This window comes from Roseateles agri (assembly GCF_034043675.1).
Taxonomy (GTDB): Bacteria; Pseudomonadota; Gammaproteobacteria; order Burkholderiales; family Burkholderiaceae_C; genus KK5.
Genome location: NZ_JAXCLA010000004.1, coordinates 1 through 115,343, shown reverse-complemented (window position 1 = coordinate 115,343; position 115,343 = coordinate 1). Strand labels below are relative to the sequence as shown.

Below are 115,343 nucleotides of genomic sequence, written 5' to 3'. Positions count from 1 at the left end.
TGTTTCCCGGCCGAGGGCCAGGACTTGCCAGCGATTGGGCGGATTGCTGCAACTCTATACGCTCACGCTTATGGACTCAATGAGTAATCATCAATTGGCTTAATGAACGTGCCTGCCTAAGCTGCGAAGCAGGAGACACGATCACATGACTCAGAAGCCTTTCCCTCGCTGGGATGACGCGCGCGCTGCCGCGCTCGACGCACCGAACCTGCTGCTGTATCGCTCGAACCTGCTCGGTTCGGACCTGCGCATCACCAACTACGGCGGCGGCAACACCTCCGCCAAGCTGCACCAGACCGATCCGCTGAGCGGCGAGCAGGTCGAGGTGCTGTGGGTCAAGGGCTCCGGCGGCGACGTCGGTTCGATGAAGCTGGACGGCTTCTCGACGCTCTACATGGACAAGCTGCGCGCCCTGAAGAAGCTGTACCGCGGCCTCGAGCACGAGGACGAGATGGTCGGCTACCTGCCGCACTGCACCTTCAACCTGAACGCACGCGCCGCCTCGATCGACACGCCGCTGCATTCGTCGCTGCCCTATGCGCACGTCGACCACATGCACCCGGATGCGGTGATCGCCATCGCCGCGATGGAGAACTCCGAGGCGATCACAAAGCAGGTGTTCGAAGGCACGGTCGGCTGGATGCCCTGGCTGCGCCCGGGCTACGAGCTGGGCCAGCAACTGGCCGCGTACAACGAGGCGCACCCGGGCTTGCGCGGCATCGTGCTGGGCGGCCACGGCCTGTTCAGCTGGGGCGACACGGCCAAGAGCTGCTACGAGAACACGGTGGACCTGATCGAGCGGGCGCAGGCCTGGCTGGAACAGCAGCGGGTTTCGCGCAAGCTGCAGGTGTTCGGCGGCGCGAAGCTGCAATCGCTGAGCGACGCCGAGCGCGACGCAGCGCTGGCGAAGCTGATGCCGGTGCTGCGCGGCTTATCGGCAAGTGACGGCGCCGAGGGCGGGGCGGCCAAGCTCCTGCACCTGGACACCTCGCCGGCCGTCGTCGAGTTCGTCAACTCGCAGCAACTGGAACCGCTGGCGGCGCTGGGCACGTCCTGCCCGGACCACTTCCTGCGCACCAAGATCCGCCCGCTGATCGTGCCGGAGTCGGTCTACACGCTGAGCGGCGCCGCGCTGCGCGACGGCCTGAAGCAATTGCTGGCCGGCTACCGCGCCGACTACAGCGCCTACTACGAGCGCTGCAAGCGCCCGACCAGCCCGCCGCTGCGCGACCCGAACCCGGTCGTGATCCTGCTGCCGCGCATCGGCATGGTGACGATCGCCAAGGACAAGGCCACCGCGCGCATCGCCGGCGAGTTCTACGTCAACGCGATCAACGTGATGCGCGACGCCGATGCGGTGGACCGCTACGTAGGCCTGCCCGAGCAGGAGGCCTTCGACATCGAGTACTGGCTGCTCGAAGAGGCCAAGCTGCAGCGCATGCCCAAGCCCAAGCCCATGGTCGGCAAGGTGGCCCTGGTGACCGGCGGCGCCGGCGGCATCGGCCAGGCGATCGCCAAGCGCATCCTCGCCGACGGCGGCTGCGTGGTGCTGGCCGACATCGATGCCGAGGCGCTGGCCAGCGTCGGCGCGGAGCTGTCCAAGGCCCACGGCAAGGACCATGTGCGCGGCGTCGCCTGCGACGTGACCTCGGAAGCCAGCGTGATCGCCGCTTTCGACAAGGCCGCGCTGGAATTTGGCGGCGTGGACATCCTCGTCAGCAATGCCGGCATCGCCTCCGCCGCGCCGCTGGAAGACACCACGCTGGAACTGTGGAACCGCAACCAGAGCATCCTCGCCACCGGCTACTTCCTGGTCGGCCGCGAAGGCTTCCGCCAGATGAAGGCGCAGGGCACGGGCGGCTCCATCGTGATGATCGCCAGCAAGAACGGCATGGTGGCCAGCAACCAGGCCACCGCCTACTGCGCGGCCAAGGCGGCCGAGATCCAGCTGTCACGCAGCTTCGCGCTGGAAGGCGCCCCGCTGGGCATCCGCAGCAATGTGGTGAACCCCGACGCGGTGATCCGCGGCTCCAAGATCTGGACCGGCAAGTGGAGTGAGGAACGCGCCGCCGCCAACAAGATCGACGAGGGCGACCTCGAAGCCTTCTACCGCGAGCGCTCGATGCTCAAGCGCAGCGTGTTCCCCGAGGACATCGCCGAGGCCAGCTACTTCTTCGCGGCCGAACACCTCAGCGCCAAGAGCACCGGCAACATACTGAACGTGGACGCAGGTAACCTCGCCGCCTTCACCCGATAGAACAGAACAAACAGCGCCAGAGGAGACAACGATGGCACGCATCATCCAGGAACACATCGCCGCCCATAACGAGAAGTTTCAGCGCCAGGTCCACCAGGACTACGAGGCGCTGGGCTGGCAGCTCACCCGCCGCGGCGTGGATATCGACAAGGTGCGCGAGCAGGTGGCGGCCTTCGGCGTCGCGATCCCGAGCTGGGGCGTGGGCACCGGCGGCACGCGCTTCGCGCGCTTCCCCGGCAGCGGCGAGCCGCGCCATGTGTTCGACAAGATCGAGGACTGCGGCGTGATCCAGCAGCTCGCCCGCGCCACGCCCACCGTCTCGCTGCACATCCCCTGGGACAAGTGCAGCGACTGGTCCGAGCTGCGCCAGGCCGCTGCCGCGCAGGGCCTGAGCTTCGATGCGATGAACTCCAACACCTTCTCGGATGCGAAGGGCCAGGCGCTGAGCTACAAGTTCGGCAGCCTGTCGCACACCGACGCCGCGACGCGCGCGCAGGCGGTCGAACACAACATCGAGTGCATCGAGATCGGCAAGAAGATCGGCTCCAAGGCGCTGACCGTCTGGGTCGGCGACGGCAGCAACTTCCCCGGGCAGAGCCACTTCCGCCGCGCCTTCGACCGCTACCTCGACAGCTCGCGCCAGATCTACGCCGCGCTGCCGGGCGACTGGCGCATGTTCCTGGAGCACAAGATCGCCGAGCCGGCCTTCTACAGCACGGTCATCCAGGACTGGGGCAGCAGCTACCTCGCCGCCACCGCGCTGGGCCCGCAGGCGCAGTGCCTGGTCGACCTCGGCCACCATGCGCCCAACGTCAACATCGAGATGATCGTGGCCCGGCTGATCGCCGCCGGCAAGCTCGCGGGCTTCCACTTCAACGACAGCAAGTACGGGGACGACGACCTCGATGCCGGCAGCGTCTCGCCGTACCGGCTGTTTCTGGTCTTCAACGAACTGGTGGCCGCGGCGCACGAGAACGTCCAGGGCTTCCAGCCGGCCTACATGCTGGACCAGAGCCACAACGTCACCGATCCGATTGAAAGCCTGATGACCAGCGCTGCGCAGGTCCTGCGCACCTACGCGCAAGCCCTGCTGGTGGACCGCGCGGCGCTCGACGCGGCGCAGGAAGCCAACGACGCGATGACCGCCTCGCAACTGCTGAAGACCGCCTTCCAGACCGACGTAACGCCGCTCTTGCAGCGCGTGCGCCAGGACGCCGGTGGCGCGGTCGACCCGGTGGCCTGCTACCGGGCCAGCGGCTACCGCCAGCAGGCCGCGCAGGAGCGGCCGGCCGTGCAGGGCGGCGGTGGAGGCATCGTCTAAGCAGATCAGTACCAGGAGGGGCGCTGGACAACTGCCCCGCAACATCAAAACCGGAGACCGAAGACCATGATGAAGAAACGCAGCCTGCTGTTGGGCACCGTACTCGCGGGCATCACGATGCTGGCCCAGCCGGCTTTCGCGGCCGACAAGATCGCCGTCGTCGTCAAGAGCCTGGGCAACGGCTTCTTCGATGCCGTGCACCAGGGCGCCGAGGATGCGGCCAAGGAAATCGGCGGGATCGAGATCATCTACACCGGCCCGGCCAAGTCCACGGCCGAAGGCCAGATCGAGATCATCAACACGCTGATCGCGCAGAACGTCAAGGCCATCGTGATCTCGGCCAATGATCCGGACGCACTGGTGCCGGTGCTGAAGAAGGCGATGGCGCGCGGCATCAAGGTCATCTCCTTCGACTCCGGCGTCAAGAAGGAAGGCCGCCTGATGCACCTGGCGCCCTCCAGCACCGAGCTGATCGGCCAGAAGCTGGTGAGCATGGCCGAGGATGCCGGCGGCAAGAATGCCGAGATCGCCGTGCTCTCCGCCACCGCCCAGGCGACCAACCAGAACGAGTGGATCGCGGTGATGAAGAAGGTGATGGCCCAGCCCGAGCACAAGGGCCTGAAGCTGGACGCCGTCGTCTACGGTGACGACCAGATCGACAAGAGCTACCGCGAGGCGCAGGGCCTGTTCAAGAGCTACCCGAACCTGAAGGTCATCGTCGCGCCGACGACCATCGGCATCGCCGCCAGCGCCAAGGCCGTGCAGGACGAGAAGAAGGTCGGCCAGATCTTCGTGACCGGCCTGGGCCTGCCCTCGGAAATGGCGGGCCACGTGCACAGCAAGGCGGTCAAGTCCTTCGCGATCTGGAACCCGATCGACCTGGGCTACTCCTCGGTCTACGCCGTCAGCGCCTTCATCAAGGGCAAGGCCAAGGGCGTCGCCGGCGAGAAGATCGCCCTGGGCAAGGTCGGCTCGACCACGCTCGACGCTGACCTGACCGGCGCGATGGCCGAGCCCTTCGACTACAACGAGTCCAACGTGGACAAGTTCGCCAAGATCTTCTGAGGCTGAAACACGACCACAGAGACGCGGAGACACAGAGATAGGAGATCTCTGTGTTTCTCCGTGCCTCTGTGACTCCGTGGTCGTATTTCATCGGGCATTTCCATGCTGAATGACGTGAAGCCGCTGCTGACCTTGCGCGGCCTGCACAAACGTTTCGGCCCCACGCATGCGCTGCGTGGCGTCGACATCGACCTGATCCCCGGCCAGGTGCTGGCCCTGATCGGCGAGAACGGCGCGGGCAAGTCGACGCTGGTCAAGACACTGACCGGCGTGCACCGCCCCGACGAGGGCGAGATCCGCATGAACGGCGAGCTGTGCCGCTTCGGCCGCGCCAAGGATGCGCAGGCCGCCGGCATCGTCGCTGTGCACCAGGAAACGGTGATGTTCGAGGAACTCACCGCCGCCGAGAACATCTTCATCGGCCGCCAGCCGATGCGCGGCCTGCCGGGCTTCAAGGTCATCGACTGGGCGCGGATGAACCGCGAGGCGCAGCAGGTGCTGGACGAGGTCGGCGCCGGTTTCGCGTCGACCACGCCGGTGCGCGAGCTGAGCCTGGCCCAGCGCCACCTGATCGAGATCGCGCGGGCGCTGTCGCAGCAGGCCAAGGTGGTGATCCTCGACGAGCCGACCGCCGCGCTGTCGCACGCCGAGATCCACGATTTCTACGGCATCGTCCGCGGCCTCAAGGCCCAGGGCGTGGCCATTCTCTTCATCACGCACAAGTTCGACGAGCTGTTCGCCGTGTGCGACCGCTACGTGGTGCTGCGCGATGGCGCCTCCGTCGGCGCGGGCCTGATGGCCGAGGCCGACGAGCCGGGCCTGGTGCGGCTGATGGCCGGCCGGGCGATCGAGCAGATCTATCCGGAGGTCAAGTCCACGCCGGGCGAGACGGTGCTGCAGGTCAAGACCCTGAGCCATCCGACCGAGTTCCACGACCTGAACTTCGAATTACGCCGCGGCGAGATCCTCGGCTTCTACGGCCTGGTCGGCGCCGGCCGCAGCGAGGCGATGCTCGCACTGATGGGCCTGAACCCCGAGGCGCGCGGCGAGGTGCTGATCGAAGGCAAGGCCATCGACATCCGCGAGCCCGCCGATGCGATCGCCGCGGGCCTGTCCTACGTGCCCGAGGAACGCCAGCGCCAAGGCGGCATCCTGCCGTTCTCGGTCGGCCACAACATGAGCCTGGCGGCGCTGGCCGGCCCGCGCCACGGCATGCACGGCCACATGTCGCGCGGCAGCTGGCTCTCGGGCCTGCGCGAGAAGGCCTTTGCCGAGGGCATGATCAAGCGCCTGTCCATCCGCACCGAGTCGGCCGACACGCCGCTGTCCTCGCTGTCCGGCGGCAACCAGCAGAAGGTCGTGATCGCGAAGTGGCTGGGCCTGAACCCGCGCATCGTGATCCTCGACGAGCCGACCAAGGGCATCGACGTCGGCGCCAAGCAGGCCGTCTACCAGTTGATCGCCGAGATGGTCGAGCACGGCCTGGCGGTGATCCTCGTGTCGTCCGAACTGCCCGAGGTGATGCACCTGGCGCACCGCGTGATCGTGATGCGGCGCGGCCTGCAGGTGCGGGAGTTCAAGCAGGGCGAGGCGAGCGCCGATGCGGTGGTGGCGGCGGCCTCGGGCCTGGTGCTGACCGAGTCCGCACCCGCTGCCGCTACGCCGATGCCAGCAAAGGAGTGGGCTGCATGAGCACGCCGAAGAAGAAACAACAAATACGACGCGAGTGGATCCTGCTGGCGATCATCGCCGTGATCTCGCTGGGCGTCGGCGCGCGGGCGCCGCTGTTCCTGAGCTGGCGCAACGCGCTGGACACGGCCAACGATTCGGCCATCCTGCTGATCCTCGTGCTGGGCCAGATGGCCGTGCTGCTAACGCGCGGCGTCGACCTGTCGGTGGCCGCGAACCTGGCGCTGACGGGCATGTTCTGCGCGCTGGCAGGCAAGGCCTGGCCGGGCATCAGCGTGCCGGTGCTGCTGGCGATCGCCGTCGTCGCGGGGGCGCTGCTCGGCGCCTTCAACGGCTGGCTGATCACGCGCTTCGACCTGCCGTCCATCGTCGTCACCCTCGGCACGATGTCGCTGTACCGCGGCTCGATCTTCGTGGCCAGCCGCGGCACCTGGGTCAATGACCAGGACATCCATCCGTTGATCAAGGGCCTGCCGCGCGAGACCCTGCTGGGCCTGCCGGTGCTGCTGTGGTTCGCCGCGCTGGTGTTCGTGCTGACCGTCTGGCTGCTGCGCTGGCGGCGCGAAGGGCGCGAGCTGTATGCCTACGGCGGCAACCCCTCGGCCGCGCTCTATGCCGGCATCCCGGTCAAGCGCCGGCTGATGATGGCCTACACCCTGTCCGGCGCGCTGGCGGGGCTGGGCGGGCTGCTCTGGGTGGGGCGCTATTCGATCGCCTTCCCGGAACTGGCCTCCGGCTACGAGCTGACGGTGATCGCCGCCTGCGTGATCGGCGGCATCAGCATCGGCGGCGGCGTGGGCACGGCCAGCGGCGCGTTGCTGGGTGTGCTCTTCATCGGCGTGATCAATTCGGCGCTGCCGGTGATCCATGTCTCGCCCTTCTGGCAGCAGGCGATCGCGGGCTTCGTGATCCTGGTGTCGGTGGTCGTCAATGCGCGCTCGCAGCGGCAGGCAGGGCGGCAAATCCTGGAGCATGGCAGTGGCGCGAAGAGCCGCCCGGCGAACCTGCAGGAGGTGGCGGCATGAAGGCCCTGGGTTCGTGGGAACGCGTGCTGGTCGGTTTGATCGTCGCGGTCTACCTCGTGTTCGGCGCGTCGATCGACGGCTTCCTGTCGCCGTTCGCCATCGCCGACAGCACGACCAATATGTCCGAGAAGGCGATCATCGCGCTGGCCATGGCCATGCTCGTGATCGCCGGCGACATCGACCTGTCGATCGCCGCGACGATGGCCCTGTGTTCCCTCGCCATGGGCATGGCGATGAAGGCCGGCTGCGGCCTGCCGCTGATGTTGGCCGCCGCGTTTGCCACCGGCATCGCCTGCGGCGCGTTGAACGGCTGGCTGGTCACGCGCTGGCGCCTACCTTCGATCGTCGTCACCATCGGCACCTTGTCGCTGTACCGGGGCCTCGCCCTGGTGCTGCTGGGCGACCAGGCGATCACCGGCTACGGCGAGCCGCTGAGCACCTGGGGCAATGGCTACCTGGGCGACCTGATCGGCTGGCCGGCACTGATCGTGCCGATCGAGTTCGCGGTGATGGGCGTGATGGCGCTGGCCGTCGGCCTGTTCCTGCACCGCACGGTGCACGGCCGCCGCATCTACGCGATCGGCGCGAACCCGGTGGCCTCGCGCTTCTCCGGCATCGGTGTGGACCGCTACCGCTGGGGCCTGTTCGTGTTCGCCGGCGTGATGGCCGCGCTGGCCGCCGTGCTGCTGACCGGCCGCATCGGCAGCACCCGGCCGAACCTGGCGATGGGCTGGGAGCTCGACGCGGTGACCATCGTGATCCTCGGCGGCGTGGCCATCGAGGGCGGCCGCGGCAGCATCATCGGCACCGTGCTGGCGGCCGTGCTGCTGGGCAGTTTCACCTTCGCGCTGGGCATGCTGAACGTGTCCGGCATCGTCATGTCGATGATCATCGGCGCGCTGCTGATCGTCTCGATGGTGCTGCCGCGGCTGCTGAAGATGCGGCGCAAAGTCATCCTCGCTTCGTCATGAGTGCATTCGACTATTCGCTGACCGGACCGAACGCCACGCTGGCGATCGAGAAGGGCCTGGCCGAGGCCGACTGGTATCGCAGCCCGGTGCCGCGCGAGAGCCTGCGCGAGCTGCTGCAACGCCGCGACGGGCCGGCCATCCGCGACACGCTGCTGTGGTTCGCCCTGCTGGGCCTGACCGGCTGGGCCACCGTCGCGCTGTGGGGCAGTTGGTGGGTCGTGCCGGTCTATGCGCTGTACGCGGTGCTCTACGCGACGGCCTCCGACTCGCGCTGGCACGAATGCGGCCACGGCACGCCGTTCAAGACCGACTGGATGAACAACGCGCTGTACGAGATCGCGTCCTTCATGGTGATGCGCGAGTCGGTGATCTGGCGCTGGAGCCACACGCGGCACCACAGCGACACGATCGTCGTCGGCCGCGATCCGGAGATCCAGGTCAGCCGGCCGCCGGTGATCGGCCAGCACCTGCTGAGCCTGTTCAATATCGGCGGCTACCGCGGCTACTTCCCGGGACTGGTCAACCATGCGATGGGCCGGATGACACCGGCCGAGCTGACCTTCGTGCCCGAGACGGAGCACCACAAGGTCTACCGCAACGCCCGCATCGTGCTGGCCCTGAACGCCGCCGCCGTGCTGCTCGCGCTGCTGCTGCAGAGCTGGGCGCCGATCTTCCTGATCATCGTGCCGCACCTGTTCGGCAACTGGCTGATGATCGTCCACAACTCGACCCAGCATGCAGGCCTGGCCGAGAACGTGCTCGACCACCGGCTGAACTGCCGCACGGTCTACATGAACCCGTTCAGCCGCTTTATCTACTGGAACATGAACTACCACGTGGAGCACCACATGTTCCCGCTGGTGCCCTTCCATGCGCTGCCGCGGCTGCACGAGCTGATCAAGGACGACTGCCCGCCGCCGTACCCGTCGATCCTGTCGGCCTGGCGCGAGATCATTCCCGCCGTGCTGCGCCAGAGGACGGAGCCGGGCTACTCGGTGAAGCGCCCGCTGCCGGCGCCGAAGGGCGAGGGCGCCCAAGGCGGACTCCGCTCCGATGCCGAGCCGGATGCCGCGGGCTGGGTCGCCGCCTGCCCGGCCGCCGCGCTGAAGCCGGCCAACGCGCTGCGCTTCGACCACGGCAAGAAGACCTTCGTGCTGGTCCGCGCCGAGGACGGCGGACTGCATGCGCTGGACGGCATCTGCAGCCACGGCAACACCCACCTGGCCGACGGCCTGGTGAAGGACGGCATCATCGAATGCCCGAAGCACAACGGCCGCTTCAACCTGGCGGACGGCTCGCCCGCCCGCGCGCCGGTGTGCCGCGGCATCGCCCGCTATCCGCTCGAGGAGCGCGCCGGCAGCCTGTACCTCAATCCGGGGCAGGGGAGCAAGGTCGAGGCCCGAGAGAGCCGGACCTGGCACCTGCGCGTCGTCAGCAACCGCAGCGTCGCGACCTTCATCAAGGAACTGGTGCTGGAGCCGGCCAATGCCGGCGAGGCTTTCAGCTTCACGCCGGGCGACTACCTGCAGCTGGACATCCCGGCTTACGGCGAAATCCGCTTCGCCGACTTCGACATTCCCGAGCCCTTCGCCCAGGCCTGGCGTGCGCAGCACCTGTTCGATCGGGTGGCGGTCAACCACGAAGGCGGGCGCCGCAACAACTATTCGCTGGCCAGCAACCAGCAGACCGAGCGAACCCTGCTGCGCTTCAACGTGCGCATCGCCTTGCCGCCGCCCGGCCAGGATTGCGGCCCCGGCGTGGGGTCGAGCTATGTCTTCTCGCTGAAGCCGGGCGACGTGGTGACGGCCATCGGCAGCTTCGGCGACTTCCACATCAAGCCGACGCAACGCGAGATGGTCTACATCGGTGGCGGTGCGGGCATGGCGCCACTGCGGGCGCACCTGAGCCATCTGTTCGACACCGAGAAGACCGCCCGCAAGGTCAGCTTCTGGTACGGCGCGCGCTCCCGGCAGGAACTGTTCTACCAGGCAGATTTCGAGAAGCTCGGCCGCGAGCATCCGAACTTCTCCTTCCATCCGGCCTTGTCCGCGCCGCTGGCCGACGATGACTGGACCGGCCACACCGGCTTCATCCACGAGGTGGTGCTTGACGAGTACCTGCACACCCACCCGCGGCCGGCGGCGCTGGAGTACTACCTCTGCGGCCCGCCGCAGATGATCGAGGCCTGCATCGGCCTGCTGACCACGCTTGGCGTGCCGGCCCATCAGATTGCGTATGACGAGTTCTGAACCATGAGCGAGAAGATCGCCTTCCGGATGTTCCTGAACCCCGGCCAGGCCGCCGAGTACAAGCGCCGCCACGACGAGATCTGGCCCGAGCTGGCCGGCCTGCTGAAGGCCAGCGGCGTCAGCGACTACAGCATCTACCTCGACGAGCAGAGCCACGTGCTCTTCGCCGTGCTGCGCCGCGCGGATGGCCACACGATGGACGCGCTGCCGCAGCATCCGGTGATGCAGCGCTGGTGGGCCTACATGGGCGACATCATGGAATGCAATGCCGACGGCTCGCCCCGCGTCGAGGCCTTGCCCTGCGTCTTTCACTTGAGCTGAGCATGCGCGACGACCTCACGCTCGTGCTCGACATCGGGAAGAGCAATGCCAAGCTGGTGCTGATCGACGCCGCCGGCGAGGTTCTGGCTTCCGCGAAGAGTGCCAACCAGTCCGCGCCGTCCGCGGCCTTCGGCTTCACGGCGCTGGGCACCGGGCCGCTGGCCGACTGGATCGAGCGCAGCGCGCCGGGGCTGCTGCAGGGTAGGGTGCCGTCGAAGATCAGCGTCACGACGCATGGCGCGGCCTTCTGCGCGCTGGGCGAGACGGGCCTGGTCCTGCCGCCGATCGACTATGAATGGGATGGCTACGGCCAGCTCACGGCCGCCTTCGAGGCCTCGCTCGCCAACTTCGCCCACCACGGCACGCCGCGCCTGCCGCAGGGCCTCAATGCCGGCCGCCAGATCGACTACGTGCAGCGGCGCTGGCCGGAGCTGACGGCGCAGATCCGCTGCTGGCTGCCCTATCCGCAGTACTGGGCCTGGTGGCTCAGCGGCGTGGCCTGCAGCGAGGTTTCTTCGCTGGGCTGCCACACCGGCCTGTGGGCGCCGGCCGAGCGTCGCTACAGCGATTGGGCGCAGGCCCGCGGCATCGCCTTCGCGCCGCTGCGCCAGGCCTGGGAAACGATCGGAACCCTGAGGCCGGCCCTGCTGCGCGCCTGGGGCCTGCCGGCCGATGCCGAGGTGCAGGTCACGGCCGGCGTGCACGACAGCAATGCCTGCCTGGCCCGCTATCTCCAGGCGATGCCGGACGCCACCGTGGTGTCCACCGGCACCTGGTGCATCGTGATGGCGCCGGGCGCGGACATCGCGCGCCTGTCCCCGCAGCGCGACGAGCTGGCCAACGTGGCGGTCGACGGCCGGGCGGTCGCCACCGCGCGCTTCATGGGCGGCCGCGAGTTCGCCGCGTTGTGCGGCAACGCCGATCCGGCCTTGGCGACGGCGCAAGCGCTGGAGCAGGTGTTGCGCGAAGGCTGGATGGCCCTGCCGGCCTTCGCCGACAGCGGCGGGCCTTTCATGGGCCGGCGGGGCACGGTGCTGAAGCAGGGCCAGCCGGTCGGGCTGGAGGCCGTGCCAGCCGCGCTGCGGCCGGCGCTGGCAGCGCTCTATTGCGCCGACCTCAGCGCCTTGCTGGTCGGCGACCTGGAGCAGCAGGGCGCCGGCGGCCCGGTGATCATCGAAGGCCCGATGGCGCAAAGCCCGGCATACCGTCTCGCCATCGCCGGCATGCTGGGCTCGCGGCCGGCCTACCGGTCCACCGATGCGCTGGAAGGCACGGCGCGCGGCGCCTGGATGCTGGCCCGCTGGACCGAGCAGACCGGCGTCGGCGCGCAGCTCGAGCGGCTGGAACGGGCCGCGCCCGCGCTGGAAGACGCGTTGCGAACCCACACGCAGGCCTGGCGGGCCGCGAGCACAATGAACTGAGTTCCCTCTCAGGAGATTCGCAGATGTCGGAAGAAGCCTTCATCGTCGCCGCGGTGCGCACCGCAGGCGGCAAGCGCAAGGGCCGCCTCGCCGGCTGGCATCCGGTGGACCTGGCGGCACGGGTGATCGACGAACTGCTCGCGCGCAGCGGCGCCGACCCGGCCGCGATCGATGACGTGCTGATGGGCTGCGTCAGCCAGGTCGGCGAGCAGGCGACCAATGTCGCGCGCAATGCGGTGCTGGCCTCAAAGCTGCCGGAATCGGTGCCTGGCACCTCGATCGACCGGCAGTGCGGCTCCTCGCAACAGGCGATCCATTTCGCGGCGCAGGCGGTGATGTCCGGCACGATGGACGTGGTGATCGCCGCCGGCGTCGAATCGATGAGCCGCGTGCCGATGGGCAGCCCCAACGCGCTGGCCGAGCAGGCCGGCATGGGCTGGTACCAGAGCCCGGCCGTGCTGGAGCGCTACGACGGCGTGCGCTTCAGCCAGTTCCTGGGCGCTGAGATGATCGCGCGCAAGTACGGATTCGGCCGCGAGGCGCTGGACGCCTTCGCGCTGGAGAGCCACCGCAAGGCTGCCGCCGCCACGCAGGCCGGTGCGTTCAAGGCGGAGATCCTGGCCATCGACGGGCACGACAACGATGAAGGCATCCGCTACGACGCCACGCCCGAGAGCATCGCGGCCGTCAAGCTGCTGCAGGAAGGCGGCGTCATCACCGCGGCCAACGCCTCGCAGATCTGCGACGGCGCCAGCGGCGTGATGATCGTCAACGGGCGCGGCCTGAAGGCGCTGGGCGGGAGCGTGAAGCCGCTGGCCCGCATCCACCACATGAGCGTGATGGGCAGCGACCCGGTCATCATGCTGGAGACGCCGATCCCCGCCACCCAGCGTGCGCTGCAGCGGGCCGGCATGGCCATCGGCGACATCGACCTGTTCGAAGTCAACGAAGCCTTCGCCAGCGTGCCGCTGGCCTGGCTGCAGGCGACGGGTGCGGATGCCGCACGATTGAACGTGCACGGCGGCGCGATCGCCCTGGGTCACCCCTTGGGTGCATCGGGCACCAAGCTGATGACCACCCTGGTGCATGCACTGCGCCGCCGCGGCGCCCGCTACGGCTTGCAGACCATGTGCGAGGGCGGCGGCATGGCCAATGTGACCATCGTCGAGGCGCTGTGAAGACCTGACCCCATCGGGACAGGCCTACGGAATAAGCCTGTTTCATCGAGCCGCAATCATTTGGCGGCACAGTGCAGGACATCGCGCCGGGGCAGAAGATTTCAACCTGGCATCGAAGTTGCTAAACGTAGTGCGTAACGATTGTCTCCTCCATCCGCCAGGATGGATTCGAGCCCGGGGCGGGAGTCCCGGGCTCCTTTTTTTGTGGGGACGATCGTCTCTTTCGTCTCGAAGACGGACATCGCCTGCATCAGTCGCTGGGCCTGCGCCTTCAGGCTGTCCGTGGCCGCGGCGCTCTCTTCGACCAGGGCGGCGTTGTGCTGGGTCGCCTCGTCCATGCGGCCGATCGCGATTCCGACCTGCTGGATGCCCGCGCTCTGCTCGGACGTCGCGGCGCTGATTTCGCCGACGATCGCGTTCACGCGCTTGATGGAGCTGACGATGTCCGCCATCGTCAGGCCCGCCTGCCCGACGAATTCGCCGCCGGCCTGCACCTGTTCGACGTTGCGGGCGATCAGTTGCTTGATCTCCTTCGCCGCCTGGGCGGAACGCTGGGCCAGGGCGCGGACCTCGCCCGCGACCACCGCGAAGCCGCGCCCCATCTCGCCGGCGCGGGCCGATTCCACGGCCGCATTGAGCGCCAGGATGTTCGTCTGGAAGGCGATGCCGTCGATCACGCCGATGATGTCGCCGATCCTGCGGCTCGAATCGTCGATGCCGTGCATGGTCTCGACCACCTGGTCGACCACCGCCCGGCCCCGGTCGGCGACATCCGCCGCCGCGTGGGCCAGGTCGCTGGCCTGCCGGGCGTTCTGCGCGGTGTTCTGCACGGTGGTGCTCAGCTGATCCATCGTGGCCGCGGTTTCCTGCAGCGCGCTGGCCTGCTCCTCGGTTCGGTGGCTCAGGTTGACGTTTCCCATGGCGATCTGCGAGCTCGCGGTGGCGATCGTCTCGGCGGCCTGGCCCACATGATCGATGGAGCCGGCGATGCGCTTCATCACCGTCCGGAGGGCACCGGTCGTGGCGGTGGTGGCCGGCAGGCGCTCGATCGACAGGTTGATCGTATCGTCGTTGTCGACCGCACGGACCATGGCCACCAGCTCGGCCGCCTCCCGCGCCGCGCGCTCCAGGCCGATGGCCAGCACGACCTCGGCGGCCGTCTGCAGCACGACGTAGGCCGCGTGCATCACCACCCGGAGCAGGTCGGGATCGGGCGTGCAGTAGACGGCCATGCCGGCCGCCTGCAGCCGGTCGAACGCCAGATGGTGGACGGCGAAAAACGCGGCGGCGCCCACGATCACGCGCCAGTCCCGATAGACAAGCAGCAGCCCGAGCAGCACGAAGACGCCGAAGTGCAGTTCGATGGTGCCGCGCCCGAGCTGGATGTGCAGGGCGACCAGGACCGCGGCGACGATCGCCGCCAGGCCCGTGCTGCCGTAGTGCTGCCCGACGGCCAGCGCCGCGAGGGCGGAGGCGATCAGGACCAGCATCATCACGCCGTCCGGCCGGTGCTCGGGATGCGGTCCCTGGTGCTGAGCATTCGTGTTCATGTCATCTCCAATTGAGTTCGCAAACCCTGTGGACTCAGAGGCTGTGGACGCCCTGGTGGATCAGCGGGGCAGGGGACGGGTCCAGCGGCAGCCGGCCGAGAGGGATCCGAAAGCCGAGGCCCACCAACTGGTCGAGCGGCATCGGTTTGCCGATCAGGTAGCCCTGGAACAGCTGGCAGCCGCGGTCGCGCAGCCAGGCCATCTGCGCCTCGGTCTCCACGCCTTCCGCCACGCAGGACAGCTCCAGCCGGCGCGACAGATCCATCATGGCCTCCAGCAGTACCGCGCCCGAGCGCTGGTCGCAGGCCTGCACGAAGGATCGGTCGATCTTCAGCTTGCCGATGGGCAGGGTCTGCAGGCGGCTCAGCGAGGAGTAGCCGGTGCCGAAATCGTCGATGGAGATGGCGAAGCCCGCTTCCGCCAGTTCGTGCAATTGCTGGGTCGCGTCGTTGCGCGATGCCATCGCGGCCGACTCGGTCAGCTCCAGCTCGATGTCGGCCGGCATCAGGCCGGCATCCCTGACCACCGACATCACGATCTGGGCGAGGTCGGGGTTGTTCAGCTGGGCCGGCGAGACGTTGACCGCGATGCGCCTGAGCGGCATGCCGCGGCTGCGCGCCGCCAGCAGGTCGGCGCAGGCACGCTTGAGCAGGGCGATGCCGAGCATGTGGATCATGCCGCTGGATTCGGCAACGGCGATGAACACGTCCGGCGCGATGGCGCCCAGCGTCGGATGGCGCCAGCGGGCGAGCGCCTCGGCCATCACCACCTGCCCGCGCGCGTCGACGATGGGCTGGTAGACCAGTTCCACCTGCTCTCTGTCCACGGCCGCCATCAGATCCAGGCGAAGCTGGTGCGTATTGCGCAGCTCGATGTCGTAGGCCTCGCTGAAGATCGATTGCGAGTCGGCGCCGATCTTCTTCGCCGCCCGCAGTGCCACATTGGCCCGCCGCTTCAGCTCCGAAGCCTTGGCGCCGTGCTCCACCGGCACGGCACCGGCGCAGACCGTCACGCTCAGGACGACGCCCTGGCATTGCACCGGCGGGCTCATCGCCTCGCGCAGCTGGAACAGGGCGCGCTCCAACGCCGCCGGCCCGCAGCCGTCCACGAGGAAGGCGAACTCGTCGCCGCCGAGGCGGCCGTGGGTGTGGGTGCCTTTCAGGCCCTTGATCCGCTCGGCCACGGTCAGGATCACCTGGTCGCCGATCTGCGAACCGTGCAACTGATTGATCGACTTCAGCTCGTCGATGCCGACCGACACGAGCCAGGCCTCGTCGCCACGCGCTGCGACCGTGCCCAGGACCTCCCGGAACGAAACACGGTTCAGCAGGCCGGTGGTCGGATCGGTGGTGGCAGCGAGCGCGACGCGGGCGTTCCAGACACGACGGCGCGCGCTGAAGCGGCGGCTCGCGGCCAGCCAGATGCCGAAGCCCACCGCCTGCGCGACCAGCAGCACGATGACATCGCGAGAGATGTCCTCCACGACATCGTCAATGGCCATGCAGACCGTGGCCAGGTCGCCGCTGGCCGGATCGGCCTTGGTGCCGCAAGTCAGTCCGATGTCGTCGAGCAGTCCCGCGCTCATGTGCAGGCCTTCGGGTGCCCGCCGAATCGCGCATTGCCCGGCTGCGCAGACCCGGACCAGTTCGGCATCGCGGAATCCGTCCACCGCCTGCTGCGCCAGGACGTCGGCCCTGGCTGGCCCACGCCGACCCTTCTGCGCCTCGGCCGTCTTCATGACGGCTGCGGCCATATCCTGCGCGGTGTTCTGCAACTCGCGAAAGCCATAGAACAAGGTCATGCCGCACAGCATCACGATCGTCAACGCGGTGGTCAGCAGGAAGTGCCAGGCATAGCGCGGACGATGGGAACGGGGACCCGGCGTCAGGTGGGTGTGCATGATGGACGTCTCTCCCGGGTCTTCATGACCCTTTGTCGGGACAGATTCTTCCGATCCGCCCGAGGCACGGCCAGCCGTCGATTCACGAAAGTCTCGTAGGCAAGTTGCCTACATGCCTGGCCGGGCATCCGGATGCGTGAGCCCTAAGATCGCGGACGCCATGAACCCCGTCCTCCATTGGTCCTTCGACCCGATCGCCTTCTCCATCGGTCCGCTTGCGGTCCATTGGTACGGGCTGTGCTGGATGCTCGCTTTTCTGCAGGGGCAGATGCTGACCCAGCGGCTCCTCCGCGCGCTGGGAAGGGGTGACGTCGACGTCGGCTCGTTGATGATGTACGCGCTCATCGGCGCCATCGTCGGGGCCCGGCTCACGCACTGCCTGTTCTACGACCCCGGCTACTACCTGTCGCATCCTCTGAAAGTCCTGGCGGTCTGGGAGGGCGGCATGGCCAGCCACGGCGGCGCCATCGGGCTCATCGCGGCACTGTTCCTGGCGGCTCCGCGCTATGCACCCGGGCTGCCGTTCCTGACACTGCTCGATGCCATCGCGATTCCGTCGGCCATCGGCGGCGCGATCATCCGGGTCGCCAACTTCCTGAACTCCGAGATCGTCGGCCGGCCCACCGACGGTGCCTGGGGCGTCGTGTTCGATCAGGTGGATTCGCTGCCGCGCTATCCGGTGCAGTTGTTCGAGGCCCTGTGCTACGTGGTCACGGCGCTGCTGCTGTGGGCCTGGCAGCGGCGGCGTGAAACCTGGGCCTCGCCCGGGCAATTGACCGGGCTGTTCCTCGTGCTCGTCTTCATCGCGCGCTTCGCCCTGGAAATCATCAAGACGCCGCAGGCCAGTTACGAGGCAGGGCAGGTGGTCACCGTCGGCCAGTGGCTCAGCGTGCCGTTCATCGTGATCGGGCTGTTCATGATCTGGCGTTCCACGCGTCGTTCGACGGCGCTCGAGTCCTGAGGGCATCGCGCGCCGCGAGCCACTTCGCTATTCGCCCAATGCTCGGCTGCGGCGGGGCTTGTTGAACTGTCGCAGCGCAGTGCCGATGGGCACGAGGATCGCGCCGTTCCGGTAGCGGATTCGCGCTGATCGCCACCTGACCGCCGCATCGCCCGTGTATGCCTAGCGGCCTATGGATCGCGCCTCCGGCGACATGTCCGAGTCACGCCCGCTGACTACGGTCCACCCCTGCAACGCGACGGCCTGCGCCGAATGCTTCGCGCTGCACGACGAGCCCATCAGCGATCAATAACTATCTAGGAACATAACCCATGACATTCGCATTTCGCACCGTCCTCGCGACGATGACGCTTGCAGCCGCTGCACCGTTCGCCTCGGCCACCGTGCTGACCTTCGACGATATCGGCGCCGACGGCATGGTGCCGGCCAACTACGGTGGCCTCGACTGGTCGGCCGGCGCGTGGTCGGTGTTCGGCCTCGAGCAGGCACCGTTCACCGCCCACTCCGGCGACTTCCGCGTGACCGCGGACTTCGAATCGACCGATGCGCAGACGCGCATCGGTTTCAACACGCCGATGACCTTCCAGGGCGCGTGGTTCGCCGGCTTCACCGACGTGAACGTCACATTCCAGCTCTACCTGAACGGCGCGCTGGTCGGCACGTCGCAGACGCTCAACACCGGAGCCACGCCGTCCTTCCTGGCCAGCGGCTACAGCGGCCTCGTCGACGCCGTCGTCGTCTCGAGCAACGCACAAGCCGGTTACGTGATGGACGACTTCACCTTCGCGGCCGCCGTGCCCGAACCCGGTACCTACGCACTGATGTTCGCCGGCCTCGGCGCGATCGGCTTGGTGGCGCGCCGTCGCCAGCGCGTCTGATCGACTTCAGAACAAACACAAGACAAAGAGAACCCTCATGACGAACACACCCAGCAGAAGAAATTTCCTGCGCACCGTCGCCGCCACGGCTGGCAGCACCGCCGCGCTCTCCGCCTTCCCGGCCTCGATCCGTCGCGCGCTGGAGATTCCGGCCAACAACCGCACCGGCACCATCCAGGACGTCGAGCACATCGTGCTGCTGATGATGGAGAACCGCGGCTTCGACCACTACTTCGGTTCGATGAATGGCGTGCGCGGCTTCGCGGATCGCTTCCCGATCCCGGTGCCGGACGTGGCCGGCCTGCTGCAAGGCAAGACCGTCTGGTACCAGCGCAACGACAAGGCGACGGGTTCCAACCCGAAGCTGCTCTCGGTGCAGCACAACGACACGCTCGCCAACTTCGCGCTGATGCGCACGGCCGACACGCCCCACCTCTACCCGGACACGCAGGACGGCTGGGACCACGGCCGCATGTCCAACTGGCCGCAGTACAAGAACAACGCGTCGATGGTGTACTACAAGGAAGCGGACATCCCCTTCCAGTTCGCCCTCGCCAACGCCTTCACGATCTGCGACCAGAACCACTGCTCGTTCTTCGGTGGCACGGCGCCGAACCGCACCTTCCAGTGGACCGGCACGAACCACGGCCGTGACGATCCCTCCATCCCGGGCATCTACAACGGCCCGGCCGTCGAGAACAGCTACGGCGGCACCTTGACCGGCGGCAAGATCAAGAGCGGCTACACCTGGATGACCTACGGCGAGCGCCTGGAAGACGCCGGCATCTCCTGGCAGACATACCAGAACAACGAGGTCGAGCCCTACGGCATGAATTCGATCCTCGGCTTCAAGGCCTTCCGCGATGCCAACGCAGCGAGCGTGCCGACGGTGTCGCCCACCCGCACGCCGCGCCAGCAGGCGCTGTACGAGAAGGGCGTGAAGACGCGCGACGTCGACATGCTGAAGGCCGACGTGATGGCCAACAAGCTGGCCAGCGTCGTCTGGGTCTGCCCGCACTCGTCGCAATCCGAGCACCCGGGCGCATCGAGCCCGGCGCAGGGCGCGGCCTACATCGCCTCGGTGCTGGATGCGCTGACCTCCAATCCGGACGTGTGGAGCAAGACCGTCTTCATCGTCAACTTCGACGAGAACGACGGCTTCTTCGACCACATGGTGCCGCCAGCGCCGCCGTCCTACACCAGCTACAACGCCGACCCGAAGCTGGCGACGATGGCCGGCGCCTCGACGGTCGACGTGTCGGACGACTACCTCGGCGAGGACAACGGCGGCTTCCCGGCCGTGGATCCGTACAAGCATCGTCCCTGGGGCATGGGCCCGCGCGTGCCGATGTACATCATCTCGCCCTGGAGCAAGGGCGGCTGGGTCAACTCGCAGGTGTTCGACCACACCTCGACCCTGCGCTTCATCGAGAAGCGTTTCGGCGTGATCGAGTCCAACATCAGCCCGTGGCGCCGCGCCGTCTCCGGCGACCTGACCTCGTGCTTCAACTTCGCGACGCCGAACGCCGACATCGTCGCGCTGCCGGACACGAGCCAGCTCGACGCGCTGAGCCGCACGCTCAAGAAGACGACGACGCCGCCGGTCGCGCCGATGCCCGTGCTGCCCGTGCAGAACGCCGGCGTGCGGCCCTCGCGCGCGCTGCCGTACGAGATGCACGTCACCAGCTCGGTCCGCCCCGCGGCCCAGCTCGGCGCGACGCAGGTCGGCCTGCGCTTCACCAACACCGGCAGCGTCGCCGTGGTGTTCCACGTCTACGACCGCCTGCGCCTGACGGACATGCCGCGCCGCTACACGGTCGAGGCCGGCAAGGAACTGAGCGATGTCTGGACGCCCGCGACCAGCGGCAGCTATGACCTGTGGGTGCTGGGCCCGAACGGCTTCCATCGCCACTTCACCGGCAACGCACGCCGCGCCGTCTCGGCCGCCCAGCCGAACCCGGATGTGACGCTGAGCTACGACAAGGCCGCCAACCAGCTGGTGATCAAGCTCGCCAATACCGGCACGGGCCCATGCTCGTTCTCGATCGGCGCCAACGCCTATTTCGACGCGAAGCCCGACACGCAGTCGGTCGTCGCCCGCGGCGAGACCGTCATCACCCGCCCGCTGGCCAGCAGCGGCGGCTGGTACGACTTCAGCGTGCGCGTCACCGGCCAGGCCGACTTCATCCGCCGCTTCGCCGGCCGGCTGGAAACCGGTGCATCGTCGATCACCGACCCCGCCATGCAGGGCGTCGCGATCGGTGATCAGTTCCGTGTGAACGGCTGATTGCGGACGTCCTTACTCAAACGAAAACGCCTGTGCCGCGGGAGCGGTACGGGCGTTTGTTGAGTAGCTCCGCACAACTCCCGCATGCGGCCACGTTGTGGCTGAGCTTCCCGACTTCAGTTGCGGTTCGGATTGTTCGGTCGGCGGTCGACGCCGTTGGGCACGCCGTCGTGATCGGCATCGCCCCGCGCCCAGGCGCCGCGCCTGAATTCCCATCGGCCATCGTGCTCCACCCAGGTCGGCTGGGTGTAGACGTAGCCGCGGCGCTCCTTTACCCACACGCCGCTGTGCCATACGTGGCTGTGGCCGTTCCAGGCCCAGTAGCCGGGCGTCCAGACATAGCCGCGACGTGGCGCGGGAACCGCCTCCTCGCGCAGTGGGGGCGGCGCTGTTTGAACCCACACCGTGGCGGCCATCGCAGCCGTCGGAACGATGACAACACCGCCAAAGGCGAGGCCGGCGGCCATCAGGCAGGAAGAGAGAACGATTTTTGTGCGCATGGAAGTCTCCAACGTGAGGAGATCATTCAACGACTGCGCGTGGGGGAGCGGTCGTCGGAGGGCGCCGTGAGGCCTTGTCAGACAAAAGCCCCAGAGGTTTCCCTCTGAGGCCTGTATTGGTGGTGGAGAGGAGGAGGATCGAACTCCCGACCTTCGCATTGCGAACGCGACGCTCTCCCAGCTGAGCTACCCCCCCAACGGAGGCTGACTATACACGGCCGGCCTTGCGTTTCGATAGTGGGAAGTCCGAGTCAAGGCACACTGGCGGGTGTCACAGGATTGCCGCTCCCAAGGACCGCCCCGATGAACCGTTTCGACCCCGATTGGCTGGACGCCCAGTACAACAACCGCGCCCGCGTCGCCGACAGCCTGGTGATGCTGGAGCGCTGGACGCGAGCCTCGGCGTTGGTGCGGCAGGGCGTGCGCTGCGAGCTGGACATTCGCTATGCCGAGGACGGCGATCCGGCGTCGACGCTGGACGTGTTTCCGACCGACGTGCCCGACGCACCGGTGCTGGTCTTCATCCACGGCGGCTGGTGGCGGGTGCTGGACAAGTCGGACCATTCCTTCGTCGCGCCGGTGTTCACCGAGGCGGGGGCGATGGTGGTGGTGCCGAACTACGCGCTGTGCCCGCGCGTCGGCATCGAGCACATCGCGCTGCAGCTGACGCAGGCGATCGCCTGGGCCTGGCGCCATGCGCGCGAGCACGGCGGCGATCCGAACCGGATCGTGCTGGTGGGCCATTCGGCCGGTGGGCATCTGACGGCGATGCTGTCGTGCTGCGACTGGAAGACGGTCGGCCGGGACCTGCCGCGCGGACTCGTCAAAGGTGCCATGTCCATCTCCGGCGTGCACGACCTGGAGCCGGTGCCGCAGATCGGCTTCCTGGCCGAGGACCTGCGGCTCGACGCGGAGCGCGCCCGCCGGCTGAGCCCGATCCACTTCCCGCCACCGCCGCTGAACCTGCCTTTTCATGCGCTGGTGGGTGCCGACGAGAGCGAGGAGTTCCGCCGCCAGACCCGTGCGATCCGCGACGCCTGGGGCGGGCGTGCCGTTCCTGTCTGCGAGGAAGTGCCCGGCACGAACCACTACACGGTGCTGCACGACCTGGCCGATCCGCAAGGCCGCTGCCACGCGCTGACACGCCAGTTGCTGGGCTTGCGCTGGTACAGCGGCCTGCAGAGCGCGCCGCCCTGAGCGGGCGGCGGCAGGCCGTCGGATCAGCTGCGCGACGCGCGAGACTTGCGGCGAGCGATGCTGCCGGTCACGCCGAGGCCGGCCAGCAGCAGAGCCCAGGTTCCCGGCTCGGGAACCGCGGCCGCGGGCGTCGCGTAAGAGATCGAGAAATTGAACTCATGCACGGCGACGCTCGTGATGGCTGACGTGCCCGTGTTGACGCCCTCGGCCGCACTGAAGCTCAGGCCGCCATTGCCCAGCGTGACGCCAGGAGTCAGCGTGAAGCTGGTGTTGGCCGTGCCGTAGACGATGTTGCCCGCCGCGGTGTAGCTGGTGACCGCGCTGCTGAAGTCCAAGGGGTCGGCACCGGTGTCGACACCGACACCCGAGTTGGCATCGCCGATGTCGAACTGCAGTGCGGTGATGGTCGTGCCGTTGACCTTGGAAGTCGTCAGGAAGTTCGTCGGCGTGGAGATCTTGAAGTAGTCGGTCGTCGTCGTCGCGCCGACGACTTCATACGACGAGATCGTGTAGGCCTGGCCGTTGTATCCGGCGGCCGCGAAAGTGGTCGTCTCACCAAAGACGGCGCTGTAGCCGCTGCCCAGGATGTAGCCGACGGTGCCAGCGCTGTTGAAGCCGGCGATCGCAAAGGTGAACGTGTCGCCCGGGGTGATCCCGGCACTTGCCGCCTGCGAGAAGGAGAGCGCCGCTGCGGCAGTGGCAAGGAGTAGACCGGCTCGGCGCGAGCCGGCGGCGATGCGATTTTTTCTCATGGTGAGCAACCCTGTCGTAGTCAAGTTATGTGCCCATGGTTGACGTCCTGTCGACGCCATGACCGGTGCTTTACAAAGCTATCACTCGATTGAAATAGACGGCTCGGGTGCCCCCGTGGATCGGGGAGAGTGATTGCGATACGAAGGGTTAACACCTGACCCCACTTGTCGGCAAGGGGGCTCCAGGGTTTGCCTGGCTTGCGGGATTTCGGGCCGTCAGTTCAGGCTCGACAAGGCACGCGCCGCGGCGTGCAAGCTGGCCGCGCTACCGTCCGGAAGGGTCAGGTCTTGCGCCTTCGCCACGTGCGGGTAGTAGCCGCTCAGCGAGCGTTCATAGCCGGGGTCGTAGTGATCGCGGATCAGCTCGCCGAACACGGCTGCCCATTCGCCGGCGCGGGCCTGCGCCTGCCAGCGCTTGATGGTGTCCTTGCCGCGCAGCGCGACCAGGCCGTCGAGCTGGCGGCAGAAGCCTTCGGGGTCGGCGGCGAAATGGCCGTAGTCCTGCAGCAGCAGTTCGATGCGGGCGGCCTCGGGCATGGCGATCCACAGGCAGCGTTCGCTGGCGCGCATCCGCTCGTGCAGCAGTTCGGGCACGCGCAGCTGGCCGATCTTGCGGCTCTCGCTCTCGATGAAGACCGGTCGCGCCGGGTCGAACGCGCGCAGGCGCTGCCAGACCAGGCTGTCGAAGCGCTTCTGGCTGGGCTGTGGTGCATCGGGCATGGCGCCAAGCACCGAGCCGCGGTGGCAGGCCAGCGCTTCCAGGTCCAGCACCTGCGCGCCTTCGGCGGCGAGCGCCTGCAGCAGGCGCGTCTTGCCGCTGCCGGTGCGGCCGCACAGCACGCGCAGGTCCAGCGTGCCGGGCAAGGTCTCCAGCAGCTTGCGGACCTCGGCGCGGTAGGCCTTGTAGCCACCAGTCATCTGGCGGGCGCGGAAGCCGATCTGGCCGAGGAACCAGTTCATCGCGCCGGAGCGCTGGCCGCCGCGCCAGCAGTAGACGAGCGGCCGCCAGGTCTTGGGCAGGCCCTCGGTGTGGGTCTCGATGTGGCGGGCGATGTTGCGCGCCACCATGGCGGCGCCGATCTTGCGGGCCTCGAAGGGCGAGGCGGCGTACAAGGTGCCGACGGTGTGGCGCTCCTCGTTGTCCAGCACCGGCCAGTTGAGCGCACCGGGCAGATGGTCTTCGGCGTATTCCGCTGGCGAGCGGACGTCGATGATCGCGTCGAAGTCGGCCAGCCGCGCCAGCGCGTCGGCAGCCTCGACGGTGTAACTCATGCGGGCAGGGACACGGCGTCCAGCAGTTCGTTCTCGATTTCCAGCTGCGCCTTGTTCTGCTGCAGCAGCGGTCCATCGAGCAGGAAAGTGTCCTCCACGCGCTCGCCCAAGGTCGAGATCTTGGCGAGCTGCAGGTTGATGCGGTAGCGCGCCAGCACGCGGGCAATGGCGTAGAGCAGGCCGGCACGGTCGCTGGTCGAGATGGTCAGCAGCCAGCGCTGGGCGCGCTCATCGGGCCGCAGCGCGATGCGCGGCGTGTAGGGGAAGGACTTGACGCGACGCGACAGGCGTCCGCGGCGCGGCTCGGGCAGCGGGCCTTCGGAAGCCAGCGCCTGCGTGAGCTTCGATTCGACCAGCGAGACCAGGTCGCGGTGGTGCAGGTCGAGGTCCGGGCTGATCACCTGGAAGGTGTCCAGCGCGTAGCCCTTGCGGGTCGTGTGGACCTTGGCATCGAGGATGTTGAAGCCGGCGCCGTCGAAGTAGCCGCAGATGCGCGCGAACAGATCCTGCCGGTCCGGCGCGTAGACCAGCACCTGCAGGCCTTCGCCGACCGGGGAAGGGCGGGCGCGCACGATCGGCGTCAGCGATTCCACGTGGCGCCACAGCGAGCGGGCGTGCCAGGCCAGGTCGCCGGCCTCGTGGCGGGCGAAGTAGCTCAGCTCCAGGGTCTGCCACAGCGGCTGCTCGGTGCCGGGAAGCTGCGAGTGCAGTGCCAGCATCTGCTGGGCTTCGAGCTTGCGGGCCTCAATCTCGGCATGCAGATTCGGCCGGGCGCCGCCGAGTGCGCGCAGGGTCACGCGGTACAGGTCCTCCAGCAGCTTGCCCTTCCAGGCGTTCCAGACCTTGGGGCTGGTGCCGCGGATGTCGGCCACCGTCAGCAGGTAGAGCGCGGTCAGGTGGCGGGCGTCGCCCATGCGGGCGGAGAAGGCCTCGATGACCTCGGGGTCGGACAAGTCTTCCTTCTGCGCCACGCGCGACAGGGTCAGGTGCTCCCGCACGAGGAAGACGACCAGTTCGGTGTCTTCCTTGCCGATGCCGTGCTCGCGGCAGAAGCGCTTGACGTCGGTCGCGCCCAGGTCTGAGTGGTCGCCGCCGCGGCCCTTGGCCACGTCGTGGAACAGCGCGGCGATGTAGATCAGCCAGGGCTTGTCAAACTGCGCCATCAGCTGCGAGCAGAACGGGTACTCGTGCGCATGCTCGGGGATGACGAAGCGGCGCACGTTGCGCAGCACCATCAGGATGTGCTGGTCCACCGTGTAGACGTGGAACAGGTCGTGCTGCATCTGGCCCACGATCGCGCGGAACACCCACAGGTAGCGGCCCAGCACCGAGGTCTGGTTCATCAGCCGGAACACGTGCGTCTGACCGACCGGCTGCTTCAGGATGTCCATGAAGGTCGCGCGGTTCACCGGGTCGCGGCGCCAGGCACCGTTCATCAGGCCGCGGGCGTTGTACAGCGCGCGCAACGTGCGGGCCGACAGGCCCTTGATGCCGGGCGTCTGCTGGTACAGCAGGAAGGTCTCGAGGATCGCGTGCGGATCGCGGTGGTAGAGGTCGTCGCTGGCGACTTCCAGCATGCCTGCACGGTCGAGGAACTTCTCGTTGATCGGCTGCATCAGGCCCTGCTGCGAGCCGTTGATGCGCTCCTCGAGGTTCAGCAGCAGGATCTGGTTCAGCTGGGTCACCGCCTTGGCGGCCCAGTAGTAGCGCCGCATCAGCACCTCGGACGCGCGCTGGGCCTTGGTGCTCTGGTAGCCGAAGCTCTCGGCCACGGCGGTCTGCAGGTCGAACACGAGCCGATCCTCGCGGCGGCCGGCCACCACGTGCAGCCGCGCGCGCACCAGCCGCAGCAGGCCTTCGTTGCGCTGCAGTTGGCTGCTCTCGAAGGCGGTGATCAGGCCCTTGGCGGCCAGCGCCTGCCAGGTCTTGCCCAGGCCCGCGGCGCGGGCGATCCAGATCAGCACCTGCAGGTCACGCAGGCCGCCGGGGCTTTCCTTGCAGTTGGGCTCCAGCGAGTAGGGCGTCTCGTCGTACTTGGTGTGCCGCTGGCGCATCTCCAGCGTCTTGGCGCGCAGGAAGGCCTTCGGGTCCATCCGCGCGTCCAGCGCCTTTTCGAGCTGGCGGTACAGCGGCTTGGCACCCGCCAGCAAGCGCGATTCGAGCAGCGCGGTCTGGATCGTGACGTCGCCGGCGGCCTCGCTCTGGCACTCGCCCAAGGTGCGCACCGAGGAGCCGATCTCCAGGCCGATGTCCCAGCAGGCGGTGATGAAGCTCTCGATGCCGGCCTTCAGCGGGCCGTCCATGTGGGCCTCGGCGCCATCGGGCAGCAGCACCAGCACGTCGATGTCGGAATAGGGGAACAGCTCGCCGCGGCCATAGCCACCGACGGCGACCAGGCTCGCCTCGGCCGGCAGGCCGGCGCATTCCCACAGCCCGGCCAGCGTTCCGTCCACATGGCGAGCCAGCTTGCGCAGCAGGGTCGCCGCGGCGGTGACCGTGGGCCGCGCCGCGCGGAACGCGTCGATCAGTTCCTGCTTGCCGGTCTTGAAGTGCTGACGCCGTGCGCCCAGTTCGGCGGTGCCGAGGGTGGTCATCCGGCCAGTTAGCCCGTGACGCCGGCGGTGGCGGGCGCCGGGGCGGCCGCGGTGATGAAGGCGGGCGGCGGCGGGCTGCCGGCGGACAGAGTCATGATCTCGTAGCCCGTCTCGGTCACCAGCACCGTGTGTTCCCACTGGGCGGACAGCGAACGGTCCTTGGTGACGATGGTCCAGCCATCGCCGGTTTCGCGGATCTCGCGGCGGCCGGCGTTGATCATCGGCTCGATCGTGAACATCATGCCGGGCTTCAGTTCGTCCAGCGTGCCCGGGCGGCCGTAGTGCAGCACCTGCGGCTCTTCATGGAACACGCGGCCGATGCCGTGGCCGCAGAACTCGCGCACGACGGAGAAACCTGCGTTTTCGGCGAAGGTCTGGATCGCGTGGCCGATGTCACCCAGGCGCGCGCCCGGCTTGACCTTCTGGATGCCCTTCCACATCGCCTCGTAGGTGAAAGCGCACAGGCGCTTGGCGGCGATCGAACCCTCGCCGACGATGAACATTCGGCTGGTGTCGCCGTGCCAGCCATCCTTGATGACCGTGACGTCGATGTTGACGATGTCGCCGTTCTTCAGCGGCCGGTCGTTCGGGATGCCGTGGCAGACCTGATGGTTGATCGAGGTGCAGACCGACTTCGGGTAGGGCGTGTAGCCCGGCGGGCAGTAGTTCAGCGGCGCCGGAATCGCCTGCTGGACGTTGACGATGTGGTCGTGCGCCAGCTTGTCGAGGTACTCGGTCGTGACGCCGGGCTTGACGTGCGGCGTGAGCATGTCCAGCACTTCGGAAGCCAGTCGCCCGGCGATGCGCATGCCCTCGACATCGGCGGCGGATTTGATGGTGATCGTCATTCGCGGGATTTTAATCCGCCCAGACAACTACCCCCGTCCAGGCAGTCACCAAGACCACAATGCCGAAGGCGATCCGGTACCAGGCGAACAGCTCGAAGCTGTGCGTGGAGATGAAGCGCAGCAGCCAGCGCACGCAGACCCAGGCGGCCAGGAAGCTGACGATGAAGCCCACGCCGAACAACGGCAGGTCGGCAATGCTGAGGTTGTGGCGCTCGCTCCAGAGGCTGTAGACGCTGGCGGCGAGCAAGGTCGGGATCGCCAGGAAGAAGGAGAAATCGGTGGCCGCCTTGCGCGACAGGCCCAGCAGCATGCCGCCGATGATCGTCGAGCCCGAGCGGCTGGTGCCGGGGATCATGCCCAGGCACTGCACGAGGCCCACCTTCAGCGCGTCCATCGGCGTCATCTGGTCGACGTCGAGGATGCGGGCAGTCTTTTCGGGCTGCACGCGCCGTTCCACCCACAGGATGATCAGGCCGCCGACGATGAAGGCCGCAGCCACCACCGGTGCGTTGAACAGGTAGGGCTTGATGAACTTCTTGTACGCGATGAAGCCGATCACCGCGGCCGGCAGGAAGCCGATGATCACGTTGGTGACCAGCTTGCGCGCCTGCGCGCTCGATCCCATGCCGCTCAGCGCGCCCCAGATGCGCTGCCAGTAGACGATCACGACGGCCAGGATGGCGCCGCTCTGGATCGCGATGTCGAAGACCTTGGATTTGCTGTCGGTCATGCCGAGCAGCGAACCGGTCAGGATCAGATGTCCGGTGGACGAAACCGGCAGGAATTCCGTCAGGCCCTCCACGATGCCCATGATGGCGGCCTTGATCAGCAGCAGAACGTCCAACGCAAACTCCCTCCGGATGAAATTGGCCGCGATGATAGCGGCCGCTTGCTGTCGATCTGCTGACCGCCTCACTCCGGGACTCTAGAATTCCGGCTTCGCTAGATCCGGCTCAGCCGGCGGATGAGGAACACCATGAACATCGAACAAGCCCGCTTCAACATGATCGAACAGCAGATCCGTCCCTGGGACGTGCTGGACGCGGGTGTGCTGGAGCTGCTGGCGGTCGTCAAGCGGGAAGATTTCGTGCCGGCGGCGCACAAGGCGCTGGCCTTCATGGACACCGAGATCCCGCTGGGCGACGTCGCCAAGGGTCAGGTCATGCTGGCGCCGCGCCTGGAGGCCCGCCTGTTGCAGGAGCTCAATGTGGCCCGCCACGAGAAGGTGCTCGAAGTCGGCGCCGGCTCGGGCTTCATGGCCGCGCTGTTGGGCCACCGCGCACAGCGCGTCATCTCGACGGAGCTGGACGCCGCGCTGGCTGAGCAGGCCGCTGCCAACCTGAAGCGCGCCGGGGTGCTGAACGTCACGGTGCTGAACCAGGACGGCGCCAAGGGCCTGGCGGCCGAGGCCCCGTTCGACGCCATCGTGCTGTCCGGCTCGGTCGAGGTGGTGCCCGAGGAACTGCTGCAGCAGCTGAAGGTCGGCGGCCGGCTGGCGGCCATCGTCGGCGACGAGCCGGTGATGCGCGCGCAGCTCTTCACCCGCGTCAGCGAGAAGGACTTCAGCACGCGCATCCTGTTCGACACGGTGGCGCCGCGCCTGTCCGGTTTCGCACGACGCAACGCCTTCGCGTTCTGAGCGGGGTCGCGGCCGGCTGCGATGCAGCCTGTCGCCGTTTATCGCCGTCAGGAGGTGCGAAGCCTGCAAGTCGTCGCATTTCTGCAGCATTGCGGTCGTGATTCCGTCTATAACCTCGCCGGTGGCATTGACGCCCGGCCGCAAGTGGCCGAATCTGCGTTGCCGCGCTACTGAAACCGATAACGAAATAAGCGATGAGGACACCCATGCCCGAGATCCGTGCTCTGAACCTGAGCCGCTCCCTGCTTGCGATCGCGGCCCTGGCGGCCGTCGGCACCTCGGCCCAGGCCCAAAGCCTGCAAGCCCTGTACGAAGCAGCTCACGCCTATGACGCGACCTATCTCGGCGCACGGGCCACGGCGGAGTCGGCGCAGGGCAGGGCCATCCAGGCAGACTCGGCCTTGAAGCCTTCGCTGGGGCTGGGCGTCACCGACACCTACACCCGCACCAAGTTGCCTTCCGCGGCCGGCATGCCCGACTACGGCAACAACACGCTCAGCGCCGGCCTGACCGGCAAGTACGCCGTCTACAACCCCGCGAACCGGCTGACGGCCGAGCAGGCGCAGCGCAACCTCGAAGTCGCTGCGGCGGATCTCTCGGTTGCCGAGCAGGATCTGATCGTGCGCCTGGCCACCGCCTACTTCGACGTGCTGGCCGCGCAGGACGCGCTGTCCACCGCCCGCCAGGCCAAGGCCGCGATCACCGAGCAATTGGCATCGGCCAAGCGCAATTTCGAGGTCGGCACCGCCACCATCACCGACACGCGTGAAGCGCAGGCCCGTTCCGACCTCGCCACCGCGCAGGAGATCGCCGCCGACAACGACCTGCGCAGCAAGCAGGTCACGCTGGACCAGCTCGTCGGCCGCCGCGGTGTCATGCCCAGGCCGCTGGCCGTGCCGGTCGCGCTGCCGGCCGTGCTGCCGGTCAATGCCGACGCCTGGGTGTCCACCGCCGTCGAAGGTCATCCGCTGATCCGCAAGGCCCGCCTGGGCCTGGACGTGGCGCGGCTCGAAACCAAGAAGGCTCGCGCGGTCGATGGCGTCACCGTCGACCTGAACGGCACGCTGGGTGCTCAGCGGGTCAACAGCAGCCTGAACTATGGCTCGCCCCAAGCCGATGCCCTGAACGGCGAGGGCACCGCCAAGTCCGCCAGCCTGGGCGTGACGATCACCTACCCGCTGTATACCGGCGGCTACGCCCGCGGCCGCGTCGCCGAGGCGATGTCGCTGGAAGAGAAGGCCCAGACCGATGTCGACTTCGCCGTCCGCGGCGTAGAAGAAGGCACCCGCCGCGCCTTCCTCGGCGTGCAGTCGTTGAAGGCCCAGGTCCTGGCACTGGAAGCCGCCGAATCGTCCAGCCAGCTCGCGCTGGACGCCACCAAGCTCGGCTACAAGGTTGGCGTGCGCGTGAACCTGGACGTGCTGAACGCGCAGACCCAGCTCTACACGACGCAGCGCGACCTCGCCAAGGCCCGCTACGACGTGCTGGTCAACAGCCTCAAGCTGCGCCAGGCTTCGGGCCAGTTGCAGCCGACCGACGTGATGGCGATCAACCAGCTTCTCGCGCCCTGATCGCGTGAACTGACACGGGGGCGGCATGAGGCGGCGGCACAATACCGCCCATGCTTTTTCTGCTCTCTCCCGCGAAGTCGCTCGACTACGAAACGCCGGTGCCTGAAGCCGTCCAGGCGCTGGCCACCGAACCGCAATACATCCGCCAGGCCTCCGAGCTGATCAAGCTGCTGCGCGCCAAGACGGCCGGCGACATCGGCGCGCTGATGGACCTGTCCCCGGCACTGTCCGAGCTGAACGCGGCCCGCTACAAGGCCTGGCGCACGAAGTTCACGCCCGAGAACAGCAAGCCGGCGATGCTGGCCTTCAACGGCGACGTCTACGACGGGCTCGACGCCAAGAGCCTCAGCGTCCAGGACACCGAATGGGCGCAGCAGCACCTGTGCATCCTCTCGGGTCTCTACGGCCTGCTGCGCCCGCTCGACAAGCTCCAGCCCTACCGCCTGGAGATGGGCACGCGGCTGGAGAACCCGCACGGCGCCAACCTCTACAGCTACTGGGGCGACCGGCTCGCGCTGCACCTGAACAAGCTCGCCGCCGCCGATCCGGTGCCGGTGATCGTCAACCTGGCCTCGCAGGAATACTTCAAGGCCGCCGACCGCAAGGCGCTGAAGCCGCGCGTGATCGAGTGCCAGTTCGAGGACTGGAAGAACGGCCAGTACAAGATCATCAGCTTCTTCGCCAAGCGGGCGCGCGGGCTGATGGCGCGCTACGCCGTCACGCAGCGGATCTCGCGCCCGGCCGACCTGCTGGGCTTCGACCTCGACGGCTACGGCCACGCGGCCGAGGCTTCGACGCCCGAGCGCCTGGTGTTCCGCCGCCGCCTGGCCGATTGAAAGAATGATGAGGGAAGGACACGAGCTATGAGCGCCCAACAGATCATCACGCCCGAGCTGCGTGCCTGGATCCTGGAGCAGACCCAGGCCGGCCACGGCCGCGATCAGGTCCTCGCCGCCATGATCGGCAGCGGGTGGGACGCGGCCGTCGCGCGCAAGGCGCTGGCGGACACGCTGACGCCCGAGCAGCCTTCTTCTTCCTCCGCTGGCGAAGCGCCCACGGCCAGCAAGGTGCCCGAGCCCTCGCTGGAAGGCGCGCCGCCTTCCGTCTGGGCCGGCGATCGCCAGGTCAACATCCTGATGGCGCTGAAGCACCCGCGTGTCGTCGTCTTCGGCGGCCTGCTGTCCGATGAGGAATGCGACCAGATCGTGGCCCTGTCCGCGGCGCGGCTGGCCCGCTCGGAAACGGTGGCCACCGGCACCGACGGCAGCGAGGTCAATGCCGCGCGCACCAGCGATGGCATGTTCTTCGAGCGCGGAGAGAACGAGCTGATCAAGCGCGTGGAGGCGCGTCTGTCCGCGCTGCTGAACTGGCCTGTGGACCACGGCGAAGGCCTGCAGGTGCTGCGCTACCGCCCGGGCGCGGAGTACCTGCCGCACTACGACTACTTCGAGCCCAACCACGTCAGCACCGCCACCATCCTGAAGCGCGGCGGCCAGCGCGTGGCCTCGCTGGTGATGTACCTCAACACGCCCAAGGCCGGCGGCGCCACGACCTTCCCGGACGTGCGCCTCGACGTCTCGCCGATCAAGGGCAACGCGGTGTTCTTCAGCTACGACCGCCCGCACCCGATGACCTTGAGCCTGCACGGCGGTGCACCGGTGACCGAGGGCGAGAAGTGGGTCGCCACGAAATGGATGCGGCAGGGCGTATTCGTCTGACTAGAATGCGCCGCTGTTTTACGGAGCCCATCTTGAAGAAATCCCTCGCCCTGTTGCTGCTGTCGTCCTGCATCGGTCTCGCCGTGGCCCAGACCCCGGCGCCGCAACCGGTCCCGCCCGCCGTCGCCGGCCGTGTGATCACCGAGCCCGCGCCGACTGCCCCGGCGGCATCGGCGAAGAAGAAGTCGCAGCACCACGCGGCTGCGAAGTCGGCCAAGTCCGGCAAGAAGACCGCCGCCGCGAAGAAGACCCGCAAGAACGCCGCCGGCAAGCATGCCCACGCTGCAGCCAAGTCCACGCATGTGGCCAAGGCCGGCGGCAAGACCGGCGCCAAGGCGAAGGCGCACAAGCGTCACGCCACAGCCTGATAGGACCTGATCGGTCCTGATCGGCAGGCTGTTCATCGGCCCGTTCTGCACTTCGTCGCAGGATGCGGCTTCAAGCCCCATTCCCTCCCTGAGCCGCAGCGATACTCGCGCCCGGCGAGAAATCTCGCCGCACAACAGCGCCGATATCGCGGGGAGAAAAAATGAGTTCATGGGCTGCCAAGGCCAGGGCCTGGCTGCGCAAATTGCGCTGGTGGATCGCGATCGCCATTCTCATCGCGGGCTGGCGGATCTACGCCCAGGTGACCACACCGCCGCCTCCGCCGCCGCCCACCGGCGAGGTGAAGCTCGCCGACATCGTGCAGACCGTGCAGGCGGCCGGCACCCTGCAGGCCAAGACCAAGGTCGACGTGGGCGCGCAGGTCAGCGGCCTGGTCAAGGAAATTCCGGTCGTGCTGGGCCAGGCGGTCAAGAAGGGCGACCTGCTGGTGCTGCTGGACCCGGAGCTGGCGCAGAGCGCGGTGCTGCAGGCCGACGCCGCCGTGGCGCAGCAACGCGCGCAGATCGACTCGCGCCGCGTTGACCTCGAGGCCGCCAAGCGCGAGCTGGAACGCCAGCGCCGCCTGCTCAAGGGCGAAGCCACCGCCGCCACCGAAGCCGAGAAGGCCGAGAACGACCTGGCCAAGATCGAGGCCGACATCCGCGGCCAGGCGGCCAACCTCGTCCAGATGCAGGCGCAGCTGGACCGCAACAAGCTCAACCTCGCCTACACCCGCATCACCGCGCCGATGGACGGCGTGGTCGTCAACATCCCGGTGCAGGTGGGGCAGACCGTCATCGCCGTGCAGATCACGCCGGTGATGGTGACGCTGGCAGACCTGGACACGATCACCGTTCGCACCAAGGTGCCCGAGGCCGATGTGCAGTCGCTCGCGCCGGGCCAGAAGGCCAGCTTTTCCACGCTGTCGGGCGATGGCCGTCGCTACGAGGGCAAGCTGCGAGTGATCCAGCCGGTGCCCGAGCGGGCCGGCAACGCGGTGTTCTACAACGCGCTGTTCGAGGTGGACAACCGCGACCGCAAGCTCTTCACCGAAATGACGGTGCAGGTCGACATCGAGACCGGCGAGGCGAAGAAGACGCTGGCCATGCCCATCGTGGCGCTGGGCGAGCGCGGCAAGGATGGCGCCTATGCCGTCACCGTCGTCAGCAAGGACGGCAAGAACGAGGCGCGCCAGGTGAAGACCGGCCTGCATGACACGGCCAACGTCCAGGTGACATCGGGCGTGAAGGTCGGCGAGAAGGTGCTGCTGGCACCGCCACCCGCATCCGCCGCATCGGCTGCCTCCGCGTCCTGACATGGCGCTGATCGAGCTGAAGAACGTCGAGCGGCACTACCGGCTCGGCGACAACGACGTGGCCGCGCTGGCCGGCGTGAGCCTCACCATCGAGGCGGGCGAGTACGTGGCCATCGTCGGCCAGTCGGGCTCGGGCAAGAGCACCTTGATGAATGTGCTCGGCTGCCTCGACAAGCCGACGACCGGCAGCTACACGATCGCCGGCCGCGACACGGCGGCGCTGGAGCCCGATGAGCTTGCCGCGCTGCGGCGCGAGCACTTCGGCTTCATCTTCCAGCGCTACCACCTGCTGGGCCATCTGGATGCGCGCGCCAATGCCGCGCTGCCCGCCGTCTACACGGGCCAGGGCACGGGCAAGCGCCTGGAGCGCGCGCGTCAGTTACTGGAGCGGCTGGGCCTCGCCGAGCGACTGCACCACAAGCCCAACGAGCTGAGCGGTGGCCAGCAGCAGCGCGTCTCCATCGCTCGCGCGCTGATGAACGGCGGGCAGATCATCCTGGCGGACGAACCCACCGGCGCGCTCGACTCGGCCAGCGGCGCCGAGATGCTGCGCCTCTTGAGCGAGCTGAACGCGAGCGGCCACACGGTCATCATCGTTACGCACGATCACAGCGTGGCGGCGCAGGCCCGGCGCGTGATCACGATGAAGGACGGGCATGTGCTCAGCGATGCCGGCACGCCCGCCGGCCACCTGCCGCGGCAGCCCGAGCCGCCGCCCGCATCGCAGATCAATCGCCTGCAGCGCAGCTTCGTGCAGTGGCGCGAGGCGGTGCAGACGGCCTGGTCCGCGCTGAAGGGCAGCCGGCTGCGCACGGCGCTGTCGATGCTGGGCATCAGCATCGGCATCGCGTCGGTCGTGTCCATCGTGGCGCTGACGAGCGCGGCGCGGCAGTCGTTTGAGTCCGACCTGGCCAGCTTCATCTCCGGCCGTATCTCGGTCTGGCGCGGCAACGCGATCCTGCCGCCGGGTGCCCAGCCCAAGGCCTTCCAGCCAGCCGAGATCGAAGGCCTGCGCGCCTTGCCCGGCGTGGTCGGCGTCAATCTGGAGCGCGAGGCGCAGATGACCGTGCGCCAGGGTTCGCGCGACGCGCTGATGACCGTGCGCAGCGGCGGCCCGCAGACCTTGACGGCGCGCAAGCTGCGCGTGGCCGAGGGGCGCTACTTCAACACGCTGGATCTGCGCGACAGCGCGCAGGTGGTCGTCATCGACCAGAAGGCGCGCGAGAACCTCTTCAAGAAGGGCGAGTCGCCGATCGGCCGCACCTTGATGCTGACCCTGGGCGGCATGCCCGATCCCGCAGCCCAGGCGGCCGGTGTGCAAGCGCCGGCCTGGGCGACGCTGCCGATGACGGTCGTCGGCGTGGTGGAGAGCGATGCGGCCCTGCTGTCCGGCGGCAACTGGCTCGGTGAAGTGTTTCTGCCCGACAGCACCTTCACGCGCAAGGTGGATGCCCGGGCCGACTACGACCACTTCGACCTGCTGATCAGTCCCAAGACGCCGCCCGAGCAGGTGCGCGAACAGATGACCCATCGCCTGCGCGCGCTGCACGGCGCGGAGGACTTCTCCATCTGGAGCGGCGAGGAGGAGTTTCGCAAGGTGACCCGGATCACCGCGGGCCTGGCGGGCGTGTTCGCCGGCGTGGCGGCCATCGCCCTGGTGGTGGGCGGCGTGGGCGTGATGAACATCATGCTGGTGTCGGTGTCGGAGCGCACGCGGGAGATCGGCATCCGCATGGCCGTGGGCGCGCGGCGCAGCGACGTGCTGCTGCAGTTCCTGGTCGAGGCGGTGGTGCTGTGCTGCCTCGGCGGCCTGGTGGGCGTGGCCTTGAGCTGGCTCGCCGCCTTCGGCTTCAACCAGGTGCAGCAGCAGCTCCATGTCTCGGTCAGCTGGGATGCGCTGGTTGTGGCCTTCGCGGTTTCCAGCGGCGTGGGACTGATCTTCGGCACCTTGCCGGCGCGGCGCGCGGCGGCACTCAGCCCGGTCGATGCACTGGCACGCGAATGACGATGATGAACATGAGACGAATCCTCCTGTGGGCTCCCTTGCTGCTCGCTGCCTGCGCCGGCGCGCCGATCGCACCGCCGGCCGCGCCCGAGGCGCCCGCGCAGTGGGCCGACACGCCGGCCGCGGGCGAACTGGCCGCCTGGGCGCCGCTGCTCGATCCCGCGCTGCAGGCCCTGCAGCAGCGGGCCCTGGGCGCCAACACCGACATCCGCCGCGCTGCGCTGGCCCTGCAGGCGCAGGAGCTGCAGGCCCGGCTGCAGGGCCTGCGCATCCAGCCCAGCGCGAGCCTTTCGTACGGCGCCAACAAGCCGCTGGAGTCGCAGGGCTCCACCATCAACGTCAACGGCGTGCTGATCCCCGTGGGCTCGCAGGCGCAGTGGAGCCACAGCTACGGCGCCTCGATCGGCGCGGGCTTCGAGCTGGATCTGTGGAACCGCCTGGCGCAGCTCGATGCCCAGCAGGCGCGCCTGAGCGAGGCCGCGCAGAGCGACATCACGGCCGCCCGGCAGAACATCGCCAGCCGCGTGGCCGAGAGCTACTGGACCCTCGCCGCCAACGAGCGCCTGGCCGCCATCGCGGCCGAGAAGGTGAGGGTGGCCGAGCAGGCGCTGCCGCTGGTCACCGCCCGAGTGAAGGAGGGCAAGCTCGTGCCGCTGGAGATCGGCCGCGCCTCGTCCACCCTGCAGTCCGCGCAGCAGCAGCTCGCGCAGGCCGAGGCCGCGCTGGCCAAGGCGCGCGTGAGCCTGGCCCAGTTGCTGGATGAGGTTCCGCCCGGCCCTGCCGTGCAGCCGGTGCCGCTGCCCGCCGCGCCGTTGCCCGATTGGACGCCCGACGACCCGGCCCGCGTGCTCGAACGCCGGCCCGACGTGCACCGCGCGCGCCTGGAGGTCGACGCCGCGCTGGCCGGTGCTCGCGCCACGCGCGCCGCCCGCTATCCGCAGCTGAGCTTCAACGCCGGCCTCGGCACCGGCGGCGCAAAGATGAGCGACTGGTTCGCCCAGCCGCTGCTGTCGCTGGCCTCCAACCTCACCGTGCCGCTGATCGACTGGCGCCGGCTCGACCTGCAGGACGCGCAGTCACGCAACGCGCTCGACACCGCGGCGCTCAACCTGCGCGACAAGGTCAACGGCGCGCTGGCCGAGGTGCAGGGCCTGCTGATCGACCAGCGCCGCATCGGCGACGAACGCGCGGCGGCTGACTCGCAGCTGGCCGTCAACGCCGATGCCGAGCGCCTGGCCCGGCTCAAGCTGGAGGTCGGTTCGATCGCGCGTGCCGACGCACTGCAGGCGCGCTCGGCGACGCTGGATGCCGAGCAGGCGGTGGTGCAGTCCCGGCTCGATGCCTTGCTGAACCGTTTGGCGCTGTTGCGCGCATTGGCCGTTCCTCTGGACTAAGCCCCTCGCCACCCCTTCCTGAGCGATTGCGGGCAACATCACGGCTTTTTTGCCGATGACCCCACCCGCTCCACTGACCCGCGGCCTGCTGGCCCTGCTGGCCGCGACCTGCGGCCTGCTCGTCGCGGCGCTGTATTTCTCGCAGCCGCTGTCCGCGCTGATCGCCGCGGATCTGGGCCTGGCGCCCGAGTCGGCGGGCCTGCTGGTCACCTTGACGCAGGTCGGCTACTGCGCCGGCCTGATCCTGCTGACGCCGCTGGGTGACATTGTCGAGAACAAACGCCTGGTGATCGTCACGATGTGCGGCTCGGCGCTGTCGCTGGCCTTGGCGGCCCTGGCGCCGAACGGCGCGAGCTTCCTGGCCGCCTCGCTGCTGGTGGGCCTGGCCGCCTGCGCCGTGCAGATGCTGGTGCCGCTCGGCGCCCACCTGGCGCCGCCGGAGCGGCGCGGGCGTGTCGTTGGCACCATCACCGGCGGCCTGCTGCTGGGCATCATGCTGGCGCGGCCGGCCTCCAGCGCGGTCGCTGGCCTGGCTGGCTGGCGGATGGTTTTCGGCGTCGCGGCCGCGGTCGTGCTGCTGTTCGCCGCCGTGCTAGCGCGGCGTCTGCAGCCGCTGCAGCCCGCTCATTCGGCGAGTTATGGCTCGCTGATCGCCTCGCTGGGTACCGTGTTCGCAACGCAGCCCGTGCTGCGCAAGCGCGCGCTGTCGCACGCCGCGCTGTTCGCCACCTTCAGCCTGTTCTGGACCGCCGTGCCCTGGCTGCTGCTGGCGCAGGGCTACACGCAGCACGCGATTGCGCTGTTTGCGCTGGCCGGCGCGGGCGGCACCTTGATCGCGCCGGTGGCCGGGCGGCTGGCCGACCACGGCCACACGCGCGCCGTGACGATCGCCGCCATGCTCATCACTTCGCTGTGCTTCGCGCTGACCTGGCAGGGCGGCCCGATGTGGCTGATGGTGCTGGCGGCTATCGCGATCGATGCCGGTGTGCAGGCCAACCACGTGGTCGGCCAGCGCGAGGTGCTGCTGGTGGACCCGGCGCTGCGCAACCGGCTCAACAGCGTCTACGTCGCGATCATGTTCGCCGGCGCGGCCCTGGCCTCGTCGATGGCGGGCCCGCTGTTCCACGGCGGCTGGCACGGCGTGGCCGCGGTCGGCGCGGCGCTGCCGCTGCTGGCGCTGGCGATCTACCTGGCGCACGGTTCGCGGGCGCGCTGACGCGTTTGGGCGCCGGGGCGCCCTTATGTGTCAAGACCTTTACCCCGGCTTCACCAAGCTGGTGTTCAGTGCAGGCCCTTAGGGACGAAAAAGAGTCATCGCACACCCAACGGGAGCCTCCCGATGATCTCAGCACTCTCATCGTCCAGCGCCGCCGCCATCGGCGCCGGCAGCACTGCCCAGAAACGCCCCAGCGCCGACGAGATGTTCCAGAAGCTCGACAGCGGCGACAAGGGCTACCTGACCCAGTCCGACTTCGCCAGCATCTCCAAGGAAGGCTCGGACACGGCCAAGGCCGAGGAAATGTTCAAGAAGATGGACACGGACGGCGACGGCAAGGTCACCGAGTCCGAATTCAAGGCCGCCTCGGAAAAGATGGACGCCGCCCGCCAGTCGGGTGGTCACGCAGCACTGGGCGGTGCGCACAGCGCCCAGGGCGCGCCGCGCCAAGCCGCCGTTTCTGCATCCGACAGCAGCAGCAGCGAGAAGACCTACGACCCCGCCGACACCAACGAGGACGGCACCGTCTCCCAGCAGGAGCAGCAGGCCTACGACGCCAAGCAGGCGCAGGCTCAGGTGGCCATCAGCACCTACGAGTCGGTCGCCTCCGCCCAGTAAGTTCCGCTCAGTAGGTTTCGAGATGCAGCCGGCCGGTCTTCTTCAGATCGGCCGCCGTCGCTTCCCAGTCCAGGCCGGCCTGGCTCGCCACGTCGCGCAGCGCCAGGATCACGCCTTCCTCCATCGCCTTCAGACCGCAGACGTAGAAATGCGCGGCCGGATCGGCCAGCAGCAATGACAGGTCGGCAGCGCGCTCGCGCATCAGGTCCTGCACGTAACGCTTGGGCTGGCCGGGCGTGCGGCTGAAGGCCAGGTTGATGTCGATGAAGTCGCGCGGCAGGCTGGTCAGCGGGCCGAAGTAGGGCAGATCCTCCTTCGTGCGGGCGCCGAAAAACAGCAGCAGCTTGCCGCCTTCGAACTTGCCGCTGGCCCGCAGCCGGCGGCGCCACTCGGTCATCGCCCGCATCGGCGCGCTGCCGGTGCCGGTGCAGATCATCACGATGTGGCTCTTCGGATGGTTGGGCATCAGGAAGCTGGTGCCGAACGGGCCGATCACTTGCACCGTGTCACCCACCTGCAGGTCGCACATGTAGTTGCTGGCGACGCCGCGGACGGGCTGGCCGTCATAGTCCTCCAGCACGCGCTTGATCGTCAGCGACACGTTGTTGTAGCCCGGCCGCTCGCCGTTGCGCGGGCTGGCGATCGAGTACTGGCGCGCGTGATGCGGCCGGCCGCTGGCATCCACGCCCGGCGGCACGATGCCGATCGACTGACCCTCCAGCACCGGAAAGGGCATCGCTCCGAAGTCCAGCACGATGTGATGCGTGTCGTACTCCCGGCCGACTTCGGTCACGCGGATGTTGCCGCTGACGGTCGCCGTGACGGACCTCTCCACCGCCTTCGGGCCGTACAGATTGGCATAGGCGTGGGCCGCCGACCAGGGCGGGATCGTCGCGCCGTATTGCGCGCTGTTGAAGGCGGTGACGGCCGGCTCCGCGATCAACTGCGGCGGGGCTTCTGCAACCGCTTGCGCGATGCCGGCCTCGGCCAGCTCCTCAGCGCTCAGTTCGCCCGGCAGAACATCCCATTCGAGCTGCTCGGCCGTGCTGTAGGCACGCGCCTTGGGCATGCTGCGCCAGTTGTCGATCGAGCCGGTGGGGCAGGGCGGCACGCAGGCCATGCAGAGATTGCACTTGTCTGCGTCGACCACATAGTTCCGCGAATCGTGCGTGATCGCCTGCACCGGGCAGGTGGCCTCGCAGGTGTTGCAGCGGATGCAGATCTCCGGGTCGATCAGGTGCTGCTGGATGACGGCGACGGCCATGTCCATGATGCTAACGCTCAGCCGAAGCGGACGTACTCGAAATCGACCGGCTGGCGATTGATGCCCATCACCGGCGGGGCGATCCAGTTGGCGAACTTGCCGGGCTCGACGACGCGGCCCATCAGGCTGGCGACGAAGGCGCGGTCCTCGTCCGAGGGCAACCATTCGTCCTTGCGCGCCTGCCACTCGGTCTCGCTCAGCACGCGGCCGTCCGGCGACATCTTGATGCCGGCCAGCGCGCCGATGTTGCGGTGGAAAGCCTTGTGCGGCACGGTCAGGCGCATCGGCAGGCCGGCCTTCTCGATCACCTTGTTCCAGCGGCCGACGCCGGCCACCGAGTCGCGAATGAAGTCGTCGCGCAGCACCTCGTTGAGCGCGTTGAGCATCGGCACGTCCTTCTCGACGAGCTGGCCGTTCTGCACTTCCAGCACCTTGTAGGTCCGGTCCTTCAGGATGTGGTCGTCCTCGCGCTTGCCTTCCTCGAAGCGGCCCTTGAGCCCGCTGCTGTAGAAGGTGGCGGCGTTGCTGGACTGGTCGGCGCCGAACAGGTCGATCGTCACCGAGTAGTGGAAGTTCAGGTAGCGCTGCAGGGTCGGCAGGTCGATCACGCCGGCGGCACGGAGCTTCTGCGCATCGTCGGTCTTCAGCTCGTTCATCGCCTGGCAGGTGCGCTGGATCACACGGGAGACGCCGCTCTCGCCGACGAACATGTGGTGCGCCTCCTCGGTCAGCATGAACTTGGTCGTGCGGGCCAGCGGATCGAAGGCCGATTCAGCGAGCGCCGACAGCTGGAACTTGCCGTCGCGGTCGGTGAAGTACGTGAACATGAAGAAGGCCAGCCAGTCCGGCGTGGCCTCGTTGAACGCACCGAGGATGCGCGGGTTGTTCTCGTCGCCGCTGCGGCGATCGAGCAGCGCCTCGGCTTCCTCGCGGCCATCGCGGCCGAAGTGGCGGTGCAGCAGGTAGACCATCGCCCACAGGTGGCGGCCTTCCTCGACATTGATCTGGAACAGGTTGCGCAGGTCGTACATGCTGGGCGCGGTGAGGCCCAGGTGACGTTGCTGCTCCACCGAAGCCGGCTCGGTGTCGCCCTGCGTCACGATGATGCGGCGCAGGTTGGCGCGGTGCTCGCCGGGCACATCGGTCCAGGCCTTCTCGCCCTTGTGGTCACCGAAGTGGATCTGCCGGTTCGCGTCGCCCGGGTTCAGGAAGATGCCCCAGCGGTAGTCGCGCATCTTCACGTGGCCGAACTGGGCCCAGCCCTGCGGATCGACGCTGACGGCGGTGCGCAGGTAGACCTCGTGGTTGGTCGAGCCCTCGGGGCCGACGTCGTCCCACCAATTGATGAAGTTGGGCTGCCAGCCCTCCAGCGCGCGCTGCAGCGTGCGGTCTTCGGAGAGGTTGACGTTGTTGGGGATCTTGTCGCTGTAGTTGATCGTCGTGCTCATGTCGTCTCGCTCCGGTTCAGACACGGTTCCAGTCGAATTGCGCTTTCTCGCCCTTGCCGTAGACCTTCAGCGCGCCCTTGTCGCCGACGGCGTTGGGCCGCTGGAAGATCCAGTTCTGCCAGGCGGTGAGGCGGCCGAAGATGCGGGTGGCCATGTTCTCCTGGCCGTTGAAGCGCAGGTTCGCTTCCATGCCGGTCAGTGCGTCGGGGCTCATCGCCACGCGTTCCTCGATGGCGATGCGGACCTCGTCGGCCCAGTCGATGTCATCGGGGTTGCTGGTGGCCAGGCCCAGTGCGAAGGCCGCGTCGGCGTCCAGCGGCTGGCCGACGGCGGCGCGCAGCGCGTCCATCGCCGGCGCCTCGTCGTAGAAGCGGCGGGCCAGGCGGCTCTCGCCGGTGACCATCGGGTAGCGGCCGAAGTTGGCTTCGCCGACGATGGTCTTGGGCGCGCGCGCCTCGTCGTCCGGTAGGGCCAGGTGGTAGATGCGGTCGCAGGCCAGGGCCAGTTCCAGGAAGGTGCCGGCGAAGCAGGAGCCGGGCTCGACCAGCGCGAACAGGCTGCGCGAAGACACGTCCAGCCGCGCCAGGGTGCGGCGCAGCGCGCCGACCGTCTCGCGCACGAACCAGTGCTTGCCGTGCTGCGCCAGGATCTCGTCCATGGCCAGCACCGCGCTCGCGTCGCCCTCGGTCTTGATCAGCCAGACGCCGATGTCCAGCTCGTTCGTGCGCATCGACAGGATCGCGTCGTCCAGCTCGCGGGCCAGGGCCAGCGGGTACCAGGCAGCGCCGGCCGCCTCGATCGCGGCGATGTCCGATTCGACCGGCGTCGTCGGCGCCTTGATCGTGAAGCTGGCCACGCGCTTGTCGCGATCGATCTCGACGGTGACGTGGCCGTAGCGCAGCGCGTCGGCCTCGATCGTGCGCTCGATCGGCGTCAGCGCCACGCCGCGGCCGTTGTCGGGCCGGTCGCTCTGCTCGGCCAGCTTGATCGCACGTTCCTGCACGCGGGCGGCGAACTGCGCGGGCTTGGCGATGTCGTCCACCAGGCGCCAGTCCTTGGCGCGCTGGCCACGCACGCCTTCGACGCTGGTGCAGAACAGGTCGGCCAGGTCGTGGCGTACCTTGCGCTTGTCGGTCACGCGGGTGAGGCCGCCGGTGCCGGGCAGCACGCCCAGCAGCGGCACCTCGGGCAGGCTCACGGCGCTGCTGCGGTCGTCCACCAGCAGGATCTCGTCGCAGGCCAGCGCCACCTCGTAGCCGCCGCCGGCGCAGGAGCCGTTCACGGCGGCGAGGAACTTCAGGCCGCTGTGCCGGGACGAGTCTTCCAGGCCGTTGCGCGTCTCGTTGGTGAACTTGCAGAAGTTCACCTTCCAGGCGTGCGAGGAGACGCCCAGCATGAAGATGTTGGCGCCGGAGCAGAACACCTTGTCCTTCGCGCTGGTGAGCACGACGCTGCGCACCTCCGGATGCTCGAAGCGGATGCGGTTGATCGCATCGTGCAGTTCGATGTCCACGCCCAGGTCGTAGCTGTTGAGCTTCAGCTTGTAGCCGGGGCGCAGGCCGCCGTTCTCGTCGAAGTCGGCCGCCAGCGTGGCGACGGGGCCTTCGAACTTCAGCTTCCAGTGGCGGTAGCGGGAGGGGTCGGTCTGGTAGTCGACTCGTTGCGGCTCGGTGCTCATGCGGCTCTCCTTAATGCATTTAAATGCATGTTATGAAGCATAGTGCATGCATTGAATTGCAGTCAAGACGCCGCAAGGAAATTTACGCAGGCAGCGACAGCGTCTGTCTCACCATCGCCCGCAGGGCCTGGAAGCTCGCGCCCAGATCCTGTGCGCTGGTGTCCAGCGTCAGCGTGGCCTTGGAATAGAAGGGCGAGCGGCCTTCGAGGATCGCCTTCAGGTCGTCCATCGCCTCCTTGTTGTCGGCCATCGGCCGCATGTCGCCCTGGGCGATCACGCGGCGCATGTGGTCTTCCGGCGCCGCCTGCAGCCAGACGGTGGTGCAGTGCGACAGCAGCAGGTTGAAGGTGGCTGCATCGGAAACCAGGCCGCCGGGCGTCGCCAGCACTGCCTCCGGATAGATCTGGATCGCTTCCTCGACGGCGCGGCGCTCATAGCGGCGGTAGGCGTTCTGGCCGTACAGGCCCTGGATCTCGGAGATGCTGCAGCCGGCGAACTTCTCGATCTCGCGGCTCAGCTCGACGAAGGGGTAGTCCAGGTCTTCCGCCAGCATGCGGCCCAGAGTGGACTTGCCGGCGCCGCGCAGGCCGATCAGCGCGATCCGGCTGCGGCCGGCGTCGGCGGCCGGTGCCTCGCCCAGCAGGCCCGGCAGCGCCTCGCGCACTCGGCGCAGGGTCGGCTCGTCGCGCTTCTCCAGCAGCTCGCGGATCAGCAGCCACTCGGGGCTGGAGGCGGTGACATCGCCCAGCAGCTCCGCCAGCGGGCACTGCAGCGCCTGCGCGATCTGCAGCAACACCAGGATCGACGCATTGCCGACGCCGTACTCCAGGTTGGCTAGGTGCCGCTCGGAGACGTCTGCCGTGGTCGCCAGGGCCTTGCGGGTCATGCCGCGGCGCGAGCGCAGGGAGCGTACCCGCTCGCCCAGCGCGACGAGGAAGGGGTTCTTTTCCTCGCCACTTTCTTCGTTCGGTGTTAACCCGTGGATAGGCAATATATTGCTTGACACGATATTTTCAGGGTCCTAGAGTGCATTTACGCACAATACTGCATCACCGAGCCGCAAGCAAGGCAGGAGGCAAGCCGAGATGAGCAGCAGCACCACCGTCCAGGCGCCGCCGCGGACGTTCAACTTCGCCCAGCACCTGCTGGCCGCGAACGCCCAGCGCGCCGGCAAGACCGCCTTCACCGACGACCACGGTTCGATCAGCTACGGCGCACTGGAAGAACGCGCCCGCCGCCTCGGTGCCGCGCTGCTGGCCGCTGGCGTCAAGCGCGAGGAGCGCGTGCTGTTGCTGATGCAGGACTGCTGCGACTGGCCGATCGCCTTCCTCGGCGCCATCTACGCCGGCATCGTACCGGTGGCGGTCAACACGCTGCTGACCGTGGACGACTACGCCTACATGCTGGAGCACTCGCGGGCGCAGGCGGCGCTGGTGTCCGGCGCGCTACTGCCGGCGCTGCACGAGGCGATGGCGCGCGGCACGCATGAGCTGCACACCGTGGTCGTCTCGCAGCCGCAGCCGAGCACGCCGCTACAGGCCGGCGAGCAAGAGTTCCAGTCCTTCGTCGACTCTCAGGCGCCGCTCGCCCAGGCCGCCGCCACCAGCTGCGACGACCCGGCCTTCTGGCTCTATTCCTCTGGCTCCACGGGCAAGCCCAAGGGCACGGTCCACTCGCAGGCCAATCCCTACTGGACCTGCGAGCTGTATGCCAAGGCGATCCTGGGCCTCACCGAGCATGACGTCTGCTTCTCCGCCGCCAAGCTCTTCTTCGCCTACGGCCTGGGCAATGCGCTGACCTTCCCGCTGTCGGTCGGCGCCTCGGTGCTGCTGATGGCGGAACGACCGACGCCGGCGGCCTGCTTCAAGCGGCTGCGAGGAGAGGTGGGCGGCGTGAAACCGACCTTGCTCTTCGGTGCGCCGACCGGCTATGCCGGCATGTTGGCTTCGCCCGAGCTGCCGCTGCGTGGCGAGGTGGCGCTGCGCATGGCGTCCAGCGCCGGCGAGGCGCTGCCGGCCGAGATCGGCGGGCGCTTCCGCGAGCATTTCGGCGTGGACATCGTGGACGGCATCGGCTCCACCGAGATGCTGCACATCTTCCTGTCGAACCGGCCCGATCGCGTGCAGTACGGCACCACCGGCTGGCCGGTGCCCGGCTACGAGTTGCAACTGCGCGGCGACGATGGCCGCGAGGTTGCTGACGGCGAGCCGGGCGACCTGTTCATCCAGGGACCGTCGGCCGCCTTGATGTACTGGGCCAACCGCGAGAAGTCGCGCGACACCTTCCAGGGCGGCTGGACCAAGAGCGGCGACAAGTACATCCGCAACGCCGACGGCAGCTACACCTACGCCGGCCGCAGCGACGACATGCTGAAAGTCAGCGGCATCTACGTCTCGCCCTTCGAGGTCGAGGCCACCTTGATCCAGCACCCGGCCGTGCTGGAGGCCGCCGTGATCGGCAAGCAGGACGCCGACGGCCTGACCAAGACCAAGGCCTTCGTCGTGCTGAAGCCCGGCGGCGCCGCCGGCGAGGACGAGCTGAAGGCCTTCGTCAAGGAGCGGCTCGCGCCCTACAAGTACCCGCGCTTCATCGAGTTCATCGCCGAGCTGCCCAAGACCGCCACCGGCAAGATCCAGCGCTTCCGCCTGCGCGAGCGCGAGGCGGCAAACTCGTGATCGAGTATCAATGGATCAATGCCGAGCGGGCGGAGCAGCCGCTGCTGGTGTTCCTGCACGAGGGCCTGGGCTCGGTATCGATGTGGCGTGACTTTCCGAAGCGCCTGTGTGATGCGCTGGGCTGGCGTGGCCTCGTCTACTCGCGACCGGGCTACGGCCGTTCGACGCCGCGCCCGCCCGACGAGCGCTGGGCGCCCGACTTCATGCATCGGCAGGCCTATGACGTGCTACCCGCCTTGCTGGCGGAACTCGGCGTGGATCGACCCTACTGGCTGCTCGGCCACAGCGACGGCGGCTCGATCGCGCTGCTGCACGCGGCGAAGTTCCCGCAGCGCGTGGCCGGCGCCATCGTGCTGGCGCCGCACATCCTGGTCGAGGACATCTCGGTGGCCTCCATCGCGAAGACCCGCGAGGCCTATCTGACGACCGATCTGCGCTCGAAGCTGGCTCGCCACCATGCCGACGTCGACTCCGCCTTCTGGGGCTGGAACGACATCTGGCTCGACCCAGCCTTCCGCGACTGGTCTATCGAAAACGAGATCAGGGATATCGCTTGCCCGCTCTTGGCGGTGCAGGGTTTGGACGATGAGTACGGTACGCTGGAACAGATCCGTGGCATCGCCCGGCGCGTGCCGCAGACGCGCCTGCTGGAACTGCCCGACTGCGGCCACTCGCCGCACCGCGACCGGCCGGATGCGCTCATTTCCGCAGTTAGCACCTTCGCTCACACCTTCGTCCTTTCACAGCCATAACTATCAAGGAGACAAGACGATGAAGCTCGCAACCCTGGCCCTGGCCGCGCTCGCACTGGCAGCGAACGCCGATGCCCAGACCAAGCTGAAGGTCGGCCTGATGCTGCCCGCCACCGGCACCTATGCCGCGCTGGGCACCGCGATCGACAACGGCTTCAAGCTCTACATCACCGAGCAGGGCGGCAAGCTCGCCGGCCGCGAGATCGAGTACGTGCGCGTGGACGACGAGAGCGACCCGGCCAAGGCCACCGACAACGTCAACAAGCTGATCAAGCGCGACAACGTGGACGTGATCGTCGGTACCGTGCACAGCGGCGTCGCGATGGCGATGGCCAAGGCCGCGAAGGACAGCGGCACCTTGCTGATCGTGCCCAATGCCGGCGCCGATGCCGTGACCGGCCCGATGTGCGCGCCCAACATCTTCCGCAGCAGTTTCAGCAACTGGCAGCCGGGCTACGCGATGGGCGAGGTGGTGGCGAAGAAGGGCCACAAGAAGGTCGTCACGATCACCTGGAAGTACGCCGCCGGCGACGAGTCGGTGCGCGGCTTCAAGGAGGCCTTCGAGAAGGGCGGCGGCACGGTGGTGAAGGAGCTGAACCTGCCGTTCCCGAACGTCGAGTTCCAGGCGCTGCTGACCGAGATCGCCGCCACCAAGCCCGACGCCGTCTACACCTTCTTCGCCGGCGGCGGTGCGGTGAAGTTCGTCAAAGACTACGCCGCGGCGGGCCTGAAGAAGAACATCCCGCTCTACGGTGCCGGCTTCATCACCGACGGCACGCTGGAAGCGCAAGGCGCCGATGCAGCCGGCCTGTTCACCACGCTGCACTACGCCGACAGCCTCAACACCCCGCGCGACAACGCCTTCCGCCTGTCCTATGCGAAGACCTACAAGCTGCAGCCCGACGTCTACGCGGTGCAGGGCTACGACGCGGCGCAGATCCTCGCGATCGGCCTCGCCGCGGTGAAGGGCGACGTCAGCAAGAAGGCCGAGTTCGCCGCCGCGGTGGAGAAGGCCAAGATCGACAGCCCGCGCGGCCCGTTCACCTTGTCCAAGTCGCACAACCCGGTGCAGGACTTCTACCTGCGCGAGGTCAGCGGCAAGGAGAACAAGCTCGTCGGCGTCGCCTCCAAGGCGCTGGCCGATCCGGGCAAGGGCTGCCGGATGTAAGCCGGCGTGGACTTCGCTTCCTTCCTGATCCAGTGCCTCAACGCGCTGCAGTACGGGCTGCTGCTGTTCCTCGTCGCCTCGGGGCTGACGCTGATCTTCGGGATCATGGGCGTCATCAACCTGGCGCACGGCAGCTTCTACATGATCGGCGCCTACATGGCCTACGCGCTGGCGCCGATCGTGGAGAGCACCTTCGGCGGCGGCTTCTTCTCGACGCTGGTGGTGGGCATCGTGCTCTCGGTGCTGCTGGGCTACCTGCTCGAATGGGCCTTCTTCAGCTTCCTCTATGAGCGCGAGCACCTGCAGCAGGTGCTGATGACCTATGGGCTGATCCTGGTCTTCGAGGAAATGCGCAGCATCCTGGTCGGCGACGAGGTTCACGGTGTGGCGGTGCCGCCGCTGCTGGCCGGCAGCCTGCCGCTGGGCGAGCTGATGAGCTATCCGGTCTACCGGCTCTTCGTCAGCGGTGTCTGCCTGCTGCTCGCGGCCGGCATGTACCTGGTGCTGACGCGCACGCGGCTGGGCATGATGATCCGCGCCGGCGCGAGCAATCGCGAGATGGTGCAGAGCCTGGGCATCGACATCAAGTTCCTGTACCGGCTCGTGTTCGCCGCCGGTGTCGCGATCGCAGTGCTGGCCGGCATGGTGGCGGCGCCGGTGTCCTCGGTCTATCCGGGCATGGGCAACACGGTGCTGATCGTCTGCTTCGTCGTCGTCGTGATCGGCGGCATCGGCTCGATCCGCGGCGCGCTGCTGGCGGCGCTCTTGATCGGCATCGTCGACACCTTCGGCAAGGTGCTGCTGCCTTCGGCGGCCGGCGTGCTGGTGTATGTGCTGATGGCGCTGATCCTGCTGTGGCGGCCCGACGGACTTTTCAAGGTCGCTTGATGTTTTCCAGACTCGTATTCGTCGGACTTGTTTTCGCTGGCCTCGCCCTGTGGCCGTTGGTCGCCGGTGCCTATGGGCTGGATCTGGTCATCAAGATCATGATCGCAGCCATCTTCGCGCTGAGCCTGGAGCTGCTGGTAGGCGCGACGGGCCTCGTCTGCTTCGGGCAGGCGGCCTTCTTCGGCATCGGCGCCTACGCGGCGGCGCTGCTGATGGCACGCTTCGATGGCGCGGCGCTGTGGTGGCTGCTGCCCGCCGCGGTGCTCTGTGCCGGCCTGTATGCGCTGCTGGTGGGTGCGCTGTCGCTGCGCACCAAGGGTGTCTACTTCATCATGGTGACCTTGGCCTTCGCGCAGATGGCCTACTACGTCGTCCACGACACGCCGCTGGGCGGGGGTACCGATGGCATCTACCTGCCGGGCGTACCCGTCGCACCGTTGGACCTCGGCAAGCCGTTGGCCTTCTACGGGCTGACGCTCGCCAGCCTCGTGCTGGTGTTCGGTGTCCTGGGCCTGCTGCTGCGCTCGCCCTTCGGCCGCGCGCTGGCCGGCATCAAGGCCAACGAGCAGCGGATGCGCGCCACTGGCTTCAGCACCTACCCGTACAAGCTCGCAGCCTTCGCGGTCTCGGGCGCCATCGCCGGTCTGGCGGGCTTCCTGTTCGCGGTGAAGGACGGTTTCGTCAACCCGGAGCTGCTGGCCTGGCACCAGAGCGGCTCGGTGCTGATCATGATCATCCTCGGTGGCCTCGGCCACCTGCGCGGCGCGCTGATCGGCGCCTTCGCGCTGGCCTTGCTGGAGGAGTTCTTCAAGTCCGAGGCGGTGTGGGGCGGCTTCGCGAAGCACTGGCACCTGGGGCTGGGCCTGACGATCATCCTCAGCGCAGCTCTGCTGCCCAAAGGCCTCGTTGGCATCCCTCAGCTGTGGCGTCATCGACTGGAGGCGCGCCGTGACTGATGTGCTCTTGAAGTGCGAGCGGCTGACGCGCCGCTGGGGCGGCATCGTCGCCGTCAACGAGGTGAGCCTGGCGCTGGCGAGCGGCGAGGTGCACGCGGTGATCGGCACCAACGGCGCGGGCAAGTCCACGCTGATCAATCTGCTGTCGGGCGAGATCGCACCTTCCTCGGGTGCGGTGGAACTGCTGGGGCAGGACATCTCCGCCTGGTCGCAGCCGCGGCGCGCCCGCGCGGGCCTGGGCCGTAGCTACCAGCGCAACACGATCTACCCGGGCTTCAGCGTGTTCGAGAACTGCCGTCTCGCCGCCCAGGCCCGCCGCCCGCGCGCCTGGCGCTGGTGGCAGAGCGCGCTGGCCTGCGAGGAGACGAACGAGGCCGCCCGCGCCGCCGCGCAGCGCGCCGGCCTCGCCGAGCTGCTGGACCGCAGCGCCGGCCTGCTGAGCCATGGCCAGAAGCGGCAGTTGGAAATCGCGATGTGCCTGGCCACCGCGCCGCGCGTGCTGCTGCTGGACGAGCCGTTGGCCGGCATGGGCGCCGAGGAGACCGAACGCATGCTCGCGCTGCTGGCCGAGTTGAAGGCGGGCCAGGCGATGCTGCTGGTCGAGCACGACATGGACGCCGTGTTCCGCATCGCCGACCGGATCACCGTGATGGTCAACGGCGCGGTGATCGCGTCCGACGCGCCCGAAGGTATCCGCGCGAATGCCGACGTGCAGGCCGCCTACCTGGGAGGGCACTGAGCGATGGATGCAATCCTCCATGCGCAGGACGTCCACGCCTGGTACGGCAGCAGCCATGTGCTGCATGGCGTGGACTTCGCCATCGGCCGCGGCGAGACCGTCGGCCTGCTGGGCCGCAACGGCATGGGCAAGAGCACCTTGATCCGCACCTTGCTGGGCCACGTGCCGCAGCGCGACGGCCGCGTCACCTTGTTCGGTCGCGACGTGTCGCGCGCGCGCCCGCACGAGATCGCGCGTCGCGGCGTCGCCTTCGTGCCCGAAGGCCGCGGCGTGTTCCCCAACCTCAGCGTGCGTGAGAACCTGCTGATGGCCGCCCGCAAGGGGCTCGATGGCCGCGCCGACTGGACCTATGAGCGTGTGCTGCAGACCTTTCCTCGCCTGCAGGAGCGCCTTGGCAACCTCGGCGCGCAACTGTCGGGCGGAGAGCAGCAGATGCTGTCCATCGGCCGCGCGCTGATGACGCACCCGGAATTGATCATCCTCGACGAAGCGACCGAAGGCCTCGCGCCGCTGATCGTCGCCGAGATCTGGAAGGTGATCGGCGAGATCCGCGCCAGCGGCATCGCCACCTTGATCGTCGATCGCGACTACCGCCGCGTGCTGGCCGGTGCCGACCGAGCGGTGGTGATCCAGAAGGGTCGCGTGGCGATGGCCGGCAAGGCGGCCGAGCTGGCGGCCGATCCCGCGCTGGCGGGCTACTTGGGGATCTGAACGGGCGACTCTGCTGGCTCTACTGGCTCTACCGGCTCTGCAGGCGGTGCCGCCAAGGCCTTGCGCCGGCGCTTGACCTCGTACATCAGCGCATCCGCGTCCCGCAGCGCCTCGCCCGGGTCCAGCACGCCCGCGCGCACGGCCATCGCGCCGACGCTGGCGCCGGGGTAGTCCAGTTCGAGCCCCGGTTCCAGCATGTAGCGCCCGACCGTGGCCTGCGACACGCGACGCTCGAAGGCCTGCGTGGCCTCGGCCAGCTTGCCGTCCAGCGCCGGGCCGAGGCCGGCCACGACGAATTCGTCGCCGCCCAGCCGCGCCGCCATGTCGCCGCCGCGCAGCGAGTCGCGCAGCCGCTGCGCGACCTGGATCAGGAAGGCATCGCCGATCTCGTGGCTGTGGTTGTCGTTGATCGCCTTGAAGCCGTCCAGGTCCGCGTAGGCGACCAGCACGGCGACCTGCTGGCGGCGGCCTTGTGAAAGCAGCCGGCCCAGTTGCTCCAGCAGCGCGCGGCGGTTCGGCAGGCCGGTGAGCGTATCGGTCAGCGCGGCCCGGGCCAGGAACTCGTTGGCCCTCATCAACTGGTCGACCAGGCGCTCGCGCTCCACGTACTGGCCGATCAGCTTGCCGAACAGGGCCAGCGCGCGTTCGGCGTGCGGGTCCATCATGTGACGGTGCGGGCTGGCGGCGCAAAGCGTGCCGTAGATCTCGCCGCTGTCGCCCACGCGCACCGGCGTGCTGACGTAGGTGCTGATACCCAGGGCCTTGGCGGCTTCGGAGTCGCCCCAGTCCTTGGCGACATCGTTGTTGAAGGGCTTGCCCTCGTCCAGCGCACGCTTGCACAGCGTGTCGGCCCAGGGAACGGTGAGGCCCTCGGGGATGGCGAAGTCGCTCGCGGTGTTGCGGGCGTAGAGGATGTGCTGCTCGCCCTTGCCCAGGTCGATCGTCGTCAGGTAGGCGGATTCCATGCCGGTGACGGTCTCGAGCATCTCGAGCAGCGGACGGGCCAGTTCCTCAAGGGACCGGGCATGGGTGACGGAATGGGCGAGGTCGTCAAGCAGCGTGTTGTCCGGCATGGCGTGTCGAGGCAGGAAAGTCAATCCCTGGATCTTGTTCGTCTTGTCCGGACCATTGTGCTTCAGTTCCCCGGCCTGTGAGCCGGGGAACGTAACGAGGGCTTTCAGCCGCGGCGACGACGCGACACCGCCAGCAGACCCAGCCCGCCCATCAGCATCATGCCCAGCGTGCCGGACTCGGGCACGGCGGAAACATTCAGCGCCTGGTCCAGGTGGATCTTCAGGAACTCGGTGTTGTCGGAGCCGAGGTCGCGGCCACCGGTGCCGGGGTAGTTGTTGTCGTTGACGACGAGGATGGTGTTGGCATCCAGCACCAGCACGTTCTCGATCGTGACGAAGGGGAAGGTGAAGGTGCTGCTGCCGTCGCGGTTCAGGTCGTTCGGGTCGGCGATGTTCATCAGGTCGGCGACCTCATGCTTGCCGACGTAGCCGTTGGCATCCGTCTCGTTCAGGTCGATCCGGAAGACCTTCTTGAACGGCGTGCCCGAGGTGCCCGTGCCGCCATTGCGCTCCAGCACCAGGAACTCGTGGTCGTTGATCGCCGTCATGTCACCGATGTTGGTGCCGTCGGCGTCGAGCTTGTAGAACCACTGCTGGTCCGTGTAGGACTCGGTATCCACGTTGAAGGAGTTGATGCGCAGGCTCTTGGCCGGGTCGCCGGCCACCGAGCCTTCGAGCAGGGTGAAGAGCCGGTCGCCGGCGGCGTTCATCGCCATGCCTTCGAAGCCGTTGGAGGAGTTCAGGGTCGGCGAGCCGCCTCCCAGGTAGGGGTTCTGCGGCGACTTCACGCCGGTCAGCGAGATCTCGCTGCGCAGCACCTTGCCGGTGGCGTCGGTCTTCACCAGGAAGGGGCCGAACTCGTCGCCGAACCACATATTGCCGTTCTTGTCCTTGCGCATCGATTCGACGTCGAGGTCGGCGCCGGTGAGCAGGCGGTTCGCGCGGATCGACGAGTCGACGAGCGGGTTGGCGGCGTTGTTGTAGTAGTGGGTGTAGTCGGCTTGGATCGTGAAGCCCAGCTTGTGATTCGGGTCGGACAGAGAGATGTTGCTCTGCGCGCTGAAGCCCGGCAGCGCGGCGCCGCTCAGGTAGTCGTTGGCACGCACGGTGCCGCTGCCGCCGGTGGCGGTGCGGAAGTCCGGCGTCAGCGCGTAGACGCGCAGCAGCGCATCGGCCGAATTGGCCTGCGTGCCGAAGCCGTTGTCGGTCATGAAGCGATAGCTACCGGCCACCGGACCCTGCAGCACGCCCGAGAAGCCCTGCACCGGCTGCAGGCCGACGAGGGGCAGCGGATTGCCGCCGGCGCCGTTGGCGAACTGGCCGCTGGTGGGGCCGGGCGAGAAGGTGTTGGCGGGCATCAGCGCCCAGCCTTCCAGCGAGGCCTGGGCTGCGGCCGGGCCGGCGGCCAGTGCGAAGGCGAGGGCGGAAAGCACGGGCAGTGCGGCGGCGGCCAGATTCTTGGTCTTCATCGTTGAACTCCTGTTGTGCCTGGATGTGGCCGGCCGATTCTTCGGAGTGCTGATGAAGTGTTCGTGAATGTGCCTATGGTTCTTTTATTGCCACCGTGTTGCCAATTCGTTTGCTTTACGTGCAATGGGGCGCTGCGCCGCACCGCCGTTGTCGCTTCGGGATCGCGATGGCGACGCGCATCGACCGTTCCCGACTACCCGAACCGTTTGTTGCAAAGTGTGAACCCACTCTTCAGGGTAGGTGACGGCGAGGAGCTACCCCGCGAGGATGACTACCAAGCTGTCATCGGTGGTCTTGCGACCATCCACGCTGAGCGCAATTGGTAAGAACAAAAAAAGAAAAGGCCCGGCAATCGCTTGCCAGGCCTTCAAAAGCTCTAGGAGCTCCTGCTCAGGGAGGAAAAGCAGGGAAGCCGGACCGTCAAGCCCTGCTTCACTTGTGATTCTAGGGATGGCATCCCGCGCCCGCCATCGCTTTTTTGATGTCGCGCGGGAGCGACAGCGCGCGCGTTCACGCGTAATTGCGCCTCAGGTAGACGACAGGTACTTCGTGTAGCGCCTTGTAGAACGGCGTCATCGCATGGTGGTCGCAGCACAGCATCAGGCTGTTGGCTGACAGCTGCCGCGCCAGTTCGCCCAGCGCGGCGTACTCGGCCCCCTGGCTCAGCAGGAAGGCGAGGTGGTCGTCCGCCCGCGGGCCGATCCAGCGTTCGTACAGCGGGCGCCGCGCCTCCAGGATCGCGGCCCAGTCGATGGGCCTTGCCGCTTCCGCCTCGCCACGGCTGATCGCGCCGAGCCGCTCGCGCATGGCCGCGTGAAGCTGCTTCCAGCCCGTCAACCCACCGGCCAGCTCGCTGAGGAACAGCGTGCGCGCGGGCAACCCGCCCGTGCGGGCCTCGATACGGCGGCCACCCTCGGCCATCCGGGCCAGGAAGGTGGCGGCGTCCGCGCCCACCTGGCGCAGCGTCGCATCCGAGAGCACCTCGAAGTCCGCCTGCCCGATCACGAAATGCGCCTCGACACCGTGCCGCGCGAAGAGGGCCGCGAAGCGCGGCAGATCCTCCAGCAGCCGTTCCGCCACCAGGCCGGGCTCGCTGCCGATGCCGCTGAAGGTGTAGCGCCAGGGTTGCTCGGGGTTGCCGGTCGGCTCGTACGCATAGTCCGGGCAGACGGGACATAGCAGGTGGACCGGCTCGCCGGCCAGGCCGCGGGCCAGCACACGGGCGAAGTCGCGCGTCGCCTCGCCCTTGCGCGAGACGACGTGCGCGTCCTCGAACAGGGTCTGCAGTTCATCGGCAACGCCCGGCGGCAATGCCTCCAGCTCCGGCGGCTGCCGCGGGCCCAGGCTCAGCTCGCTGGCGGGCAGGTCTTGCAGCAGCAGGGCCGCCAGTGACGGATCCACGCCGGCGAACTGCGGCAGCTGCAGCGTCTGATCCGCCTCGTCCCAGCCGATGTCCGGGTAGCGGGCGCGCAGCGCCAGGTAGAAGGGCAGGTTGCGCGGCGCATTGGGCACGCGCGCCGCCTGGCCGCGGAAGCGCTCGTAGATGTGGCGCAGCTGGGCCACCGCCTGCGCGTCCGGCTGCACGCGCTCCCGGCGGTGGCGGCCGCCGGGCAGGCCGATTGAGCGGCGCAGCAGCGCCTGGCTGACGTCGCTGGGGATCAGCCGGTAGCGCTCGATGACCTCGCGCGCCCGCCCGGTCGCACGCGAGGGCAGGTGCGGATGCTGCGCTTGCAAGGGCAATGACGATGCGAACTCCATGGATCACTCCATCAAGGCGGGGACCGAGGCGCCGACCGGCACGTCGATCCGCGCGCCGAAGCGGTAGGGTTGCTGCAGCAGGCCGAAGCGGCGCAACTCCTCGTCCGGTGGCGGCCTCAGGCTCCACTGCTGCGAGGTGCCCCAGCCGCACAGCGCCCGCAGCGAGGCGGCGTGCTCGGCCGTCTTCAGCGCGGCGATCGCCGGGTCGATCACCGGCACGCCGACGATGTCCTGCACCGTCTCGTGGAAGCCCGATTCCAGGGTGCAGCCGAGCACGACGACCTCGGCCTGGTCGTCTTCCACCGCCCGCTTGGCGGCCTCGATGATGCGGCGCTCAGTTTCGCGCGGCTGCGCCACCATGTCCGGCACGCCCAGGTCCAGCGAGCGGAACGAGGCGAGCTGGCCGTCGAAGCCGTAGCGGCGGATCGTGCGGTGCATCTGGTCCTGCCAGGTGCGGCGGCCGATGACGACCGAGTAGCGGTTGCCCAGGCGCAGCGCCGTCTCGATCGCCGCCTGGCAGGGGCCGATCACCGGCATGCCGCGGGCCGCCTGGCGTGCTTCATCGAGGCCGGGATCGTAGAAGCAGCCCAGTGCCAGCGCGTCGTAGCCTTCCAGCGCGGCCTGGCGCGCGGCCAGCATCACGTCGCGCACGATCAGCGCCTCGTAGACGCGGTACTCCAGGTGGTCCATCGCACCGACCGACGGGTCCAGCGAGGCCACGGTGACGAGGTTGCGCGGGTCCTTGCAGCGGCGCGCGAGGGCCGCGAAGGTGGCGTCGTAGGCGGGCACGCCCACCGCGTTCAGGTACATGATCTTCAGCATGGTTCTGCTCCTTTTCGCGATCACGGGCGGATCACCTGCGGACCGCCCCGCTTGTTGAACATCCAGGTCGTGCCGGGTGCCACGCGGTAGCGGCCCGGCGCGCCGCTGACCTGGAAGCGGTAGACCGCGCACACGTGGTCCAGCAGGATCGAGCCGACCAGCAGCAGGCCGTCGTAGCCGGCCAGCGGGTTCAGGTTGGCCGTCGTGCGGCCGCGGCCCTGGCCGGCCTCGATCTCGGTGACGTACTGGTCGGCGCCGAGCACCAGGCGGGCAGGGCGGCCGTCGTCACGGTGTCGGCCGATGTCCAGTTCCAGCAGCGGATAGCGCCCGGTGCGGCCGCGCTGCAGCTCGAGCTGGTGCATTGCCTGCATCAGCAGCACCGGGTCGCCCTTGAAGTGCGAGGAGCCGGTGTCGTGGCAGAAGAGCTGCCCCCGCGCCACCTCCACCGGGCCGACCTTCCAGCTGCGCAGCGGCGTCGTCCAGATGTAGTCCAGCCCGGTCGCATAGGGAACGAAGGGCAGTTCGATGGCGCTGTCCTCGTCCACCGCCTGCATGTCGTAGCCGCCGAATTCGACGACGCCGGTGCCGCTGGCCGGGTCCATCAGGAAGGAGACCATGGCCCGCTCCGGCGTCAGCACGCCGGCGTTCAGCAAGGTCTCGACGATGTGGGTCGAATGCGGGTCGGGAGACAGACCGTTCGGCACGCCCAGGCCACCGTCCCAGTTCAGCTCGCAGAACTGCGTGCCGTCGTAGTGGGTCGTGCAATAGAAGCCGGCCCGCTGAGGCGGCAGCGTGCCGAGGCTCAGGAAATCGCTGCCGCGCGTGGCCAGCATCTCGCCCCAGTGGCCGAAGTCGATGCGCAGCGGCTCGCCCGCGCCGGCCACGAAGCTCGAGCTCGCGGCCGGGTCGAAGCGCCGGCGCTGCGGCATCGTGCAGGCCCGGGTGTCGCAGGCCGTGGACGTCAGCCAGTTGAAGCGGGCGCCGGTGTCCACGTTCAGCTTCAGGATCGGCGCGGCCGGGCCGTTGCCGACCCGGACCGGCGAATACCAGGGGCTGGCCCCGTTGTCCTGGAAAGGGCCCTTGAAGGCGGGTAAGCGCAGCCCCGGCCGCAGCAGGGTGCGCTGCGGCAGTTCGTCAACAATCATGTGATCCTCGCTGGGTGTTTCGGTGGCCGGACGGCGCGTGCGATGCGCGCCCCGTGGCGTCAAAACTTAGAGCGAGTGCCAGGGCCTGGCAAACGGTTTGACGGGCAGGTGAGGCCCGCGGCGCGGACTACCCCGGGGTGATCCGGAAAGCCTCCATGCGCCAGGACACCGCTGCCTGCCGCTGCTCGTAGGCCAGCGCCCGTGCTTGGCAAACGACCAGGCCCGCCGTGCCGGCGTCGCGGTCCACCCACCCGACCAGGCACAGGCTGCCCCCATCCGGTGCGGCCGCCGTCAAGGCCAGGCCCTGCGGGCCGGCAAAGCCCTGCACCGCCCCGCGCTGCTCCGCGGGCGAGGCCAGGGTGCCGACGCAGCGGCCATCGGCATCGACCAGCAGATCCAGCAGCCGCAGCGGCGAGCGCGGATCGTGATTCACCAGCCGCAGGCGCTGCAGATCCAGCGTGCGGCCTCCCCGGGGCAGGGCAAGACCCGGCACGGCGGGTAGGGCCTCGGGGCCGGCCAGCGGGCGCAAGGTCAGCATCTGCGGTTCGTGGCCGGCGCGGCTGTGCATCAGCCGCAACACCGGCAAGCCGCCCGGCGCGTCCAGGAACAGCACGCCAGCCATCGCGGCGGGCTGGCCGTCACTCTGGACGGCGCCGGCAAAGGCGGCGCTGGCACCGGCGCTCGCCGGCGCGCAGCCCTGCATCGGGCGGCCCGAGCAGGCGCCGCTGAAGCCGCCGCCCGGGCTGCGGGCGCGCAGCAGCAGGTCCAGCTCGACCGTGCCGTCGCCCCATCTGCCGCTGAGCCTGTCGTCCATCGCTCGCAGTGTGGCGCGGGGCGGGCGGGGGCAGGGTGGTGGCACCGGGTGGTCACCTGCGGACAAGGGGCTGCCCTACCCATTCGGGTAGGTCACTTGGTACTTGCCACCCCCCTAATAAAAAGGATGGCTGGCATCATCAACATATGCCTGAAAAGCGCTCGCAATCGAACGCCTGGATGTGGGTCGGCAAGCTGACGCCCCCGCAGATGAAACTGGACACGGTCCAGCGCGACGGGCTGCTCAAGCGCCTGGTACAGACGCAGCACGTGCCCCTGTCGCTGATCATCTCGCCGGCCGGTTTCGGCAAGACGACGCTGCTGGCTCAGCTCCACGCCCTCTACCAACGCGCCGGCGGACCGGCCGCGGGCGCCACCACGCAGGCGGCCTGGCTGACCCTGGACGAAGGTGATCGCGACGAGGGCAGCTTCCTCGCCTACGTGTTGCTCGCGATCGAGCGCGCCGGCATCGACCTCGGGCCGCTGGTCCGCCGGGCGCACGAGCAGACGCTCGAGGCCGACCCGATGCGCACCGTCTCGGCGCTGCTGCAGGCCGTGCAGCGGGCGCAGCGCCGCGTCACCCTGATGCTGGACGACTACCACCGCGCCACCAGTCCCGGTGTCGACGAGATCGTGCGCATGCTGCTGGAGCGCGGCACGCCCTGGCTGCGCATCGTCATCGCCTCCCGTGCACGGCCGAACTGGGCACTGGCCACGATGAAGGCCTGCGGGCTGCTGCACGAGGTGCATCCGAGCGAGCTGGTGCTGTCGCTGAGCGAGACGACGACGATGCTGGGCGGTGGCGTCGACTCCTTCGAGGCCTCGATCATCCATTCGCGCACCGAAGGCTGGGCGGTGGCGATCCAGCTTGCCCGCTTGTGGGTGTCCGAGGGGCCGGGCTCCTCGCACGGGCTGCAGGCCTTTTCCGGCCGCGTCACCGAGGTGGCCGACTACCTCACCGAGCAGGTCATCGCCAAGCTGCCGGAGGACTGCCGGCAGTTCCTCGTCGAGACCTCGATGTTCGAGCGCTTCAACGCCGAGCTGGCCGACGTGGCGCGCGGCCGCACCGACAGCGCCGAGATCCTCGCGCGGCTGTCAGGCATCGATTCGCTGCTGGTGCCGCTGGACGCCGCCCGCACCTGGTTCCGCTACCACCAGCTCTTCGCCGATTTCCTGCGCCCGCGCCTCAGCAAGCCGCGCGCCCGGGAGATCCACCGCGCCGCCGCACCCTGGCTGGCGGAGCAGGAAGACTGGTCGCTGGCCGTGGCCCATGCGCTTCTGGCCGGCGATGTGCGGCTGGCGGTCAGCTTCATCGAGAAGGCCGGCGGCTGGAAGCTGGTGCTGCACATGGGCATCCAGTACACGCGCCGGCTGCTGGAGCGCTTCGACGACCTGGCGCGGCGCAGCGAGCCGCAGCTGCTGCTGATCCAGGCCTATCTGCATGCCAAGCACGGCGACGAGCTGCTCGCCTTCGAGATGCTGCGGCTGGCCAAGGCCGGGCTGGAACGCGAGCCCTCGGCCTCGGCCGAGCACGACATGGTCGTCATCGAAGCGCTGGTGCACAGCTACTTTGATCACCTGGAGGTATCCAAGAGCTGGCCGCGCACCGGCGAGGCGGCCAACCGCTACCTGCCGGACGACCCGCTGGGCCAGGCCACCCTGCTGTGCGTCAGCGCCGTGTCGGCGGTGGCGCTGGGCCACATGGCCGAGGCGATCGAGGCCGCCCGCGCGGCGCGCACGCGGATGCGCCTGGTGCGCAGCCCGCTGGGCGAGAACTTCTGCCTGCTGCACGAGAGCCAGGCGCTCAGCGTGATGGGCCGCCTGGAGCAGGGCCGGATGATGGTGGATGAGGCGGTCTCGCTGGCCGAGGCCAACTTCGGCACCGACAGTTCGATGAAGGCCCTGGTCGGCTGCTTCAAGGCGCAGCAGCTGTTCTGGGAAGGCCGCTGGTCCGAAGCGCAACCGCTGATCCAGTCGGTGCAGGACTCGCTGCTGCGCGTGGACGGCTGGCTGGACGTGTTCGCGGTGATGGCCGAGGTGGCCTGGCGCATCGCCGTGCGCAACGATGGCTGCGCCCAGGCGATGAGCATCCTGGACGAGACCGCGCTGCTGGCCCGCCGCCGCAACATGCCCCGGCTGGAGCGGATGGCGATGGTCTGGCGCATCGACCTGCTCGCGCAGAGCGGCATGGCGGCCCAGGCGCGCAAGGAGGCGGCGAACGCCGGGCTCGACAAGGACCTGACGAACGAACTCGCCGCCGAGCAGCCCGACTGGCGCTTCCTCGAAGCCGCCTCGCTGGCCCTGGCCCGCATGCACTTGGCGGGCGGTGCGCCGTCGGTGGGTCAGGCGCGGCTGAAACGGGCCGCGAAGATCCTGCAGGGCATGGGCCTGGAGCTGCCCGCCTGGCGCGTGAACCTGATGAGCCTGCTGCTGGACCAGCGCACCCGCGGCCACGGCGCCGGTGAGGGCGATGCTGAATCGGCGCTGACGCCGATCCTGGAGCACGGCCTGCACGGCTTCCTGATGGAGCTGGGCCAGCAGGTGGTGCCGGTCGTTCAGCAATTGGCCGGGCCGCTGTCCGCGCAGCTGCAGTCGGCGCTGCAGAAGGTCAACAACAGCGGCAGCAGCGCGCAGGCGCGCCCGCAGCGCCGCGCGCAGTGCAGCGCCAAGGAAATGGAAGTGCTGAACCTGCTGGTGGCCGGCCAGCCGAACAAGCTGATCGCGCGCACCATGGGCATCTCGGCCGACACGGTCAAGTTCCACCTGAAGCAGATCTATCGCAAGCTGGGCGTCGACAACCGCAGTGCGGCCGTGACCGTGGCGATCCGTCAGGGCTTGGTGACGGCCGAGGCCATTCCGGTTGGCGCGCAGGAATGAGCAGTAGCGAGGACAAGGAGGCCAGCCTCGGCAGCCTGGGCCTGGCGACGATCTGGTTCGGCGGCATGGTCAGCGTGCCGTCGCTGTTCATCGGCAGCACGCTCATTGCCGGGCTGCCGTTCAAGGAGGTGATCCTGGCCGGCCTGATCGGCTTCTCGATCGTGGCCGTGTTCATGAGCCTGGAGAGCGTGGCGGCCGTCGAGCAGCGGATGAACACGGTGGAGCTCGCCTCCAGCGCCTTCGGCCGCGGCGGGGCCAACGTGGTGCTGGGCATTGCGCTGGGGCTGTCCCTGCTGGGCTGGTTCGGCGTGCAGTCGGCGGTGGCGGGTGCCTCGTTCGCGCGGATCATGCAGATGTACTTCGCGCTGCCGGCGCCGGTGTGGCTGTGTTCGCTGCTGCTGGGCCTCTTGATGATGCTGACGGCGGTGTTCGGCTTCCGGCATGTGAAGTGGCTGAACTTCATCGGCGTGCCCTGCAAGATCGCGCTGCTGGCCTATGCGATGGTCGTGGCCTTCCAGAGCCACAGCTGGGAGCTGATCGCGAACTATCAGCCCGAGCCGGCGCGCCGCATCGACTTCCTGGCCGCCGTGGGCATGTGCATCGGTTTCTTCTCGGTCGGCGGCGTCGTGTCACCGGACTACGCGCGGCACGCCCGCACCCGCACCGATGCCGTGGTCGGCTCCGTGCTGGGCCTGATCCCCTCGGCCCTGGGCATGGCGGCCTGCGGCGCGGTGCTGGCCATCGTGCAGCAGACCTACGACATCGTGGAGATCTACGCGCGCATGGGCATGCCGGGTCTGGCGCTGTCGGTGCTGATCGTCGCCGCGTGGACCACCAACGTGATGAACGCCTACTCGTCCGGCCTGGCGCTGAACGGCCTGCTGCACTGGCCGCCGGCGCGGCGACGCCTGGCAACGCTGTTGGCCGGCGTGCTCGGCTCGGTGCTGGCGGCCAGCGGCATCCTCGACCATTTCACCAATTTCCTGATGCTGCTGACGGCCACCGTGCCGCCGGTGGCCGGCGTGATCGTCTGCGACTACTGGCTGGCCGGCTCCTACCGGCCCGTGGGCGGCAGCAACGGAAGCGGCAGCGAGTGGAAGCGCAACGGCATCGTCGCCTGGGCCTGCGGCCTCGCCACGATGATGCTGGTGGAGCACCCGATCCACTCGGTGCTCGGCATCGTCGTGGCGGCGGCCGTCTACTACCTGCTAGCGCGCGAACGCCGCGATCTGAGCCGCGGGCAGCGCGCCTGAGCGCCGGTCCACCTCCGCGCCGCGGTTCAGCTTCACCAATGTCGGGATGCTGCGCACCTGGAAGCGCTGCGCGGTGCACGGGTTGGCGTCGCTGTCTACCTTGACGAAGAGCGCGCGGCCCTTCAGCTCGGCGGCGGCGCGCTCGAACTGGGGCGCCATCATCCGGCAGGGCCCGCACCAGGCCGCCCAGAAGTCGACGATGACCGGCAGCTCCGTATGGCGGGTCACCTCGTCGAAGTTCGCGTCGCTGAGTTCGACCGGCTCGCCGGGTAGCAGCGCATGGCCGCAGCGGCCGCACACCGGGTCTTCGGCGAGGCGCGCCTTCGGCACACGATTCTTTGCCAGGCAGTGCCGGCAGGCGATGAAGGTCTTGTCGTCGGATTCCATCTGCACAGTCTGCCAGCGTCACGCGATTGCGGGGTGCAGGGCGCCGTGGATGGGCAACCGGCGTGCCGCCGGATTCATAATGGTCCGGCAGGAAGACAAGAAGGCAGGGAGCGGGCCCGAATAAGAAGAGGACACCGATGCCGCTCGGTAATTCATCGATCGTGATTCCCGGCCCCAGGCCGCGGCGTCGCCTTCTGCTGGCGATGCTGTTGACGAATCTCGCGGTTGCGACGCTGCTGGCCGGGCTAGTCTGGCTGGTCGCCGAAACGAGCCACGGCGCCTACATGCGCCAAGCCCGCGACAACGCCGAGGACCTGGCCGCGATCGCCCAGGCCAACGTGGCCTCGGAGCTGCGGCGGGTCGAATCCCTGATGCACGCTGCGACCGACGAACTCGAAGCACTGCACGCCCGAGGCCGGCTCGACGACGCCGAGATCGCCCGCGTGCTGGACGCACGCCGCCGCCTGCTGCCCGGGGCCGAAGGCCTGCGCATGGCCGATGCCAAGGGCCTGGTGCGCTGGGGCAATGGCCTGCGGGCGGGCGCGCCGGTCGATGTGTCGGACCGCTCGTACTTCATCCAGGCGCGGACCCAGAGCGACGACAGCATGGCCGCGGCCGGGCCGTTCCGGTCGCGCGTGTCGGGCCACTGGGTCATCGGGCTGGCCCAGCCGATGCGGCTCGGCGGCCAGTTCTCCGGCCTGCTCTACGCGAGCGTGCAGACCGACTACTTCCGTCAGCTGTTCGCCACCTACGACGTCGAGGGCCAGGATGTCGTCACCCTGCGCATGGGCGACATGCAGTTGATCGCCCGCCATTCCCCGGGCAGCAGCGCGCAGCCGGATATCGGCAGCACGCTGACCTCGCAGACGCTGAAGGACGAGCTGGCCCGCAACCGCGAGCGCGGCACCGTCGTGTCGAAGACCGCCTTCGACAACGTCGAGCGGACGACCGCCTACCGGGCCGTCGATGGCTGGCCGCTGATCGTCTTCGCCGGGCTGGACAACGAACGCTACTTCGCTCCCTGGCGCGCGCAGGTCCGGCAGGTGGCGCTGCTCGCCTTGTTCGCCTGGCTGCTGTTCGCCAGCGCCACCGTGGCCGTCTACCGCGCAGCGCGGCGCGAGAACCGCAGCCTGCGCGCCCTGAGCGCCGAGGCGCAGCGCATGCAATCGCTGCTGCGCGTGGCCGGCGACGGCATCCACGTGATGGACAGCGGCGGGCGGCTGATCGGCATGAGCGACTCGTTCGCGGCGATGCTGGGCGCCACGCGCGAAGAACTGCTCGGCCGCCACATCAGCTCCTGGGACGCCCACCAGGACGAGACCAAGGTCAACGCCTGGCTGGCCCGCCTCAAGGACGGCGACCGGCAGCGCGTCGAGGTCTGCCACCGGCATAGCGACGGGCACCTGATCGACGTGGAGCTGCAGATCAGCGTCGCCCAGATCGGCCGGGAGCTGATCATCTACGCGTCGGCCCGCGACATCACCGAGCGCAAGCGCCTGCTCGCCTCGCTGGAGGCCTCGTCGGCGCGGGTCGAGCGCCTGATGCAGGAGCAATCGGCCATGCTGGACAACGACATCGTCGGCATGGTCAAGATCAAGGACCGGCACGCGACCTGGCACAACCGGGCGCTGGCAAGCCTCTTCGGCTACGAAGCGCGGGAGCTCGAGGGTGCGCCCACCCGCTTGCTGTACCCCGACGACGCCTCCTACGAGCGGGTCGGCAGCGAGGGCTATCCGCTGCTCAACGACGGCCGGCACTACCGCACCCAGCTGCAGATGCGCCACAAGAACGGCCACCTGCTGTGGATCGACCTCAGCGGCGTGCGCCTCGATGGCGATGTGACCTTGTGGACCATGGCCGACATCGGCGCGGTCAAAGACGCGCAGGCCCGCGCCGAGCACATCGCCTTCCACGACGCGCTCACCGGCCTGCCAAACCGCCTGCTGCTGGCCGACCGGCTGCGGCAGGCGCTCGCGACGCAGAGCCGCACCAACACGCGGCTCGCCGTCTGCTACCTGGACCTGGACGGATTCAAGCGCGTCAATGACGAATGCGGCCACGACGCCGGTGACGCGCTATTGGCCGAGATCGGCCGCCGCCTCGCCCGCGCGCTGCGCCGCGACGACACGGCGGCCCGGGTCGGCGGCGACGAGTTCGTCGTGCTGCTGACCCTGCTCGATCCTGCAGAGGACACCGAATGGCGCGCCGTCGTCGAGCGCCTGATCGACAGCCTTCAGCAGCCGATCACGCTGCCCGGCGGCAAGGAGGTGCAGGTGGGTGCCAGCGTCGGCGTCGCGCTCGCGCCGCAGCACGGGACGGATCGCACGGTCCTGCTGGCCCTGGCTGACCAGGCGATGCTCAAGGCGAAGCGGGCAGGCAAGGGGCGTATGGAGACGGCTTCACCCGGCTGACGACTCACGGCCCCATCTTCCTGTGCGCATGAATCCTGTCCAGCGCATCCACGTACTTCGCTTCGAACGGCGCGCTGATGTCGTACCGGCCGTGGACCATCAGGCCGAAGAGGCGCTTGACCTGGTCGACCTTGCCGAGGGCGAAGAAGGCGGGGGAGACGGTGACGGTGGGGAGCAGGTAGGGGTGGCTGACGGTGTTGTCCCGCTTTTCGACGGCCCCGGCGGGGCCGCGGGTGACGGTGATGGGGCGCTGGTTGACGGCGCGGTAGAGCTCGGCAAAGCGGTCGTGCAGGGCGGCGACGCGTTCCTTGTCCAGGCTCGTCGCCATGGGCGCGGGCGGAGTGGTGCGAGGCGCGCGGTCGGGGCCGGGGTCGGTGAAGTCGCCGGGGAAGGCGAGGGCGAGGCGGTGCTGGGTCTCGATGTTGAACTCGTTGGTGCCGGAGTTGTCCCAATGGCCGGCGAGCAGTGAGGCCTGCAGCGTGGCGTAGAGAACGCTGGTGTCGAAGTCGCCGTAGTTGAGCCAGCTTTCCAGCCATGCGACGGCGCGCTGGGTCTGTTCGGTGTCCGAGCCGGCGCCGACGGCGGTCATGCCCTTGAGCGTGTCGGCGGCAACGGGACCGACGCCGATGCTGCCGGCCTTGTGCACAAGGCGCATCAGGATCACGTAGCTGTCTGTGTTGCGCTTCGCGTCGGCGGGTAGCAGGAAGGGCACGAGCCGGGTGTTGTGATAGGCCACGTCGACGATGTCGCCGGCGGGCGTGCCGTGCGATGACTCGTGGATCAGTATGTCGACCTGGAAGTCCAGCGGTGCGCTGACCCAGTCGGGGCAGATCTTCATGAGCGCTCCGGCGGGCGGCGGGGCCAGGCCGTGGCCGTCGTTGAAGGCGGGGCGCTTGCAGCCGCCGTCGCAGACGGTGTGGCATTCGTGCGCGGCCTGCAGGTTGCGCACCTGCGCGGCGAGAGCCGAGACGGTGGCGTCCACGTCCGGGCGCGCCACGCCAGCGAAGAACTGAGCGACAAGCGCATTGGCCGCCGCGGTCGGCGTGGTCACGACATCCTTCTCGGCCTTGTCGACGATGGCCTTGGCGATCGGGAAGGCGACCTTGAAGGCGTTCTCGCACTTTGTCTTCTCGGCCCCGGTGGCGATTTCGGCGCCTGCGGCCTGGCAGGCGTTGGCTTGCGGCGGAGCGGCGGGCATGCCGACCGGCGTGGGGAAGACCTGCACGGTTCGCATCGAGCGGTAGTCGAGGTTGCCCAGGCCATCGTCCGGATGCGGGACGAGCGTGCGCTTGCCGGTGTGGCCGGCGGCGGCGAGCGCGGCGTCGACGGAGGCCAGCCGCATATTGGCCTGGAAGATGCGGCCGATCATGCTCGGCTCCTCGCTGGAGTAGGCATGCAGGGTCAGGTCTTGCCCAGGTGGCGTGACGAGCCCGGCGATCTTGGCTTTCTCGCCGGGCGACAGGGTCACGCTGTCGCGGTCGAAGTAGATGGTGCTCGTGTCCGCCGCGGCACCGACGGGCAGATCGTCGATCTCGTAGTCGAACGGCGCCCGGCGCACGGTGTTCGCAGCGCCAGGCTGCGCCGTGTGCGCCAACTCGTGCGCCAGCAGGTGCAGGCCGGCGCGTGTGTGAAGCGGCGGTGCGCCGCGGCCGAGCACCACGTCGTTGCCGAGCGTGTAGGCGCGGGCACGCAGCGTGGCACTGCTTGCCTGCGCCGCCGGTCCCTGGTGCAGGCGGATGCCGGAAAGGTCGCGGCCGAGGCCTGTTTCGAGCGTCCGGCGCTGCATCGCCGGGAGCGACTGCCCGCCGCCGCGTAACGCCAAGGGCACATCGTCGAGGTGCGCCTGCCCTTCGCCGGCCTCGGTCGAGCGATGTCGGGCCGTGAGCCCGCTCACCCGCGTCGCAGCACGATCCGCCGCCGCTTCTTCCGCTGCATCGTTGCGGCCAAGATGCAGTGCCCGCAACGCCGATCGCTGCCGGCATCGCGGGCACCCGCCGCCGCAGGCGCAGTGCCCGTTCCCGTTGGCGTTACCCGGGGCCGCGCGCAGCAGCGGCGAGGTTGTTGCGGCCGCCTGCGCCGGCTCAGCGCGCGCCCGCGCAGGCGTGGCCTTCTTCGGGCTCGCTGCTTTCTTGTCCTTGCCGGCCCGGCAGGCGGTGCAGGTGGCAGCCATGGTCGTCGCCCGCTCCCTACTTCCAATCCAGCAGCGTGAACTGCGGCGCCAACTGCGGGCCGGAATTCGTCGTCTCGCTGCTTCTCTGCAGATCGAGCAGCTGCCGCTCGCGGCCCGGATTGGCGATCGTCGACAGGTTAGATTCGATGATCTGCCCGAGCACGGGCGGGAACTGCAGCGTGGCGAGCTTGCGGCCGCGGTACATCAGGCCCTGCACGTTGGCCGCGGCCCAGGGGATGTAGCCGATGGCGGTCTGCGTGGCGCGCGCGAGGGTCGCGTCGTCCGGCATCAGATCTTCGACGGCCTTGGGCTGGGGCGACTCGCCACGCTGCGCGGCGTAGACCTGCTGGCGCGAGGTGAACACCGCGAGCGAGGCGATGCGCTGCGTGTCCGGCGCCTTGGAGAGCCCCGCGTCGCCGAAGGTGCGCCAGCTCATGCCAGCGGCATTCGTCACGTCGAAGCCTTCCTGGTTGAGGCGGTCGTGGATGTTCTTCAGCAGGAGCTGGTCGGCATTGCCGCTCACCGAGACGACGGCGGCATAGCCCTGCACCTCGGGGCTCGATGTGCGCAGCGGATTCGCCGCCAGGTGAAGCTGGATCGCGGCCAGTAGCTCGTTCTTCTTGAACAGGTGGCCGGAGGCATAGGCATCGGTGAGGAAGTGGCCGCCCGCGGCGTCGGTCAGCAGGGCATGGTTGATCGCGCCTTCGCTGGTGCCGGCGGTCTTCGCCTCGACCAGGGCCTGCTCGTGCAGGCGGCGCCATTCGGCGCGATTCTTCGGCGCGAAGTGGGCGTCGTTGGACTTGGCCATCGTCAGGTAGCGGCCTTGCGTGATGGACTCGTAGGTCTTGTTCGAGTCGTCCAGCTCGCCGCGGCGTTCCTGGCCGATGGCACCGAGCAACTGGTCGATCTCGTTGCCCTTCTTCTCGTCGCCCTTGGCGACGTTCTGCTTCGCGGCGGAAGCGATGGCATCGGGTCCGTCGTAGAGGTCGCCGGAGAGGGCGATGATCTCGCCGGGCGTCAGTCCGACCTTCTGCAGATGACCGTCCCGCATGCGCGTGCCGGCGGTGATGCGCCCGCCGGCCTGCTTCAGCGGGTCGTCCTCGATCTGCCTGGCGAGCGCGGCGGCATCGAGGCCGCGCTTGGCGGCCCAGGCCTTGCCTTCCTCGGTCTTCAGGAAGGCGAGCAGGTCCTGCAGTGCGCTGTCGCCAAGGTCTTCGTGCTCGGGGCTCTCGAAGTGGTGGACGAGCCCCGCCGCGCCCGGGTGCACCGCCGCCTGCACCACATGCGCCACCTCGTGCGCGAGCACATGCGGCGTGGGCTGCGCGCCGCGGCCGCCGTGCACGATGTGGCTGCCGCTCGCGAAGGCCTGTGCGCCGCGTGCATGCGCCTCGCCGCGTTCGGCCGGTGAGCTGTGCAGGCGCACGGCGCCGAGGTCCCAGCCGTAGGCCGATTCGAGCTGATGACGCGCCGCGCCCGGCAGCGGCTGGCCGGCGGACCGCACGCCCGGCGGCGGCGCGGTCGCGGGCAGCGGACGCAGTCCGCCTGCGGGTGCAGTAGTGGAGCTGCGCGTGGCGCCATGCGCGGCGCGTTCGGCTTCGGCCTCGTTCTGGCGCACCGAGCCGGAGCCGGTGATTGCCGCGCCGCGGCAGCGCGGACACCCGCCGCCGCAGGCACAGCCGCCGTGCGCGGCCTGCTGCTGCGGCGCGGCGCGGCGATGCGGCGCATCGGCAGTCACGGCACGCGGGTGACTGGATGGCGCGCGGGCGGACGTCCTGTTCATCGTGCGGGGATCAGGATGCGCTGGCCCGTCGCGAGCGGCGGCCAGGCGTGGGTGACCGGATCCAGCGGGATGTCCGGGTTGGCCTGCGCGAGCGCCGCCACCGAGACGCCGTGCTGCGTGGCGATCTGCTCGCGCGTCTCGGTCGCGCTCTCGGCGACGTTGGTGCGCGGGAAGACGGTATTGCTCGTCACCACGACGTGCTCCTCGCAGCCCTGCAGCACGGCCGTGGCCGGCAGCGGCGAGGCGATGCCGGGGTTGTCCGCCTCGATGGTGGCGCGCGGCACGTTGCTGCGCAGCGCCAGTTCGTTCAGGCCGGCAATGCCCGCAGGAATGTGGACCGTGCGCGGCACGCCGGCCGCAGGCAGGCCGCCGAGCGGGTCGCCGTGGGCATCCAGGCCGAGGTACTCCACATGGCCCTGGAAGTACACCGCGCGCACGCCGGCCTCGCCGATGCCGCCATGCAGGATGCCACCCGCGGGCGTGCCGCCGTCTCGGATGCGCTCGGCCGCGGCGCGGTGGTCGGCGTACTGCGCGGGCGTCACCGCGTCGGTGATGAGCGACGCGTCCGGTGCGGGCGTCGTGACCTGGCCCTCCACGACGTGGCGCAGCGGCTCGTTCGTGCCGGCGCGCACGCCGGCCAGCAGGCCCGTGTTCAGCGTGGAGACGGTGAACATTTCGGTGAAACCTTCCTTCAGCGCGCCGCGGCCCTTGTCGGCTGCGTCGAAGGCCGGATGCGCGCGCAGATGCAGGCTCTCGTGCGTCGCCGTCTTGAAGAGGTTCCAGCGTTGAAACAGCTGCGCGCGGTTGGCATTCGGGCCGGGGTCGAACGCGGATTGCAGCGTGATGCCCAAGCGCCCGCGTTCGCTCCATTGGGCCAGTCGGTAGTCGATGAGCTGCCGCCGGTTGCCGGGAGCGGGAAGCGTGCGGGCGGCAGCGTAGGCCAGCGCGACATCGCTGCGGAACTGCTCGGCGCCCGGGTCCTGCGTGGCGTAGTGGTGGCGCGCCAGCACGGTGGTTGCGAAGTCGCGCGAGCCGGCGGCGCCGGCAGCGCCCGGCACGTCGTTCTCGAACAGCCACCAGGCCACGCCGGGCGCGAGGTCGGGCGTGGCCGTGGCGGCCTGGCGGTCGGCGGCGCTGTAGGGGTCGAAGATGTTGGGGTCGGCCGTCGGGGCGGCGTGTCGGGCGGCGCGGTTGTAGCCCTGGGCGGCGGTGGACGCCGAGGCATCCATCGAGACACCGAAGCGGTTCTCCAGCACCGAACGCGCCTGGTTGGCAATGTCCACCACGCCCGTATTCGCCGCTGCGCCTGCCGCAGCCGCCGGGGCGGTGAAGGGCACGCGAGGCCGCGCCAACTGGGCGACGACGGTGGGGCGGAAGAAGGTCAGGTAGGCGTCGTACGCGGCGAACAGCTCGGTCGTCATCGCCCTGCGCGCGGCGTCGGCGCGCGCGGTCTCGGCCGGCGTGGCGTTCTGCGCCACGCCGTCCCAGGGCACGCGCGGCGGCGGGGGCGGGATCACCGGCGGAGCGCCTGGCGGGCCGCCCGGCGGCACCACGGGCGGCACCACCGGGGCAGGCCGGCTGCTCGGGTCAAGCTCGTAGCCGAACTCACGGGCGAGGTCCGCATCGGGCACCGTGGAGACATGGCCCGCCGCGTCGGCCCGCTGGTCCGCGCCGTGTGCCTGCGAGAGCCCGGGGTCGGCGCCGGGCAGGCTGATCGTCGCCCGCCGGTTGCCGGGCAGCGCCGCGCCCGCGGCATTGCTCTCTCCGTGGGCGAACACGTCGATGCGCGCAGCCGGCACGCCGGGGCTGCCGTCGATCGGGTTCGTCAGTTCGGCCACCACCGCTTGAGCCCGCTGGCAGGAGATCGACCAGTTGAAGTCGCACGGCCCTTCGGCGCTGGCATAGCCGTCCACGCGGATCACGCCGCTGTCGCCCTGCGCGTGCCAGGTGGCGGCAAGGGCGTCGATGGCCGTGCGCCAGGCGCGGGTGAGCGTGGCAGAGTTCTGCGGATAGGCGAAGGCCTGGCTGACGGCGGCCGGCTCGGTGGCGAGCGTCTGGCAGGCCATGCCGGCGGGCGCGGCGCAAGCTTCGGGATCGGGCACGCGCTGGACGGGGCCGGTGGCTGGCGTGTTGACGGCGATGGGCGTTCCCGTTCCGAGCGGCCGTGCCTGCACCACGCGCCGAGCCTGCGCATCGGCCTCGTGCTCCAGCGTCGGTTCCGCGTTGATCTGCCCATGCATCCCGCCGACGCGGCCCTGCCGGTGCTGCTGCACATGCGCCAGCTCGTGCGCGATCAGCTCGCGGCCCGCGGCCGAATGGGGCGCCCAGCGGCCGGGCGCCACGTGCACCTCCCGGCCCTGGGTGAATGCCAGCGCGCCAAGCTCGGTCGCGCGGCGCGAGTCGCGGTGCAGGCGGATGTCGGAGAAGTCGGTGCCGAAGGCCGACTCCATCGGCCGCAGCACGCTCGCGGGCCAGCCCGAGGCAGAAGTGGCAGCAGCAGCGGCGCAGCGCGGGCAGCCGCCCCCGCAGGCGCAAGCGCCCGGCGCCGGCGCGGCCCGCGCCGAGCGCTTGTTCCCCTGCGCGGCCTCGCGCGGCGCCGCTGCGGCGTTGCGCGGCGGGCTGGCCTTGCGGGTGGCGTGGACTGCATTCGCCATGGCGCGGCCTTGCTGCTTACTTGCCTCGCTTGCTCTTCTTCGGCGTCGGTGCAGGCGGGGGCGGCGTCGTGTTGCGCTTCAGCAGCGCCATCGCGAGCGCCAACACGCGCTTGGCGATGTCCGCACTGCCGAAGATCTTGGCCAGCTTGTCCTGGCCGGCTTCGATGATGCCTTCCACATCCACGATGCCGGCGGCGCGGAGCTGCTTGCGCTGGTCGTCACTGATGTCGAGCTTCTCCAGCGCAGTCCGGATCTGCGTGGGCGGCGGAGGCGGCGGCACCGGGGGCGGCGGTGGTTGCGGTGCCGGAGGAGGAGGCGGTGGTGACGGTGGCGGTGGCGGTGGCGGTGGTGGCGGCGGGGGTGGAGGAGGTGGTGGCGGCGGCGTTCCCGTCCCGTAGATGACCGTCCCGTCGATCACCACCGAGCGCGGCACGATGCGCAGCGGCAGGGTCAGCGTGATCTGCACATCGGCACCGGGCGACATCGTCACCGGATCCGGCCCGAGCAGCACTTCCTTCGCATTGGCATCGAGCACGCGCGGCGTGAGCTTGCCGAGTTGCTGCAGCCGCGCGGTGGTGTTGGCGTCGAAGGCGATGCCGAAGCCGCCGTTGGCGTCGGTGCGGCCGACCTGCGTCGAGCCCGCGGCCCCCGCCGTGCTGACGAGCAGCTCGATCGAGTAGCCGCCGAGGCCCTGGCCCTTCGTGTTGACGAGGCGCCCGCTGAAGGTGCTGCCACCGTCGGGCCGCGTGGGCGTTGTCGTGGCGACGGCTTCGGCGCCGGTGGAGAGCAGCGACTGCGCGCTCACCGCAGCCTCGACGCGCGCGTTCAGCGCCACCGTCGTCGGGTGCTGCGCGCCCAGCTTCGCCTCCATCCGTTTCGCCTCGACCTGGTAGCGCTGCGTCATCGCCACCTGCGTGGTGTTGACCTGCATCACGCCATTGCCGGCGTAGCGCTGCCCCAGCGTCGCGACCTCGTCGGCCTGGAAGGCATCGGTCGCGACGGTGCCGCCCAGGTCTGCGGAATAGGCATTGAGCGCCGGCGCAGCGAACACGCCGATCGACTGGTTCGCCCCGGTCGCGCTGCGGCAGAAGGTCGAGTCGAAGACGTGGTTCGGCACATCCACCGTGCGCGGCACGTGCGTGGAGCTGCTGGCGGGCAGGGCGAAGATGCAGTGATCCGCATGGTTCTGCGAGGTGATGTTGGCCCGCATCGCGAGGCTCAGCATCGAGAGCGTGCGCGTCGCTTCCTCACGCAGCCGGCCGCCGGTGGCGCGCAGCGTATCGGCGACCAGCGCGGTATTGAGGAAGAACGGGTCGGCGCAATACGCGGCGCTGGTGTTGCTGGAGTAGCCCAGGTCGTCCAGGCAGACCAGCGCCTGCGCCATCATCGAGCGGTTGACCGCATCCACCCGCACGAAGTTGTCGTCGTAGATCGTCTCGCCGCCGGGCAGGGCGGCCTCGGCGCGGTTCACGAAGATGCGGTTGTTGTCGATTTTGCTGCCGGCCAGGCGCGCGATCAGGCGGTGGATGCCGCCGAGGTTCAGCAGCAGCACGCCGCCGATGGCGCTGTCGATGATGCCGAAGCGGCCCGTGTAGGCGCTGCTCAGGTGGTTGGAGACGACCGACATCGGCCCAAAGGCGAAGGCCGTCAGCGCGCGTCCTGCGGGCTGGTCCACCCGGTTGTCGTGCAGGCGCAGCGCCGCCTTGCGGCCGGTGGACGTGGAGAGCTGGTTCGTCAGCGCGCCACTGAAGCGCACGTAGATGCCGCCGCGCAGGCCGGCGCGGCGGCGCTGTTCGTAGTCGGCCGTGATGGCGCCGTTGGCCGCGATCACGTTGCCGCCGATGTCCACGTCGTTGCCCCAGCCGATGAAGATGCCGCAGGCCGGGTCGATCGCGTTGACGCCGTTGTCCTCGATGTGGTTCTCGCTGATGGCAGCGCCGTCCACGATGGCCAGCGAGATGCCGCCGCGCCCCATCTGCTGCGCCTGCGCGAGCATCTCCTCGGTGAAGGGCGTGCGCAGGTTGTGCACGAGGCGGTTGCAGCGGATCTCCAGGTCGCGCACCGGATGCGTGGCGCGCAGCAGCGGCGTGAGCGCCAGCGTGCCGAGCGCGGTGTCGACCATGCCGATCAGGTTCGACTTCGCATCGTTGGTGCTCAGCGTGGCGCCCGCCGCAGCGGCGAGCCTGGCACCCGCCCGCAGGGCGAAGCCGATGCCCGACAGCCCCATCTGCTCGACGAGATTTCCCTCGATCGAGATCTCGTGCAGAAAGGCCTGCGCCTTGCTGATGCTGGCCGCCGCGCGCGGCGCCACGGTGATCGCATTGCTCAGCACGCCCTGGTCCCGCGCCTCCTTGATGCTGACGATGCGCCAGCTCGGGGACACCGTCAGCAGCGCGCGGCCCGGCACGGCCTTGATGCTCGCCATGCCGTCTTCGTCGGTGCGGTCGCTGAAGGTGGTGCCCGCCGCCACGCGCAGCTTGCTCGCGGCGTTGGTGGAGAGCTGCGTGTCCGTGGCCTCGAGATACACGTCCACATCGGGCTGCGGCACGCCCTGCTCGTCCTGCACGAGGGCGAGGAACTGGCTCGTGTTGTCGACGTTGACGGCGACCGGCGCTTCATCGCTTGAGCTCGCATCGGCACGCGTCAGCGCCGCGCGCGTCTGCAGCGCGGTCAGCGCCACGTTCAGCAGGATCGGCGGCGGCGGGGGCGGCGGATCGAGGTCGCCGCCGAGCACGATGCCATCGCCGGCACCGCCGACGACGTGGTTCTCCAGCAGCCGCACCCGCTCGCAGCCCGCGCGCAGGTGGATGCCGCCGAGCGCCCGGTAGGGCGGCTGCGGCAGCAGCAGGGTCGCCAGGCCCAGGCTCCACACATTGCGCAGATACAGCAGCACCAGTTTCGGGAAGCGGTACAGGATGATCGGCCGCGCGCAGGGGTCGGCCGGGTCGCGGGTCGGGTCGTCGTCCGGCTGGCCGGGGTCGTTGGGTCGCTCGACGAAGGGGACCAGCACGAGCGTGTTGCGCTCGACCAGGCTGTCGTCCGCCGCCAGCGAGATCGTCGTGAGGCCGGCCACGGTGTCCAGCAGGTGCAGCCGGTTGTCGTGGATGTGAAGCTCCGCCGCCTCGTTCGCGCGGATGCAGTGCACGCGCGCCACCATGCGCAGATGGTGCAGCTCGATCTCCTTGCAACTGCCTTCCTTGCGGCCGATGAGCAGGATACCGATGCCGTCGTAGGTCGCCATGTCCAGCCCGTGCACCTGGATGCCGGTGCAGTCGGTGAACTGCAGCAAGGGGTCCGCCGGTGTTTCCTCGCGCGGCAGCACCAGCGTGCGCCGGCCGCAGCCGTGGATGGTCACGTTGATGCGGCCGTCCAGCTTCAGGTTCGTGCGGTGGATGCCGGGCAGCAGGCAGAGCTCGCCGCCGGCCTGCGGCAGCTGCGCGGCGGCCTGCTCCAGCGAATTGAAGTCGCCGAAGCTCGACACGCCGTCGCCGATCAGGAAGCTGCAGCAGAGCTTCTGGTTGGTGAGCGGACGGAAGCGCTTGCGGCAGTCTTCGATGGTGCCGCTGATGTCGGTGTTCAGCCGGCCGGTCCAGTCGATCTCGGCCAGCGGCACGCGATGGTAGACGATGCCGGTGGGCGGCGCGTCGTCCACCAGCACGTCCGGGTTGCCGATCTCGCCCGCGCGCAGCGGGAAGGTCCAGTAGTCGCCGGGCCGGTAGTTGCCGGGCGTCGCCGCATCGAACACGAGGCGGATGCCGTCGCGCAGTTCCACCGGGCTCAGCGCGTTGGTGAAGGCGCCGATCTCCTCGAGCCCGTCCCAGAGGCGGAAGAAGACGGGATCGGTCGTCGCCGGCAGCGTGCCGAACACGGCGGGTGCGCCGAGCGAGAGCGTGTTGTCCGCGCCGAGCGTGGCGTTGCTGCCGTAGACCACGCGCCATTGCCCGGCGAGTTCGTCGTACTGCAGCGCCTCCAGGTAGAAGCTCGCGAGGCCGCTGTAGAGGATGGCGGGCAGGCCCGCGTCGATCGTGACCGTGGCCGGATTGACGGTCGCATCGAAGCGCCCGCGCCCGCACAGGCCGCCGTTGAAGCGGCTCCACTTGAAGCGCCCGATGCCGGTCGTGGCCGCGATCTCGATGCGGTACAGCGCATGCTCGAAGCCGGTGTAGCCGCCGCCGCCCACGACCGGGCAGTCGCCGCCGAGCGCGAGGGTCGGCGCGAGCGTCGCGGTCAGCCGGCCTTTCGCGTTGGGGTCGTCCAGCAGCCTGCCGCGGATGTTGCTGCAGTCCTCGCCGTCGGCCAGGCGCAGCAGGCGCAGCCGCATGTTGACGTAGGCGCGCTCGCTGGTGTCCGGGCCGCCGAGTGCGGGTTCGACCAGGGCCTGCGGGTACTGGAAGGCGTTCAGCGATTCCTCGGAGACTTCGAGGATGACCGCATCGCGCACGCCGTCGCCGAGGCTGTCGACGGTCGGCTGCGGCGAGGCGATCGGCGGGCCGAGGTAGTCGGCCACGCGCTCGACGGCGCCAGCGCCGGTGCCGGCGAGCTGCGCCAGGATGCCATCCACCCAGGCATGCCCCGGCAGCAACTTCACATGCACCGCGCCGCCGCTGACGAAGGCCGCGGTGACCTCGAAGCCGTCCGCATCGTCCGCCGGCACGGCGCAGACGCCCGCGCCGATGATGTCGCGCCCCGCCTGCGCCTGCCAGCCGAGGTCCAGCAGCTCGCCTTCGCTGAAGTCCGCATCGGTGCTGACGCGCCCCTGCTGGTGCAGCACGCCGTTGACGTTGCGCAGCACGCCGAGCGCAGGCGCGCCGACGGGCCGCTCGTTCTCATGCGGGTCGAACTTGAGGATCGAGAAATCGCCTTGCATCGCTGCTACTCCTAAGTGACCGGGACCGTCAGCGGACGGATTCCGATCGGCATGAACTCGGCGAGCCGGGTGTTCAGGTTGATCCACTTGTGCGCTTCGAGCAGGAAGCCGAAGGCGCCCATCGCGTCGTCGCCGGGGCCGACCGTGCGGATGCGCAGATCGGCGCCGAAGGCGAGCTGGCCGTAGCCCGGCGCGTTGAAGCGCACGGAGGTGAAGCGCTGCACCGCGTCCGGCGCGCGCACGCAGAAATGGTTGGCCGGCAGCCGGTTGGCGCCTTCGCTGAAGCTGCAGAACTTGAGGCAGCCGTGCTGGTTGTCCAGCACCGCGAAGGGCTGCGTGAAGATGCCGCCACTGCCACCCACCGCGGCCGTGCGAACGCTGCCGAAGACGGTGATGCCGGAGAAGTCCAGCGCGCAGCTCCAGCCGTTCGCCGGATCGGCCGGAGTGCCGATGGCCAGGCCCGTGTCGGCATCGACGATGCAGTCCTGCAGGTCGAGCCGGTAGCGCTCGTCGATGGTCAGCGCGCCGGTGATGCAGCGCTGCAGAACGACGTGCGGCGTCGGCACGAAGGCGGCTTCGTCGGCCGCGACGGTGAAGCCGTAGCCGTTGCGCAGGTCCATGGCCGGCTGCATCGGCGCGCGGGTGCCGTTGCGCAGCGAATGGCCGCCGGGGAACAGCGTGCAGCCGACGAAGGCTAGGCTCGTGACGGCGGCCCGACTCACCAGCGGCGCGCCGGCCGGATAGCCGCTCGCGGCCGGCGCGATCAGCGCGCCCTCGAAGCGGACGGCCGGGCCGTCGATGGTGGCCGCCGACGCATCGACCGGGCGGAAGGCCAGGGGCACCCGCAGCACGATGACCGGTCGGTGGCCGTCTGCGGCGCGGATCGTCAGCGACTGCGCGAGCTGCAGCGCGAAGCCACCGTCGACGACGGTGCCCGGAATGGCCGAGAGATCCAGCTCGTGGACGAGGCTGTCGTCGATCTGCACGAGCACCGGCTGCGTCGCCGTGTCCAGGCCGCCGAGCTGGCTTTGCAAGGAGGTGCCGCCCGGCATCGCGCTCGCATGGCGGATCGTGAGGCCGCTCAGCCCATCGATCGGCGTGCGGCTGATCGGATGTGCGCCCACCGGGCCAGGCGCGCCGTAGGTGAAGCTCGCGTAGACGCGCGCCGTCGTGCCCGCCGCATCGACCAGCGCATCCCGCTGCGCCGCATTGCCCACGCCGATCAGCAGCCGGCCGATGCGTCCGTCGATCGCGATCTCGCCGTCGGCCAGCGGGCGGCGCAAGCCCGTCTCCCAGGCGCAGAGGTTGTCGCCGCGGAAGCGCCAGGTGGTCGTCGAGAACACCGGCTGCTCGGACTGCGGCAGGAACAGGTTCAGGCCGGTATCCGCGAGGTCGAAGCCGGTCGGCGGCGTCGGCGCATCGTCGAAGAAATCGATAGCGATGTAGGCCTCGGGGTGGCCGGTTTCGCTACCGCTGGTCAGCCGCGCATCGAGCAGCGGGCCGGGCACGGCATCGGGCTCGGTCAGCGGCGTGCCGCCGTCCGCCTGCAGGAAACCGGGGCGGCTGGTGTTGAACAGGATCACCGGCAGGTCCAGCGGGTGCAGGTCCAGCCGGATGCAGAAGCGCGCGAGGCCGGCCGGCGTGGCCGCACCGAGGTCCGTCGCGCCCTTGGCCAACGGCTGCACGAGGCGCAGGCGGTAGGCCGCGAGGCGCCAGAGGAAGACGGCCAGGTCCGGCAGGTTGATGTGCCGCGCGTGGTCGACGCTGCCGTTGACGAGGTTCGGCTTCACATCCGCCGTGTAGGCGAAGTTGTCGAAGGGCGTACCGAGCAGCGCCAGTGCCGCCGGGTCGCGGATCGGCACAGTGCCGCCGCGCGGTGTCATGCGGTGGCCGAGCGTGGTGAGGCGTGCGTCGCCGTAGGGCGGCTGGCCGCCGGCGTCGGGGCGCTGGTGGTTGAGGTGCTGCGTCCAGCCGAGGTTCTCGCGCATCTCCACCGCGCGGCAGGCCCAGCCGGTGAGGTTGACGGCCAGCCGCTCGATCGCCCCCAGCGTGCCCTTGCGGCGGCGCAGCGCGATGGTGTCGGCGACGTCGGCGCGCAGCGTGCGCGGGTCGCCCTTCAGATGGCTCGTGCCGAGCAGGTCGGCGATGTAGGGCACGACCCAGTCGGCGCAGGTGTCGATGAACAGGTCTTCGTAGCGCTGCGCCACGTCGTCGTGCAGCGCGCCGAACACGTCCTCGACGGCGCCGAGATAGGCCTTGAGCTGGTCCGGCGGCGACTGCTCCGCATCACGGACGCGGTAGATCTCCGGCAGCCGGTCGAAGAGCGGAACACTACTGCTGCTCATGCGCACTCTCCCGCGCTCGGCTCGGCGCTCTCGGTGAGGGTCAGGTGCTGGCCGCTGAGCTGCAGCAGTTCGCGCGCGGCGCAGCGCAGCGTGGCGATGCGGGGGCGCGGCGGCGCGGGCGCGTGCAGCTTGGATGGGTCAGGCTGCTCGCCGCCGGAGAGCAGCCCGTCGGCCGTCACCTTGCACCACAGCACGCCGGGCACGTTCTGCACGCGGCCTTCGATGCGGCTGGCGTATTCGCGCTCGCCGAGGCGCCGCGCCGACAGGCTGAACAGGCCGGTGCGATTGTTCGCGTCCTCCGCAAGGCCCAGCTCCGTGCGGATGGCGGCGGCCACGTCGGCGGCCTGGTAGGTCGGGTCGCGGGCGTAGGCGAGGTCGAGCCACACATAGCGCAGCACCGCCTGCTCGATCACCACCGGCCAGCGGTTCGGCCCGCGGCAGCGCAGCGCGTGGACGACGGCGGTGCGCACCGCGGCGAACTCGTCCTCACGCCCGGCCTGCAGCAGCACGCGCAGGATCACCGCCGGCACGCCGCCGTCCAGGTCCCACGCTGCCGCCGCGGTGACGACGCCGGCGATCGACAGCATCTCCGTTTCCACATCGCGCAGGCTGACGATGCGACCGAGGCTCTGCACCTTGCCCGGCGCGGCCTCGCGGGCCTTGCCGGCGTCCTCGGGATCCGCACCGCCGCTGACGATGCCGGCGATGTTCACCTTGTCGAAGCCCGCCGGCCGCTCCGGCGCGGAGGGCAGGGCGCCGGGCTTCATCGGCCCGCGCGCGCCGTCGCCGCTGCGATAGCGCGCGATCACGTTACCGACGCCGCTCGGCAGGCGCGCGCCGGTCTCGCCATCGCCGAACTGCACATGACTGCGGCCGTCCGCGTCCTCGCGAACGATGTAGACCTCGTCCTTCGGGCCGTTGCCGAAGAGCGCGTCCACCCGCGTCCACAGGCGCCCGCCGACCCACACTTGCAGCTCCGGCCGCAGCGTGCCGTCCGCCGTGATGTAGTAGGTCAGCGGCGCCTTGGGCAGCGTGAAGGTCTGGAAGGCCTGCGTCGCGTCGCCGTTTCCGAGCGTCGCATCCGCCTCGGCCTTGCCCTGTGTCGCATCGACGAGGTTGCCGTAGACGGTGATGGTCGGCGTGTCCTCGTCGAAATCCTGCTGGGTGAAGGGCAGCGGCGGGCGGTCGAAGGACAGCGGCCACATGCGGGCGGCGGTGGCGCTGAGGAAGGCGGCGAAGGCGAACACCGTCGGCGTGTTGGTGCAGACGAGCTCGACGTTGCGCCCGTCCGTCGCGGAGAGCCACAGCCGGCGCCCGCTCATCTGCTGCACCTCGGCGGCGGTGCCGTAGAAGTACAGCGCCGCGCTGCCGCTGGCGAAAGCGCCACTGGCATAGCCGGTGGGCGGCGTGAGGCTCAGCTCCGGGCTCGTGATCTCCAGGAAGCGCAGGTCCCGGATGTCCGCCATCTCGTAGTGGATGTTGCCGTTGACGATCAGGTTCGAGTCCAGCGTCAGCACCGTGGACGGGCCTTGGAGGTTGCCCCAGCGCACGGTGCCGGAACGCGTGGCAGTCACGGTCTTCGTGACCGCGAAAGGCACCGGCGTCGTCTGCCCGTCGAAGTGGATGCGGCCCTGCACGATCAGGCGCCGGCCGGCGGCCAAGTCCGGCGCCTCCACGTCCAGCGGCATCTCGGTCCAGTCGAGCGTCGTGTAGGCGTCGCCGAAGTAGTAGGTGGACTCGAAGGCGTAGATGTAGCGCTCGAAGCGCGTCGCGGCGCTGGAACTGCCGGTGATGGTGCCGCTGCCGTCGGTGATCGGCGTGGTCAGTGTGGATGGCGCGTTATGGCCGAAGTGGCGCAGCGTGCGGCCGATGCGCAGCGCCCGCATCGGCGCCGTCCAGCCTTCGCTCGGGCCGTGTTCGAGTTCGATGCGCACGCGGTCCAGGTGCGGCGTGACGGTCGCGATGGTGACGATCTGCGGCGCCTTCTGCGCCGTCCAGCTCGCGCCGTTGCTGCTGTACATCGACTCGTCGGACATCAGCAGCAGCTTGTCGCCCTTCTTCAACTGCGCGGAGGCTTGCGCGCTGGCCGACAGTTCCAGATGCGTACCGCCCGCGGCGAGCAGCGGCTGGGCGATGCGGCGGCGGTACAGGTTGAAGCGGCTGAGCGCGGGCTGGGCGACGAGTTCCTCGACGGTCTGGAAGTCGGCCGGATTGCTCACGTCCGCCAGGTCCGCCTTGACCGGCCAGCCGGCGCGGATCGTCACCGGCGCGGTGCCGCGCGCCTCGATGGCGAGCGTCGCCCGTCCGCCCAGTCCGGGCGCCAGGCGGTAGCCGGTGAGCCGCACCAGATCGGCCACGCTCTCGCGCCATTGCGCCGTGCGGAGGTAGGCCTCGTTGGCGTAGTGCTCCTGGTAGAAGCTGAGGATGTCGCCGACGATCGCCGCGCCCTGCAGCAGCGCGATGGCCGGGTCGTCCGGCTCGCGGTGAGTGAAGGCGAGCAGCGGTTCCGCAGCATCGATGTTGCGCAGCATCTGCTCGTAGAGATCGGCATAGCGGCCGATTCGATAGGTGATGTGCGGCAGCGCCGGCCGGTTGTTCGCCGGGCGGGGGAAGAGGAAGTCGTCAGTGGTGAACGGTTGGCAAGCCATCAGACTCTCCCGCCGCGGAGGTCGAAGCGGATCAGGCCGCGTTCGAGGTGGTCCGGGTCATTGGCCAGCAGCACGACCTCGTTGAAGGCCATCTCCAGCTCTTCCGTGCCCGGGATTCCTGGCGTCGGCGCATTGAAGCGCTTCATCGTGATCGAGACCACATGCTCCACGCCGGCCACCTGCTGCAGCCGGCCCTCGATCTGGCTGCGGTGCAGGGCCTGGCCGAAGGTCCAGTTGTCCGGATGGAAGAAGCCGCGGCGGCCATCCGAGGTGTAGGTGGTGCCGAACTCCTGGTCGAGGATGAAGCGCAGGTCTTCGCGCCAGAACTCGGGGGCCAGGCAGACGACGATGCGCACGTCCAGCGGCACGAAGCGCGGCGGGCGCAGCTCCAGGTCTTCGCCGATCAGCCGCACGGATTCGAGATGGTCGGCCACGCGCTGGCGCAGCGCATCGTCGAAGCTGATGGTGCCGACCGGGTCAATGGTCACGCGCACCGTGCGCCAGGAACCGGTCCACGCATAGCGGGCAACGGCGCGGGAGACGCCGTCCACTTCCTCGGCGCGGCGCACGTAGTCGGCCAGCGTGACGGCGCGCAGCTGCCGCGCCCGGTAGGCCTCGGGCGCGTTGCGGCGGATCTTCTCGGCCGGTTCATAGTCGCGCCCATCGCTGACGTCGAACGGGTTCCAGACGCGCTGGATGGCTCCGCTCAATGTGCCCGTCAGCCCCCGGGCAAACACGAGCTGGTCCGCGCCGATGTTGCCTTCGCTGCCGGTGCCGACCTGGTACTGCGCATGGACGATGGCGCCCTCCGGCAGCAGCTGCCCGTTGGTGCCGTTGCCGAAGCGCAGGACGGAGTGCCGGCGCTCGTCCGTCTCGACCATGAACTGGTCGCCCAGCTCCGCGCTGTCGTCACTGTGGACGAGCGACTCGACCTCGTCCCATAGGTCCGTGCCGCCGAGCGGCACCGTCACTTCCACATGCAGCGTGGACTGCGCCGGGATTTCGCCGCCGGGCGGTGTCGGCAGGTAGGCGAGCGGCGCCTCGAAGCCGTTGGGCCGCACCGGCAGCGGCGCGAGCACCCAGTCGAAGCCGCCATTGCGCGTGCCGCGCTGGAAGTAGCGCTGCTTCACTTCGTCGGTCTCGGCCGGCAGCGGGGTGCCGGGTTCGTAGAAGAAGACCTCCATCGGCTCGCCCGCATGCATCGGCAGCAGGTTGCCGTTGAACACGGAGATGTTGTCCACCGGCGTGCCGCTGCAGAAGGTGGTGAAGCTGTAGTCCTGGCGCAGCGCGTCCGCCTCCTGCCACCACAGGCGCACGAGAAAGGTGTTGGTGAGCGGATCGTGGATCGTCTGCGCCGCCTGCGCGCCGGTGGCACCGGGCACGAGGCGCAGCAACTGGCGCTTGCGCGCATCGCGGCCGGGGACCTGACCGGTCAGCGGGTTCAGCGCCTCGGCGATCAGCAGGCGCGGCAGCGCGCCGGTCTGGATGAGGTCCCGCAGCGTGTCGGCCTCGAGCTGCGTGGCGCCGGCGGTCGTCACGTCGGCGCTCGTGCTGCCGGCGCGCAGTGCCGGCTGGGCGCGGCGCCAGGTGTGCAGGTGCAGCTCGTTGACAAGCGGGTCCAGGCGCTGGCGCTGCGCGGCCGGCAGCCAGTGATCGCGGCTGGCGAAGAAGACCGATTCGTCCGCCAGCGGCGTGGCCGCGCCTGTCCAGCAGACGAGTTGCTGGCTGTCGAGGCTGAACGGCGCCTGCCCCGGCGAGACGATCACGCCGAGCCAGGTACTCGCCTGGTTGCCTTCGTTGACGTGGTAGTCCATCAGCCGCGCATGGCGGGCGAGCGAGACGCGCTTGCGCGTCGTCGCCAGATAGGCCTCGGCGCTGACGCGGTCCTGGTAGTCGCTGATCTCGTCGCCCGCGGCGGCGAAGAGGTCGATCAGCACCTGGTCGAGATCCGCCTCGCTGGTGCTGCGCCAGCCCGGCACGCGCTCGGCCATCGCCACCATCAGCGTGTGGCGGAAGGAGTCGTAGTCCTTGGCGAGGTAGTCGATGCGCGGGCCCGGCGCGAGCGGCCGGCCGGGCAGCGCCGGCGCGCAGTCGTTGGTGAAGCAGCCGGGGCGGAAGCGGAAGTCGATGTCCGAGAAGAAGGGGTCGATGCGGCTGGCGTCCCAGACGAGTTCGATGGTGTAGGTCGAGTAGTCGCCGACGGGTTCGATGCGCAGCGAGAGCTGCTCGGCCGTGGGGCCGGCGACGACGGCAGTGCAGCGCACCTGGCCGGGCAGGTTGCCCGCCGGCACGCGCGTGCCACCGCGGATGCGGAAGATCTGGCCCGCGCGCGTCGGCGTGGCGGTGATCTCCGCCAGGATGGCGGCAACGAAGAGGTCGTTGAAGAAGCGCAGGTCGATGTCGGCGTGGTCGGGGTTCGAGCCCGAAGGCAGCGAGACGAGCGCGAGCTTCAGCCCGTTCAGATTCGCCGCCGTCAGCGCATCCGCCCGGTCGTCGACGAAGTCCTGTGAAACGATCGCGGTCATCCTCCGCTCCTCTGGAACTTCACGACCCGCGAGTCAGGCGAGCCCGCAGGCCGGTACTTCACCGTCACTTCGAGCTGCGAACTCGGATCGTCGAAGGTGACGTCGATCAGCTCCACCGTCAGCCTCGTGGCGAGCCAGCGCGACAGCGCATTCGTGATGCGCGCCTTGACCACGCCGCGCAGCACGTCCGAGGCCGGCTCGAACACCAGCCGCCGCACGCCGCCGCCGAACTCGGGCAGGAACAGGCGCTCGCCAGGCGCCGTCAGCAGCAGTTGCAGCAGTTCGTCGCGCACCTGATCCGCATCGGACTTCGGCGCCGCGCTGCGGCCGTCGCTGCCGATGCGGAAGGGGAAGGCGAGGTGCCGGCCGTTGGGGAGGGGGTTGCTCGCCATGGTCAGAGTCCCGAGGCCTCGGTCTGCGTCTGCACCACGATCGCCGTGCCTTGCGGTGCGGAACTCGGGTTCAGGCACAGGCCGACGCTGTTGTCCATCAGCGCCGGCACGCCGTTGATCGTGGATTGCAGCGAGCCGGTCAGCCACTGGATCGTCAGGCAGGGCAGCGGCACGCCGCCCGGCGCGAAGGCGCAGCCGACGATCGGGTGCACGTCCGTCAGCAGCAGCACCGGCCCCGAGGGCAGCAGCGCCTGCGTATTGCTCGTGAAGAGCATCGCCTGCCCGCCGTGCGGGCACATCACCGTGCTGGCCGGGGTGAGGAAGAAGCTCATGTCGGCGGCACTCCCAGCGTCATCGCGCCGCTCGCGAGGCTCACCCCCGCGGGGCCGATCTTCACGATGCCGCTGTTGAAGTCGATGGCGGTAGCGCTCATCTCCATCGTGCTCGCGCCGATGCTGAGCTTGATGCCGCTTGAGGTCAGCTCGACCTTCGCACCGCCCGAGTGCTCGATGCTGATGCTGCCGCCATCGTCGTCCAGCACGAGCTTGTGCCCGCCCTGGGTGACGATGACGTGCGCGCCGTTGGTGTCGGGGCTGGGCCGCTGGCCGGAGACGAAGAAGCCGCCGGACCAGATCGGGAAGTCCAGGTTGCCGGCCTCGAACTCGATCCACACCATCGCGCCGACGGCCGGCAGCATCACATAGCCTGCGCTGTCGCCGGTGAAGGGGAAGGCCGGCAGCGCCCAGCCGACCGGCGTGTCCGCGCCCATCACCGAAGGCACGGTCGCCTTGATGCGGCCGAGCTTGTCCGGGTCGTCGATGTCCGTCACCGTGCCGCGGAACTTGCCGAAGAAGCGGCCCGCGCTGTGCTGCGTGAGCTGCTCGATGCTGCGTTCGAGAACGTCGCCGGTCAGTGCGCCCATCAGAAGACTCCCACGCTGGCGGAGAAGGAAACCGAGAGGCCGCCGCCCGGCGCTTCCACCACCGGCGCCGCCGGCACGGTGGTGCGCCCGTCGCTGCGGGCCTCGAAATGCTGGGTCCAGACTGACGGCGTGATCGTGTGCACCACCTTCGTCAGCAGGTAGGTGCCGCTGTACGGCGTGCTGCCGCATTCCACGCGCACCTTGCGGTACGGGCTCAGCACCGCCGCATAGCAGCCGGGCACGACGCGGCTCGTCAGCTTGAACGCATAGGCGGCGTCGCGCGCGCGGCGCTGGGTGGCGTCCGTGAGGTCCTCGCGCAGTGCGTCGGCCGGCGGCAGCAGGCGGGAAGGCGTGTCGCCATCGGCCAGCACGGGTGCATCGCCGCTGATGGACAGATCGCTCGCGCTGCTCTGGAAGCTCGTGATGCGGCCGTTCTGCAGGCTCAGCGTCGCGCCCTGGCTACGCTCGGGCGATTCGCTGTCTTCCTCGATGGTGGCGTCGGCGAGGTTGCGGCCGTCGCCGATCAGCGTGAGCGTGGGCAGGCTGCTGTCGGCCTCCTCAGGATCCGGCAGGAAGCAACCGATGCTCTGGCCCGGCGCCGTGCCGGGCAGCACGTAGGCGCGCCGCGCGTTGGCATGCGCCAGTTGCGCGAGCAGGGTGAGGCGGGTGCCGCGGCGCGTGGTGATCGGGTGCGTCGCGCTGGTGGACGGATCGGTGCGCACATCGGCGATGGACGCCGCGCTGCGCAGCAGTTCCTCGGCGACCTGGCTGTCAGTCTTGTCGCGGAAGATTTCTGTGCCGTGCTCGCGGTCGAGCAGCACCGAGTCGTCGCGCACGGCAAAGGTGGCGGTGCTGCGGCCCGGCTGCGAGTCGAGCCGCGACTCGAAGCGCGAGACCGGCCCGTCGATCAGCGGCACGAAGCTGCCGCTGCCCGGGTCGAGTTCCACACGTACGCGGGAGAAGGGCGCTGACTGCGTGTCGGGCCGGTGCTGCCAGCGGCCTTGCGCATCGAGGCACATCGTCATGCGGATCCGCGCCTCCCAGAAGCGATCGAGCTCCTGCGTCACCTCGATCTCCTCGATGCGGTCGAGGTCGTCCGCGCTTGCTTGCGCGGTGCCGAACCAGACCCGGAATTGCGCGGTGCCCATGGTGTTCAGGTCTGCGGAACGTTGAGCGTGTCGCCGGGCTCGGCCACGAGATCCCGGCTGTCGAGCGCGGTGTTGGCATCGGCAATGTGCCAGAACCAGGTCGCGTCGGCGTACTGCTGGTCGGCGATCACGTCGAGCCGGTCACCGCTGACGACCGACTGCGGCGCCCCGACCGCGGGGGTGAGTTGCCGACGCTTCAGCGCCACGACGGTCTCGCCGGTGGAAAGTGTCGTCGTCACCGTGGCGACCTGGGCGTAGCGGGAGTTGGTGAGGAACATCCGTCGTCTCCTTCGTTCAGATCGGGATCAGGTCGACGACCTGCTCCGCGGTGTTGGCGAGGTTCGCGATCGCCATCGCCTCTTTCGCGAGCGTCGAGTATTCGAGCGCGCCCTTGGCGACGATGTCGTCCGAACACTGGTCGATGGCGATGACGGAGAGCGTGATGTCCACGTCCGCGCGCGTCGGGTTGAGCATGAAGTCGTATTCCTGCTCGATGATGTTCATCGAATCGATCGTCACCGGCAGCACCCGCGTCGGTCCCCAGATGAAGAGGATGCGCGGATAGGCCTCGCGCGGGATCGGTTGCGCCGGCGGAGCAGGGGGAGACACCGCGCCGGCAATGGCATCGATCGCCGCGCCGATCGCGCCGGCGATCTTGGTCGACGGCAGCACCATCTTCTCCAGCGCCGCGAGCTGCGGGCCGATGCCGAAGAGGCGGGCCAGCGCCTTGTCCTCGTCCAGCAGGTTCACCGCGCTGAACTGCGCCTTCAGCGTGATGCGCTCGAAGGTGGTCTCGCCCGCCTGCGTGGTCTCGCGCTGGGTGGCTCCGGTCGGCCGCGGCGGCACCTGCAGCGCGCGCGAGAGCTGCTCCGGGTTGTACTGGAAGATCACCACGTTCGGGATCGGGCCGATGAGGCCGGAACCGTACTCAATCAGGGCGCCGCGCAGCATGGTGGGAGGTCTCCGTGGATGGCAGCTGGCCGGCGACGCGCTCGGCCAGGTGATGGGCAAGGGCCTGCGGCGTGCGGCCCTCGGGCATGCGGCCGGCCGCGCCGCCGAGCCGCGCTTCGAGCGCCGGCCCCAGCAGGCGCACCGCGGCCTCGGCGAGCGCGGGGTCGATGCCGCGCAGGTCGAGGTCCAGCCGCTCGATGTCGATGCGATTCATGTTCGCTTTCATGTGCGCCTCTCCGCACTCGGCGCCAGCAGCGCCGCGTGCCGCCCGAACTGGTCGAGGCTGAAAGCGCGCTCCAGCTTCTCGTACTCGCGCTGCACGGCGGGAATGAGCTGCTGCATCGTCAGCACGCGCGGCGCACCGGCCTTGGCGGCTTGCAGGCAGGCATGGAAGACGATGGCGCGGATGTGCCCGCCGGCCAACGTGAAGCGCTGCGCGAGGAAGTCGAAATCCACGCCGCTCGCGTCCACCTCTGCCGGGATCACGCTGCGCCAGATCCGCAGCCGCTCGGCCGCGCCCGGCAAGGGGAACTCCACGACGAAGCGCAGCCGCCGCAGGAAGGCCTCGTCGAGGTCCTTGCGCCGGTTTGTCGCGAGGATGGCCAAGCCCTTGAAGCGCTCCATGCGCTCCAGCAGGTAGCTCACCTCGAGATTGGCATAGCGGTCGTGCGCATCCTTCACCTCGCTGCGCTTGCCGAAGAGCGAATCGGCCTCGTCGAAGAACAGGATCGCGTCGGCGGAATCGGCCGCGTCGAACAGGCGCTTGAGGTTCTTCTCCGTCTCGCCGATGTACTTGTTGACGACCTGCGAGAGATCGATGCGGAAGAGCGGCAACTGCAGCGCGTGCGCGATGGCCTCGCTCGCCATGGTCTTGCCGGTGCCCGGCGGGCCGGCGAAGAGGGCGGCCAGCCCGCCCTCGTTCCAGGCGCGGGCGGTTCCCCAGTGCTGGTGGACGCGGCCGAGGTTGAGCATCGCGTTGACCAGTTCGTCCACCTGCCGCGCCTGCGCGGGCGGCAGCATCAGCTCGTCGAGCGTGAAGCGCGGCGTGACCGGCTGGGCCAGTGCGCCGAGGTCCAGTGCCTGGCGCGCGGCGGCGAACAGCTCCTCGCTGCGCGGCGGACGGCCCAGGCGCGACAGCTCCGCGCCTACTTTCACGATCAGCGGCGGCTCGCAGCGCCAGCGGCGGGCCAGCTCGGCGAGGGCCGGGTCGTCGGCTGAGCCGGGCAGGGCGCGCTGCCAGGCGGCAAGGCGTTCGGCGGTGCTGGCGGGCGGGGATTCGAGCGTGAGGACCGGGGGCTCGGCGAGGCGCTGCAGCGCGGCGCGGTCATCGGTGCTGACGATCAGCGTGAGCGGCAGCGCGGGCAGCGGCAGGCGCAGCTTCTCGTGGCCGTGGCCGTCCGCATCCAGGGCGGCCAGCGGCAGCACGAGCGCCTCGCCGCGCAGCCAGGCCTGCGTCATCTGCGCGGGGAGCGCATCGGCTTGCGCGATGCGCAGCGGCTGGCCGGCGGCCTCGCCCGCATCCGCATTGCCGAGCTGCGCGATCACGCGGCGGTGCTGCATGGCGCCGCTGTCCCGCGGTGCGCCGAGCGCCAGTTCGCGTGCCACCCGCGCCGGCATGCGCAGCGGCGCGGCCCAGCCGTCGACAGGCGCCATCAGGCCATGGCTGAACAGCGCATGCGAGGCATCCAGGCATGCCAGCACCGCGGCGGGCTCGTCCCACAGGCGCTGTGCGAGCGCCAGGCTCGGCTCGCCGCGGCCCGGCTCGTTCATCACGGTGGCGATGACGGGACCGGCAGCCGCGTCGATGGCTGGCAGCAGTGCCAGCGCCAGCACGAAGGTTTCGACCGGCTGCAGCGCGAGCGACTGCACGGCGAAGGAGAACGCACCGGTCGGGCCGTCGGCCACCTGCTGGGCATTGATCTGCTCGCTCAGGTGCCGGGCCGTCACGTCCTGCGCGAAGAAGGCGGCCTTGTCATCCACGTAACGCGTGAGATCGAGTGATGCCAGGCCCGCGTCCAGCATCGCGGGCAGCGGCTCGCTGCGCTCGGCGGGGTAGCCCTGCAGCTCACGCTCGCGCCACAGCCAGGCCACCTCGCGCCGCAGCCGCAGCATGGCTTGGCGGAGCCACAGCCGGGCCATCGGATCGGCGACGGCCAGCGCCGGCGTGAAGGCGATGGGCAGCTCGGGCTTCATGGCAGCACCACCTGCGGACTGAAACGGGCCTGCTGGTTGTTGACCTTGACGATGACGAGATAGTTGCCGGCCGGCAACCCGGCGCCGGCGACACCCGGCACCGTCAACTGGTTCTGCGTGGAGGCGGGGTCGACCACGTCGAACTGGCGCTTCACCGAGCCGTCATCCTTGAACAGCACGACCACCACGTCGTCGGTGTTCGGCTCGGCCGGCCCGTGGCCGAGCAGGCGGCCGGTGACGCGCAGGTCGGCGCCGACCAGCGTGGCGCTCGCCACCGTCGGCAGCAGCTTGGCGAGCTGCACGTTGCTGGAGCGCACGCGCGTGGGCGAGAGGCGACGGCGCACGGTCAGGCCCAGCTCGCCGGCGGAGAGCGATGTGCCGTCCGCGATCGGCGTGCCGGGCGAGCCTTCGACGGTGACCTGCAGGCGGTCGGGCCGACGGTCGGTGATCGTGAGCTGCTGGTCGCCGAGCGCGACTTCGATAGTGGCGCCGTTCAGGTCGTCGCCGAAAAGCTCGATGGTCGTGCCCGCCTCGAAGGCCGCCGGCTCCACGCGCGCCAGCACCGGACCCATCGTCGGCGCCACGTCGATGGAAACGCCGTCGATGCCGATGATGGTGTTGGGCGCGGTCGTGTAGTCGATGCCGACCAGCAGGCTCGATTGCGTCGGGCTCGGCGGCACGATCATGACCGGCCGCACCTGGAAGGCCATCGAGAGGCGGTAGCGCTCGTCGCCCCCCTGCATCAGCTTGGAGAGCAGGTCGACGCTGCCCTCGTCGAAGCCGAGCGTGAGCGCCTCGGGGTTGTCCTGCAGGGCCGCCTGCACCGAGGGAATCACCGGCGCGACGAGGCGCAGGATGCTCAGCTCCTGCAGCACCGAAAGACCGCCGCCGAGTAGCTCGTGCGCAGCAGCGCTGTCGCTGTCCTCGCCCTCGTCGAAGGCGGTGAGCAGGTACTTGAGGATCAGCCACAGCGGCGGCGGATCGCCCCGGCGCAGCTCGACGTTGCGCATGTGCGGGTCGAAGGCCACTTCGTACAGGAAGAGGTTGAGCTTCGGCCCGCCGTTGCTGCCCGCCGCTTCCTCGGGCCGACCCACGCTCACGTCGAAACCGCGGCGGATCAGGTGGTCGCGCAGCAGCAGGGTGACGGAGCCGATGGCGCGGGAGGTGTCGGCGGCGGCCATGGTGTGACGGTCCGATTACCAGCGCGGCAGGCGGCTGCGCGACAGGCCGCTGCCGACAGCGGCTTGCGAGCCGGTTGCTCGCGCGGCGGCGGGTGCTGACGAGGCCCGCGGCGATTCGGGCGCGGCGATCACGGTGCGCGGGGCCGGGGCGGGCGGTGCGAAGCGCGCGGCGGTGGCGGCATCGAGCGTGACGTGCAGCGTGCCGATGTGGACATCGGGCGCTCGGCGGCTGGTGGCTTTCGGTGCTTCGGCCGGGCGAGGCGGCTGCGCACGGGCGGGCGTAGCGGCGTGGATCGATGGAGCCGGTGCGTGAGTCGAAACCTCGGGGGCGCGCGTGGCTACCTCGGCGATGGGGAAGGGAGGCGTCGGTTCACGCAGCTGAGGTTTGGGAGGCGGCGCTGCACTCGCTGATTGGGGCGATGCGGCCGGTGCTGGCGAGACGAGCGAAACGGGCGCTTGGTTCTCCTGCGTCGGATCTGCGGCCTCATCACGCGATGCGATCACCGGCGCCTCTGGTTTCATCGGCGCGGGCTCGCCAGCCGCGATCCAGCGCAGTGCGGCCTGCACGGCGGGCGACGGATCGTGCGCCAGTTCGCCGATGCGGGGCGATGGCCGCGGCAACTCGGTCGGCGCCGGCGTCCTTGTCGCAGCCGCCTCCACATCGGCCGCTCGCTCTGGCATCGACGGCGCGGGTGCTAGTGCCGGTGCATCCTGCATCGACTCGATCGGCTCGAAGGCATCGCTCGCGCCCGCCGCGGCTCGCGCCGGCGGCAAGGCAGTCGGCCCAGCCAATCCGGCCGAACGCATCACGCCGCCGAAGTAGTCGGTGCCTGCCTTCATGCGAACGGCTCCTCGTTCGCGTTCATCGCCTGCAGGTACAAGCGCCGGCGCGCAGGCGGCACCTCGAAGATCTCGCGTTCGCTCCAGCCGTAGTGCGAGGCGATACGGTGCACTTCGTCCACCAGCGCTATCTGGCGCAGCGCCAGTCGGCGCAGCGCCTCGGCTTCAAGATCGATGGCGTAGTCATCCGGCGTTCCGCATTCGGGGCAGGTGCAGTGAACGCTGAAGGCGACCAGCGGATCGGCCTCGGCCAGCGCCTGCGCGGCGCGCGGCGCGTCGCCATCGACAGGCGTGCCGGCCAGGCAAAGGCGCTTGAGCAGTGCATGGGCGACGGCCGCGGGGCCGGCATCGAGCAGGGTGGTCATCGCGTCTTCACGGCAGGCGCGCAGGTCGGCGCCGGTCGGGCGGCGCAGCGTCATGAGCGGCTGCCCGGTTTCGGTCGTCACGGCGACCGGCGTTAGTGCTCCGCTTAGTGCGCCATCGTCCTGCGCCCAGGCTTCTTCGGGCAGCTCGATGTCGAAGCGTTTGCCGCAGCCGGGCTGCTCGCAGTGCAAGGTCAGGTCTAGCGAACGGAGGCCGCTGGAATGCAGCGCCAGGTCCAGCAGAGCGGCGATGCGGCGGCTCACCGGCGCTTGCCACCAGTCCTCGGCGGGCGCCGCGGCGGCGAGCAGCGCCGTCACCAGTGCGGGCCGGTCATCGCAAGCGAAGTCGTGCTCAAGATCGCAGGCCTGCTGCCCGAAAGCGCGCCATGCAGGGGTGAGCGTCATCGGGGTTCATCCGGCCACCGGCACGGCAGCGCTCTCGTCGGGCTCGGGTGTGTCGACGTCGCGCTCCCAGCCTTCCAGCTCCAGCTTCATCATCTCGATGGCGGTGGCGTTGGCATTGGCGTCGAGGTCCGGGATGGCCTGGTACTCGCTGACCCAGCAGCGGTAGAGCTTGTAGCGCTTCACCGTCAGCCCGCGCTCGTTGTTGAACAGCAGCACCAGGTCCTTGCGGAAGTTCTTCAGGTCCATGGACGGATCGTCCAACGGGTGCACGAGGTTGGCCCACTTCTCGAACTCGGGGTCGTGCGTGACACCGCGCTCCAGCGTGATCGCCTCGTAGGAGGTGCGGCCGGGCGACTTGCGGTCCGTGCTGTTGTCGCCGCCCTCGCGGTGCTTGACCACTTCGGTCGTGCGCTTGAGCGACGTGCACTTGCTGATGCCCACGACGATGCGGCCGTCCCACATGATCTGGAACTTGAAGTTCTTGTAAGGGTCGTAGCGGTTGACGTTGACGACGAAGCCTTTGGCCATGGTGCTGCTCCGGATTGCGGTTGGATGGCAGGGTTGTCAGGCGTGTCAGACCTGCAGGTCGCCGGCGATCTGCTGGATCGTCAGCACCACGAACTCGGCCGGCTTCAGCGGGGCGAAGCCCACCTCGATGTTGACGATGCCGGCGTTGCGGTCCGCCTGCGTCGTCGTCTCCTTGTCGCACTTGACGAAGTAGGCGTCCGCCGGCGTGCTGCCCTGGAAGGCGCCCTGGTTGAACAGGCCGCGCATGAACACGCCCACATTGAGCCGGATCTGCGCCCACAGCGGCTCGTCGTTCGGCTCGAACACGACCCACTTGGTGCCGCGGAACAGGCTCTCCTCGATGTAGAGCGCGAGCCGCCGGATGGGGATGTACTTCCACTCGCTGGCGAGCTGGTCTGCGCCGTCCAGCGTGCGCGCGCCCCAGCAGATGTGGCTGTAGACCGGGAAGGTGCGCAGGCAGTTCACGCCGAGCGGATTGAGCGCGCCGTTCTGCAGGTCGGTCAGCAGGTAGGCGAGCGACTGCACGTTCTCCAGCTTCGCCTCGGTGCCGGCGGGCGCCTTCCACACGCCGCGCGTGGCGTCGGTGCGCGCATAAAGGCCGGCCACCGTGCCGCTGGAGGCGATGCTGCGCAGCCGGTTGCCGTTGGCAGGGTCCGGCACGAAGGTGCGCGGGAAGTAGACCGCGGCATCGCGGCTGCGCAGCGAATCGTTCTGAGACATCCAGGTCTGCATGGCATCGAGGCTGGCCGTCAGCTCCGGGATGTCGATCAGCAGGAAGCCGCGCCGGCTGGCGATGTAGGTCGTCGCCTCGGAGTACACGGCGTTCATGTTCGTGGCCGCCAGGTCGGCCACGCGCGGCATGCACAGCAGGTTCACGAGGTCCACGTCTTCCAGCGCATAGATGCCGGTCTTCGCCGCGAGCGTACCGGTGAGTTCCGGCGCGTTGACGGGCATCGTGCCGTCCGTGCCGCCGGCCAGCGCGATCTGCTGCACGTTCGTGCCGCCGGGCAGGCCCAGCGCCGCGGCCGAGGCGCCGCCCATCGTCAACGTGGCCGCGGGCAGGTAATTCGTGCCGCCGCGGCCCGCGAGGAACTGGAGCTGGAAGCCGGCGGCGACCGAGCCGACCAGCTTCACCGTCGCGCCGGCGATCAGTGCGCGCTCGGCGTCGGTGGTGGCGGAGGCCGAAGCGCCGCGCAGCGCGGCTTCGATCAGCGGGCGCAGCGTCGGCAGGTCCGGCGAGCCGGTGTAGGCGACGCTGAAAGCGCGCGCGCCGCCGCCAGCGTCCACGCTCAGCAGCAGCGGGCTCGCGGGAATCGCTGCGACGGTGGTGCCCAGCGTGCCCGTGGCCGCGGGCCGCGGGAAGGGGGCGACGGTCGGCAGCGCCGTCGCGATGCCGTTGCGGTCCAGCTGCATGATGGTCGAACCGGCATTGACCACGTCGAGCGCGAAGTTCGGTGCCCCGGCCTGCAGCGTCAGGTTACGGAAGCTCTCGCTGCGCAGCACCTGCGTGCGGCCGTTGCTCGTCGCCACCTCGCTGACGGTCAGATTGAACTGGCTCGACGGATCGAAGCTGTCGTAGTCGATGTCCAGCCGCACGCCATTGCCCCAGGTGCCCGGGTTCTCGGCACTGAGGCCGCGGATCTGCCGGCCGGCGGTGACGTTGAAGAGGTCGGTACCGCCGCCGCCCGCGGTGTCGGAGACGGTCGACGTTGCCGCCGCGGCCGAGTCGCTGACCCGCACGACCCAGCACTCGCCGCCGCCGTTCTGGAAGAACTGCTTCACGCCGTAGCTGGCCGGGCTGTCCGTGCTGATGCCGCCGAACTCGCGTTCGAAGTCGGCATAGCTCAGGCACTGGACGGCTTCATCGAGCAGGCCGCGCGGGAAGCCGTCGATGAAGGCCGCGATGGAGGTGGCGACGCCGGTGATGGTGCGCACGCCGCTGGACTTCTCCTGGACATACACACCGGGATAGCTGACCTGGATCATGAGCGGGTTCTCCTCGCGGGCGAAGAAAGAGGTTGGAACGGCGAGCCGCGCGATGCATCGCAGGGCCTCGTCCTCGGGATCGACGACCTAGCGGTCGTTAGCGTTAGCGTTGGCTGGGCTGGCCCCGGTGCCGTCGGCATCCCGGGTGCTCCGGCGGCTTCGTTTCGATGCCGTCGAGCCTTGGCGTCGTCGGACCTTTTCCGAACTGCCGGAGGCGATTCTCTTGTTCGCCTCCGGCGCTCACATCCATAAGTTGATGGACAGGGCCGCGTGTTTCAACTTGTGACCGAGAGGCCTTGAAATTTCCGGTGGCATGGCCGTTGCTATCGGTCGGAGGGTAGGGTTCATATAACCATATGGATACTTGAATGACAAGGCAAAGCGCCCGCCCCATGTCTTTCGGCCCCCTCCTGGGCCTCCCATAGACTGCGCGGTTCGACAACTCACCCTGCTGCCTGAAATGAGACTGAAGCTCGCTGCCGCCGTCCTCGCGTTGATGTCGGCCTATGGTTCGCTCGCCCAAGCCGAGGCGCCCGGCGCTACCCTGGGTCCATTGAACAATCCGCTGTGGCTGCGCCAGAGCGCCATCTCGCCGGATGGCAGGCAGATCGCCTTCGCCTTCCAGGGCAATCTTTACATCGTGCCGGTCGGCGGCGGCACGGCGCGCCTGCTGGTGGCCAACGGCCATCACAGCACGGCGCCGGTCTGGTCGCCGGACGGAAAGCTGCTGGCCTATGGCGCCGACGTGTATGGCAACAACGACGTCTTCATCGTCTCGGCCGAGGGCGGACCCTCGCGGCGGCTGACGAGCCATTCCGCCGCCGAACTGCCGGTGGCTTTCACGCCGGACGGCAAGTCCGTGCTGTTCGGCGCCCAGCGCATGGACGCGCGCGGCAGCATGGCCTTCCCCTCGGGCGCGCAGGGCGAGTTGTACAAGGTCTCGATCGAGGCCGGCCGCCGTCCGGAACAGCTGTTCTCCACCCCGGCACTGGCCGGCCGGATGAACAAGGCCGGCACGGAGCTGGTGTACGAAGACTGGAAGGGCTATGAGAACGCCTTCCGCAAGCACCATATCTCGCCCGTGGCACGCGACGTGTGGCTGTGGGACGCCAAGACCGGCCAGCACCGGAAACTGACCAACACCGGCGGCGAGAACCGCAACCCGGTCTGGTCGGCCGACGAGAAGTCCATCTACTTCCTCAGCGAGAAGAGCGGCAGCTTCAACGTTTGGAAGATGCCGGCGGACAAGCCGGAAGCGGCGGAGCAGGTCACGCACTTCACGAAGAACCCGGTGCGTTTCCTGTCGATCGCCGACAACGGCACCCTGTCCTTCGGCTACGACGGCGAGCTCTACACCCTGGCCCCGGGTGCAGCGACGCCGCAGAAGCTGAGCGTCACCATCGCAGCCGACACCCTGGTGCCGAGCGTCGAGAACCTGAAGCTCAGCGATGGCGCCACCGACATGGCCGCGAGCCCGGACGGCAGCGAGATCGCCGTCGTCGTGCGGGGCCAGATCTTCGTGGCCTCGACCGAGTTCGGCAACACGCGCCGCATCACCGAAGGCCCGGGCCAGAAGCGCTCGGTCAGCTTCAGCCCGGACGGCCGCAAGCTGGTCTACGCCTGCGAGCAGAACGGGCACTGGGCGCTCTGCGAGGCCGCGATCGTCGGCGACAAGAAGGCCGTGCCCGGCTTCTTCAACGCGCCGCGCGTGACGACCAAGGTGCTGCTGGAAGACGCCGGCCAGAGCTTCCAGCCGCGCTATTCGCCCGACGGCAAGGAAGTGGCCTACCTGCATGACCGCGCCTCGGTGCACGTGTTGAACCTGGCCAGCGGCAAGACCCGCGAAGTGCTTTCTGCCGACTGGAACTATTCCTACGAGGACGGCGACCAGGCCTACGACTGGGCGCCCGACAGCAAGAGCCTGCTGGTGCAGTTCGTCGACCACAACCGCTGGGGCCAGGAGATCGGCGTCGTGCCGGCCGACGGCTCGGGCAAGCTCGTGAACCTGACGCAGAGCGGCTACGACGACGTGCAGCCCCTGTTCGGGCGCGGCGGCCAGATCATGCTGTGGCTGACCGACCGCCAGGGCCTGCACGGCAGCGGCGGCGGCGCGCGCAACGACTCCGACGTCTACGCGATGTTCCTCACCCGTGCCGCCTACGACCGCTACAAGCTCGACAAGGCCGAGTACGCGCAGCTGAAGAAGCGCGAGGAAGACGAAAAGAAGGACGAGAAGAAAGACGACAAGAAGGACGCGGGCAAGAAGGACGACAAGGCCTCCGACAAGTCCACGGAAGCCAAGAAGGACGACGCGAAGGACGAGCCCAAGGAGCCCGTCAAGCCGGTCGTCATCGAGACCGAAGGCCTGGACGGCCGCACCGTGCGCCTGTCGCAAGCGTCCGGCGACATCAAGGACATCGCGATGACGCCCGACGGCGAGCAGGTCTTCTACGTCGCCAAGGGCGGGGAGGGCTTCGAGCTCTGGCAGATCCGCCTGCGCGACAAGGAATCGCGCCGCCTGGCGGCACTGCCCGGCGGCCGCGGTGACGGGGTCAGTCTCTGGCTCGATGCCAAGGGCGGCACCGGCTTCGTGATGGCCTCCGGCAAGGTCAGCAAGTTCAAGGTGCCGGGCGATGACGGCAAGGGCGATGTGAAGGTCGAGCCGCTGAAGTTCAGCGCCGACGTGCGCATCGACCATGCGGCCGAACGCGCGCAGATGTTCGACCACGTCTGGCGCCAGACGCAGGAGAAGCTCTACGTCAAGGACATGGGTGGCGTGGACTGGGCCTACTACCGCAAGGTGTACGAGCGGCAGTTGCCCTTCGTGGCCGACGGCGCGGACTTCTCCGAGCTGCTCAGCGAGATGCTGGGCGAGCTGAACGTGTCGCACACCGGCAGCTCGTTCCGCCCCCGACCCGATCCCAACGGCGACGCCACCGCATCGCTGGGCCTGTTCTACGACGATGCCTACAAGGGCACCGGCGTGCGCGTGGCCGAAGTCATCGACGGCGGCCCGCTGGACCTGGCCGACACCAAACTCAAGGCCGGCATGGTGATCGAGGCCATCGACGGCACCCGCATCGGCGCGGGCGCCGAGTTCGATTCGCTGCTCAACCGCAAGGCGGGCCAGCGGGTGGTGCTCGACGTGATCGACCCGGCCACCGGCCAGCGTTTCGAGCAGTCGCTGCGGCCGATCGACCGCGGCGCCGAGAACGAGCTGCTCTACAAGCGCTGGGTGCGCAACGAGCGTGCGCTGGTGGACAAGCTCTCCGGCGGCAAGCTCGGCTATGTGCACGTGCGGGGCATGAACGACGCCTCCTACCGCCAGGTCTATGCCGACGCGCTCGGCCGTGCCAGCGGCAAGCAGGCGCTGATCGTCGACACCCGCTTCAACGGTGGCGGCAATCTGCATGACGAACTGGCGACCTTGCTCTCGGGCAAGCGCTACCTCGAGTTCGTGCCGCGCGGCCAGAGCCTGGGCTGGGAGCCGGTCGGTAGGTGGACCAAGCCCTCGGCCGTGCTGATCAGCGAGAGCAACTACTCCGACGCGCACCTGTTCCCATGGACCTACCAGCACCTGGGCATCGGCAAGCTCATCGGCATGCCCGTGGCCGGCACCGGCACGGCCGTGTGGTGGGAAACCATGCAGGACGGCGCCACCGTCTTCGGCATCCCGCAGGTGGGCTTCCGCGCGGAGAACGGTCAGTTCATGGAAACCGCCCGCATCACGCCCGACATCCAGGTGCCTCTGGACAAGCGCACGCTGGACAAGGGCGAGGACCAGCAGCTGTCGGCAGCGGTGAAGTCGTTGCTGGGGAACTGAGGAGCAACTGAGGCGCTCACTCGCCAGGCGCAACGTGGAGTTCGCCTGGCGCCGTGGCCCCGGCGCCCAGCAAGGACAGCGTCAAGCCGCAGGTCATCAGGCCGACGGCTGCCGCACCCCAGGCGGTGATGCTGAAGCCGCTGGCAAAGGCCGCGCGCAACGCGGCCGTGGCGGCCGGCTGTTCGTTCGGCGAAACGCCGCGGAGCGCACCGCCGGTGTCGCCCGCGGCGAACTGCTTGGCGGCCTCCCATGCCGCTGAGGGATCCATGCCCCAGAGCGTCGACGTGCCGTGGATCGCGCTCGCGGTGGCGGCGCTCAGCACGGCGCCGAGCGCCGCAACGCCGATCAGCAGGGCGCTGAAACGCAGCGTGGCGCTGACGCCCGAGGCCATGCCGGATTGGTTGGCTGGCAGCGTGCTCTGCACGGCCTTGGCCGTCTCGCCGTTGAGCAGACCGGCGCCCGTGCCCGCCAGCGCCATGCCGAGCGCCATCGCGACATAGCTCACCTGGTTCACGGCCAGCAGCGCGAGCACGGCATTCGCCACCGTCGTGACCGCCAGGCCGAAGCCGAGAAGGCCCTTGGACGACCACGAGTGCGCCAACTGGCCAACGAGCCGCGGCACGATGAACATCGGCAGCGCGAACGGCAGCATCGCCACGCCCGCGACGGCCGGCGTGAACGCGTAGGTGTTCTGCAAGTACAGCGGCAGATAGAAGATCATGACCTGCGCGGCTGCGGCATAGCCCACCATCGCGGCAGCGCTGCCGGCGAAGTCCCGCGTGCGCAGCAGCCGCGGGTCGACCATCGGCTGCGACTGGAAGTGCTCGACGAGCGCGAAGGCGACGAGCAGCGCGAGGCCGCCCAGCAGGCGCGCCAGGATCGCCGGCGAGTTCCAGCCCAGCGCGTTGCCCGAAATGACGGCCCAGGTCAGCAGGAAGAGCCCGCCGGTGAACAGCACGATGCCCGCCCAGTCGACCCTGCGCGCCTCCGGATTGCGGGACTCGGGGATCACCTTCAGGGTGGCCAGGATCAGCACGGCGCAGAGCGGCAGGTTGATCAGGAAGGCCCAGTGCCAGCCCAGCGTGCTGGAGATGATGCCGCCGACGATCGGACCGCTGGTGATGGCGATGCCGATGCAGGCGCCCCAGAAGGCATAGGCGCGGGCCCGCGCCGCCCCCTGGAAGCCATGGTTGATCACCGCCAACGCCGCGGTCAGCAGCAGGCTGGCGCCGACGCCTTGCAGCGCCCGCGCGAGGTTGAGCATCAGCGCGGAACTGGCGATGCCGCAGAACAGCGAGGCGATGGCGAAGATGACTTGCCCGAGCAGCACCGCGCGGCGCCGCCCGGCCAGGTCCGCGAAGGAGCCTGCCGCCATCAGCAGCGCCGCGAACGGGAGGATGTAGGCCGTGATGACCCACTGCACGTCGGAGAAGCTGGCCGCGAGCGAATGCGCAATCGTCGGCAGCGCGACGGCGACGATGTTCGAGTCCAGCATCACGAGGCAGGACACGATGGACGCGACGATGAGGACCTGGCGCGGGGCGGCTGGAGGGGGAGGCGGTGTGTTCATGTCGATTCATGGGCATATGCCCATATTTGCAATTGAAGAGGTTGCAGGCGCCGAGGCCGCAGCGCCGGGGTTTCAGGACTCGCCGGATCTGCGAGCGGTGAGGTGAGGGTGGTAGGCGATGTCCAGCAGGGTGGCCCGCAGCACGCCGGCGGACTCCTCCCCGAACACGCTGTGGAAGTGCGCTTGCGCCGTGAGCCAATGGGCATGCGCTTCGCGGAGACGGCGCTTTCCGGCCGGCGTCAGCGCGATGTGGCGCCGGCGGCGGTCGTCCACGCCGGGCACGATGGTGACCAGCTCGTCCCGCTCCAGCGGGCGGAGGTTGTGCCCGAGTGTGGAGCGATCCATCACGAGCGCATCGGCCAGGGCCTGCAGCGCCGGCGGGTCGTCGCCGTGGCGGGCGATCTCCACGAGGATCGAGTACTGCGTCGACTTCAGCGCGCAAGGCGCCAGCGCTTCATCGAAGAGCTGGGCAACCTTGCGCGAGGCCTTGCGCAAGGCCGTGGCCGAACACTCGCCCCGCAGGGGGATGGATGGCTTGGATGCAGGCATGGCTTACCGGGTTCAGGGCATATGCCCATAATACCCAAATCCTAAAGCCGGGTGACTTGCAGGACCGCCTCCGCGAAGGCCTGGGGCGCCTCCTGCGGCAGGTTGTGACCGATGCCGCCGCGCAGGTCCCGATGCTGGTATCGCCCCACGTACCGCCCGGCATAGGCCGCAGGCGGCTGATGCGGCGCGCCGTTGGCGTCGCCCTCCAGCGTGATTGCTGGCACGGCGATCTTCGGCGCCTGCGCGAGCATCTTTTCCAGCGCGTCGTACGCCGGCTCCCCCCGGCTCAATCCCAGCCGCCAACGGTAGTTGTCGATGACGATGGCAACGTGGTCCGGGTTGTCAAAGGCGCGGGCAGTCCGGGCGTAGGTGGCCTCGTCGAAGCTGAACTGCGGCGAGGCGTTGCGCCAGACCAGGCGGTTGAACTCTTCGCGGTATTGGGCGTAGCCGGCGGCGCCTCGTTCGGTCGCGAAGTAGTACTGGAACCAGGCCTGCAACTCGGCCTGCGGCGGCAGCGGCTTGCGGTTGGCTTCCTGGCTGCCGATCAGGTAGCCGCTCGCCGAGACCAGGCCGCGGCAGCGATCCGGCCAGGCCGCCGCGACGATGTTGGCCGCGCGCCCGCCCCAGTCGAAACCGGCCAGCACCGCGTCCGGGAGTTCCAGCGCGTCCATCAGCGCGACGACATCCGCCGCGAAGACCGACTGCTGGCCGTTGCGCGGCGTGTCGGCGGACAGGAAGTGCGTCGATCCATAGCCCCGCAGGTAAGGCACGATGACGCGGTAGCCCTCGGCGGCCAGCAGCGGCGCCACGTCGAAGAAGCTGTGGATGTCGTGCGGCCAGCCGTGCAGCAGGATCACCGCGGGGCCCTTGTCGGGGCCGAGCTGCGCGTAGCCGACGTCGAGCTTGCCGGCCTTGATCTGGCGGATAGCCTCGAAACGCCCCGGTGCGCCCGCCGCGCTTGGCGGCGAAAGGCCCGACAGGGCAGACACGGCGACGCCGCTGCCCAGCAGCAGGCCGCGCCGCCGGATGTTCGTTGGATCTGTCATGGCGACGACTCCTTGTCAGCCCTTGATGCCCATCGCGGCCAGGCTCGGATGCAGGTTGCGCACCGGACTCACGCTTTCCAGCAGTGCCGCCAGGTGCAGGCTGGTGGACTCGGCGAGCCACGGTGCCACCAGCTGGATGCCGATCGGCAGGCCGTCGCGACTGGTGCCGAAGCGCATCGACAGGCCGGGCAGGCCGGTCACGCTGAAGGGTGCGGTCGCATCCATCACGTGCAGGGACGACACCTTCTGGCCATTGATCTCGAACTCCGCGGCGTCGTGGCCGTGATCCGGGACGGGCGTCACCGGGCAGAGCAGGGCGTCGTACTTCTGGAAGTACTGGGCGAAGCCGTCGCGCATGAAATCGATCTGCTGCTCCGCGATGACGAAGTCCTCGATGGAGGTGTCGGGCGTGTCATAGACGCCCTGGACGTGCTTGAAGATCTTGTCTTCATGGCCGGCCGTCACCTTCTTGAAGGCCGGCTTGGTTTCCATGACCTGCAGCTTCCAGAGCAGCTCGAGCGCGTTGATCTGCTCCAGCACCGGGATGCGCACCGGCTCGACGATCACGCCCAGGCCCTTCAGCGCCTCGGCGGCGGCTTGCACGGTGGCGGCGACGTCGCTGTCGATCAGTCTGAAGCCGGGCTCGACCAGCCAGCCGACGCGGATCGGCCGGCCGGGCCTTGACGCCACTCCGGCATCCAGCGTGAGCGGGCTTGTCGAGTGGCCGTCGGCGCCATCCGGGCCGGCCAGCAGCGAGTAGGCCAGCGCCACGTCGCGCACGCTGCGCGCGATCGGGCCGACGTGCCAGAAGCGGCGTGGCACGCGCGGCCAGATACCGGTCATCGGGATGCGGCCATGGGTAGCCTTGAAGCCGACGACGCCGGTCAGCGCCGCCGGGCCGCGGACCGAGATCGCCACGTCCGTGGCCAGGCCGATCGGTGACATGCCGGCCGCGACGGCTGCGGACTCACCGCCGCTCGAGCCGCCGGGCGTGCGGTCGAGGTTCCAAGGGTTGCGGGTGCGGCCCGAGAGCAGGTTGTCGGTCTCGATCCAGAACGAGAACTCGGGATGGTTGGTCTTGGCGAGCAGGATGCCGCCCGCCGCCTTCATGCGCACCATCGTGGTGGCGTCCGTATCGGGAACGCGGCCTTTGAAGATCGGCGAGGCGAACTGGGTCGCCACGCCCGCGGAGTCGATGGAGTCCTTGGCGGTGAAGGGCACGCCGTGCAGGGGGCCGAGTTTCTCGCCGGCCATCACGGCGGCTTCGGCGGCCCGGGCGGCGCGCAGGGCGTCCGGGGCGATGGTGACGATGGCGTTGATCTGCGGGTCGGCCGCGCTGATGCGGTCCAGGTGCGCCTGGACGACCTCGACCGGAGAGACCTCCTTGGTGCGGATCAGTTCGGCAAGGCGGGTAGCGTCCTGATGGACGAGTTCGGTACTCATGGGCGTGCTTTCAAGGTGAATGGAGATCTGGTTTTACGAACTACCTAACGTTCGTTAGTCTGAAGAATAGAGGGCATCGTGCGGCGCGTCAACACCTCGTCGCTCTTGAGACAATGGCGTCGCGCCCCACCTCCTCGGTCGGGCGCGAACTTTTCGAGGACGGATTCGTGGACAGCCAGGCAAACACCAGTTCCCGGGACAAGATCCTGGTCGCGGCGACGAAGATCGCGCAGGCGCACGGCTATGGCGGCCTGAATCTCCGGGCGCTCGCCGATGAAGTCGGCATCAAGGCGGCGAGCCTCTATCACCACTTTCCGAGCAAGGCGGATCTCGCCACTGCGGTGGCCAAGCGCTACTGGGAGGACGCCGGCGCAGCGCTGGAGGCGCTGTCGACCAAGTACGCGGATCCGGTCGAGCGCCTGCGCCGTTTCCCGAAGACCTTCCGCACTGCGCTGGAGAACAACAACCGCATCTGCATGTGCAGCTTCATGACGGCCGAGTACGACGACCTGCCCGAGGTCGTGAAAACGGAAGTGCAGGCCTTCTCGGATGTGAACATCGCCTGGCTCGCGAAGACACTGATCGCCGCCGGTGCCGTGGAGGCCAAGGACGCAAAGAAGCGGGCGCACGCGATCTTCGCCGCCGTGGCCGGCGCACAGCTGATGGCGCGCGGCCGGTCGGACATCAAGCTGTACGACACGCTGATCGAGAACTATCGGGCGGCGGGGCTCTGGCCGTCGTAGGTGATGGAGCAAGACGTTGGCCGCGGGTCACCGCATCTATGAATCTTCTGCGCAGACGCCAAGAGTTCTGGGGCCATGGTCCGGCGCCCCGCGAGGCCGGCGGCTTCAGTTTTCACCTGCTCTCCGCGAACGCCCCGGAGGATGAGGTCAGACCCCACTCCCACGAGGAAGCGCACTTCGTGCTGGTGCTGGCAGGCGGCTACATGTCGTCGGCCAACGGCGCTCCGTTCGTATCGCAGACGCCTCTGCTGGTCTTCAATCCGGCCGGCACGACGCACTGCGATCGCTTCCACAAAGGGCAGGGGCGCTTCTTTGCCATCTCCGGTGGGGCCTGTGAAGGGCGCGCGCGAGCCGTAGTCGATCCATGGGCGCTGTGGTGCGCGCAGAACGCCGCGCGGGACTTCGAATCCGGCGACGCCTCGGCATTGCGGCTCGAGGCATGCGCCCTGCAGCTGATGGATTGCGTGCTGCCGCACTCGCGCGACGACGTTGCCCCACGTGGCTCGCGCCCGCCAGCCTGGCTGAAGTCGGTGTTCGAGATGAGCTTCATGTCCGATGACGTGGCGTCGAGCGCGTCCGACCTCGCGGCGCATGCCGGCGTACATCCGGTTCATCTGGCACGGATCTATCGGCGCTGGCTGAATTGCTCGCCCGGCGAGTTCCTGCGAGGGCGCCGGCTGGAGCGCGCCGCCGCCTTGCTGGGGGCCGGTACGGCTTCGCTCGCTGACGTTGCCGCGGCCACTGGATTTGTCGACCAGGCGCACCTGACACGCCAGTTCAAGACCGCCTTCGACACCACGCCGGCACGCTGGCGGCGCTTGCGCCATCAGCATCAGGTTTCACCGATACAAGACGAGCCGAACGCTTCGCCGTAAAACCGCGCTGCGACGATTTCGTCGAGAACATCGGAGGAAGCATGATCAATCGCCGAACCTGTGTCGCCGCGGCGCTGTTGGCTACCGCAGCCGTTGCGCGGGGCAAACCGCAAGCGCTGGCCGCACGACTGGCAGACTGGAACGACGACGAGCACCGCGATCTGCGCGCGGTCGTCGTCGCCCGAGACGGAAGCATCGTGGCGGAACGCTACTTCGGCGATGCACGACCGGACACACTGCACGACGTCCGCTCGGCGGGAAAAAGCATCACCTCGCTGCTCGTCGGCGCCGCCATCGACCGGGGCGCCATCGCGAGCGTGCAGGATCCGGTCGAGCGCTACTGGCCGGGCGCACGCGGTAGCGCGCTGGGGCCGGTCCGCATCGACGAGATCCTGACCATGCGGTCCGGCCTCGCCGCATTCGACGAGGATCCGGCCTCGCCCGGCAACGAGGACCGTCTCGACGACGCGCCGGACCCGCTCGCGTTCATGCTGGCCGTGCCCGCCGAGCGTGCGCCGGGCACGCGGTATCGCTACAACTCGCTCACCGCCCATCTGGCCGGACGCGTGGTCGAGCAGGCCACGCGTCGCGACCTGGAATCCTTTGCGGCGGAAGTGCTCTTCGAGCCGCTCGGCATCAGACGCTGGCAATGGGGCCGAGACCAGTCGGGCCATGCCAAAGGGCAGGGCAACCTTTCGCTGACGGCGCGAGACCTCGTTCGCATCGGAGAGATGGTCCGCTCAAACGGAGATTTCGGTAGCCACCGCGTGCTGAGCGCCGCGTGGATTGCCCAGAGCCTCCGCGCCCGCGTGGCGATCTCGGATGTCGATCCATACGCCGACAGCTACGGCTACTTCTGGTACGCCAAGCGACTCGATATCGCCGGAACTGGCATCGACGTGCACTTCGCGTCGGGCAATGGCGGCAACAAGATCTATGTCGTGCCGGAGTTGGGACTGGTCATTGCAGTGACGTCCGCAGCCTATGGACATGGCTATGGTCAGCGACGCTCGCAGGAGGTGTTGCGAGCTCTTTTGGCTTCGGCTGCATAGGGAAGGCAGGGCTGGCAGCCCTTGTATATGATTTTACATAATACACATTGTCGACAAATCAGATAGCCGCCACGACCCCCGTCGAAGCCCTAACTACCAACGCCGGCTCCGGCACCTTCACACTCCGCGGCTGATGCCCCGGGTCTTCGATCAGGTCCAGCAACAGATTGATCGCCAGCGTCGCCATCGTCTCGGTATGCAGCGCCACCGTGGTGAGCGCCGGTCGCATGTCGCGCGCCAGGTGGATGTCGGTGATGCCGATCAGCGACATCGCCTGCGGCACCGCGATGCCTCGCTCCGCCAGTACTTGCGCTGCGCCGTAGGCCATCAGGTCGTTGGTGGCGAAGATCGCGGTGATGTTCGCGTTGGCGGCCAGCAGCGACTCGGCCGCGGCGCGGCCGCCTTCGACCGTGTCGGGCGTGTCGCGCACATGCTCCGGGGCCAGGCTCAGGCCGGCGGCTTGCAGCGCGCTTTCGAAGCCGCCGAGGCGCACGATCTGCCGGCCCGCCAGGCCGCAGCCGACGATGGCGCCGACCTCGCGATGGCCCAGTTCGACCAGGTGCTGGCCGGCGATCTCGCCGGCGCGGTGCAGGTCCAGCACGACGTGGGGCACCTGCTCGTCGTAGTGGATCGCCTCGTTGGAGGCCAGCACGATCGGCGCGCGGCGGTTGCTGATCTGCTCGATGTCGCCGGGCAGGATTCCGGTGTCCAGCACCAGCACGCCGCCGGCCAAGGTGCCGGTGATCTGCTTCAGGTAGGCCAGGCCGATGTCCGGCCGGTCCGGCGTGTTGCAGACCATCAGGAAGTAGTTGCGGTCGCGGGCCACGCGCTCGGCCACCGCCACGAACTCCGGATAGAACGGGTTCGTGATGTCGGGCAGCACCATCGCCACCATCGAAGACTTGCCTTCGGCCAGCGCGCGGGCCATCAGGTTGGGCCGGTAGCCGGTCGAGGCAATCGCGGCTTCGACCTTCTCCACCGTCGACGGTTTCACCTTGCCGGGATTGCGCAGCACGTTGGAGACGGTGGCGGTCGTGACGCCGGCCAAGCGTGCGACGTCGCTGAGGGTGGCCATGTGAGGGATTCGTGGAGCCTAAGGATTTACCCTTGGCGCTGTTCGTTGTTCGTAAGAGAGTCGGTACATTACCAAAAAACAGCGATTTAATCGCTTAAATTTCTGGATCGATAGGGAGACAACCACAAAGCCGCACTCGACGGCGCTGGCTCGAAGCAGAAATTTAACCGCTTAAATTCATTCAACCGGAGACAAACGAAAACATGGATCTTGCGAACCACGGCGCGATCACCAAGCGCACTGCACTGACCGGCCTGGCCGGCCTCCTCCTCGGCAGCACCGCCCTGCTCGCCAGCCCCGGCGCCTCTGCCAAGGAGGTGACGATCTGGGCCTGGGACCCGAACTTCAACATCGCGATCATGCAGGAGGCGGGCAAGCGCTACACCGCCAAGCACCCGGGCACGACCTTCAAGATCGTGGACATGGCCAAGGCCGACCTGGAGCAGAAGCTGCAGACCACGCTGGCCTCCGGCGCCACCAAGACGCTGCCTGACATCGTTCTCGTCGAGGACTACAACGCCCAGAAGTACCTGCGCTCCTTCCCCGGCGCGTTCGAGCCGATGTCCGGCGTCGTCAACTACAGCGGCTTCGCCAAGTACAAGGTGGACCTGATGACGGTCAACGGCAAGGTCTACGGCCTGCCCTTCGACTCCGGCGTCACCGGCATGTACTACCGCAAGGACCTGCTGGCCAAGGCCGGGTTCAGCGACAAGGACATGCAGAACATCACCTGGGACCGCTACATCGAGATCGGCAAGAAGGTCTCCGCGGCCACGGGCAAGAAGATGCTGGGCATCGACCCCAACGACAACAGCCTCGTGCGGATCATGATGCAGTCCGCCGGCCGCTGGTACTTCGACAAGGACGGCAAGCTCGACATCAAGAACAACGCCGCGCTGAAGGCCGCGCTGGAAGTCGAGGCCAAGCTGTTCAAGGCCGGCATCGTGAAGCCGACGGCCGGCTGGCCGGAATACGTCGGCGCGGTCAACGCCGGCGACGTGGCCACGATCACCACCGGCGTGTGGATCACCGGCACCGTCAAGTCCGAGAAGAGCCAGGCCGGCCTGTGGGGCGTGGCGGCGACGCCTTCGCTGGGCATCCCCGGCGCCACCAACGCATCCAACCTCGGCGGCTCCAGCTGGTACGTGCTGTCCAGCGGCAAGGAGAAGGCGCTGGCCGTCGATTTCCTCAACGAGATCTATGCGAAGGACGTCGACTTTTACCAGACGATCCTGCAGGCGCGCGGTGCCGTGGGTACGCTGATGGCCTCGCGTGACGGCAAGGAATACGCGGCTGCCGATCCCTTCTTCGGCGGCGCCAAGGTGTGGCAGCAGTTCAGCGATTACCTGGTCAAGGTGCCCAGCGTGAACTACGGCATCTACACCTACGAGGCCGACGCCGCGATGGCGGCGCAGCTGCCAGGCCTGATCGGCGGCACGCCGGTGGAGAAGGTGATGGACGCCATCAACCAGCAGGTGGCCGCGCAGGTCAAGTAAGCGCCCGGGTACTTGTCGGGCGCGGGGCAGGACGTGAGCGCCTGCCCCGCCCTCCCCGCCGTCCTCGCTCCCCTTCTCTAGCGATCCCTCGCCATGCCGCAGTCCCCCGCGCCGAGCTACCGGCGCTTTCATGACGTCAACGGCTGGGCCTTCATCGGCCCCGCGCTGCTGTTGATGCTGCTGTTCACCGTCTATCCGATCGGCAAATCGCTGTGGATGTCGACCCACGCCGGCCAGGGCACGATGGTGCAGTTCGTCGGCTTCGGCAATGTCCAGCGCCTGCTGGACGATCCGATGTTCATGCGGGCGCTGACCAACACCTTCATCTACCTCGTGATCCAGGTGCCGGTGATGATCGTGCTGGCCCTGGTGCTGGCCTCGTGCCTGAACATGCCGAACCTGCGCTTTCGCGGGCTGCTGCGCACGGCGATCTTCCTGCCCTGCGTGACCTCGCTGGTCGCGTACTCGATGCTGTTCAAGAGCATGTTCTCGTACGACGGCATCGTCAACGTGACGCTGCAGCAACTGGGCCTGGTCGATGGCCCAGTGCCCTGGTTGACCGATCCCTTCTGGGCCCGCGTCGTCATCATGCTGGCGCTGACCTGGCGCTGGACCGGCTACAACATGATCTTCTATCTGGCGGCGATGCAGAACATCGACAAGTCGATCTACGAGGCCGCGCGCATCGACGGCATCTCGGCCTATCGCCGCCTGGTCTCGATCACCGTGCCGATGTTGAAGCCGGTGCTGCTGTTCACCACGATCACCTCGACGATCGGCACGCTGCAGCTGTTCGACGAGGCGATGAACATCACTGCCGGCGGCCCGGCCGACAGCACGCTCTCGCTGTCGCTGTACATCTACAACCTGTCCTTCAAGTTCGTGCCGAGCTTCGGCTACGCGGCCACCGTGTCCTACGTCATCGTCGCGCTGGTGGCGCTGCTGGCCGTGCTGCAGTTCTACCTGGCGCGGGAGCGAGACCAATGATGGCCCGCCTGCTCGACACGCTGCGCGGCGCCGCCATCTACGCCCTCCTCGGCCTGATGGCGCTGCTGTCGGTCTTCCCCTTCGGCTGGATGGTGATCAGCGCCACCAACGCGGGCCGCGACATCACCAAGGGCAAGATCACGTTCGGCGGCGCACTGCTCGACAACTTCCACAAGTTCACCGAGCTGTACGACGTCGGCCAGGTGTTCTGGAACTCCGGCAAGATCGCGCTGGCAGGCTCGCTGTTGACGCTGCTGGTGTCATCGCTGGCCGGCTACGGCTTCGAGGTGTTTCGCTCGCCGCTGCGCGAGCGCATCTACCAGGGCGTGCTGCTGTCGATGATGGTGCCCTTCGCGGCGCTGATGATCCCGCTGTTCACGCTGATGGCCGCGCTGGACATGCTGGACACGCACATGGCCGTGATCCTGCCCACGGTCGCCTCGGCCTACCTGATCTTCTACTTCCGCCAGAGCAGCAAGGCCTTCCCGCCGGAGCTGCGCGAGGCCGCCCGCCTCGACGGCCTGAAGGAGTGGCAGATCTTCCTCTACGTCTACGTGCCGGTGATGCGCTCGACCTACGCCGCCGCCTTCATCATCGTCTTCATGGCGGCATGGAACGGCTTCCTGTGGCCGCTGATCGCGCTGCAGTCGACCGAGCTGAAGACCATCACGCTGGTCGTCTCCTCGCTGGGCTCGTCGTATGCGCCGGACTACGGCGTGGTCATGGTCGCGACCGTACTCGCCACGCTTCCCACCCTCATCGTCTTCTTCGCCATGCAGCGCCAGTTCGTGCAGGGCATGCTCGGCTCCGTCAAATGAACAAGGTTTCCGTCAACACCATGCGTTCCATCGCCAAGCTCGACTCGGGCTGGACCTTCCACACGTCCTTCGATCCCTCGCTGATCACTGAGGCCGCCGCCGGCGAGCCGGTGCGCCTGCCCCACAACGCGGTCGACCTCGAACTGACCTACCTCGACGAACGCAGCTACCAGAAGGAGTTCGGCTACCAGCGCGCCCTGCCCTGGCAGCCCGAGTACGCCGGCCGCGAGATCACGCTCGAATTCGACGGCGCGATGGCCAACACCGTCGTCTGGCTCAACGGCCGCCAGGTCGCTGCCCACAAGGATGGCTACACGCCCTTCAGCGTGCGGCTGACCGGCCTGCTGAACGAGAACGCCGACAACCTCCTGACGGTCAAGATCGACGGCAGCGAGAACCCCGAGATTCCCCCCTTTGGCGGCCAGATCGACTACCTGACCTACGCCGGCATCTACCGCGACGTCTGGCTGAAGCTCACCGACGCAGTCTCCATCCAGCGGCTGAAGGTGCAGACCTCGGGCGAACTCAGCGACGCCAAGGGCGTGCAGGTCACCGGCTTCCTCAGCAACCCGACCGGCGTCGCCATCACCGGCACCGCGCTCGTGGAACTCTGCGCGCTGGACGGCCGCGTGCTCCACCAGTGCAGCGCGGAGGTCAACGGCGACATCTTCACCGCCGGCTTCGACGGCCTTGCCGGACTGCAGCGCTGGGAGCTGGACGCGCCCACGCTCTACCAGGTGCGCGTGACCTTGAACACGAGCGCCGGCAGCGACCAGCTCGCCACCCGCTTCGGCTTCCGCACCGCCGCGTTCACGACCGAGGGCTTCTTCCTCAACGGTCAGCCGCTGAAGATCCGCGGGCTGAACCGGCACCAGAGCTTCCCCTACGTCGGCTACGCGATGGGCCGGCGCGTGCAGCGGAAGGACGCCGACATCGTCAAGCACCAGCTGAAGTGCAACCTGGTCCGCACTTCGCACTACCCGCAGTCGAAGTACTTCCTCGACCGCTGCGACGAGATCGGCCTGCTGGTGCTGGAAGAGATCCCCGGCTGGCAGCACATCGGCGGGCAGGCCTGGCAGGACGAATCGGTGGAGAACGTGCGCCGGATGATCGAGCGCGACTGGAACCATCCGTCCATCATCTGCTGGGGCGTGCGCATCAACGAGTCGCCCGACCATCACGAGTTCTACGCCCGCACGACCGCGTTGGCGCGCGAGCTGGATTCGCGCACCGTCGGCGGCATCCGCTGCATCGACAACAGCGAGCTGCTCGAAGACGTCTACACGATGAACGACTTCTTCAACGGCGCCGGCCCCGACTGGCTGGCCGGCCGCGAGCCGGTGCCGCTGCGCAGGCCGCGCGCCGTGACCGGCCTGGACCACGACGTGCCCTACCTCGTGACCGAGCACACCGGCCACATGTTCCCGACCAAGCGTATCGACCCCGAGGTCCGGCAGGCCGAGCACGTCAGCCGCCACCTGCAGGTGATGAACGCAAGCTACGGCGACCCGGCCATCGCCGGCGCGATCGGCTGGTGCATGGCCGACTACAACACGCACAAGGACTTCGGAGCCGGCGACCGCGTCTGCCACCACGGCGTGCTGGACATCTTCCGCGAGCCCAAGTTCGCGGGCCACGTCTACGCCAGCCAGTGCAGCCCGGCGGAACAGGTCGTGCTCGAACCGGTCTCGTACTGGGCCCGCGGCGAGAAGGACCGCTGCGAGGTGCTGCCGCTGGTCGTGCTGACCAACTGCGACTACGTGGAGCTGACCGTGGGCGACATGCCGCCCACCCGTGCCGAGCCCGATCGCGAGCGCTACCCACACCTGCCGCACGCGCCGGTGATCTTCGACGAACGCCACATCAGCGTGAACGCCTTCGGCGCCTGGGGCATGCTGTGGCGCGACGCCGTGTTCACCGGCTATGTGGACGGCAAGCCCGTCGCCACCGTGGCCGTTTCCGGCAGCCCCTTGCCCACAAAGCTGCAGGTCCAGGTGGACGACACCGTTCTGCGCGCCGACGAGAAGGACGCCACCCGCGTGATCGTGCGTGCGCTGGACCAGGCCGGCCGCCTGCTGCCCTTCCTCGACGACATCGCCACCATCGAGGTGAGCGGCGCCGCCAAGCTGCTGGGGCCGGCGCTGCTGCCGATCAAGGGCGGCGTGACCGGCTTCTGGCTGGAGACCACCGGCGCCGCCGGCGAGATCAGCGTGCGCGTGCGCACGCGCCGCCTGGGCGAGCAAGCCCTGACCCTGCGCGCCGACTGAGAGGGACCGATCGCATGGCAGATGTCACCCTCACGGAAGTCCGCAAGTCCTTTGGCAGCACCGACGTCATCCGCGGCGTCAGCCTGGACATCAAGCACGGCGAGTTCGTCGTCTTCGTCGGCCCCTCGGGTTGCGGCAAGTCCACCTTGCTGCGCGCGATCTCGGGCCTGGAAGAGATCAGCAGCGGCGAACTTCGCATCGGCGGCCAGCTGATGAACCACGTGGACCCGTCCAAGCGCGGCATCGCGATGGTGTTCCAGAGCTACGCGCTGTACCCGCACATGACCGTGCGCGAGAACATGGGCTTCGCGCTGAAGCACGCCGGCGAGCCCAAGGCGCAGGTCGCCGAGAAGGTCGAGCGCGCTGCCGCCATCCTGGGCCTTCAACCGCTGATGGACCGCAAGCCCAAGGCACTGTCCGGCGGCCAACGCCAGCGCGTCGCCATCGGCCGCGCGATCGTGCGCGACCCGGAGGTATTCCTCTTCGACGAGCCGCTGTCCAACCTCGACGCCGAGCTGCGCGTCCACATGCGCATCGAAGTCGCCCGCCTGCACCGCGAGCTGGGCAGCACGATCATCTACGTCACCCACGACCAGGTCGAAGCGATGACACTGGCCGACAAGATCGTCGTGCTGCGCGCAGGCGTCGTCGAACAGGTCGGCGCGCCGCTGGAGCTCTACGACAACCCGGCCAACACCTTCGTCGCCGGCTTCATCGGCTCTCCGCGGATGAACTTCTTCGAGGGTCGAGTGGTCGGGCACAACGAAGGCCGCCTGCACATCGCGCTCAGCGGCTTCGGCGATACGGTGATCGCCCTGCCGCTCACCCACGAACTGCCCGCGATCGGCACCGAAGTCTCGGTCGGCGTCCGCCCCGAACACTTCCAGGACGACGGCGACGCCACGCTGCCGGTCACCATCGACATGCTGGAACACCTGGGCGGCGAAACCTTCGCCTACGCCCGCTCCGCCGGCGGCGCGATGGCCGTGATCGAACTGAAGCACGGCCGCCACCTGCGCGCCGGGCAGGCGCTGGAGGTGCGGTTCGATACGGGCAAGTCGCTGCTGTTTGGGAAGGATGGGCGGCGGCTGTACTGCCGGTGAGCGTCGGGCCCGCAATCGGCCAGGAGCTGCCGCACAACGCGCCGGATGCAACGACCGGTTTAGGCTGATTGGCGTCCTCCGCCACCTGTCTGTGAGTGACGGCTTCTGTTTAGGTTTGTCCGACACCTGCCCGTCGCGGCAGACAGCTCGCCGCGGTACACCGACCTGAGGGCAGGTGTTGGGTAAACCTCAAGGGAGGAAACCGCGGCGCACGTGGTGGTGCTTGTCGAAGC

Annotated in this window: 87 protein-coding genes and 1 tRNA gene; 43 read left to right on the top strand and 45 right to left on the bottom strand. The window is 68.8% G+C overall.

What is annotated here, in order from left to right:
* Positions 1 to 145 precede the first annotated feature (145 nt).
* The 10 genes from SNE35_RS12535 to SNE35_RS12490 all read left to right on the top strand — a co-directional run bounded on the left by SNE35_RS12535 (position 146) and on the right by SNE35_RS12490 (position 13,497).
* Positions 146 to 2,257 carry a bifunctional rhamnulose-1-phosphate aldolase/short-chain dehydrogenase gene (locus SNE35_RS12535; RefSeq protein WP_320423250.1) on the top strand — a complete coding sequence of 704 codons (2,112 nt, stop codon included), beginning with the start codon at positions 146 to 148 and terminating at the stop codon, positions 2,255 to 2,257.
* Positions 2,258 to 2,288: 31 nt separating this feature from the next.
* On the top strand, positions 2,289 to 3,578 hold the full coding sequence (gene rhaI / locus SNE35_RS12530; RefSeq protein ID WP_320423249.1) for an L-rhamnose catabolism isomerase: 1,290 nt from the start codon (positions 2,289 to 2,291) through the stop codon (positions 3,576 to 3,578).
* 69 nt (positions 3,579 to 3,647) lie between these two features.
* Positions 3,648 to 4,643, top strand: coding sequence for a rhamnose ABC transporter substrate-binding protein (rhaS, locus tag SNE35_RS12525; RefSeq protein ID WP_320423830.1), 996 nt, complete (start codon positions 3,648 to 3,650; stop codon positions 4,641 to 4,643).
* A 102-nt stretch (positions 4,644 to 4,745) separates the two neighbouring features.
* Positions 4,746 to 6,335: a sugar ABC transporter ATP-binding protein gene (locus SNE35_RS12520; protein WP_320423248.1), complete on the top strand. Its 1,590-nt coding sequence runs from the start codon at positions 4,746 to 4,748 to the stop codon at positions 6,333 to 6,335.
* A complete protein-coding gene (locus SNE35_RS12515; protein WP_320423247.1) occupies positions 6,332 to 7,357 on the top strand; it encodes an ABC transporter permease in 1,026 nt (341 codons plus the stop codon). The genes SNE35_RS12520 and SNE35_RS12515 overlap by 4 nt, the downstream gene beginning before the upstream one ends.
* Positions 7,354 to 8,328: an ABC transporter permease gene (locus SNE35_RS12510; protein ID WP_320423246.1), complete on the top strand. Its 975-nt coding sequence runs from the start codon at positions 7,354 to 7,356 to the stop codon at positions 8,326 to 8,328. The genes SNE35_RS12515 and SNE35_RS12510 overlap by 4 nt, the downstream gene beginning before the upstream one ends.
* Complete coding sequence (nqrF, locus tag SNE35_RS12505) at positions 8,325 to 10,577, top strand: NADH:ubiquinone reductase (Na(+)-transporting) subunit F (protein WP_320423245.1); 2,253 nt, start codon at positions 8,325 to 8,327, stop codon at positions 10,575 to 10,577. The genes SNE35_RS12510 and nqrF overlap by 4 nt, the downstream gene beginning before the upstream one ends.
* A gap of 3 nt (positions 10,578 to 10,580) precedes the next feature.
* A complete protein-coding gene (rhaM, locus tag SNE35_RS12500) occupies positions 10,581 to 10,898 on the top strand; it encodes an L-rhamnose mutarotase (protein WP_320423244.1) in 318 nt (105 codons plus the stop codon).
* 2 nt (positions 10,899 to 10,900) lie between these two features.
* Positions 10,901 to 12,319 (top strand): L-fuculose kinase, encoded by a 1,419-nt coding sequence (locus SNE35_RS12495; RefSeq protein ID WP_320423243.1) that lies wholly within the window; start codon positions 10,901 to 10,903, stop codon positions 12,317 to 12,319.
* Between the two features lie 23 nt (positions 12,320 to 12,342).
* On the top strand, positions 12,343 to 13,497 hold the full coding sequence (locus SNE35_RS12490; RefSeq protein WP_320423242.1) for an acetyl-CoA C-acetyltransferase: 1,155 nt from the start codon (positions 12,343 to 12,345) through the stop codon (positions 13,495 to 13,497).
* Between the two features lie 101 nt (positions 13,498 to 13,598).
* On the opposite strand, the gene SNE35_RS12485 is transcribed toward SNE35_RS12490, so the two are convergent.
* Both SNE35_RS12485 and SNE35_RS12480 read right to left on the bottom strand, forming a co-directional pair.
* Positions 13,599 to 14,990, bottom strand: a complete 1,392-nt coding sequence (locus SNE35_RS12485) for a methyl-accepting chemotaxis protein (protein ID WP_320423241.1) — start codon at positions 14,988 to 14,990, stop codon at positions 13,599 to 13,601.
* Between the two features lie 91 nt (positions 14,991 to 15,081).
* Positions 15,082 to 16,947, bottom strand: a complete 1,866-nt coding sequence (locus tag SNE35_RS12480) for a putative bifunctional diguanylate cyclase/phosphodiesterase (protein ID WP_320423240.1) — start codon at positions 16,945 to 16,947, stop codon at positions 15,082 to 15,084.
* 160 nt (positions 16,948 to 17,107) lie between these two features.
* Between SNE35_RS12480 and lgt the strand changes: the two genes are divergently transcribed.
* From lgt to SNE35_RS12465, 3 genes are all read left to right on the top strand, one after another.
* A complete protein-coding gene (lgt, locus tag SNE35_RS12475) occupies positions 17,108 to 17,908 on the top strand; it encodes a prolipoprotein diacylglyceryl transferase (protein WP_320423239.1) in 801 nt (266 codons plus the stop codon).
* A gap of 311 nt (positions 17,909 to 18,219) precedes the next feature.
* Positions 18,220 to 18,786, top strand: coding sequence for a PEP-CTERM sorting domain-containing protein (locus SNE35_RS12470; RefSeq protein ID WP_320423238.1), 567 nt, complete (start codon positions 18,220 to 18,222; stop codon positions 18,784 to 18,786).
* 37 nt (positions 18,787 to 18,823) lie between these two features.
* The gene (locus tag SNE35_RS12465; protein ID WP_320423237.1) at positions 18,824 to 21,073 is read left to right on the top strand and encodes a phosphocholine-specific phospholipase C; all 2,250 of its coding nucleotides are present in this window, start codon (positions 18,824 to 18,826) and stop codon (positions 21,071 to 21,073) included.
* A 116-nt stretch (positions 21,074 to 21,189) separates the two neighbouring features.
* On the opposite strand, the gene SNE35_RS12460 is transcribed toward SNE35_RS12465, so the two are convergent.
* Together SNE35_RS12460 and SNE35_RS12455 are read right to left on the bottom strand one after the other, a co-directional pair.
* Positions 21,190 to 21,573, bottom strand: coding sequence for a YXWGXW repeat-containing protein (locus SNE35_RS12460; protein WP_320423236.1), 384 nt, complete (start codon positions 21,571 to 21,573; stop codon positions 21,190 to 21,192).
* Between the two features lie 120 nt (positions 21,574 to 21,693).
* A tRNA-Ala gene (locus tag SNE35_RS12455) sits at positions 21,694 to 21,769 on the bottom strand.
* Between the two features lie 107 nt (positions 21,770 to 21,876).
* Between SNE35_RS12455 and SNE35_RS12450 the strand changes: the two genes are divergently transcribed.
* Positions 21,877 to 22,770: an alpha/beta hydrolase gene (locus SNE35_RS12450; RefSeq protein ID WP_320423235.1), complete on the top strand. Its 894-nt coding sequence runs from the start codon at positions 21,877 to 21,879 to the stop codon at positions 22,768 to 22,770.
* A gap of 23 nt (positions 22,771 to 22,793) precedes the next feature.
* On the opposite strand, the gene SNE35_RS12445 is transcribed toward SNE35_RS12450, so the two are convergent.
* The 5 genes from SNE35_RS12445 to SNE35_RS12425 form a co-directional block, all read right to left on the bottom strand.
* Entirely contained in the window at positions 22,794 to 23,522 is a 729-nt protein-coding gene (locus tag SNE35_RS12445) for a PEPxxWA-CTERM sorting domain-containing protein (protein ID WP_320423234.1), read from the bottom strand.
* Positions 23,523 to 23,738: 216 nt separating this feature from the next.
* Positions 23,739 to 24,794, bottom strand: a complete 1,056-nt coding sequence (mnmH, locus tag SNE35_RS12440; protein ID WP_320423233.1) for a tRNA 2-selenouridine(34) synthase MnmH — start codon at positions 24,792 to 24,794, stop codon at positions 23,739 to 23,741.
* Positions 24,791 to 27,388 (bottom strand): [protein-PII] uridylyltransferase, encoded by a 2,598-nt coding sequence (locus SNE35_RS12435; RefSeq protein ID WP_320423232.1) that lies wholly within the window; start codon positions 27,386 to 27,388, stop codon positions 24,791 to 24,793. Before SNE35_RS12435 ends, mnmH begins: the two co-directional genes overlap by 4 nt.
* Positions 27,389 to 27,396: 8 nt before the next feature.
* The gene (gene map, locus SNE35_RS12430; protein ID WP_320423231.1) at positions 27,397 to 28,236 is read right to left on the bottom strand and encodes a type I methionyl aminopeptidase; all 840 of its coding nucleotides are present in this window, start codon (positions 28,234 to 28,236) and stop codon (positions 27,397 to 27,399) included.
* A 10-nt stretch (positions 28,237 to 28,246) separates the two neighbouring features.
* Positions 28,247 to 29,080 (bottom strand): undecaprenyl-diphosphate phosphatase, encoded by an 834-nt coding sequence (locus SNE35_RS12425; RefSeq protein WP_320423230.1) that lies wholly within the window; start codon positions 29,078 to 29,080, stop codon positions 28,247 to 28,249.
* A gap of 132 nt (positions 29,081 to 29,212) precedes the next feature.
* On the opposite strand from SNE35_RS12425, the gene SNE35_RS12420 reads away from it, so the two are divergent.
* The 10 genes from SNE35_RS12420 (at position 29,213) to SNE35_RS12375 (ending at position 40,078) form a co-directional block, all read left to right on the top strand.
* On the top strand, positions 29,213 to 29,875 hold the full coding sequence (locus SNE35_RS12420) for a protein-L-isoaspartate O-methyltransferase family protein (RefSeq protein ID WP_320423229.1): 663 nt from the start codon (positions 29,213 to 29,215) through the stop codon (positions 29,873 to 29,875).
* 206 nt (positions 29,876 to 30,081) lie between these two features.
* Positions 30,082 to 31,446 (top strand): TolC family outer membrane protein, encoded by a 1,365-nt coding sequence (locus SNE35_RS12415; protein WP_320423228.1) that lies wholly within the window; start codon positions 30,082 to 30,084, stop codon positions 31,444 to 31,446.
* A gap of 50 nt (positions 31,447 to 31,496) precedes the next feature.
* Entirely contained in the window at positions 31,497 to 32,282 is a 786-nt protein-coding gene (yaaA, locus tag SNE35_RS12410) for a peroxide stress protein YaaA (RefSeq protein ID WP_320423227.1), read from the top strand.
* Between the two features lie 27 nt (positions 32,283 to 32,309).
* Positions 32,310 to 33,164 carry a 2OG-Fe(II) oxygenase gene (locus SNE35_RS12405; RefSeq protein WP_320423226.1) on the top strand — a complete coding sequence of 285 codons (855 nt, stop codon included), beginning with the start codon at positions 32,310 to 32,312 and terminating at the stop codon, positions 33,162 to 33,164.
* A gap of 32 nt (positions 33,165 to 33,196) precedes the next feature.
* Positions 33,197 to 33,532, top strand: coding sequence for a hypothetical protein (locus SNE35_RS12400; protein WP_320423225.1), 336 nt, complete (start codon positions 33,197 to 33,199; stop codon positions 33,530 to 33,532).
* Between the two features lie 161 nt (positions 33,533 to 33,693).
* Positions 33,694 to 34,845 (top strand): efflux RND transporter periplasmic adaptor subunit, encoded by a 1,152-nt coding sequence (locus SNE35_RS12395; RefSeq protein WP_320423224.1) that lies wholly within the window; start codon positions 33,694 to 33,696, stop codon positions 34,843 to 34,845.
* A gap of 1 nt (position 34,846) precedes the next feature.
* Positions 34,847 to 36,850: an ATP-binding cassette domain-containing protein gene (locus SNE35_RS12390; RefSeq protein WP_320423223.1), complete on the top strand. Its 2,004-nt coding sequence runs from the start codon at positions 34,847 to 34,849 to the stop codon at positions 36,848 to 36,850.
* Between the two features lie 11 nt (positions 36,851 to 36,861).
* The gene (locus SNE35_RS12385; RefSeq protein ID WP_320423222.1) at positions 36,862 to 38,244 is read left to right on the top strand and encodes a TolC family protein; all 1,383 of its coding nucleotides are present in this window, start codon (positions 36,862 to 36,864) and stop codon (positions 38,242 to 38,244) included.
* A gap of 55 nt (positions 38,245 to 38,299) precedes the next feature.
* A complete protein-coding gene (locus SNE35_RS12380) occupies positions 38,300 to 39,460 on the top strand; it encodes an MFS transporter (protein WP_320423221.1) in 1,161 nt (386 codons plus the stop codon).
* 123 nt (positions 39,461 to 39,583) lie between these two features.
* Positions 39,584 to 40,078, top strand: coding sequence for an EF-hand domain-containing protein (locus SNE35_RS12375; protein WP_320423220.1), 495 nt, complete (start codon positions 39,584 to 39,586; stop codon positions 40,076 to 40,078).
* Positions 40,079 to 40,085: 7 nt separating this feature from the next.
* Here the strand turns inward: SNE35_RS12375 and boxA are convergent, their stop codons facing one another.
* The 4 genes from boxA to SNE35_RS12355 all read right to left on the bottom strand — a co-directional run bounded on the left by boxA (position 40,086) and on the right by SNE35_RS12355 (position 45,474).
* Positions 40,086 to 41,348 (bottom strand): benzoyl-CoA 2,3-epoxidase subunit BoxA, encoded by a 1,263-nt coding sequence (gene boxA, locus SNE35_RS12370; RefSeq protein WP_320423219.1) that lies wholly within the window; start codon positions 41,346 to 41,348, stop codon positions 40,086 to 40,088.
* Between the two features lie 11 nt (positions 41,349 to 41,359).
* Complete coding sequence (boxB, locus tag SNE35_RS12365) at positions 41,360 to 42,790, bottom strand: benzoyl-CoA 2,3-epoxidase subunit BoxB (RefSeq protein WP_320423218.1); 1,431 nt, start codon at positions 42,788 to 42,790, stop codon at positions 41,360 to 41,362.
* A gap of 16 nt (positions 42,791 to 42,806) precedes the next feature.
* Entirely contained in the window at positions 42,807 to 44,468 is a 1,662-nt protein-coding gene (gene boxC / locus SNE35_RS12360) for a 2,3-epoxybenzoyl-CoA dihydrolase (RefSeq protein ID WP_320423217.1), read from the bottom strand.
* Positions 44,469 to 44,550: 82 nt separating this feature from the next.
* Entirely contained in the window at positions 44,551 to 45,474 is a 924-nt protein-coding gene (locus tag SNE35_RS12355; protein WP_320423216.1) for a helix-turn-helix transcriptional regulator, read from the bottom strand.
* 79 nt (positions 45,475 to 45,553) lie between these two features.
* On the opposite strand from SNE35_RS12355, the gene SNE35_RS12350 reads away from it, so the two are divergent.
* The 7 genes from SNE35_RS12350 to SNE35_RS12320 are packed head-to-tail and all read left to right on the top strand — an operon-like array spanning position 45,554 to position 52,357.
* The gene (locus SNE35_RS12350) at positions 45,554 to 47,143 is read left to right on the top strand and encodes a benzoate-CoA ligase family protein (protein ID WP_320423215.1); all 1,590 of its coding nucleotides are present in this window, start codon (positions 45,554 to 45,556) and stop codon (positions 47,141 to 47,143) included.
* Positions 47,140 to 47,895 (top strand): alpha/beta fold hydrolase, encoded by a 756-nt coding sequence (locus SNE35_RS12345; protein ID WP_320423214.1) that lies wholly within the window; start codon positions 47,140 to 47,142, stop codon positions 47,893 to 47,895. Before SNE35_RS12350 ends, SNE35_RS12345 begins: the two co-directional genes overlap by 4 nt.
* A gap of 19 nt (positions 47,896 to 47,914) precedes the next feature.
* Entirely contained in the window at positions 47,915 to 49,063 is a 1,149-nt protein-coding gene (locus SNE35_RS12340; RefSeq protein WP_320423213.1) for an ABC transporter substrate-binding protein, read from the top strand.
* Between the two features lie 6 nt (positions 49,064 to 49,069).
* Positions 49,070 to 49,951, top strand: coding sequence for a branched-chain amino acid ABC transporter permease (locus SNE35_RS12335; RefSeq protein ID WP_320423212.1), 882 nt, complete (start codon positions 49,070 to 49,072; stop codon positions 49,949 to 49,951).
* Positions 49,951 to 50,907: a branched-chain amino acid ABC transporter permease gene (locus SNE35_RS12330; RefSeq protein WP_320423211.1), complete on the top strand. Its 957-nt coding sequence runs from the start codon at positions 49,951 to 49,953 to the stop codon at positions 50,905 to 50,907. Before SNE35_RS12335 ends, SNE35_RS12330 begins: the two co-directional genes overlap by 1 nt.
* Positions 50,900 to 51,646: an ABC transporter ATP-binding protein gene (locus SNE35_RS12325; RefSeq protein ID WP_320423210.1), complete on the top strand. Its 747-nt coding sequence runs from the start codon at positions 50,900 to 50,902 to the stop codon at positions 51,644 to 51,646. Before SNE35_RS12330 ends, SNE35_RS12325 begins: the two co-directional genes overlap by 8 nt.
* A gap of 3 nt (positions 51,647 to 51,649) precedes the next feature.
* On the top strand, positions 51,650 to 52,357 hold the full coding sequence (locus SNE35_RS12320) for an ABC transporter ATP-binding protein (RefSeq protein WP_320423209.1): 708 nt from the start codon (positions 51,650 to 51,652) through the stop codon (positions 52,355 to 52,357).
* Here the strand turns inward: SNE35_RS12320 and SNE35_RS12315 are convergent.
* The 6 genes from SNE35_RS12315 to SNE35_RS12290 all read right to left on the bottom strand — a co-directional run bounded on the left by SNE35_RS12315 (position 52,342) and on the right by SNE35_RS12290 (position 59,439).
* Positions 52,342 to 53,430, bottom strand: coding sequence for a sensor domain-containing diguanylate cyclase (locus SNE35_RS12315; protein WP_320423208.1), 1,089 nt, complete (start codon positions 53,428 to 53,430; stop codon positions 52,342 to 52,344). The two genes, SNE35_RS12320 and SNE35_RS12315, sit on opposite strands and share 16 nt — an antisense overlap.
* A 104-nt stretch (positions 53,431 to 53,534) precedes the next feature.
* Positions 53,535 to 54,899 (bottom strand): esterase-like activity of phytase family protein, encoded by a 1,365-nt coding sequence (locus SNE35_RS12310; RefSeq protein WP_320423207.1) that lies wholly within the window; start codon positions 54,897 to 54,899, stop codon positions 53,535 to 53,537.
* A gap of 511 nt (positions 54,900 to 55,410) precedes the next feature.
* Positions 55,411 to 56,658, bottom strand: coding sequence for a hypothetical protein (locus tag SNE35_RS12305; protein ID WP_320423206.1), 1,248 nt, complete (start codon positions 56,656 to 56,658; stop codon positions 55,411 to 55,413).
* A 3-nt stretch (positions 56,659 to 56,661) separates the two neighbouring features.
* Complete coding sequence (locus SNE35_RS12300) at positions 56,662 to 57,480, bottom strand: aspartate/glutamate racemase family protein (protein ID WP_320423205.1); 819 nt, start codon at positions 57,478 to 57,480, stop codon at positions 56,662 to 56,664.
* Positions 57,481 to 57,500: 20 nt separating this feature from the next.
* Complete coding sequence (locus SNE35_RS12295) at positions 57,501 to 58,625, bottom strand: pepsin-like aspartyl protease (RefSeq protein WP_320423204.1); 1,125 nt, start codon at positions 58,623 to 58,625, stop codon at positions 57,501 to 57,503.
* Positions 58,626 to 58,752: 127 nt separating this feature from the next.
* On the bottom strand, positions 58,753 to 59,439 hold the full coding sequence (locus SNE35_RS12290) for a hypothetical protein (RefSeq protein ID WP_320423203.1): 687 nt from the start codon (positions 59,437 to 59,439) through the stop codon (positions 58,753 to 58,755).
* Between the two features lie 146 nt (positions 59,440 to 59,585).
* Between SNE35_RS12290 and SNE35_RS12285 the strand changes: the two genes are divergently transcribed.
* Both SNE35_RS12285 and SNE35_RS12280 read left to right on the top strand, forming a co-directional pair.
* Entirely contained in the window at positions 59,586 to 62,315 is a 2,730-nt protein-coding gene (locus SNE35_RS12285; protein WP_320423202.1) for a winged helix-turn-helix domain-containing protein, read from the top strand.
* The gene (locus SNE35_RS12280; protein WP_320423201.1) at positions 62,312 to 63,568 is read left to right on the top strand and encodes a cytosine permease; all 1,257 of its coding nucleotides are present in this window, start codon (positions 62,312 to 62,314) and stop codon (positions 63,566 to 63,568) included. The genes SNE35_RS12285 and SNE35_RS12280 overlap by 4 nt, the downstream gene beginning before the upstream one ends.
* Here SNE35_RS12280 and trxC read toward each other — a convergent pair.
* Positions 63,524 to 63,955: a thioredoxin TrxC gene (gene trxC, locus SNE35_RS12275; protein WP_320423200.1), complete on the bottom strand. Its 432-nt coding sequence runs from the start codon at positions 63,953 to 63,955 to the stop codon at positions 63,524 to 63,526. The two genes, SNE35_RS12280 and trxC, sit on opposite strands and share 45 nt — an antisense overlap.
* Before the next feature lie 203 nt (positions 63,956 to 64,158).
* Here trxC and SNE35_RS12270 point away from each other — a divergent pair, with 203 nt between their 5' ends.
* Positions 64,159 to 66,366, top strand: a complete 2,208-nt coding sequence (locus SNE35_RS12270) for a bifunctional diguanylate cyclase/phosphodiesterase (RefSeq protein ID WP_320423199.1) — start codon at positions 64,159 to 64,161, stop codon at positions 66,364 to 66,366.
* 4 nt (positions 66,367 to 66,370) lie between these two features.
* Here SNE35_RS12270 and SNE35_RS12265 read toward each other — a convergent pair whose 3' ends face one another.
* From SNE35_RS12265 to SNE35_RS12170, 20 genes are all read right to left on the bottom strand, one after another.
* Positions 66,371 to 68,260, bottom strand: coding sequence for an eCIS core domain-containing protein (locus tag SNE35_RS12265; protein WP_320423198.1), 1,890 nt, complete (start codon positions 68,258 to 68,260; stop codon positions 66,371 to 66,373).
* A 292-nt stretch (positions 68,261 to 68,552) separates the two neighbouring features.
* A complete protein-coding gene (locus SNE35_RS12260; protein ID WP_320423197.1) occupies positions 68,553 to 70,316 on the bottom strand; it encodes an eCIS core domain-containing protein in 1,764 nt (587 codons plus the stop codon).
* Positions 70,313 to 72,970: an eCIS core domain-containing protein gene (locus SNE35_RS12255; RefSeq protein WP_320423196.1), complete on the bottom strand. Its 2,658-nt coding sequence runs from the start codon at positions 72,968 to 72,970 to the stop codon at positions 70,313 to 70,315. Before SNE35_RS12255 ends, SNE35_RS12260 begins: the two co-directional genes overlap by 4 nt.
* 16 nt (positions 72,971 to 72,986) lie before the next feature.
* A complete protein-coding gene (locus SNE35_RS12250) occupies positions 72,987 to 77,837 on the bottom strand; it encodes a hypothetical protein (RefSeq protein ID WP_320423195.1) in 4,851 nt (1,616 codons plus the stop codon).
* A gap of 11 nt (positions 77,838 to 77,848) precedes the next feature.
* Entirely contained in the window at positions 77,849 to 80,182 is a 2,334-nt protein-coding gene (locus SNE35_RS12245) for a phage tail protein (protein WP_320423194.1), read from the bottom strand.
* Complete coding sequence (locus tag SNE35_RS12240; RefSeq protein ID WP_320423193.1) at positions 80,179 to 82,830, bottom strand: baseplate J/gp47 family protein; 2,652 nt, start codon at positions 82,828 to 82,830, stop codon at positions 80,179 to 80,181. Before SNE35_RS12240 ends, SNE35_RS12245 begins: the two co-directional genes overlap by 4 nt.
* On the bottom strand, positions 82,830 to 85,355 hold the full coding sequence (locus tag SNE35_RS12235) for a baseplate J/gp47 family protein (RefSeq protein WP_320423192.1): 2,526 nt from the start codon (positions 85,353 to 85,355) through the stop codon (positions 82,830 to 82,832). Before SNE35_RS12235 ends, SNE35_RS12240 begins: the two co-directional genes overlap by 1 nt.
* Positions 85,352 to 85,747: a GPW/gp25 family protein gene (locus SNE35_RS12230; protein WP_320423191.1), complete on the bottom strand. Its 396-nt coding sequence runs from the start codon at positions 85,745 to 85,747 to the stop codon at positions 85,352 to 85,354. Before SNE35_RS12230 ends, SNE35_RS12235 begins: the two co-directional genes overlap by 4 nt.
* A gap of 2 nt (positions 85,748 to 85,749) precedes the next feature.
* Entirely contained in the window at positions 85,750 to 86,079 is a 330-nt protein-coding gene (locus tag SNE35_RS12225) for a hypothetical protein (protein ID WP_320423190.1), read from the bottom strand.
* A complete protein-coding gene (locus SNE35_RS12220; protein ID WP_320423189.1) occupies positions 86,076 to 86,669 on the bottom strand; it encodes a phage baseplate assembly protein V in 594 nt (197 codons plus the stop codon). The genes SNE35_RS12225 and SNE35_RS12220 overlap by 4 nt, the downstream gene beginning before the upstream one ends.
* The gene (locus tag SNE35_RS12215; protein WP_320423188.1) at positions 86,669 to 87,817 is read right to left on the bottom strand and encodes a hypothetical protein; all 1,149 of its coding nucleotides are present in this window, start codon (positions 87,815 to 87,817) and stop codon (positions 86,669 to 86,671) included. The genes SNE35_RS12220 and SNE35_RS12215 overlap by 1 nt, the downstream gene beginning before the upstream one ends.
* A 5-nt stretch (positions 87,818 to 87,822) precedes the next feature.
* Entirely contained in the window at positions 87,823 to 88,095 is a 273-nt protein-coding gene (locus SNE35_RS12210; RefSeq protein ID WP_320423187.1) for a LysM peptidoglycan-binding domain-containing protein, read from the bottom strand.
* 16 nt (positions 88,096 to 88,111) lie between these two features.
* Positions 88,112 to 88,768, bottom strand: a complete 657-nt coding sequence (locus SNE35_RS12205) for a hypothetical protein (RefSeq protein WP_320423186.1) — start codon at positions 88,766 to 88,768, stop codon at positions 88,112 to 88,114.
* The gene (locus SNE35_RS12200; RefSeq protein ID WP_320423185.1) at positions 88,746 to 88,982 is read right to left on the bottom strand and encodes a hypothetical protein; all 237 of its coding nucleotides are present in this window, start codon (positions 88,980 to 88,982) and stop codon (positions 88,746 to 88,748) included. Before SNE35_RS12200 ends, SNE35_RS12205 begins: the two co-directional genes overlap by 23 nt.
* A gap of 8 nt (positions 88,983 to 88,990) precedes the next feature.
* The gene (locus SNE35_RS12195; protein WP_320423184.1) at positions 88,991 to 90,961 is read right to left on the bottom strand and encodes an ATP-binding protein; all 1,971 of its coding nucleotides are present in this window, start codon (positions 90,959 to 90,961) and stop codon (positions 88,991 to 88,993) included.
* Positions 90,958 to 92,142 (bottom strand): Pvc16 family protein, encoded by a 1,185-nt coding sequence (locus tag SNE35_RS12190; RefSeq protein ID WP_320423183.1) that lies wholly within the window; start codon positions 92,140 to 92,142, stop codon positions 90,958 to 90,960. The genes SNE35_RS12195 and SNE35_RS12190 overlap by 4 nt, the downstream gene beginning before the upstream one ends.
* 15 nt (positions 92,143 to 92,157) lie before the next feature.
* Positions 92,158 to 92,982, bottom strand: a complete 825-nt coding sequence (locus SNE35_RS12185) for a hypothetical protein (RefSeq protein WP_320423182.1) — start codon at positions 92,980 to 92,982, stop codon at positions 92,158 to 92,160.
* Positions 92,979 to 93,749 (bottom strand): hypothetical protein, encoded by a 771-nt coding sequence (locus tag SNE35_RS12180; RefSeq protein WP_320423181.1) that lies wholly within the window; start codon positions 93,747 to 93,749, stop codon positions 92,979 to 92,981. Before SNE35_RS12180 ends, SNE35_RS12185 begins: the two co-directional genes overlap by 4 nt.
* A gap of 6 nt (positions 93,750 to 93,755) precedes the next feature.
* Positions 93,756 to 94,277 (bottom strand): phage tail protein, encoded by a 522-nt coding sequence (locus tag SNE35_RS12175; protein WP_320423180.1) that lies wholly within the window; start codon positions 94,275 to 94,277, stop codon positions 93,756 to 93,758.
* 45 nt (positions 94,278 to 94,322) lie between these two features.
* Positions 94,323 to 96,263, bottom strand: a complete 1,941-nt coding sequence (locus SNE35_RS12170; RefSeq protein WP_320423179.1) for a phage tail sheath C-terminal domain-containing protein — start codon at positions 96,261 to 96,263, stop codon at positions 94,323 to 94,325.
* Positions 96,264 to 96,723: 460 nt separating this feature from the next.
* Between SNE35_RS12170 and SNE35_RS12165 the strand changes: the two genes are divergently transcribed.
* Positions 96,724 to 100,086: a S41 family peptidase gene (locus SNE35_RS12165; protein WP_320423178.1), complete on the top strand. Its 3,363-nt coding sequence runs from the start codon at positions 96,724 to 96,726 to the stop codon at positions 100,084 to 100,086.
* 16 nt (positions 100,087 to 100,102) lie between these two features.
* Here the strand turns inward: SNE35_RS12165 and SNE35_RS12160 are convergent, their stop codons facing one another.
* The 4 genes from SNE35_RS12160 to SNE35_RS12145 all read right to left on the bottom strand — a co-directional run bounded on the left by SNE35_RS12160 (position 100,103) and on the right by SNE35_RS12145 (position 104,694).
* Positions 100,103 to 101,656, bottom strand: a complete 1,554-nt coding sequence (locus SNE35_RS12160; protein WP_320423177.1) for an MFS transporter — start codon at positions 101,654 to 101,656, stop codon at positions 100,103 to 100,105.
* 72 nt (positions 101,657 to 101,728) lie between these two features.
* On the bottom strand, positions 101,729 to 102,205 hold the full coding sequence (locus tag SNE35_RS12155) for a MarR family winged helix-turn-helix transcriptional regulator (protein ID WP_320423176.1): 477 nt from the start codon (positions 102,203 to 102,205) through the stop codon (positions 101,729 to 101,731).
* A 41-nt stretch (positions 102,206 to 102,246) separates the two neighbouring features.
* The gene (locus SNE35_RS12150; RefSeq protein WP_320423175.1) at positions 102,247 to 103,251 is read right to left on the bottom strand and encodes an alpha/beta fold hydrolase; all 1,005 of its coding nucleotides are present in this window, start codon (positions 103,249 to 103,251) and stop codon (positions 102,247 to 102,249) included.
* A gap of 15 nt (positions 103,252 to 103,266) precedes the next feature.
* Entirely contained in the window at positions 103,267 to 104,694 is a 1,428-nt protein-coding gene (locus tag SNE35_RS12145; RefSeq protein WP_320423174.1) for an amidase, read from the bottom strand.
* 167 nt (positions 104,695 to 104,861) lie between these two features.
* On the opposite strand from SNE35_RS12145, the gene SNE35_RS12140 reads away from it, so the two are divergent.
* Genes SNE35_RS12140 through SNE35_RS12130 form a run of 3 tightly spaced genes read left to right on the top strand, consistent with a single transcriptional unit; the run spans position 104,862 to position 107,364 of the window.
* Entirely contained in the window at positions 104,862 to 105,437 is a 576-nt protein-coding gene (locus SNE35_RS12140) for a TetR/AcrR family transcriptional regulator (RefSeq protein WP_320423173.1), read from the top strand.
* A 38-nt stretch (positions 105,438 to 105,475) separates the two neighbouring features.
* Positions 105,476 to 106,312: a helix-turn-helix domain-containing protein gene (locus SNE35_RS12135; protein WP_320423172.1), complete on the top strand. Its 837-nt coding sequence runs from the start codon at positions 105,476 to 105,478 to the stop codon at positions 106,310 to 106,312.
* 41 nt (positions 106,313 to 106,353) lie between these two features.
* Positions 106,354 to 107,364: a serine hydrolase domain-containing protein gene (locus SNE35_RS12130; RefSeq protein WP_320423171.1), complete on the top strand. Its 1,011-nt coding sequence runs from the start codon at positions 106,354 to 106,356 to the stop codon at positions 107,362 to 107,364.
* A 58-nt stretch (positions 107,365 to 107,422) separates the two neighbouring features.
* Here SNE35_RS12130 and SNE35_RS12125 read toward each other — a convergent pair whose 3' ends face one another.
* Complete coding sequence (locus SNE35_RS12125) at positions 107,423 to 108,439, bottom strand: LacI family DNA-binding transcriptional regulator (RefSeq protein WP_320423170.1); 1,017 nt, start codon at positions 108,437 to 108,439, stop codon at positions 107,423 to 107,425.
* A 203-nt stretch (positions 108,440 to 108,642) separates the two neighbouring features.
* Here SNE35_RS12125 and SNE35_RS12120 point away from each other — a divergent pair, with 203 nt between their 5' ends.
* From SNE35_RS12120 to SNE35_RS12100, 5 genes are all read left to right on the top strand, one after another.
* Complete coding sequence (locus tag SNE35_RS12120; protein WP_320423169.1) at positions 108,643 to 109,935, top strand: ABC transporter substrate-binding protein; 1,293 nt, start codon at positions 108,643 to 108,645, stop codon at positions 109,933 to 109,935.
* 93 nt (positions 109,936 to 110,028) lie between these two features.
* The gene (locus SNE35_RS12115; RefSeq protein ID WP_320423168.1) at positions 110,029 to 110,922 is read left to right on the top strand and encodes a carbohydrate ABC transporter permease; all 894 of its coding nucleotides are present in this window, start codon (positions 110,029 to 110,031) and stop codon (positions 110,920 to 110,922) included.
* Positions 110,919 to 111,740 (top strand): carbohydrate ABC transporter permease, encoded by an 822-nt coding sequence (locus SNE35_RS12110; protein WP_320423167.1) that lies wholly within the window; start codon positions 110,919 to 110,921, stop codon positions 111,738 to 111,740. The genes SNE35_RS12115 and SNE35_RS12110 overlap by 4 nt, the downstream gene beginning before the upstream one ends.
* Positions 111,737 to 114,007 (top strand): glycoside hydrolase family 2 protein, encoded by a 2,271-nt coding sequence (locus SNE35_RS12105; protein ID WP_320423166.1) that lies wholly within the window; start codon positions 111,737 to 111,739, stop codon positions 114,005 to 114,007. The genes SNE35_RS12110 and SNE35_RS12105 overlap by 4 nt, the downstream gene beginning before the upstream one ends.
* Before the next feature lie 14 nt (positions 114,008 to 114,021).
* Positions 114,022 to 115,110, top strand: coding sequence for an ABC transporter ATP-binding protein (locus SNE35_RS12100; protein WP_320423165.1), 1,089 nt, complete (start codon positions 114,022 to 114,024; stop codon positions 115,108 to 115,110).
* Positions 115,111 to 115,343: the final 233 nt, after the last annotated feature.

What these genes read in the sequence shown, in the direction of transcription:
- SNE35_RS12535 (WP_320423250.1), top strand. Translation starts at nt 146, where the DNA reads ATGACTCAGAAGCCTTTCCCTCGCTGGGATGACGCGCGCGCTGCCGCG.
- rhaI (WP_320423249.1), top strand. Translation starts at nt 2,289, where the DNA reads ATGGCACGCATCATCCAGGAACACATCGCCGCCCATAACGAGAAGTTT.
- rhaS (WP_320423830.1), top strand. Translation starts at nt 3,648, where the DNA reads ATGAAGAAACGCAGCCTGCTGTTGGGCACCGTACTCGCGGGCATCACG.
- SNE35_RS12520 (WP_320423248.1), top strand. Translation starts at nt 4,746, where the DNA reads ATGCTGAATGACGTGAAGCCGCTGCTGACCTTGCGCGGCCTGCACAAA.
- SNE35_RS12515 (WP_320423247.1), top strand. Translation starts at nt 6,332, where the DNA reads ATGAGCACGCCGAAGAAGAAACAACAAATACGACGCGAGTGGATCCTG.
- SNE35_RS12510 (WP_320423246.1), top strand. Translation starts at nt 7,354, where the DNA reads ATGAAGGCCCTGGGTTCGTGGGAACGCGTGCTGGTCGGTTTGATCGTC.
- nqrF (WP_320423245.1), top strand. Translation starts at nt 8,325, where the DNA reads ATGAGTGCATTCGACTATTCGCTGACCGGACCGAACGCCACGCTGGCG.
- rhaM (WP_320423244.1), top strand. Translation starts at nt 10,581, where the DNA reads ATGAGCGAGAAGATCGCCTTCCGGATGTTCCTGAACCCCGGCCAGGCC.
- SNE35_RS12495 (WP_320423243.1), top strand. Translation starts at nt 10,901, where the DNA reads ATGCGCGACGACCTCACGCTCGTGCTCGACATCGGGAAGAGCAATGCC.
- SNE35_RS12490 (WP_320423242.1), top strand. Translation starts at nt 12,343, where the DNA reads ATGTCGGAAGAAGCCTTCATCGTCGCCGCGGTGCGCACCGCAGGCGGC.
- SNE35_RS12485 (WP_320423241.1), bottom strand. Translation starts at nt 14,990, where the DNA reads ATGATGCTGGTCCTGATCGCCTCCGCCCTCGCGGCGCTGGCCGTCGGG.
- SNE35_RS12480 (WP_320423240.1), bottom strand. Translation starts at nt 16,947, where the DNA reads ATGCACACCCACCTGACGCCGGGTCCCCGTTCCCATCGTCCGCGCTAT.
- lgt (WP_320423239.1), top strand. Translation starts at nt 17,108, where the DNA reads ATGAACCCCGTCCTCCATTGGTCCTTCGACCCGATCGCCTTCTCCATC.
- SNE35_RS12470 (WP_320423238.1), top strand. Translation starts at nt 18,220, where the DNA reads ATGACATTCGCATTTCGCACCGTCCTCGCGACGATGACGCTTGCAGCC.
- SNE35_RS12465 (WP_320423237.1), top strand. Translation starts at nt 18,824, where the DNA reads ATGACGAACACACCCAGCAGAAGAAATTTCCTGCGCACCGTCGCCGCC.
- SNE35_RS12460 (WP_320423236.1), bottom strand. Translation starts at nt 21,573, where the DNA reads ATGCGCACAAAAATCGTTCTCTCTTCCTGCCTGATGGCCGCCGGCCTC.
- SNE35_RS12450 (WP_320423235.1), top strand. Translation starts at nt 21,877, where the DNA reads ATGAACCGTTTCGACCCCGATTGGCTGGACGCCCAGTACAACAACCGC.
- SNE35_RS12445 (WP_320423234.1), bottom strand. Translation starts at nt 23,522, where the DNA reads ATGAGAAAAAATCGCATCGCCGCCGGCTCGCGCCGAGCCGGTCTACTC.
- mnmH (WP_320423233.1), bottom strand. Translation starts at nt 24,794, where the DNA reads ATGAGTTACACCGTCGAGGCTGCCGACGCGCTGGCGCGGCTGGCCGAC.
- SNE35_RS12435 (WP_320423232.1), bottom strand. Translation starts at nt 27,388, where the DNA reads ATGACCACCCTCGGCACCGCCGAACTGGGCGCACGGCGTCAGCACTTC.
- map (WP_320423231.1), bottom strand. Translation starts at nt 28,236, where the DNA reads ATGACGATCACCATCAAATCCGCCGCCGATGTCGAGGGCATGCGCATC.
- SNE35_RS12420 (WP_320423229.1), top strand. Translation starts at nt 29,213, where the DNA reads ATGAACATCGAACAAGCCCGCTTCAACATGATCGAACAGCAGATCCGT.
- SNE35_RS12415 (WP_320423228.1), top strand. Translation starts at nt 30,082, where the DNA reads ATGCCCGAGATCCGTGCTCTGAACCTGAGCCGCTCCCTGCTTGCGATC.
- yaaA (WP_320423227.1), top strand. Translation starts at nt 31,497, where the DNA reads ATGCTTTTTCTGCTCTCTCCCGCGAAGTCGCTCGACTACGAAACGCCG.
- SNE35_RS12405 (WP_320423226.1), top strand. Translation starts at nt 32,310, where the DNA reads ATGAGCGCCCAACAGATCATCACGCCCGAGCTGCGTGCCTGGATCCTG.
- SNE35_RS12395 (WP_320423224.1), top strand. Translation starts at nt 33,694, where the DNA reads ATGAGTTCATGGGCTGCCAAGGCCAGGGCCTGGCTGCGCAAATTGCGC.
- SNE35_RS12390 (WP_320423223.1), top strand. Translation starts at nt 34,847, where the DNA reads ATGGCGCTGATCGAGCTGAAGAACGTCGAGCGGCACTACCGGCTCGGC.
- SNE35_RS12385 (WP_320423222.1), top strand. Translation starts at nt 36,862, where the DNA reads ATGAGACGAATCCTCCTGTGGGCTCCCTTGCTGCTCGCTGCCTGCGCC.
- SNE35_RS12380 (WP_320423221.1), top strand. Translation starts at nt 38,300, where the DNA reads ATGACCCCACCCGCTCCACTGACCCGCGGCCTGCTGGCCCTGCTGGCC.
- SNE35_RS12375 (WP_320423220.1), top strand. Translation starts at nt 39,584, where the DNA reads ATGATCTCAGCACTCTCATCGTCCAGCGCCGCCGCCATCGGCGCCGGC.
- boxA (WP_320423219.1), bottom strand. Translation starts at nt 41,348, where the DNA reads ATGGACATGGCCGTCGCCGTCATCCAGCAGCACCTGATCGACCCGGAG.
- boxB (WP_320423218.1), bottom strand. Translation starts at nt 42,790, where the DNA reads ATGAGCACGACGATCAACTACAGCGACAAGATCCCCAACAACGTCAAC.
- boxC (WP_320423217.1), bottom strand. Translation starts at nt 44,468, where the DNA reads ATGAGCACCGAGCCGCAACGAGTCGACTACCAGACCGACCCCTCCCGC.
- SNE35_RS12350 (WP_320423215.1), top strand. Translation starts at nt 45,554, where the DNA reads ATGAGCAGCAGCACCACCGTCCAGGCGCCGCCGCGGACGTTCAACTTC.
- SNE35_RS12340 (WP_320423213.1), top strand. Translation starts at nt 47,915, where the DNA reads ATGAAGCTCGCAACCCTGGCCCTGGCCGCGCTCGCACTGGCAGCGAAC.
- SNE35_RS12330 (WP_320423211.1), top strand. Translation starts at nt 49,951, where the DNA reads ATGTTTTCCAGACTCGTATTCGTCGGACTTGTTTTCGCTGGCCTCGCC.
- SNE35_RS12320 (WP_320423209.1), top strand. Translation starts at nt 51,650, where the DNA reads ATGGATGCAATCCTCCATGCGCAGGACGTCCACGCCTGGTACGGCAGC.
- SNE35_RS12315 (WP_320423208.1), bottom strand. Translation starts at nt 53,430, where the DNA reads ATGCCGGACAACACGCTGCTTGACGACCTCGCCCATTCCGTCACCCAT.
- SNE35_RS12310 (WP_320423207.1), bottom strand. Translation starts at nt 54,899, where the DNA reads ATGAAGACCAAGAATCTGGCCGCCGCCGCACTGCCCGTGCTTTCCGCC.
- SNE35_RS12305 (WP_320423206.1), bottom strand. Translation starts at nt 56,658, where the DNA reads ATGGAGTTCGCATCGTCATTGCCCTTGCAAGCGCAGCATCCGCACCTG.
- SNE35_RS12300 (WP_320423205.1), bottom strand. Translation starts at nt 57,480, where the DNA reads ATGCTGAAGATCATGTACCTGAACGCGGTGGGCGTGCCCGCCTACGAC.
- SNE35_RS12295 (WP_320423204.1), bottom strand. Translation starts at nt 58,625, where the DNA reads ATGATTGTTGACGAACTGCCGCAGCGCACCCTGCTGCGGCCGGGGCTG.
- SNE35_RS12290 (WP_320423203.1), bottom strand. Translation starts at nt 59,439, where the DNA reads ATGGACGACAGGCTCAGCGGCAGATGGGGCGACGGCACGGTCGAGCTG.
- SNE35_RS12285 (WP_320423202.1), top strand. Translation starts at nt 59,586, where the DNA reads ATGCCTGAAAAGCGCTCGCAATCGAACGCCTGGATGTGGGTCGGCAAG.
- SNE35_RS12280 (WP_320423201.1), top strand. Translation starts at nt 62,312, where the DNA reads ATGAGCAGTAGCGAGGACAAGGAGGCCAGCCTCGGCAGCCTGGGCCTG.
- trxC (WP_320423200.1), bottom strand. Translation starts at nt 63,955, where the DNA reads ATGGAATCCGACGACAAGACCTTCATCGCCTGCCGGCACTGCCTGGCA.
- SNE35_RS12270 (WP_320423199.1), top strand. Translation starts at nt 64,159, where the DNA reads ATGCTGTTGACGAATCTCGCGGTTGCGACGCTGCTGGCCGGGCTAGTC.
- SNE35_RS12260 (WP_320423197.1), bottom strand. Translation starts at nt 70,316, where the DNA reads ATGAACAGGACGTCCGCCCGCGCGCCATCCAGTCACCCGCGTGCCGTG.
- SNE35_RS12255 (WP_320423196.1), bottom strand. Translation starts at nt 72,970, where the DNA reads ATGGCGAATGCAGTCCACGCCACCCGCAAGGCCAGCCCGCCGCGCAAC.
- SNE35_RS12250 (WP_320423195.1), bottom strand. Translation starts at nt 77,837, where the DNA reads ATGCAAGGCGATTTCTCGATCCTCAAGTTCGACCCGCATGAGAACGAG.
- SNE35_RS12245 (WP_320423194.1), bottom strand. Translation starts at nt 80,182, where the DNA reads ATGAGCAGCAGTAGTGTTCCGCTCTTCGACCGGCTGCCGGAGATCTAC.
- SNE35_RS12240 (WP_320423193.1), bottom strand. Translation starts at nt 82,830, where the DNA reads ATGGCTTGCCAACCGTTCACCACTGACGACTTCCTCTTCCCCCGCCCG.
- SNE35_RS12235 (WP_320423192.1), bottom strand. Translation starts at nt 85,355, where the DNA reads ATGACCGCGATCGTTTCACAGGACTTCGTCGACGACCGGGCGGATGCG.
- SNE35_RS12230 (WP_320423191.1), bottom strand. Translation starts at nt 85,747, where the DNA reads ATGGCGAGCAACCCCCTCCCCAACGGCCGGCACCTCGCCTTCCCCTTC.
- SNE35_RS12225 (WP_320423190.1), bottom strand. Translation starts at nt 86,079, where the DNA reads ATGAGCTTCTTCCTCACCCCGGCCAGCACGGTGATGTGCCCGCACGGC.
- SNE35_RS12220 (WP_320423189.1), bottom strand. Translation starts at nt 86,669, where the DNA reads ATGGGCGCACTGACCGGCGACGTTCTCGAACGCAGCATCGAGCAGCTC.
- SNE35_RS12215 (WP_320423188.1), bottom strand. Translation starts at nt 87,817, where the DNA reads ATGGGCACCGCGCAATTCCGGGTCTGGTTCGGCACCGCGCAAGCAAGC.
- SNE35_RS12210 (WP_320423187.1), bottom strand. Translation starts at nt 88,095, where the DNA reads ATGTTCCTCACCAACTCCCGCTACGCCCAGGTCGCCACGGTGACGACG.
- SNE35_RS12205 (WP_320423186.1), bottom strand. Translation starts at nt 88,768, where the DNA reads ATGCTGCGCGGCGCCCTGATTGAGTACGGTTCCGGCCTCATCGGCCCG.
- SNE35_RS12200 (WP_320423185.1), bottom strand. Translation starts at nt 88,982, where the DNA reads ATGAATCGCATCGACATCGAGCGGCTGGACCTCGACCTGCGCGGCATC.
- SNE35_RS12195 (WP_320423184.1), bottom strand. Translation starts at nt 90,961, where the DNA reads ATGAAGCCCGAGCTGCCCATCGCCTTCACGCCGGCGCTGGCCGTCGCC.
- SNE35_RS12190 (WP_320423183.1), bottom strand. Translation starts at nt 92,142, where the DNA reads ATGGCCGCCGCCGACACCTCCCGCGCCATCGGCTCCGTCACCCTGCTG.
- SNE35_RS12185 (WP_320423182.1), bottom strand. Translation starts at nt 92,982, where the DNA reads ATGAAGGCAGGCACCGACTACTTCGGCGGCGTGATGCGTTCGGCCGGA.
- SNE35_RS12180 (WP_320423181.1), bottom strand. Translation starts at nt 93,749, where the DNA reads ATGACGCTCACCCCTGCATGGCGCGCTTTCGGGCAGCAGGCCTGCGAT.
- SNE35_RS12175 (WP_320423180.1), bottom strand. Translation starts at nt 94,277, where the DNA reads ATGGCCAAAGGCTTCGTCGTCAACGTCAACCGCTACGACCCTTACAAG.
- SNE35_RS12170 (WP_320423179.1), bottom strand. Translation starts at nt 96,263, where the DNA reads ATGATCCAGGTCAGCTATCCCGGTGTGTATGTCCAGGAGAAGTCCAGC.
- SNE35_RS12165 (WP_320423178.1), top strand. Translation starts at nt 96,724, where the DNA reads ATGAGACTGAAGCTCGCTGCCGCCGTCCTCGCGTTGATGTCGGCCTAT.
- SNE35_RS12160 (WP_320423177.1), bottom strand. Translation starts at nt 101,656, where the DNA reads ATGAACACACCGCCTCCCCCTCCAGCCGCCCCGCGCCAGGTCCTCATC.
- SNE35_RS12155 (WP_320423176.1), bottom strand. Translation starts at nt 102,205, where the DNA reads ATGCCTGCATCCAAGCCATCCATCCCCCTGCGGGGCGAGTGTTCGGCC.
- SNE35_RS12150 (WP_320423175.1), bottom strand. Translation starts at nt 103,251, where the DNA reads ATGACAGATCCAACGAACATCCGGCGGCGCGGCCTGCTGCTGGGCAGC.
- SNE35_RS12145 (WP_320423174.1), bottom strand. Translation starts at nt 104,694, where the DNA reads ATGAGTACCGAACTCGTCCATCAGGACGCTACCCGCCTTGCCGAACTG.
- SNE35_RS12135 (WP_320423172.1), top strand. Translation starts at nt 105,476, where the DNA reads ATGAATCTTCTGCGCAGACGCCAAGAGTTCTGGGGCCATGGTCCGGCG.
- SNE35_RS12130 (WP_320423171.1), top strand. Translation starts at nt 106,354, where the DNA reads ATGATCAATCGCCGAACCTGTGTCGCCGCGGCGCTGTTGGCTACCGCA.
- SNE35_RS12125 (WP_320423170.1), bottom strand. Translation starts at nt 108,439, where the DNA reads ATGGCCACCCTCAGCGACGTCGCACGCTTGGCCGGCGTCACGACCGCC.
- SNE35_RS12120 (WP_320423169.1), top strand. Translation starts at nt 108,643, where the DNA reads ATGGATCTTGCGAACCACGGCGCGATCACCAAGCGCACTGCACTGACC.
- SNE35_RS12115 (WP_320423168.1), top strand. Translation starts at nt 110,029, where the DNA reads ATGCCGCAGTCCCCCGCGCCGAGCTACCGGCGCTTTCATGACGTCAAC.
- SNE35_RS12110 (WP_320423167.1), top strand. Translation starts at nt 110,919, where the DNA reads ATGATGGCCCGCCTGCTCGACACGCTGCGCGGCGCCGCCATCTACGCC.
- SNE35_RS12105 (WP_320423166.1), top strand. Translation starts at nt 111,737, where the DNA reads ATGAACAAGGTTTCCGTCAACACCATGCGTTCCATCGCCAAGCTCGAC.
- SNE35_RS12100 (WP_320423165.1), top strand. Translation starts at nt 114,022, where the DNA reads ATGGCAGATGTCACCCTCACGGAAGTCCGCAAGTCCTTTGGCAGCACC.